The following is a 114265-nucleotide window of genomic DNA, read 5'->3' as shown; positions in this document are numbered from 1 at the left end:
CGCCCCCGTCGACTGCACCGGAGTGCGCAGCCTGCATCTCGAGGGACCGCAGGTGCTGTGGCTGGTCGTGGGCGGTTCCCTGGACCTCTTCGCGGTGGACGCCGCCGCCCAGGGCCACTGGCACTTCCTCGGCCGCCTCGAGGCGGGCACCCTGCTGCTCGGCCCCGTCGAAGGCCCCCAGCACACCCTGGTCGGCAGGCCCGCGCAGGGCTGCCTGCTGCACCGCATCCCGCTGCGGGAGCTCTACGTCCCCGAGTACGCCGGACACCCCGGGTACCCGGCCCCCGGCGGCTACGGGGCCCATGACCCGTACGACACCTACGCGGGCCACCCGCCCGCCCCCACCCCGCTCGAGCACGCCTTCGCGCTCGGAGTCGGACGCAGTCTGGGCGTGCTCTTCGAGGCGCCGCTGGACGGACGGCCCGCCGGTGAGGAGGCGATGGCCGACGACGACATCCTGTGGATGCCGGTCGAGCCGGGCAGCGTGCAGTACGGGGCGTCCTACAGTGCGGAGGCGGCGGGCGATCTGCTGATCGACGCCGGGTTGTGGCAGCGGATGGTCAACCAGCAGCACCGGCTGCTGTCCGCGGTCGACGGCTGGATCGAACGCCTTGAGCGGGCGCACGAGCACCGGGCTGCGGCGGGCATCAAGGCGGGTGCGGCCGTCCGTGCCAACGCCGACGAGGCACTGCTCGCCTCCATCGGCAGGCCCGAGCGCGGAGCCCGCGGCGCCGCCCGCGCGGACGGCGCCGACGACGACGCGACGTTCGCGGTGTGCAGGCGGGTCGCCCAGGCGGCCGGGATCACCCTCGGTGAGCCCCCGAAGGGCGGTGCCGCGGACGACCGCGGCACCTCGGACGCGCGCATCTCGCCCGTCGAGCGCATCGCGGTCGCCTCCCGGATACGTACCCGTGCGGTGAAACTCGACGGACGCTGGTGGCGCTCGGACACCGGCCCGCTGGTGGGCCGGCGGGCCGCCTCCGGCGCGCCGGTCGCACTGCTGTGGCGGCGTGGACGCTACGAGGCCGTGAACCCGCTCACCGGTTCGCGGACCCGTATCGGCAAGGACAACGCCGACGAGTTCGAGCCGCGTGCCGTCATGTTCTACCGCCCGCTGCCCGAACGGCCCGCGAACATCTGGCGGTTGGTCCGGTTCAGCCTGCGCGGCACCCGCCCGGACCTGCGCAACCTGCTGCTGAGCGGGCTGGTGACCGTCGGCCTCGGAGCACTCGTACCCATCGCCACCGGACAGGTGCTGGGCGTCTATGTGCCGGGTGCCCGCAACAGCCTCATCGTGCAGGTCGCCCTGGCTGTCATGATCACCAGCATGGTGTCGGCGGCGTTCATGCTGATGCAGAACCTCACCATCCTGCGTATGGAGGGCCGCATCGAGAGCAGCCTCCAGCCCGCCGTGTGGGACCGCCTGCTGCGACTGCCGACGAAGTTCTTCACCGAACGCTCCACCGGCGAACTGGCCAGTGCTGCGATGGGCATCAGCGCGATGCGCCGGGTGCTGTCCGGGATCGGTCCGGTCGCCGTCCAGGCGAGCACCGTCGGCGTGATGAACATCGTGCTCCTGCTCTGGTTCAGCGTCCCGCTGGCGCTCGCGGCGATCGCCATGCTGCTGGTGATCGGCGCGGTGTTCCTGTCGCTCGGTCTGTGGCAGGTGCGGTGGCAGCGGCGGCTGGTCGAGCTCGGCAACAAGCTCAACAACCAGGCGTTCCAGACCCTGCGGGGGCTGCCCAAACTCAGGGTCGCGGCCGCGGAGAGCTTCGCCTACGCGGCCTGGGCACGCCAGTTCGCCCGCTCCCGTGAACTCCAGCAGCGGGCCGGCCGGATCAGGAATCTGACGACGGTGCTGGACGCCGTGTGCCTGCCGCTCTGCTCTCTGATCATGTTCATGCTGCTGGCGGGCCCGGCCCGCGGCAGCATGTCCGCCGGTGCGTTCCTCACCTTCAACACGGCCGTGACCATGCTGCTGACCTCCGTCACCCAACTCACCGGTGTGCTGGTGTCGGCGGCCGCCGCACTGCCCATGTTCGAGCAGGTCAGGCCGATTCTGGACGAGTCCCCGGAGGTACGCGGCAGCAGTGCGCAGCCCGGCGCGCTGTCCGGCGGCATCGAGGCGCGCAAGCTCTCCTTCCGCTACACCGACGACGGCCCGCTGGTCCTCGACGATGTGTCCCTCCAGGTGCACCCGGGGGAGTTCGTCGCGATCGTCGGGCCCAGCGGCTGCGGAAAGTCGACCCTGCTGCGGCTGCTCATCGGCTTCGACCGGCCGGTATCGGGCAGCGTCCTGTACGACGGACAGGACCTTGCCGCACTCGACCAGGCGGCCGTGCGCCGTCAGTGCGGCGTCGTGCTGCAGAACGCCCAGCCGCTGACGGGGTCGATCCTGGACTGCATCTGCGGCGCCGAGACCTTCTCCCAGGAGGAGGTGTGGGAGGCCGCCGAGATGGCGGGACTGGCCGAGGACATCAAGCGGATGCCGATGGGGCTGCACACCATGATCGCCGGTGGCGGAGCGATCTCCGGCGGGCAGCGGCAGCGGCTGATGATCGCTCAGGCACTGGTGCGCCGCCCGCGCATCCTCTTCTTCGACGAGGCCACCAGCGCGCTCGACAACGAGACCCAGCGGATCGTCATCGAGTCCACCCGGCGACTTCAGGCGAGCCGCCTGGTGATCGCACACCGGCTCTCCACCGTGATGGACGCCGACCGCGTGATCGTGATGGCCGAAGGGCGGATCGTGGAACAGGGCCGGCCGGCCGATCTGCTCGCCGACACCGCGGGCCACCTGCACGCGCTGGTGCGGCGTCAGATGGCATGACCCGGACGGACCTCGGCTCCGCCGGGCCCTGTCCGGGCGGGTTCTTGCCGGGCCGGGCCTCGAGGACCGCCAGGGGCGCCCCAGGGCCCTTCTCCCGGATCGGACCGGATCAGAAGGGCAGGCCGGATCAGAAGGACAGGGCCTACCGCCTGCGGTGCGCGGCGCCGCCTGTCGCCAGGAGCGCTTCGGTGACGAGCCGGACGCCGCGGGCGAGGCGGCCCAGCTGCTCCAGCTCGATCGCGTACATCCGGATCGTGTTCTCGATGACCGCCTCGGCCACACCCAGCGTGGGCAGTTCGGCCCGGGACGTCTGCAGTGCCACCCGCACCGCGCGCATCTCGTGCTGAAGCTGAAGCTGCGCATGGCGGGCGAGAAGTATGTGATGGCGGTTGAGCGGCGAGTATGCGGCGTAGCGGGCCGGCAGCAGGTCCCGCAGCCATCGGGCGGCCGTGCGCTCCCAGTCATGGGACCCGGGGGCCTTGACCTGGCAGGGCCAGTCCGGGCTGAGCGTGGTGAGGGTCGTCTGGGACATGGGCGTCGCTTCCGGATGGTGCCGAAACTCTGGTCAAGAGAGTGTTGGCGGCCTCGGCCCAGGGGTTGACCGAGGCCGCCAATGGGCGCTCCGCAGGGTGCGAAGGCCCGGATTGAACACCAGGCGCGGCGCGAGGAGGGAGCGTCGTGCCTGGGTGTTCGGTTCTGTGAGGGCGTGGGTCTCGCTCTCCGTGGCATCGGGGGACCCGGCCGCCATGTGCAGTAAATATATATACCGTCGAGTAAGCAAGAGTATGAAAAATTTCATGCATGCCTGGGCATGAAAATCTCACTGCACGGAGTGGGTGAAATCAGTCTTCCAGGAAGAATTTGTGCTGATCGGCGACCTGCTCGTACCCCTCGAGCCGCGCCTGCGTCCGCTCCGGGTCCGCATCCGCCATGGCCTGCAGCACGGCCGCGGACAGCACCCCCGGAGCCGCGTACGAGTCGAACACCAGCCGCGACCCGGTGCCGGCGGTCAGCGCCACATCCGCCTCGTCCACCAGCGGGCCGAGCGTCAGATCGGTGATCAGCGCCACGCGCAGACCGGTGCTGCGGGCGGCCCGTACCGCCGCCAGCGTCTCGTTGGCATGGCGGGGCATCGCGAACGCCAGCACCCATGTCCCGCCCGCGGCCCGGGACTGCAACAGCCCGTCGTAGGCCACGCTGCCGCCACGTGTCACCAGGCGCACATCGGGATGGATACGACGTGCCGCGTACGCGAAGTACTCGGCCAGCGACACCGAGATGCGAAGGCCCAGGATCGTCAGCGGTACCGAACGGGCCAGCTCGCGGCCGATGTCCAGCACCTGATTGGTGTCGGCGAGCAGCCGGCGCAGACTCTCCAGGTTCTCGATCTCTGCATCGACGGCCGCCTGCAGTTCGTTGCGGCGGATCTGCTCCCGGGTCTCCGGCGAACCGGCCACCGCACTCAGCGCGATGGGCTGCAGCACGTCCCGCAGCGCCGGGTAGCCGCTGAACCCCAGCGAGGTCGCGAACCGGGTGACCGACGGCTGGCTCACACCGACCCGCTCCGCGAGGTCCGTGATGGACAGGAAGGCGGCCTCGGTCAGGTGGTCGATCAGGTACTGGGCGATGCGCCGCTGCCCGGGGGACAGCCGATGGCCGCCGAACAGTGCGCGCACCCGGTCAGCCGGGGCGGGCTCGTGGCCCGCAGCCTTCCCTCCCGGCGTGATCGCAGCCGCCTGCGCACGTGCCTGCTGCCCTGATGGCACCGGTGTGCCTCCTTCTCGTGACGCTCGTGTTCAACATAGCTCACTCACCGTGGCCGCCCTCATGAACGTCGGCTCGCGCGAAACCGCCCGGCACGGTCGCCCGCTCAGCCGCCGGGCGAAAGGATGCGCGGCGCGGCAGCCGGGGAGCATGCTGGCAGTGTGACCTGGTTCGGCGCGGCCCGGCGCACGCCACACGATGCTGCCGGTGCTGTGGCGGCGGCGGCAGACGGTGGAGCACCCGTGCCCGATGAAGTGGCCCTTGCGATCGCGCAGGCCGAGGTGGCCGCGATCGAAGCCGTCGGAGGCTTCGCCGGCGGCGTGTACATGCGCTCCAGCACACCGGGGCTGCTGCGGCTGGCGGTGGTCGCCGGGCTCCCCACCCAGCTGTTCCGTCCCTGGACGCGCATGCATGTGAACCGCCCGTTCCCGTTGTCCGACGTCTACCGCTCGGGCCAGCCCGTGTTCCTCGGCGATGCCGAGGAGTCGATGCGCCGCTACCCGCAGCTGATGGCGGGTCTGCCGTTCCCCTTCGGGTCGCTGTACGTGCCGATCATCAGCGAGCACGAGAAGTTCGGTGTGATGGCCGTGCTGCGGCCTGCCACCCCCGGCGTCCCGATCGACCAGGACGACCGCGCCCAGATGATCGGCACAGGGAAGGGGCTCGGCGCGATGTTGACTGCCATCGGCGAGAAGGGTTCCCGGGTCGAGTGGGACGGGGAGGCGGTGGCCGTCACACTGCCCGTGCGCACGGCGCCACCGGTACAGGTCGGCCGCTTCGACTGGAACATCGACACCGGCGCCGTGCTCGCCGACGAGGGGCTGTGCGCGATTCTCGGCATGGACCCCGCCGAATTCCCCGGCACCGTCTGGGCCTTGGCGGAGCGCCTGGCACCCGAGGACGCGTACGGCCTGTGGGCGATCGCCCGGCAGGCCGCCGAGTCGGACCGGCCGGTGTCCCGCAGAATGCGTCTGAACGGGCCGGACGGGCGACCGCATGTGCTCGAGGTGTCCGGCCGCCGCGTCGACCCGCCCGCCGGGGCAGAGGGCATCCGGCTGACCGGGCTCCTGGTCGACCTCGGCACGACGCCCGTGGTCTCCCAGGCGGCGGACCGGCTTCCGCAGGGCGTCTTCACTCTCGACCGTCTCGGACGGATCACCTACGTCAACCGCAATGCCGAGAAACTGCTCGGGCATGCCCGCGACGAACTGGTCGGACGGCTGCTGTGGGACGCGCTGCCGTGGCTCGGCCAGGCCGGCCACGACGACCACTACCGGGCGGCGTTGATGACGAGGGACCCCGTGCGCTTCCAGACCAGGACGCCGAGCGGGACGTGGCTGTCGGCCTCCCTCCACTCGGGGCGTGAGGGACTCACCGTCGAGCTCGAAGGTCAGGAACCGCCCGCGTACACCCCGGAGTCGGTCATCGTGCCCGGCCTCGGTCTCGGGTCCACGGCCGACCGGGCGGTGGCGCTGTACCGCCCGGTCGCCCTCGCCATCGCGCTCACCGAGGCGGTGACAGCGCGTCAGGTCTCCGCCGTGGTCACGGAGGAGCTGCTGCCGGCGTTCGGCGGCCGCCAGCTCGCGATCTACCTCCTGAACGAGCGGCATCTCTATCTGGCGTGGGAGACCGGCTTCCCCCGCGGCTTCCTCGACCGCTTCGACGGCGTCTCCATGGAGGCCCAGCTGCCGGGCGTCGAAACGCTCACCAGCGGTCGGCCGATCTTCTTCGAGTCCATGCAGCGGCTCGCCGATGCGTATCCGGGCATCCCCCTGGACGCCAGCGTCGGTGCCCGGGCGTTCCTGCCGCTGATCGCCTCCGGCAGGCCGGTCGGTTCCTGCATCCTCGGCTTCGACCATCCTCGGGGCTTCAGCCCCGAGGAGCGCACGGTCCTCACCGCGCTCGCCGGACTCATCGCCCAGGCCCTGGAGCGGGCCCAGCGCTACGACAGCGAAGCCGCCCTCGCCCGCGGCCTGCAGAACGCGCTGCTGCCCCACCGACTGCCCGTGGTCGAGCACTTCGACACCGTCGGGCGATATCTGCCCGGCACCCAGGGCATGGAGGTAGGCGGGGACTGGTACGACGTCATCGAGACCGGCCGCGGACTCGCCCTGGTCATCGGCGACGTACAGGGACACGGTGTCGCCGCCGCTGCCACCATGGGCCAACTGCGCAGCGCGGTCCGGGCGTTCGCGCTCAGCGGCTTCGAGCCGCGGGAAGTGATGAGCGGCACCAACCGGCTGCTCATCGACCTCGACCCGGGCCAGTTCGCGAGCTGCTGCTATGTCACCCTCGACCCCGGTACCGGCCTCGCCCAAGCGGTGCGGGCCGGTCATCTGCAGCCGCTGCTGCGCCATCCCGACGGCAGAACCGAGGTGCTGAACCTGGCCGGCGGCGTGGTCCTCGGCGTCGACGGAACGGCCAGCTACCCCATCGCCGAGCTGCAACTCGAGCCAGGTGCGCTGCTCGCGCTGTACACCGACGGACTGGTCGAGCAACCGGGCGCCGACATCGATCTCGGCATCGAGCGGCTGCGCGGCGCCCTCGCGGACATGAGCACGTACACCCTCGCGGAGACGGCCGACCGCCTGATCAACGAGGCACGCCAGGAGGTCGACCGCCCCGACGACATCGCGCTGCTGCTCGGCGCCCGCTGGCCCCGCAGGGACCCCGGCCACGAGTGAGCGAAGCCCGCACGCCGTCGTGCAGGTTCGGCTTCACGGTTGTTCACAGATGCTGAAGGAGCCGGTCGGGAGTGAGGGGCAGTTCCCGCAGCCGCACACCCACCGCGTGATGGACGGCGTTGGCGACGGCGGCCGCCGTGCCGACGATACCGATCTCGCCGATGCCCTTGCTGCCCATCGGGTTGAGGTGCGGGTCGTCCTCGGCGATCCAGTGTGCCTCGATCGCGGGCACGTCCGCGCTCACCGGCACGTGGTACAAGGCGAGATCGCACTCCGCGAAGTCCCCGAAGGCCGCGTCCATCGTGCTGCTCTCCATCAGAGCCATACCGAGGCCCATCGTCATCCCGCCGACGAACTGGGACCACGCCGTACGGGAGTTGAGGATGCGACCGGCCGCGTACACACCGAGCAGCCGGCGTACGCGCACCTCGCCGGTCACCGTGTCCACCTGCACCTCGGCGAAGTGGGCGCCGAACGCGTGCCGGGCGAACGGGGATTCCCCGCTCGTCTCCTCCTTGGTGTCCACCGAGACGGTCAGTCCCTCGGCCGGCAGAGCACCGGACCGTTCGGCGAGCAGGGCGGCAAGCTGCGAGCACGCCTTGTGCACGGCCCACCCCCAGGAGGCGGTGCCGGCCGAGCCGCCCGCCAGCACCGCGGCCGGCAGATCGCTGCTGCCGATGTCGACGTGCACTGCATCCAGCGGCACGCCGAGCACATCGGCCGCGACCTGGGCGAGCACGGTACGCGCGCCGGTGCCGATGTCCGTGGCGTTGATACGCACCAGGTACGTGCCGTCCCGGCCGGCGTGCGCACTCGCCCTGGACGGGGCGAGGAACACGGGGTACGTGGCCGACGCGACGCCCGACCCCAGCAGCAGATCCCCCTCCCGGCGCACGCCCGGCCGCGGATCGCGCTGATCCCAGCCGAACCGCCGGGCCCCCTCTCTCAGGCAGGCGGCGAGATTGCGGCTGCTGAAGGGACGGCCGCTGTCGGGCTCGGTGTCCGTGTCGTTGCGCAGCCGCAGCTGCACGGGATCGACCCCGGTGGCCACGGCGAGTTCGTCCATCGCCGACTCCAGCGCGAACATCCCCGGTGTCTCACCCGGCGCACGCATCCAGGAGGGGCTCGGCACGTCCAGAGCGGCCAGCCGGTGGACCGTGCGGCTGTTCGGCGAGGTGTACATGACCCTGGCCGGCACGGCTGCCTGCTCCACGAACTCCTTGATACGCGAGGTCTGTGTGACGACCTCGTGGGCCAGCGCGTCGATCACACCGTCCCGGCCGGCCCCGAGCCGTACCCGGTGCAGCGTCGGCGCGCGGTGTCCCACGACCGCGGCGAGCTCGCGCCGGGGGAGGGCGAGGGTCACGGGCCGCCCGGTGTGGCGTGCGGCCATGGCGGCGAGCACCAGCTGCGGACGAGGTGTCCCCTTGGAGCCGAAGCCGCCGCCGACATGCTCGGAGACGACGGTGACCTGCTGCTTGTCCAGCCCGAACAGTCGCGCGAGCACATCCCGTACCACGGTGGATCCCTGAGCCGTGTCGTGCACGGTCAGCCGGCTGTCGTCCCAGCGGGCGGTCGAGGCATGCGGCTCCATGGGGTGGTTGTGCAGAGCCGTCAGGGTGTACGTGGCGTCGATACGGACGGCGGCCGCGGCGAAGGCCGCGTCGACATCGCCGCGTTCGCGCACCGCGGGGAAGCCGCCGTTGACCGTGTCCGGCGTGTAGATGCCCGGATGGTCCGGCCTGAGGTGCACATCGTGCTCCTCGGTGTCGTACGCCACGCGCACCGCATCGGCCCCCGCGCGGGCGGCCTCCAGGGTGTCGGCGACCACCAGGGCGACGTACCAGCCCCGGTGCGGCACCTCGGCGTCCTGGAGGACCGCGAGCGTGGGATCGTCCGGCGGCCGGAGCCGCGGCGCGTTCTCATGGGTGAGCACCGCGAGCACACCGGGCAGTGCCGAGGCCGTCTCGGTGTCGAAGGCCATGACCCGGCCGCGGGCCACCGTGGCCGGGACCGGCCAGGCGTATGCACGTCCCGGATGTGACTGCTCGGCCGCGTACCGGGCCGCGCCGGTGACCTTCTCGCGGGCCTCACGCCGTACGGCGCCGGTGCCGATGGCGGCGGAAGTCCCGGTCATGACGGGCCCTCACCGTCCTGTGCGTCCGTGGCCAGGCCGGTCAGCACAGCGACGGCCAGATTGCGGGCGAGCGGCACCTTGAACCCGTTGTCGCGCAGCGGCAGCGCCCCGTCGAGCGCGTTGTCCGCGGCGCGTACGAAGGACTCCCGCGTGGCAGGCGCCCCGGCGAGTGCCGCCTCGGCCGCGGCGACCCGCCACGGCCGGTGGGCCAGCCCGCCGAACGCCAGCGCGGCGCCGCGGACCGTGCCGTCGTGGACGTCGAGCACCGCGGCCACCGAGGCGAGCGCGAAGGCGTACGAGGCGCGGTCGCGGGCCTTGCGGTACGCGGTGCGCTCACCTGCCGGGCGGGGAGGCAGCTCCACCGCGGTGATCAGCTCGCCGGGACTCAGCACGGTGTCGGACTCAGGATGCTCGCCGGGCAGCCGGTGCAGATCACGGACCGGGACGCGGCGCTCTCCGGTCACCCCCTGCACATGGACCGCGGCGTCCAGGGCGGCCAGAGCCACCGCCATGTCCGAGGGGTGCGTCGCGACGCAGTGCTCGGAGTGGCCGAGCACCGCGAGGTCGCGATGGACGCCGTCGCGCGCGGGGCAACCGGTTCCCGGAGCGCGCTTGTTGCAGGGCTTGGCGATGTCCTGAAAGTACGTGCACCGGGTGCGCTGAAGCAGGTTGCCGCCGGTCGTGGCGGTGTTGCGGAGCTGTCCCGAAGCTCCGGCCAGCAGCGCCTGGGACAGTGCGGTGTAGCGGCTGCGGACGACCGGATGCGCGGCGAGGTCACTGTTGCGGACATTCGCGCCGACCAGGAGCCCGCCGTCCGGTGTGGCTTCGATGTGGTGCATCGGCAGCCCGCCGACGTCGATCAGCAGCTCCGGTGTGGCGACGCCGAGCTTCATCAGGTCGACGAGGTTGGTGCCGCCTGCCAGGTACTGGGCACCGGGCCGCCCGGCAAAGGCGGCGACCGCCTCCGCGGGGCTGTCGGGACGGAGATAGGCGAACGGCTTCACGGTGCCACGTCCTCGATCGCCGCCACGATGCCAGGATAGGCGCCGCAGCGGCACAGATTGCCGCTCATCCGCTCCTGGATCTCGGACCGGGTCAGAACGACCGGCTCGGAGGAGGGACGGTGGGGATCGGTCACCAGAGACGGCCGGCCGTCCGCCGCCTCGGCCAGCATGCCGACGGCGGAACAGAGCTGGCCGGGTGTGCAGTAGCCGCACTGCAGGGCGTCCCGTGCGACGAACGCCTCCTGCAGGGGGTGCAGCCGCCCGTCACCGGCGAGACCTTCGACGGTGGTGATGCGCGCGCCGTCGTGCGCGACGGCCAGGAGCAGACAGCTGTTTGCGCGCCGTCCGTCGACCAGCACGGTGCAGGAACCGCACTGGCCGTGGTCACAGCCCTTCTTGGTGCCGGTCAGATCCATGTGCTCGCGCAGCGCGTCCAGGACGGTGGTGCGGTGGTCGAGGGTCAGCGTGTGCGCGATCCCGTTGACATGCAGGGCGACCGGGGAGCGATGAGCGCCCGCGGCGTCCGGTGGCTCGGTGGTCGGATCCACGGCGCGTTCCCCTCGGTCCTGTTTCGATCGTTCTGTCCTGTCCTACCAGCCCGGCGGCGATCGTGCGCCTTGTCGCTCACACCCTGCGGCGAGGCTCTGAACGGCCGTTCCCCGGCGGGGTCCGCAGCACGTGGCGTGACGTACCGGCCGTGAGGGAGCGCGCGGGAGCACGGTGCCGGGCCGCCAGGGGCCTGGCGGCGCACGTACACGGGGCCCGCAGGCCCAGGCGGTATCGCGGCCGAAGCGGCGGCGTCCTTGCCGGCTCAGCCGCCCTGTCTGCCGCTGCCGGCGGTGCCGCCGCTGTCGTCGGTGTCCCGCGGGGGCTTCGGCGGCTCCGGCTCCGGCGCGGGTCTGCTGGGAAGGTTCCCGTAACCGGGCATCTCGTGCGGCCACAGCTGTTCGTCCGGATCGAAGGCGTCGGGCTCGCGGCGGCTCTCGATGTGGGTCCCGTGGTCGGGCGGCTTCGGGATCTCCTCCCGTCGCGGCGCGGTGTCGCGCCGCCGGCGGCCCATTTCCATGACGACCCAGACGAGCAGCACCAGCAGCCCGATGACGATGAGGGAGAACACGATGACTGCAGGCGCCCCCTCGCCGGCGGCGAGGAAGCTGGGTGCGTCAGCGGCCGAAGAGCTGAAAGTGACCATATGGGGCGGGTACCCGCTCTGAGCCGTATATCCGCCAGGAGGGGGAAGGGATCGCCCATCCGGACCGCACCCCGGGGCTCTCGGACCGCCTCGCCCGCAGCGCCGGGCCTGCCGGGGCGGCACGGCAGGCCCGGCTCGGGCCCGCACAGGTCGTGGGTTCCCGGGAGCTCCGTCCCGGCGGACCGGGACCGTTCAGCCGTCCTGAAGCGTGGCGAGGTGGCGGGCCAGCGTGTCCGTGGACTGGAAGGTCGCCCCGAACAGCCCCACGTGCTTCCAGTGCAGTGTGCCCTCCGCGGTGATCAGAAAGACCGCGCGGCGCAGACCGATCCCGGGCGCCGCGACCCCGAAGGCGCGCGCCACCGACCGGTCCGTGTCGGCGAGCAGCGGCATTCTCAGTCCGTACTTGCGCGCGAAGCTCTCATGGCTGTCGACGCTCTGCGGGCTGATCCCCCACACCTCCGCTCCGCAGTCGGTGAAGGTCTCCAGGCCGCTCGAGTACGAGCACAGCTGCTTGGTGCACACGGCCGTGTCGTCGCCCGGGTAGAAGGCGAGCACCAGGGGCCTGCCCTGCTGCTCGTGCAGCGAGAAGTCGCGCCGCTCGAACGCGCCGTCGCGCGCTCCGTCCACCAGGACCCCGCCGGGGAGGGTGAAGTCCGCGACCGGCGCGCCGATTTCGGGTGCTGCTGCCATGGGAACTCCTGCTGCTCTCGTGGGTACGGGAAGGCATCATGTGTTCCCAGCATTCTTACTCCCCGGTAGGGAAGTGCTGCGGGCGGGTCCCGCCCGCAGCACTGTCACCAGGCCTCTGACGGCGTCCGAGCGGACAGTCGGTCAGCGGATCGGCGTCCGTCCCGCCGGGCCGGGCGCGGGCCACCGTGTGGCTGGGTGCCGGCTTCGTGCCGTGGTGCAGCCAGCCCTCCAGAGCCGTGAACGCCGAGCGGTGGCACGGCGTCAGCGGCCGCAGCCTGTCCGGGAAGGCGTCGTACAGCGAATCCACATGGGTGCCGCCTTCGATCCGGTAGTAGCGGAACAGCCCGCCGCGGCCCGCGTCGCGCACCATCCGCGCGTACACGTCGGAGTCACGCCCGATCGGCAGCAGCACATCCAGCGTGCCGTGCAGGGTGATCAGCGGCTTTCCGATCCGGCCCGTGAGCGCGATCCGATCCACCGCGGTGCGCACCTCGCGCGGGCGTGCGGCGTAGTCGTAGTCGGCGTCGCAGGCCGGAGTGCCGGGCGCGCAGAACGGCGTCCCCGCCTCCGTCGCCCCGTCGAATCCGGGATCGAGCTCCTCCCGGTAGATCCGCTGGGTCAGATCCCAGTAGTACTGGTGGTGGAACGGCCACAGGAACTCCGAGCCCTCGGGATATCCGGCCGCGACCATCTCCGCGTGCGCCTGAGGCGCGCCCGCGCCGCCCGCCGCGTACACGGGATAGCTGCGCAGTGCGGGCGGCAGGAAGGTCAGCAGATTCGGCCCCCGTCCGCGCCACAGCGTGCCCTCCCAGTCGACGCCGCCGTCGTACAGCTCGGGATGGTTCTCCAGCTGCCAGCGCACCAGGTAGCCGCCGTTCGACATGCCGGTGGCCAGCGTGCGGGACGGCGGCCGGCGGTAGCGCTGGGCGGTGACGGCGCGGGCCGCCCGGGTGAGCTGGGTGACGCGGGCGTTCCACTCGGCGATCGCCTCGCCCGGCTCGTCACCGTCACGGTGGAAGGCTGCCGAGGTGTTGCCCTTGTCGGTGGCGGCGAAGGCGTACCCGCGGGACAGCACCCAGTCCGAGATCGCCCGGTCGTTCGCGTACTGCTCACGCACTCCTGGTGAGCCCGCGACGACGAGGCCCCCGTTCCAGCGGTCGGGCAGCCGGATCACGAACTGCGCGTCGTGGTTCCAGCCGTGGTTGGTGTTGGTGGTGGAGCGGTCGGGGAAGTAGCCGTCGATCTGGATGCCGGGCACGCCGGTGGGCGTGGCCAGTCCCGCCGGCGTCAGCCCGGCCCAGTCGGCCTTGTCGGTGTGACCCGAGGCCGGCGTTCCCGCCGTGGTCAACTCGCCCAGGCACGACACCACTTGGCGTTCGGCACCCGGCACCGTCAGCTGGGCCGTCCGGGCGCAGTGCCCCTGCGGCGACCCCGCCGCACCGTCCGCGGGCTGCCCTGCGGCCGGCACGGTCGTCAGGGTGAGCAACAGCGCGGCGCCGCCCGCGGCGCGTACGGTCCGGCGGAGGGGACCGCCCGGTCTGCGCAGGGGGTCGGGGACTTGGCGCAACGGCGAGGGGAAGGGCACGAAGAACTCCTGTTGATATGGCGATTCAGGGACACAGCGAATCAGGGACGAGGGAACTGCAGGAGCAGGCGGCGTCGGCGATGAGGTGGTGGCCGGCCGGTGGACGTGCATCGTCGGAGCGCCCGGGCCGGAGCGGGGAGCCCGCCGGGACCGCGAGAACGGCGCACCGCCGGACGTGGCCTGCCCGGCACGGGCCGGTCTGTACGCAAGGGCAACCGAACCTCCCGCAGGCGACTGGGATGCCGGTCACAGTAGGAACCGCGGGCCTGCCGGGCCATGGTGACGCCCCCCATAGACATGAGCGCCGACGACGGTGCACACCCCGTTGCGGGACGGGGCGCCGGGGTGCTACGGGCCTGTCCGACGCTGCGGCAGGGTGCTGCGCGCGCCGGACGCACTGCTCAGGAGGTGGGCTCCTCCGGGGAGGCCGGTGCCGATCCGTCCGAGGACTGCGGGGCCTGGTCGGTCGACTGTGGAGCCTCTCGAGGCGACTGGGGGACCGAGTCGGGCTCGGGCTCCGGCTCCGAGGGCGGCGAGTCGGGCTCGGGCGAGGTGCCTTCAGCCGGCGGGGACGCCGGCTCCTCGGGGCTCGGCGTCTCGGAGGACGGCGATTCGGGGGAGCCGGACTCGGAGGACGGCGGACAGCTCTTGTCCGACCCGTCCGCAGGGCACCGGGAGTGGGGCGGCGACTCGTCCGGGGACGGCAGCGCCTCGTGCTTCGGAGGCTGCGTCTCCTTGTCCTTGCCGCCCGTGTCGCCCGCGGGACGTTGCAACCACTTCTTGTCCTCGGCGTCGTAGATGACGAACTTCTCCACCTCCGTGACCGCGGGCGCCACCACCACGACGTTCGATGGGCGGTAGCCCGGCCAGGAGTCGCCCGTCGGCTCCAGGGTGCCCTGCTGGGCGACCGGCGGCAGCAGCGGATTGCCGCAGGCGCAGCGCACCCTGGGTACGCCCCGTTCGTCGATCAGCACGGCGGTACCGGCCTGCAGCACCGCCTGATAGCTGGTGGCCGATCCGTCCTTGTAACCGTGGTTGGTGACCCGGGTGTCCCAGCGCAGCTGCACGGGCGTGAGCGAGCGCAGATAGGCGGGTACGCTGCCGGGCTCGATGTCCAGCACCTCGGCGAACGCCCGGTTCTTCGACTCGTCCACGCCGAGAGCGGTGATCTGCTTCTCCACGTCGCAACTGGCCACGTCGCGGGTTCCGCCGTACAGGCCGGGCGCGGATCCCCGCACGCTGCGGATGACGTTGGCGCCGGACTCGGTGGTGCTCGGCGCGGACGGCGACGCCGTCGGTGTCGTCGGCGCCGTGCCGTTCACCGTCGACTCGGTGAACGGAGCGGGGCCGGCCGACGAGGCTGCCTCGAGGAAGAGCTCCTTCTCGCCCTGACCACCGGATCCGCCGCCCGGCCTGGTCAGCACGACCGCCAGCACCAACGCGGCCACCAGCGCCGTGGCGATCGCGGCGATCCGCGGCACCGACCGCCACCAGGGCCGGCCGGGCTCCGGCTCCGGAGCTCCGCGTTGCGGCCCGCTGGCGGGGCCGGGTGGCGGCCCGGCCGGTCCGCCACCCGACGAACCGCCCGAGCCACCGCTGGGTGGTGGTGGCGGTGGGACCTCCGGCCGGGAAGGACCCGACAGCGGGCCCGACGGGGGGCCGGCGGGACCGTCCGGCGGCTCGGAGGCCGACGGCCGGGAATTCGGAGGTGGGGAGTTCGGCGGTTGGGAATTCACAGCACTTCTTCCCGGTGTGGTAGGCGGAAAAGATTGATGTCTCCCGCTTTGTCACTCACCGTGCCTATTGTGTGCTCCGGATCTGCGCGGCTCGCAAGCTGACGCGGTCGGCCCACCCGAGGGGCGGGCCCCGGAGTCGCTGCTTAGCGTGGCAGCGTGAGCGAGCAGCCATGGAGCGGCAGCGGACCGGGGCCCGGTGCGCCCACCAGCCGTGCGCCACATGCGGCGCACGGCTGGCTGCAGGCCCTCCTGGCCGTGCTCGCGGCCGTGGTGGCCATGGCCGTCCCGGCTGCTCTCGGACTGTGGGCGGCGGGCGCGGCGGATCTGCCCGAAGGCGCGTTTCTCGATGTCGCGGCGGCCGTCGTGGTGCTGGCGGCCGGCGGTTCGGTGGACATCGCCGGAGACGCCGGAGCGATCGCCGAGACCAGCGCAGACCTCTCGGTCCTGCCTCTGTCGGTGTCGCTGGCCGGCGCCCTCGCCATCGCGGCCGGGTTCCTGCGGCCCCTGCGCCACCGTGCGGTGGCGGGCAGTCGCGAACTGGCGGGCTGGGCCCTGCGGATCGCGGTGCTGTGGGCGCTGGCGCTGATCGGACTCTCGGCGCTCGCCCGCCACACCTTCACGATCCCGATCGAGGACCCGACCGGTGCGATCATCGGCGACCTGCTGGACGCGACTCCCCGGCTGGGATTCCGCGCCGACATTCCGCTCACGGTCGTGTTCGGACTGCTGTGGCTGGCCGCTCTGCTTGTGCTCGCGCTCCTGGTCTCACGCCGCGCCCCGCTGCCCGCCAGGCTGGTCCGCTTCGAGGAGTCGGTGCGGCCGGCGGCCTTCGCCATGGTCGTGCTGCTGCTCGCCTGGGTCGCGGTGGGCGTCGTGATCGGCCTGGTGGTCGCCGCGACCCGCGGCCACGCCGCCGACACCTTCGCCGTGATCCTGCTCGGGCTGCCGAACCTCGTCTGGCTCGCCTTCACCCTCGGGCTGGGCGCCACCTGGGAAGGCAAGGTCGAAGGCCCGTTCGGTCTCCCGATGCCGCAGGTCCTCGACGCCGTACTGCGCACCCCGGACGTCTCCACACTGAACCTCCGGTCGCTGGCCGACCAGGACACGAACGTGTGGTGGCTCGTCCCCGCGGCCGCGGTCCTGCTGCTCGGCGCCGCCTTCTTGATGGCGGTACGGTCACCGGCCCGGATGCGCGCCTGGCAGCACGCCCTGCACCTGGCCGTCGCCCTTGTCCTCACCGTCCTGATGATCTGCCTGACCGTCCGGCTCTCCGCGCACTTCGGACTCTCCCTGCTGGGGCTTGGCGATCTCGGCGGCAATCTCTCCGGCGAGGTCCTGCTGCGCCCGCACCTGTGGACGGCGCTCGGGCTCGCCGCACTGTGGGGGCTGGTCGCCGGCTTCCTCGGCAGCCTCCTCGCCTCGCCGGTCCGGCGGCGCGGCGAAGTCGACCGGGGCGGAACCGGCCGGACGGGCGGCGACTAGGCCCGGCCTGGGGAGACCCCACGCCTCGGCCCAGGCGGACCTGGGAAGACCCCACGCATCTGATGCCGCAGGCTGGTCCTCGAAGATCGCCCGGACAGGGCCTGGGTGTCACGAAGATCGACCTGAAGCGTTGTTCACACGGCTGATCGGTGGCCGGCCTGCGAGTGCGCTGCGGCAGGTGCCAAGCTGCCCGCCCAGAGGCACGTCCCTGGACCTTCAGGCCCGGGACGTGCCCCTGCACCGACCCCGTCACCGATCCGGCCTCATCGGGAGGAAGAGGCCTGGCGGGCGAGGCCGGGGAAGACCGGCAGAGCCCAGTGGGGCGGGCGCGGCGGGGCGGGTGGCGCGGCCGGGGCACCCGGCGGTACCAGCCCGTCCACCACCGTCGGCTCACGTACCCGGGGGCCGTCGGCGCCTCCGGACGCCGCGGCGCGCATCGCGGCCACGAACTGGGAGCACGAGTCGAAGCGGTCGTCGGGGCTCTTGGCGAGTCCCTTGGCCATCACCGCGTCGACGGCGGCCGGCAGATCGGGCCGCTTGGCGGTCAGTGACGGCGCCGAATCGTACTGATGCGCCCACAACAGGGCCATGTCGTCGTCGCGCTGGAACGGCGGCGCCCCCGTCAGCATCTCGTGGACGACACAGGCGAAGCTGTACACATCGCACCGGCCGTCCACCGGCTTCCCGGAGATCTGCTCCGGTGCCACATAGTCCAGCGTTCCGACGAACTCGCCCGCCGTCGTGATCCCGGACAGGGACAGCGATTTCTTCGTCAGCCCGAAGTCGGTCAGATACACATGCTCCGGGTGGTCGCTGTCGGTGCCCTCGGCAACCAGGATGTTGCCGGGCTTGACGTCCCGGTGCACCAGATCGTGCGCGTGGGCGGCGTCGAGCGCCGACGCCACCTGGGCCGCGATACGGCCCGCCATCCGCGCCGACAGCGGTCCCTGGCGGTCCAGCAGGGCCCGCAGGTCCTGTCCCGGCACGTACCGCATGGCGATGTAGAGCAGCCCGTCGGTCTCGCCCGCCTCGAAGACCGGCACGATGTGCGGATGGTCGATCGCGGCCGCCGCCCGTGACTCGTGGGCGAAGCGTTTGCGGAAGGTGTCGTTGCGGGCCAGCTCGGGCGCCAGCAGCTTGAGGGCGACCGTGCGGTCCAGCCGCAGATCCTTCGCCCGGTAGACGACCGCCATGCCGCCGCGGCCGATCTCGCGTTCGACCAGGTAGCTCGCGATCTGCTTGCCGATGAGCTCGGACGGGCGCCCGGCCGGCAGGTACTGCTCGTGCGGGTCGGATGCCATCAGGTGCCACCGGGACGCGTGGGCGGATGCGGAGGCGCGGAATCCGCGGCACGCTCCACGACGCGCGTCGGCTCATTCGCCTCCGACACCGCTTCCGCGTCCGACTTCGCGGCCTCCGGCCCGGCGTCGGGGCCGTGCCCTTGGCCCCCGTCGTCGTACCGGGCCACCTGTGCCGGGTCGATGCGCTGGGTCTCGTCGGGCTCCTCCGCCTCACCGATCAGAGGCGCGGGGGGAGCCGGGGCCGCTTCGGGTGCGACGGACGCCGAAGGGGCCGACTCGGCCGCGAGGGTGCTCAGCCGGATCCCGTCGCAGTACACCCAGCGCTCGTGCTCCGCGTCATACAGCCACACCGACTCGCCGTCGACGACCATGCCCACCCGCAACCCTTGCGTACGGCGCCGGAAGCCCTCCCCGTCGGATCGCCCGGCCGCCCGGTCCTCTGCCGCCGTCCGGTAGCGGGCCAACGACTCCCCGACCCGGGCCAGCAGCGGTCTCGGGTCCGCGGTCCGGGCGAGCGGCTGCCCCGCCGCCGGGGGTTCCTGCGGCACGGCGACCAGCAGGCGGCCGTCCACCCAGGCCGACCAGCCGTTGGCGCACAGGATCTGCCCCCACTCCCCGCGGCGCTCCACCAGCTGCACCGGCAGCAACGGGTCGAGTGGTGCGGTCGGCCGTGACACGTCCGGGGCCTCCCAGGCCTGGAGCCCGGCCTGCGGCACCACATGAGTGGGGTGGAACTCGGCAGTGGTCATGACCTCCGCGCCTACCTTCGCATGACCGCGGGCTCATGGCGGCGCAGCAGCCGCGCCACCGCGAACCCGAAGACGACCGACAGCACCACCAGCATCCCCATGTTGAGCAGCCATACCCCGGTCGCATGCTCGAAGAGCGGATCGCCGGTCAGTTTGCCCGGCGCGATCGAGGCCACTCCGATCGTCGACGCCATGGCGGCCAGGGCCCACCGGGAGGGGACCAGCCACGAGAACTGCTCCACCCCGGGCACCCCGTGCAGCTCCAGCAGCGCTCCGCAGAACACGACCTGAATGATGGCGAGGAGGACCAGCAGCGGCATGGTGACCTCCTCCTTGCGCACCAGCGCGGACACCAGCAGCCCGAGCATCATCGCGGTGCACGACAGCAGAGCGACCGCCAGCGTGATCTCGGCCAGTGGGGGCATCAGTACGCCCTCGCCGTCCGGCGCGTTCAGATCGACTCCGGCCAGTGCGACAAGGGTCAGCACGACGGCCTGCAGCACGGTGATCGTCCCCAGCACCACGACCTTGGACATCAGATACGCGGATCTGGACAGCCCGACCGCCCGCTCCCGCTGGTAGATCACCCGCTCCTTCACCAGCTCCCGCACCGCGTTGGCCGCGCCCGTGAGCATGCCGCCGACACACAGGATGAGCAGGGTGCTCATGGCCGTCTCCCGGTCGAGCCGGCTGCCGGCCAGTGCCCGGGCCATCGCACCCATCACGAACGGCAGCACGATCATGACCACCAGGAAGGTCCGGTCGGCGCACAGCGCGGCCGTGTAGCGCCGTACCAGGGTGCGCAGCTGGGCACCCCAGCTGTGTGCCTTCGGCGGTGGGGCGACCGAGGTGGCCGCGGCGGGGAGCCGCGGCAGTTGCGGCTGCGCGCTGGCGCCCGCGATGTACTGGCGGTGGAACGGGGATGCGCGGTACGTCCCCGCCCAGTCGCGCTCACGGTCGTTCTCGAACGCCTCGAACGCCTCCGGCCACTGCTCGAATCCGAAGAACGGGAGAGTGTCGTCGGGGGGTCCGTAGTAGGCGATCCGGCCGCCCGGCGCCAGGACCAGCAGCCGGTCGCAGAGTTGCAGGCTCAGCACGCTGTGCGTGACCACGATGACCGTGCGGCCGTCGTCGGCGAGGCCGCGGAGCATGTGCATGACGGAGCGGTCCATGCCGGGGTCGAGTCCGGAGGTGGGTTCGTCGAGGAACAGCAGCGACGGTTTCGTCAGCAGCTCCAGCGCCACGCTCACGCGCTTGCGCTGACCGCCGGACAGGGAGTGGATCGGCTGTCCGGCCCGCTGCTCGAGACCGAGTTCGCGCAGCACCTCGGCCACCCTGTCCAGCCGTTCGGCCTTCGCGGTGTCCTGCGGGAAGCGCAGCTCGGCAGCGTATGACAGGGCCCGGCCCACGGTCAGCTGCGAGTGCAGGATGTCGTCCTGAGGCACCAGGCCGATGCGCTGGCGCAGCTCCGCGTAGTCCCGGTAGAGGTCGCGTCCGTCGTAGAGCACGGTGCCCTGGTCGGCGGGGCGCAGCCCGGTCAGGGCGTTGAGGAGCGTGGACTTGCCGGCGCCGCTCGGCCCCACCACGGCGAGCAGACACTTCTCGCCGACCGGGAACGACACATGATCGAGGAGCGTCTTGCGGCCGCCGTCGACCGAGACGGTCAGATCCTGGACGTCGAGCGAGACCTCGCCGGTGTCGACGAACTCCTGAAGCTGGTCGCCGACCAGACAGAACGCCGAGTGCCCGATACCGATGATGTCGCCGGGCATCACGCGAGCCCGGTCGACGGGCTGGCCGTTGAGATACGTGCCGTTGTGACTGCCGAGGTCGACGATCTCGTACCTGCCGTCCGGGTGCGACTCCAGCTCGGCATGCCGGCGCGAGACCACCAGGTCGTCGATGACCAGCTCGTTCTCGGTGCCGCGCCCGATGCGCACGGTACGGGCCGGCAGCGGCCGCACACTTGTCGGCTGGCGGAAGGTGCCGGTCACGGACGGCATGGAGACGGAGGAGGGGTGGGCGGCCGCTGCCGGCCCGGCGCGGGATGCCCCCGCGAGGGCGGGCGGGAGCTCACGTCCCATCAGCACCACTCGTGGGCCGTCGGCCGGATTGCCGAACCGGATCTCACTGCCGGGCCCCACGCCCGACTCATGGATGCGGCGGCCGTCCGCGTAGGTGCCGTTGGTGCTGTCCGCGTCCTCGAGTGTCCAGTGGTCGGCGACCGCACGGAGCACGGCATGGTGCCAGGAGACGCGCGCATCGTCGATGACGATGTCGCTCAGGGGATCACGCCCGACGTGGTAGTCCCGGTCCGGAATCATCACGGTGGAGCCCGTGTCCGTCTCCAGTACGAGTTCGGGGGCAGTCGGCATACTGGGCCGCTCTGACATGTCCGAATTCTATCGAGTGGGCGTTTTGCCTGCCCGGCCGAGCAGCCTCGTCGTGTCCGGGGCGGGTGACCGGCGGCCGAGGTCGTCCCGGCCGCCCCGGGACAGCTCGCGGCAGTGCGTGCCGGGCGGCAAGCGCCGCGTGTTGCCGCCGGGCGGGATGCGGTGCAATCTGACTGTGACCCAGAAGCGACACAGGCTCACTCTTCGTACTCGGGGTTCCGCAAGCGAATGACGGGCCGTCGCGGGAGGAGCCACGGTCATGAACATCCCGGTTGCCTGTCACTACCACATCGAAGTGCCCGCCACGAAGGAGCGCATTCCGCAGATCCGGCGCATACTCGCGGCGCATCTTCGGCACTGGACCCTCGAGACCCACATCACGCCGGTCTGTCGCGCCGTCGACGAACTGATCGACAACGTCGTCGAGCACGTCGAGGGTGACAAGACCTGTGTCGTGGAGCTGCGTTGGACGGGCCGCCACCTGATCGCGTCGGTCGCCGACCGGGACGGCCGGCTGCCACGCCTGCACTCGTCCTCGCCGTCCAAGGGCGGTCTCGCCAAGGTCGCGGCCCTGAGCGACAGCTGGGGGACGTGCGGCACGGACGAGGGCAAGGTGATCTGGTTCAGCCGGCGTGTGACGGCCGCGCAGCGGGTCCTGCGCGGCCGCCCGCAGCCGCGGCCCCTGGTGCCCGAGTTCAAGACCCTGCCGGCGGATTCAGTGCCCGCCCTTCGGTTCGACGCACCCGCCCGCCCTGTGGAAACCGTGCGCTGAGACCCGCGCGTCCCTGCCCCCGGCAATCTCCCCCGTGACACACGGCCCGGCCTGCGGATCGGAGACGGTGAACAGCCGTCCGCCTGTCCACTCGCGATCCGGACACGTTCCCTCGGGTGGCCGAACTGGGTGAGCCCGCCGGGGCCTCGCCGGTACTCGGGACGGCGGACTCACCCGATCGGGTGAAGAGCTTGGTGATGTGATGTGCCGGCGCCTCGCCGCGCCACTTGGCCTCGGGACTCGGCGGCAGCTGCCGCTCGAAGGCGTTGCTGACGGCGCGGTTCGGATCTCGGGCTGTCCGCGCCCCCGCCCTCGGGCGAGGGGGACGCAGCAGCCCGGAGCCGCCGCCGCCCTTGCAGCGGGCCACCACATACTCGAACACCCGGTCGTGCGCGGCCAGGGCCTGCTACCGGCGTTCTCCGGATCCGCCTCGGCGAGCGCGGAGGAACCCGATCCGGCGCAGCCCGTTGCGGGGAAGCCGCTCTTCAGCGTGCCGCACCCGCCCGGCAGAGGGCGAGCACGACGGCCGCCGGGGCCATGGGCACTGCGGCCCCGGGCGGGCGTCTCACGACCGGGTTCTCCGTTCGGCCGGGGCGGATTCGCGGGATGTCAGGTCCCCGGTGCCGGCTCTCAGGCAGCGTGCCGGTCGGCGCGCTCGGCCGGGTGCAGGGAGGTCACCAGCCGGAAGAAGCGGGCCTCATTACCCGCGAGGCCGCTCGCCCGTAGTGCCGCGTCCGCCTCCGCGATCGGCGCGGCCAGCAGCTCGACCGCGCGCGGGGCGCGCCGAGGATCGGCGAGCACGGCTCTGGTGGTCTGCATCAGTCGCACGTACGCCTGGGCGGCGGCCAGTTCGGGATCGTTCATCTCGGACTTCCCCTCGTCAAGGTGTCGGACCGTCAAGCATCTCGCGTGGCACTGACAACGGGGACTTCGGCCGTGTGTGGGGGAGTGCCGAGGGGACGAATCCGAGGTCGACGGCTGCGGGCGGCTCCATGGGGTCGTTCTCACGCAGCCGGGCCATCAGGGCGGGGAGCTGGGGCGGCCACAGCGCCTCGGTGGTGTCGGCGAGCTCACCGGGTGTCCACCACCGCCAGTTGAGAATCCCTTCGTCCGGGTGGTCGGCCTCGGCCTGGTCGCTCGGAGGGCGGTGCGGGCCGTGCGCCAGATAGATGTGCTCGTGCTGGCGCACCGGCGTTCCGGTGTGCGTGAAGTCGTGCTCCCAGGTGCAGAGCAGGGGCCCCGGGGCCAGGTCCTGCCAGCCCGTCTCCTCGCGCAGCTCCCGCAGTGCTGCCTCGGGCGGCGTCTCACCGGGCTCCAGCCCGCCGCCCGGCATGGACCAGTGCACGCCCACTTCCACGTTGTCGAAACGGAAGAGAAAGATCCGTCCGTCGGGATCGATTACGGCAACTCGGGCCGCTTTACGAGGAGTTCGCATGGTGCAACGGTAACCGTGCGACGGGCCGGACACGCGGGAGCCGACGGCCCGCCCCAGGGGCGGACCGCCGGCCTCGCGGTGGGGGTGCCTCAGAAGATGCTCACGCCGTACGCGCTCAGCGCCTCGGTGACCGGCTGGAAGAACGTGGTGCCGCCCGAGGAGCAGTTGCCGCTGCCGCCGGATGTCAGTCCGAGCGCGGTGGAGCCGGAGAACAGCGAGCCGCCGCTGTCGCCGGGCTCGGCGCAGACGTTGGTCTGGATCAGGCCGTAGACGATGTCGCCGCCGCCGTAGTTGACGGTCGCGTTCAGACCGGTGACCGTGCCGCCGCGCAGACCGGTGGTGCTGCCGCTGCGCTGGACGGACTGCCCGACGTAGGCGTTGCCGGCCGCCGTGATGTCGCGGTAGCTGCCGTTGTACAGGTACACCCGGCCGTCGGCCGCCGAGGCGTTGGAGTGGCGGATGATGCCGTAGTCGTTGGTCGGGAAGCTGGACCCCGTCCGGGTTCCGAGCAGCGTGGTACCGGCGGAGTTGGTGTACCAGGTGCTGCCGATGTTGGTGCAGTGACCGGCCGTCAGGGCGTAGTACGTGCTGCCGCTGCGGACGTTGAAGCCGAGCGAGCAGCGTCCGCCGCCCGCGTAGATCGCCTGGCCGCCCGCGATGAGCTTGCTGAACGTACCTGGGGTGCGCTTGATCTGCAGGGCGCCGGCCTTGGCACCCGCGGCCTCCTTGATCCGGGTGATCTCGGCGGCCGAGACCGTGGAGTCCGCCGTCACGACGAGCTTGCCGGACTCCTTGTCGGTGTACCAGGCGGTGCCGGGCACATCGGCGTCCAGCACGGCTTCGCCGACCTGGGCGAGCTGGGCGGTGCTCGCCTTGGCGGTGCCCGGTTCGGCCACGGCGGTGGGGGCCGCGAGCGCGGAGACGGTCAGCAGCGCGGACGCCACGGCGATCAGCCGAGCGCCTCTGGCGAGGTCGCCGAGGGGGGTGAAGCGCTTGATGTTCACTACGTCCTCCGGTGGGGGTTCCGGGGGCCCGCGGGTGGACGGGCCCGGCAGAGCGGGGCATGGCAGGCACGGCCGATGGGCTCGATCGGCCATGTGCCTGTCAATCTCCGCACCGTGAATCCTGGGCTCCGGTTGAATCCGCGACAAGATCGCCTTTCGGCCGCTCTACGCGCGTCCATCGGCTCTGCCGCCGAGCTGTATACGGTGGTGGCCGGAAATGCGCCCCGTTCCGCTCCTGATCGCGGGCGGCGTCGGGGCGGGGTCCGGGTGCGGGGCGCCTGCTCCCGGCTGTTTGCGCACCGACATGCGGCTGAACGGCTGCCGGGGACGGGTGGCGGTACGGGTGGGGCCTGCTGCCGCCGCGCCGACCGGCCGGAAACGGAATGCCGCATGCCGTCAGGGCTGTTCAGGCTTCAATCGATCTGGCGGGCGCCGGATGCCGGGGCGGGTCGCCCCGCCCGGCCGGCACCCCGCGTCGGCGGGATCGCCGACGCACTCGTTGCAGTGGCTCCCGCACATTCCCTGCCGCCAGGGGTACGCCCGCCGACGCCCGGCCGCCCGGCGCAGCTGGGGGGGCCTCCGCGTCGCCCACGACCGGCAGGCGGCCGGAGGGCGCTGTCCCGACAGGCCCGTACGGCACTCCTTTATGCCTCAATCACTCCTGTTCGCCCAGCGGAAGCCCCTGTCCGAAACCCGCCTCTTGCGCTCGCCCGCGCGGCAGCACCGGAGGGCGGAAGCGGCGGGATGAGCCGTGACGTGACGTCATGTGCAGGAGCGTGACGGCCGATCTGGTGACGGGCCGGGCATCACAGCGATCGGAGCGGCCTGCGTGGCGGGCACCCTGCGACTCCGCAGAACGCGGGATCTGCCGCTGCTCCTGCGCGCCCACCAGATCGTCGAGGCCGTCGTCCGGTACTCCGGCGGCGGACCGGGCACTGCCGCCACCACATGGGCCGTGATCGCCCTTCCGGTGCCGGCGGTGTGGGTGCCGTACGGGGTACTGCTCGCCGCGCCCCCGCCGCGAGGAGCCGACTGCTCCTGCCGGCCGCCGCAGGGACCGTCACCGCCGCCGTCCTCGCCCACACCCTCGCCACCCGCACCGCGACCGCCGAGATCCGTGGCCACACCGTCGGCTACGCGCTCCACTGTCCGCAGATCCCGCTGCTCCTCGCGGGCTGTCTCCTTGCGACGGTCGGCTCGCTGATGCCGGCGGGGACCGGCTGCTGCGGCATCTCGGTGTCCTGGTCGGGGCCCGCGCGGTGTGTGTGCTGCTGTGGCGATCGCAGTACGTCTCGAGCTGGTGTGCCCCGGCGGCGGCGGCGGTGGGCTCGGCGTGCTGCTCGCGTGGGTACGCCGTCCCGCGAGGCGGGCGGCGCGGGATCCGGCGCCGCTGCCGCCGGACCGGACGCCACGGTGAGCGCGGCAGCCGTCCCTGCCCAGCCCGCTCTGTGAATCCTCGTCCGGTGCATTGCCCGCGCACGGCGGGGTACCCGTCGGCCCGGTAGGCCGGCCGTGCGGCGGGCACCGTCCGGCCGCAGCCCGCTCGCACCCGCCCCGCCAGGGAGCGACGCTGGAAGGGACACGCCGACGGGGTTCGCGGCAGAGCCCCGGGCGGGCCGGCGGCCCGGCGCGCAGTCCCTCTCCGAGAGGCAGGAATCACCGTGAACACTCCACAGGACGTCACACACCCGGTCGTGGTGACGATCAGCGGCTGCTCGAAGGAGGATGCCGACACGGTCTTCCATGCCCTGGGCCGGTCCTTCGCCTCGGACCGCGCCGACGACGACTCGCCCGAGTACGTGTCCGAGGACCACATGACCGTGTGGACCGCGACCTTCGACGTGGCCCGCCCGCAGGAACCGGCGCAGCCGGTACGGCTCGAGTCGGCGGTCACGGTCGGTGTCCAGGGCGGCTACTGGGCCGTGGACCGCGTGCAGGAGACGCTGATCGCCGCGTTCGATGTCGAAGAGGAGGGCATGGCCGCAGGCGACCAGGAAAAGGACGTCCAGCTTCGGCTGCAGAGCGGCGTCCACCAGTGAATCCGTCGGACCGGGGGCCGTCCGGGTCCGGCAGCGAGCTCGAGGAGACCTTTCCATGCCCATCGCCACGGTGAATCCCGCAACCGGGGAAACACTCAGAACGTTCGACGCGCTGGGTCCTGACGAGATCGAGCAGCGCCTCGCCCTGGCGATGGCCGCGTTCGCGCAGCACCGGACCGCGGGGTTCGACCGCCGGGCCGAACTGCTCGGCAGAGCCGCGGACCTGCTGGACCAGGACCAGCAGGAGATCGCCCGCACCATGACCACCGAGATGGGCAAGCCCATCGCGGCGGCCCGCGCCGAGGCCGCGAAATGCGCCAAGGCCATGCGCTGGTACGCCGCGCGCGCCGAGGAACTGCTCGCCGACGAGCACCCGGCGCCCGCCGACGTCGACGACGCGGGCGCGACGCGCGTGACCGTCCGTTACCGCCCGCTCGGCGCCGTCCTCGCCGTGATGCCGTGGAACTTCCCGCTCTGGCAGGTCGTCCGCTTCGCCGCGCCCGCGCTGATGGCGGGCAACGTCTGCCTGCTCAAGCACGCCTCCAACGTGCCGCAGACCGCCCTGTACCTGGAGGACCTCTTCCGCCGCGCCGGCTACCCCGAGGGATGCTTCCAGACGCTGCTCGTCGGCTCGGGCGCGGTCGAGGGCATTCTGCGCGACCCCAGGGTGGCGGCCGCGACCCTGACCGGCAGTGAACCCGCAGGCCGCTCGGTCGCCTCAGTAGCGGGCGACGAGGTCAAGAAGACCGTGCTGGAGCTCGGCGGCAGCGACGCCTACGTCGTCATGCCGTCGGCGGACGTCGAGCGCGCCGCCCGTACCGCGGTGACGGCCCGCGTGCAGAACAACGGGCAGTCCTGCATCGCCGCCAAGCGCTTCATCGTCCACGACGACGTCTACGACGACTTCTGCGCCCGTTTCACGGCAGGCATGCAGGCACTGACCGTCGGAGACCCGATCGAGGAGTCCACCGACATCGGCCCGCTCGCGAGCGAACAGGGCCGAGCAGACCTCGAGGAACTCGTCGACGACGCCCTCGCCCGCGGTGCCACCGCTCAGTGCGGAGGCCGGCGGCCCGAGGAGCAGCCCCGCGGCTGGTTCTACGAGCCCACGGTGCTCACCGATGTCTCGGCCGGCATGCGCATCCACCACGAGGAGGCCTTCGGTCCGGTGGCCACGGTGTACCGCGTCCATGGCATCGACGAGGCCGTGGGCCTGGCCAACGACACACCTTTCGGGCTCAGTTCCAATGCGTGGACCCGCGACGAGGCGGAGGTGGAGCGGTTCGCCCGTGACCTCGAGGCGGGCGGAGTGTTCTTCAACGGCATGACCGCCTCTCATCCCGCCCTGCCCTTCGGCGGCGTCAAGCGGTCCGGTTACGGACGGGAGCTGTCGGGCCACGGCATGCGGGAGTTCTGCAACATCACCACCCTGTGGCACGGACCCGAGCACCAGGACGCCTGAGCGATGGCGGACATCGGCTACACGATGATGACCGAGCAGGCCGGGCCGAGGGACCTCGTGGACCATGTCGTCGGCGCCGAGCGTGCCGGCTTCGACTTCTCCGTCATCTCCGACCACTACTTCCCCTGGCTGGGCTCCCAGGGTCATTCCCCGTACGCCTGGAGCGTGCTCGGTGCTGCCGCCCAGGCCACCACCCGTATTCCGCTGATGACGTTCGTGACCTGCCCGACGACCCGGTACCACCCCGCGGTGGTCGCGCAGAAGGCGGCGACGGTGCAACTGCTCGCCCAGGGGCGCTTCCGGCTCGGTCTGGGCTCCGGTGAGAGGCTCAACGAGCATGTGGTGGGCGGCGGCTGGCCCAGCGCCCACGAGCGCCTGGAGATGCTCGAGGAGGCGGCCCGGATCATCCGCGATCTCCTCGCCGGAGGTCAGGTGAACCACCACGGCAGCCACTTCGACGTGGTCGACGCCAGGGTGTGGGACCTGCCATCCCAGCCGGTACCCCTCGGCATCGCCGTCTCCGGCGAGGAGTCCTGTGCACTTGCCGGACGGATCGCCGACCTTGTGATCGCGACGGAACCGAAGCAGGAGCTGCTGGAGGCGTTCGACCGGCACGGCGGCGGGGGCAAGCCCCGGATCGGGCAGCTCCCCGTGTGCTACGACACCGATCGCGACGCCGCGGTGGCCCGCGCCCACGACCAGTTCCGCTGGTCACTCGGTGGCTGGCGGGTCAACGCCGAGCTGCCCGGACCGCCTTCGTTCGCCCAGGCCACCGAACATGTGCGACCGCAGGACGTCGCGGACGCGATCCCGTGCGGCGACGACCTCGACACGTTCGTCGAAGCCGTGCGCCCCTTCGCGGAGGCCGGGTTCACCGAGATCGCCCTCGTCCAGATCGGCGGCGCGCACCAGCAGCCGTTCATCGACTGGGCCGAGAAGACCCTGCTGCCCGCTCTGCGTGAGCTGTGAGGCGGGAGTACCGGGCAGACAGGGCCCGACGGCAGGCCGCGGGCGGGTACCGGTGCGCGGCGACCGGGCTGCCCCGCGCGCACCGCACCGCGAGGCAGCCCGGGCGCCGTACCGCACCGCGTCCGTTCAGACGTTGGGCACCTTCAGCTTGTCCCAGCTCGTCCTGCCCGGAATACCGTCCGCCGCGCTGCCCGAGTAGCCGAGCTTGCGCTGCCAGGCCGCGTACGACGCGCGGTCGGCCTCCGACCACTCCGGACCAGGGCCCACCTCGTAGCGCCCGCAGCCCTCGGCCACCAGCCGCTTGCCCATCGCGGTGATGATCGGGCTGCGCCGCCCGCGTGCGAAGAACGCCGCGCCGGGGAACGGCTCGTACCTCGCCGGCGGCTTCGGCCCGGGTGGCCTGCCGCGCAGGCGCTCGGCGATCCGGCCCCGCATCGAGTCCATCGTGAACCCGCGCGGATCCACCTTCCCCGGCTGCCACTCCTTGTGGCCGATCACGGAACGCTGCGTCCAGCCGTGCGCGCGGCAGATCGCGGCGGCCGCCTTCTCGATCGCCTCGAGCTGGGCAGCCGGCCAAGGGTCTTCGCCGTCCCCGAGGTTGATGCACTCGAAGCCGTAGAAGTGCCGGTTGCCGTCCGTGTTGGCCTCGTTGTCGGCGGGCAGCGGGGCCGACTCGTTGATCACGGCGCGCAGTACGTCGTCGTCGCCGAGGCCCGCATGGTTGGCGCGGCCGTTGCCGACGAGATGGACCGTGCCGTCCTTGGCGATCACTCCGTGGCACAGCGGACCGGGCAGAGAGGCATAGCCGTCGTAGCAGAGGTCCACCGAGTTCTGGGTGCCCGAGGTCACTGTGTGATGGATCATCACGCCGTGCATGGGGCCCCAAGGACCCATGTGGTTGCGGTTGTGGGTACGCCAGCTCCGGTGCTCGACGACATGCAGACCTTCGTCGCGGAGGGCTTTGAGTAATCTGTCGGCGGACAGAGGTGTTGCCATCGCGGTGTTCCTTCCCGGGGGGTTCGTCAGTTCCGGGGTGTATGTCGTCTTCCTGCCCGGTCGTGACCGGAGCCGAACCGTCCACCGTGGCGCGCTCGGCCGCAATCGCCTGCGCTCCGCCTGCTGTTTCGCCTGCTGTTCCACTGCCGGCGCCCGGGCGTGCGCCTGTGGAACGCTGACCGCCGACGGGCAGCACGCCAGGCGTGGACCGGCCACCGGCCTCGCCCAACTCCCAGGCCAGCGGGGCATGGTGGCAGTGGACGCCGTGCGTGGACCGCGTCAGCGGACGGCGTGCCGCGTCCGTCGGCCACTCGACGTGGTCCGTGGCCTTTCGCGCGGGTATCAGGTGGAAGTCACCTGAGTGGTAAGGCCGATTCGGCTGGAAACAGACGAAGACGCCTTCCTCCAGCGGTAGTCGGCCGCCCTTCTTGATCCGCCTGCGACCAGGCCCGGGAAGCGCGACGGCCCCGGCGGCGCACGCGAGCTTCAGGCCCATGCCCCAGTGCAGCAACGACATCGGGGACACCCGTTTCGGGCCGCGGGCCGCGGTGCACCGCCTCGTAACGTGTCGACCCGCGGGCGCGGGCGGCCGCGCCCGCGGGCGGCCGGTGCGATGGTCCCGGCAGGCAGTGAAGGGTGCAGCCCGGGACGGCGGTTCACCGACGGACCCCGCTCGTCCGGCAGCGGCACCCGCTGCCTCGGCAGATCCAGCTCCGCCCGCAGCAGTGACAGCACTCCGACGACGCTGCTGCGGGGCGGTGTCCGCGGACTCCACCGCCTCCACCCGGTCGCCGGCCCTGCAGACCGGACGTGTCGTCACTGCCGAGCGGGACCGACTCCACCCGGGCGCCGTCGAGTCCGTCGATGGCGAAAGCCACCGAGCCGTTCTCGCGCGACCGTGTGACCGTCGCGTCCTTCGCCGCACCTCCGTCATGGATCTCGACCCGGCACGGATGGATCTCCGGCCGGCCCCCGTCGCGGGCGTCCCGGTTTCCCCGGGCACCGGTCCTCGTCCGCGCGCTCGGGCCGTTCGCTGCACGCCGTCCGGGCCTGTGCCGCCGCACATGCGGCGAACGCCGTCCGTACCTGGTCCTCGGTCGCCCCGCCCGGCAGGTCCGGCTGCGGGGTCGCCTCGTCCCCCAGGGTCCAGCTGCGAGGCGAACACGGGAAGCGCCTGCCGCATCACGTTCGGCCGGGCTGCGGTGTCCGGCATCGCGGAGCCCGTCGCGACCTCGCGCAACAGCGGTCCTCGGCCGTGGTGGCCGAGCGTTTTGCTCGCGGATCCTGCCCGATCCGGAAGACGGGCCCTGCCTACGCTTTGTCCGGCCCCTGGGCGCGCACCTCGTCGACATGTCTCAGGGAGTCGCGCAGGTCGCTCAGCCAGTCGTCCGCATTCCGCCCGACCAGCCGGACACACCACGCCAGTGCGTCACTGCGGCTGCGCGCCACGCCTCCGGCGATCAGGGTGTCCAGCACCTGACGTTCCGGCTGGCGAAGCCGCGTCATGGCCGGTGCGGCCAGCGTGGTGTACATGGCTCTTCGGCCGCCGCACTCCACGCCCCATGAGACCTTGCGCCCGAACCGCCGCTCGGCCTCCCGTGCCACCCCGATGCGCTCGTCCCGGGTGCGTTCCCGGAACTCTGCGACACGGCCCTCCACCGCCGCTTCCCGTTCCGCCTGGGACGCGTCCTCGCCGAGCTCCGGCTCCGGGATCCGCCCCACGACCGTGATCTCCTCACGGTCCACCGTCACATCCAGGAGCTCGGCGAAGAGTCCGTCCGGCAGACGTCCGGCGAACCAGCCCCGCAGCACCTGTTCCTGCTCGCTGCCAGTCATGTAATCAAAATTACGCCTCCCTCGAACCAGTCGGAAGGGGCGCGGCCGAGGGACCTCTCAGCCCACAGCGGACACCACTCGGCCATCCGTGTCGGGGCCCTTGCGCCCCAAGGCTCGCGCGGGTCATGGCCGCCGCCTAAAGTTGCGTATATCGGTGCAGAAAGGCAGATTTCCCACTGCCCGTGCCCTGGGAGGTCAGATGACGCGCATCTCGCTGACGGTCGACGGCACGCTCTACGAGGACGATGTGGAACCCCGCCTGCTCCTCGTCCACTACCTGCGCGACCATCTCGGTCTCACCGGCACACCCATCGGGTGCGACACCACCAACTGCGGGGCCTGCACCGTCGACCTGGACGGTGACAGCGTCAAGAGCTGCACGGTCCTCGCGGTCCAGGCCGACGGCAGCGAGGTGACCACCATCCAGGGGCTCGCCTCGGACGCCGAATGGCATCCGCTCCAGACCGCGTTCCACCAGCAGCACGCCCTGCAGTGCGGCTACTGCACGCCTGGCATGATCATGGCCGCGCGGGATCTGCTGAAGGAGAACCCCGACCCCTCGCCGGAGGAGATCCGCATCGGCCTCGAGGGCAACCTCTGCCGGTGCACCGGCTACCAGAACATCGTGCGGGCCGTCCTCGCGGCGGCTGCCGAGCAGCGCCGCCGCGCCGCTCCCACGCCCGGCGCGGAGGCGGAAACCACCGGGGCCGCACCCGCCGAGCGCGCTCCCGCCGCACCCACGACCCCGGCCAGGGCCGGGCGGGAGGCGCCGGTATGACACAGCAACGGACCGAGCGGGAGATCGGCCGCTCACGGGTCCGCAAGGAGGACGCCCGGCTCGTCACCGGCCGCACCACCTGGACCGACAACATCACCGTCACGGGTCTGCTCCACATGGCGATCCTGCGCAGCCCCATGGCACACGCCACCGTCGACCGGGTCGACGTCTCCCGCGCGCTCCGGCAGCCCGGCGTGACCGCCGCGTTCAGCGGCCGCGACCTCGCCGACGAGCTCGGCTCCATGCCCTGCGTATGGCCGGTGACCGAGGACATCGTCATGCCCCACCACCCGGCGGTGGCCGTCGACGAGGTCCGCTACGTGGGAGACCCCGTCGCCGTCGTCATCGCCCGAGACCGCTACACGGCGGCCGACGCCCTCGAGGCCGTGGACGTCGACTACACACCACTGCCGCCCGTGCTCGACCTGGAGGCAGCGCTCGCCGACGGCGCGCCGCTGGTGCACTCCGACAAGGGCACCAACCGCTGCTACACCTGGCCACTGGCGACCGGCGACTACGACGCCGAGAAGGCCCGGGCCGACGTCGTACTGCGCCGCCGCTACACCCAGCAGCGCCTCATCCCGAACGCCATGGAACCACGGGCCGTGGTCGCCACCCCGCCCACGGCCTCGAACGAGTACACGCTGTACTCCTCGACCCAGATCCCCCACATCGTCCGCGTGACACTCTCCATCGCCACAGGCATCCCCGAGAACCAGTTGCGTGTGGTCGCCCCCGACGTCGGCGGCGGCTTCGGCTCCAAGCTCCAGGTGTACGGCGAGGAGGCGCTCGCCCTCGCCGTGGCCCGGCGGCTCGGCCGGCCGGTCAAATGGACCGAGTCCCGCTCCGAGGGGTACCAGGCCACCCATCACGGCCGCGGCCAGCTCCAGGACGTGGAGATCGCCGCCACCAAGGACGGCAAACTGCTCGGCCTGCGTGTGGATCTGCTCGCCGACATGGGCGCCTACCTGATGCTCATCTCACCGGCCACCCCTCTGCTGGGCGCGTTCATGTACCCCGGCATCTACAAAATGAACGCGTACACGTTCAACTGCACCGGAGTCTTCACCACCAGGACGCCCACCGACGCCTACCGCGGCGCGGGCCGCCCCGAGGCCACGTTCGCCATCGAGCGCACCATGGACGAACTGGCTGCGGAACTCGGCCTCGACCCGATGGAGCTGCGGCGCCGCAACTGGATCGGACACGAGGAATTCCCGTACACCACCGTCTCCGGGCTCACCTACGACAGCGGCAACTACGAAGCGGCCACCGACCGGGCGCTCGCCCTCTTCGGCTATGACGACCTGCGTGCCGAACAGCGCGAGCGGAGCGAACGGGGCGACACCGTACGGCTCGGCATCGGTATCTCCACCTACACCGAGATGTGCGGCCTCGCACCCAGCCGGATTCTGGGCGACCTGCGCTATGTGGCCGGCGGCTGGGAGAGTGCGAGCATCCGGATGCTGCCCACCGGCACGGTCGAGGTGACCACCGGCACCACCCCGCACGGCCAGGGCCACGCCACCTGCTGGAGTCAGATCGCGGCCGATGTGCTCGGGGTGCCGTTCGAGGACATCGAGGTCGTGCACGGCGACACCAGGGCCGTGCCGCAGGGCATGGACACCTACGGCTCCCGCTCGCTCGTGATCGGCGGGCTCGCCGTACACCACGCCGCGAAGAAGGTGGTGGAGAAGGCCCGCAAGGTCGCAGCGCACCTGCTCGAGGCCAGTGAGTCCGACCTCGACTTCTCCGCCGGGAAGTTCACGGTCAGGGGGTCGCCCGAGGCGGCGAAGTCCATCCAGGAAGTGGCGTTCGAGACCTTCCATTCCCACGACCTGCCCGAGGGAATGGAACCCACCATCAACGCCGAACACGTCGTCGACCCCGACAACTTCTCCTTCCCGCACGGCACCCACCTGTGCGCCATCGAGGTCGACACCGAGACCGGCCGGGCCCGGATCCGCAGCTACGTCTGCGTCGACGACGTCGGCAAGGCGATCAACCCGATGATCGTCCAGGGCCAGATCCACGGCGGCCTCGCCCAGGGCATCGCCCAGGCGCTCTACGAGGAGGCGGTGTACGACACCGAGGGCAACCTCCTCACCGGCACCATGGCCGACTACCTCGTGCCCTCCGCCGTGGACCTGCCCGACTTCGTCACCGACCGCACCGAGACCCCGGCGACCTCCAACGCGCTCGGCGTCAAGGGTGTCGGCGAGGCGGGAACCATCGCGTCCACCCCGGCCGTCGTCAACGCGGTCGTCGACGCGCTGCGCCCGCTGGGCGTCACGGACGTGCAGATGCCGTGCACACCCCACCGCATCTGGGAGGCCGTCCGGCAGGCGGCCAGGGCCGAGGAGGTGCCCGCATGATCCCCGCGGCATTCGACTACGCACGGCCGCAGTCGGTCGAGGAGGCGGTGCGCGCGCTGGCGGACGGCGGCGACGAGGCGAAGGTGCTGGCCGGCGGCCAGAGCCTGATCCCCATCCTGCGGCTGCGGCTCGCGTTCCCGGAGATCCTCGTCGACGTCGGCAGGATCCCCGAACTGCGCGGCGTCCGCGAGGACTTCGACACGGGCGCGCTCGTCATCGGAGCCATGACGACGCACCATGACGTCATCCACGACCCGCTGGTGCGCCGTCACGCAGGACTGCTCGCCGCCGCAACGGAGACCGTCGCCGATCCGGCCGTACGGCACCGGGGCACGATCGGCGGTTCCCTCTCCCACGCCGCCCCGGCCGGTGACCTGCCATCGGTGCTGCTCGCCCTCGACGGCGGGATGGTCGCGGCGGGGCCACAGGGCAGGCGCACCATCCCCGCCCGCGAATTCTTCACCGACTATCTCGAGACCGTGCTGCGGCCCGACGAACTGCTCGTGGAGGTCCGGGTACCGAAGGCCGACAACTGGGGCTTCCACTACGAGAAGTTCAGCCGCGCCGCGCAGGACTGGGCCATCGTCGGCGTGGCCGCGATGGTACGGCGCGGCGACGGCCACCTCACCGAATCGCGTGTCGCGCTCACCAACATGGGCCCGACCCCGCTACGGGCGGCCGCCGCCGAAGAGGCGCTCGCCGGTTCGGCGGCGACACCGGAGGCGGTGGCACGCGCCGCCGATGCCGCGGCGGAGGGCACACGTGCGACATCCGATCTCTCGGCCTCGCGCGCGTACCGCGAACACCTCGCGCGGGTGCTCACCCGACGGGCCGTGACAGCCGCCGCCGGAATGGACTGACGGCCAGGACCGCGGAGACGGGGTGAGGGTGTGAGGGAAGGGCCCGGTGAGCTTCGCGCGGGACTGGAGAAGACGGGCTATCTCGTCGACGACGGTCTCGCCACCGCGTGCTACCTGGCCCTGAAGCTGCACCGGCCGCTCTTCTGCGAGGGCGACGCCGGCGTCGGCAAGACGGCGCTCGCCGCAGCCCTCGCCCAGGTCATGGACGCGCCCCTGATCCGGCTGCAGTGCTACGAGGGCATCGACGCCTCCCAAGCCCTGTACGACTGGGACTTCCCCCGCCAGCTGCTGCACCTCAAGACCGCCGAGGCCGCCGGGACCACGGACGCCGACCGGCTCCAGGGCGAGCTGTACAGCAGACGCTTCCTCATCGCCCGTCCCCTGCTGCGGGCCCTGGAGACCCACCCCTCGGTCCTGCTCATCGACGAGATCGACCGGGCCGACGACGAGTTCGAGGCCTTTCTGCTCGAGCTGCTCTCCGACTACACCGTGACCGTCCCCGAGCTCGGCACCCTTCGGGCATCCCGGCCGCCCGTCGTCGTCCTCACCTCCAACCGCACCCGTGAGGTGCACGACGCACTCAAACGGCGCTGCCTGTACCACTGGTTCGACCACCCCGACTTCACCCGCGAACTGGCCATCGTCCGCAAGCGGCAGCCCCAGGTGACCGAGCGGCTCGCCGCCCAGGTCACCGCCGTCGTGCAGATGCTGCGTACCCAGGACCTGCTCAAGCCGCCGGGCGTGGCCGAGACCATCGACTGGGCCGAGGCCCTCGACGCACTCGGTGCCACCGAACTCGACGTCGAACTGGCCCTCGACACGCTGGGCTCGGTGCTGAAGTACCACGAGGACGCGCAGCGGGCCCGCTCGCTCGACCTGTCCGCGGTCCTCGCGGTGAGGGGAGCGTGACCGCCATGTCCCACGTGAACGGCCCGACGGCCGTCGCCGTCGGCTTCGCCCGGGCGCTGCGCGCGGCCGGGGTCGCCGCCGGCCCGGAACGCGTACAGGCCTTCGTGTGCGCGCTCGACGCGCTCGGCCCGGGCCGGCGATCCGACGTCTACTGGGCGGGCCGGCTCACACTGTGCGGCAGCCGGGACGACCTCGAACGCTACGACCGTGTGTTCGCCGCCTACTTCGCACCGCCGCAACAGCGCCGCGATCGGGTGCGTACCCCTCCTCGGCCGGTACTGCGGCCGGTGTCGGCCAGGAGCGGTACGCCCGCGCCGGACGCGGAGCGTCCGCACGGCGCACCGCGCGCGTCTCCCGCCGCGGCCGGCTCCACGGAGGTCCTGCGCCACCGTGACATGGCGGAACTGACCGCGTCGGAGCGGGACCAACTGCGCCGCCTGCTGGCCGCGTTCGCGCTCAGCGGGGAGCCGCGGCGCACCGCGCGGCTGCGCCCGGCCCGGCGCGGCGGCGTCGATCCGCGGCGCACCGTACGCGAACTGCTGCGCCACGGCGGGGAACCGGCCCGGCTGCGCCGTCGGGCCCGTGCCACGAAACCCCGCCGGGTGGTGCTGCTGCTGGACGTCAGCGGCTCGATGGACCCGTACGCCGGTGCCCTGCTGCGCTTCGCCCACGCCGCAGCCCACGGCGCCCGAGCCCGTAGCCCCACCGAGGTCTTCACCCTCGGCACCCGGCTCACCCGCGTGACCCGCCAGATGGCGCACCGCGATCCGGACGAGGCGCTGGCCGCCGTCGCGTCCGCCGTGCCGGACCTTGGCGGAGGCACCCGGCTGGGTGAGACACTGCGCGGCTTCCTGGACTGCTGGGGCCGGCCGGGAGTCGTCCGCGGAGCGGTGGTGGTCGTGCTCTCCGACGGCTGGGAGCGGGCGGACCCGGCGCTGCTCGCGGCCCAGATGCGGCGGTTGCAGAGGCTGGCGCACCGTGTCGTGTGGGCCAACCCGCGCAAGGCCCGCCCCGGTTACGAGCCGCTCGCGGCCGGCATGGCGGCGGCGCTGCCCAGCGTGGACGCGTTCGTCGAGGGACACAGCCTGGCGGCACTGGAACGCCTGGCGTCAGTGGTGAGAGGTGCGGCCCATGCGTGACATTCTTCCTGCGCTCGGTCACTGGTACGCGTCGGGCAGCCCGTTCGGACTCGCCACGGTCGTCGGGGTCAGCCGCAGCGCTCCCCTGGGTCCCGGAGCCGCGATGGCGGTGGGCCCGGGGGACGAGGTCGTCGGCAGCGTCTCGGGCGGCTGCGTCGAAGGCGAGGTGTTCGAGCTGGCCAAGGAGGTCGTGGCCAGTGGCAGCCCGCAGCTGCAGACCTTCGGCTACACCGACGAGGACGCGTTCGCCGTCGGCCTCACCTGCGGTGGGGAGATCACGCTCCTCGTACGCCCCGTGTCGGCCGAGACGGACACGACGTTCGGACAGGTCGCCGCATCGGTCGCCGAGCACCGCCCGGTCGTGGTGGCCACCGTGATCGACGGCCCCGCGAGGCAGGGCGCGACCCTCGCCGTATGGCCGGACGCCGTGTCCGGCACCCTCGGAGCCGAGGGGCTCGACGCCGCCGTCACCGCCGACTCACGCGGGGAACTGGCACAGGGCGCCACCGGCCGGCGGCACTACGGCCCGGAGGGCGAGCGGCGCGAGGACGATGTGACGGTGTTTCTGCAGTCGTTCACACCACCGCCGCGGATGCTGGTGTTCGGCGCGATCGACTTCGCGGCCGCGGCGGCCGGGATCGGCGCGTTCCTCGGTTACCGGGTGACCGTGTGCGACGCGCGCCCGGTCTTCGCCGACCCCCGGCGCTTCCCCGACGGTGTGGAGGTGATCGTCGAGTGGCCGCACCGGTATCTGCGCGCCACCGAGGTCGACGACCGGACGGTGATGTGCGTGCTGACCCACGATCCGAAGTTCGACGTTCCGCTGCTGGACCTGGCCCTGCGCATGCCGGCCGCCTACATCGGGGCGATGGGCAGCCGCCGTACGCACGAGGACCGGCTGGCCCGGCTGCGGGAGAAGGGGCTGGACGAGACGCAACTGGCGCGGCTGCGCTCGCCGATCGGTCTCGACATCGGTGCCCGTACGCCCCAGGAGGTCGCCGTCTCGATCGCGGCGGAGATTGTCGCACTGCGCTGGGGCGGCAGCGGCGCACCGCTGGCGGACACGGACGGCGCGATCCACCGGTCACGGCTGAAGTCGGTATGAGACGTGAGGAGGAGGCATGGAGCTGCAACACTCGTTCACTGTTCCTGTCCCGGTCGACGAGGCGTGGAAGGCACTGCTCGACATCGAGCGGGTCGCGCCGTGCATGCCGGGCGCCACTGTGGAGAGTTACGACGGCGAGACCATCGACGGTGCGGTGAAGGTGAAGCTGGGGCCCATCGCGGTGACGTACCGGGGCACGGCGACCTTCGAGGAGAAGGACGAGAGTGCGCACCGCTTCGTGCTGGCCGCCCGCGGCAAGGAAGTACGCGGCCAGGGCACGGCGAGTGCGGCCGTGACCGGCACACTGACCGCTGAGGACGGCGCCACGGCCGTCGCGGTCGTCACCGATCTGACGGTCACGGGACGGCCGGCTCAGTTCGGCCGGGGTGTCATGGCCGAGGTCGGCGACAAGCTGATCGGCCAGTTCGCCGACTGCCTGGCCCAGCGGCTCGCGGGCGGCGGGGAAGTGGTCGAGGACTCCGGGCACGCCGCTGCCCGCCCGGGCCCGGCCCACAAGGTCGGTGCCGACGTCGACACGGGCACGGAGGAGCCGGAAGCCATCGATCTGCTGCGTACGGCCGGCCTGCCGGCGGTCAAGCGTGCCGCCCCCGGGCTGATCGTGGCCGCCCTTGCCGCACTGGTGGCCGTTCTCTTCCGCTGCCGCCGCAGGCGGTGAGGGCCGCCTGAGCACCACGGCACCGTCGGGACGCGAAGCCTACGCGGTGAGCGTCTCGGCATGGGCGGACGCCCGGTCGTGGACGGGCAGCCTCGTGCGGGCATCGGGATCGATCCATGGCACCGGCGGCGGATCGAGCAGTCTCTGTGCGTGCGAGGCGTACCCCCGTGGCTGCACGGAGGACGGCAGCGGGTCCCGCACCAACGACTCGTGCGGCAGGCCGAATTCGCCGAGCAGCTCCGCGATCTCGTGCACGAACATGACAGGGCCGGACAGGTAGACGCTCTCGGTCTGCCAGTCCTGACGGGCCCGCAGATGCCGGTGCAGCCGCTCGGCCGCCCGCACGCGTCCCTCGCCCCGTTGCCGGTACCACCAGTGGACCTCGAGCGCGGGGTGCGCCTGGAGCAGGCCCACCAGGTGCGCGCAGTCGTAGAAGTCCTGGTCCGTGCGGGCCGCGATCTCGATCCTGATACGGGGCGCGGGCCGGCGCGCGAGCAGCTCGTCGAGGACGGCCTTGACCGGGGCCCAGCCGCTGCCCGCCGCGATCAGGGTGACGGCGGGAGTGCCGGGCGGGGGAGCGAGTGCGGAACCGGAGGCCGGTCCGAACTGCAGTAAGGTGCCGGGCGCGGTGGCGTCGCACAGCGCGGTGCTCAGCAGCCCACCGGGCACCCGCCCGACGTGGAACTCCAGCACACCCTCGCGCCCCCGGCGGCCGGCGACAGAGTAGGGCCGCCACACGCCCGGCAGGCGCGGATGCGTGACCGTGGCGTACTGGCCCGGCAGCCAGGGGTAGGGGGTGTCCGGCACGGCCTGCACGACCGCCGTGCGGCCGCCGAGCAGACGGTGCGAGACAACTCTCGCCTGCCACAGCGCCGGTTCCAGCGCGGCCTCGGAGCGGTACGCGCCGTTCTGCATGGCTGTGGCAGCCACCCCGTACACCCGCTGCCACGCCCCCTCGGTGTCCTCGTCCCACAAGGACCCGCTGTGGAAGCGGATCGCCGCGATCAGGCTGTCGCCCACCGCCGCGTAATCCGCGTCCGTCGTCCCGAACTTGCGGTGGTCGCGGCCCAGCCGCTCCAGGTGCCCGGTCAGCCCCGGATGATCGAAATGGTCCACCACCTGCACCAGCGCGGCGAAGAGCCGCTCGTACTGGTCGTCCATGTCGGCCGGGAACAGTGCCCGCAGCCGCGGACGGCCGTGGAAGAGATGCGCGTAGAAGTAACGCACCACATGAGCCGCGCGCCGCTCCACCCGCGCCAGACTTGCCCGTACAACGTCGATGTCGCCCATGGAATCCCCCCGCACCCCGTTGAACGCTCAACGTACCAACTCCCGTACGAATATGAGCCGTTCGGTGCAGAACCCTTTCCCGGCCGGAACATTCCGATTCCGGCCGGGACGCGGGGCGGTGCCGGCGCGAACCGGCCGGTCGGCTCAGAGGCCCTGCCAGTCCGGCTTGGCCGCGTACGTGGCACGGAAGTAGTCGGCGAGTTTGAGGCGGGAGGCCGCGGCCTCGTCGACCACGACCGTGGCGTGCGGGTGGAGCTGCAGGGCGGAGGCCGGTACCAGCGCCGAGAGCGGGCCCTCTACGGCGAGGGCGACAGCGTCGGCCTTCGCCTCGCCGGTCGCCAGCAGGACCAGGTGGCGGGCCTCCAGGATGGTGCCGATGCCCTGGGTGATCACATGGTGGGGGACCTCGTCCAGTCCGTTGAAGAAGCGGGCGTTGTCCCGGCGGGTCTGCTGGGTGAGGGTCTTGATGCGCGTACGGGAGGCGAGAGAGGAGCACGGCTCGTTGAAGCCGATGTGCCCGTCGGTGCCGATGCCCAGCAACTGGAGGTCGACGCCCCCGGCATCGGCGAGCGCCTGGTCGTAGGCGGCGCAGGCGGCGGCCACGTCCTGGGCGGTGCCGTCGGGCCCCATGAAGGAGTTCTCGGTCAGCCCGAGCGGCTCGACGACCTGGCGCAGGACGACCGAGCGGTAGGACTCGGGGTGGCCCGCGGGCAGGCCCACGTACTCGTCGAGCTGGCAGATCCGGGCGCGGGAGGCATCGACCTCTCCGGCCCGCACCGTGGCCCCGAGTGCTTCGTAGACGGGCAGCGGGGTCGATCCTGTGGCGACGCCCAGGAGGGCGTCGGGCTTGCGTCGCAGCAGGTCGGCCATGGCGTCGGCGATCAGTGCGCCGCCGGTGGCGGAGTCCTTGACGATGACAACTTCCACGAAGATCCCTGTCTCTGAAAGCGCAAGTGGTGTAGACCAATCTACCTGGTGGGAGGGCGTGCTGTCCCGTGCCGGACGCAGGAGGGAGCGAATACCGGCCGAGCCGCCCGGACAGAACGGGGCATTGCGACGGACATGACCCAAGGGCGTGTCCCGGGCCATGGCACCCCCGGCCCGTGCGGCCGCCCGGGAACCGGTGGACGGCGAGCGGGGAGAATGAGGCGGTGACCTACCGCTACCAGGTGCTCGGCACCACCCGCGCCATCGGCCCCGACGGCCGGGCAGCGCCCCTGGCCGGGCCGAGGCTGCGCGCGCTGCTGGCGGCCCTGGCCGCCGCGGGCGGCCGTGCGGTACCGGCGGGAGACCTGGCCGACCGGGTGTGGGGCGAGGACGGGCGGCAGCCCGCGGATGCACCGGCCGCCCTCCAGGCGCTGGTCGGACGTCTGCGGCGGGTGCTCGGCCGGACCGCGGTGGGCTCCGTGTCCGGCGGCTACCGGCTTGTCGCGGACCGGGACGACATCGACCTGTTCCGGTTCGAACGCCTGGCGGCCGAGGGGGCGGCCGCTCTGGAGGCGGACGAGCCGGCCGAGGCGGCGGCCCTGCTCGACGAGGGTCTCGCCCTGTGGCGCGGACTGGCGCTCGCCGATCTGCCCGGCGCGGATCTCGATCCCCTGGCCGTACGGGCGGGCCGGCGCCGCAGCGAGGCGCGGTACAACCGCCTGGCTGCCGACGTCGCACTCGGGCGGGCCTCCGCAGTGCTCGGCGAACTGACGCAGCTGGCGGCCGAAGCCCCGCTGGACGAGCCTCTCCAGGCCCTGCGCATCCGAGCCCTGCGCGCCACCGGGAGGCAGGCCGAAGCGCTTCAGGCGTACGAGGAGGTACGGGCGGCTCTCGCGGACCGGCTCGGTGCCGGCCCGGGCTCCGAACTGTGCCATCTGCACGCCGAGTTGCTGGAGAGCTCCGGCCGCGGGGCGCCACAGCGACCGGCCGCCCCTGCCCCGCCCCGCGGCAACCTCCGTGCCCGCCTCACCTCCTTCGTGGGCCGCGAGGCCGAGATGGCCGATGTGGCCGCACAGCTGGAGCACAGCCGACTGGTGACGCTGCTCGGGCCCGGGGGAGCGGGCAAGACCCGGCTCGCCCTGGAGGCCGCGGCCGCCGCCGAAGCCGCGGGAGCCTGGCCGGACGGTGTCTGGGTGGCCGAACTCGCCCCCGTGGGCGACGCGAACACCGTCCCCGAAACCGTACTGACCGCGCTCGGTGCCCGCGGGACACAGCTGCGCGGCGACGCCGGGCCCGAGCCCGCTCACAGGGACCTGCTCACCCAGCTCGTGGAGGTGTGCGGACGCCGCCGCATGCTCCTCGTCCTGGACAACTGCGAGCATGTCGTCGACGCATCCGCCCGCCTCGCCGAAGCGGTCCTGACCGGATGCCCCGGCGTACGGGTCCTCGCCACCAGCCGCGAACCACTCGGCGTCCCCGGCGAATCCGTACGCGGCGTCGGCCCGCTGCCGCAGGACATGGCACTGCACCTCCTCGCCGACCGTGGCGCCTCCGCCCGGCCCGGCTTCCGTGCCGACGACGACCCCGATGCGTGCGCCGAGATCTGCCTCAGGCTCGACGGACTGCCGCTCGCCCTGGAACTGGCCGCCGCCCGGCTGCGCGCCCTGACACCGCGCCAGATCGCCGACCGGCTCGACGACCGGTTCCGGCTGCTCACGGGCGGCAGCCGTACCCTGTTGCCCCGCCGGCAGACACTCCGGGCGGTCGTCGACTGGTCCTGGGACCTGCTCACCGACGACGAACGGGCCGTCCTGCGCAGGCTCGCCGTCTTCTCCGGCGGCTGCGCCCTCGAACAGGCCGAGGCCGTGTGCGGCGTCGCCGCGCTGGACCAGATCGCCTCCCTCGTCGACAAGTCACTCGTCGTCGCCACTCCCGGCGGACCCGACGGCATGCGGTACGGACTCCTGGAGACCGTTGCCGAGTACGCCGCCGAACGGCTGGACGAGTCAGGGGAACGCGCCGGCGCCGAGTTGCGCCATCTGACCGCCTACCGGGAACTCGTCCGCACCGGCGACCCCGAGCTGCGCGGGCCGCGACAGGGGCTCTGGCTCGCACGCTTCGAGACGGAACACGACAACGTACGCTCGGCACTGCGCACCGCCGTCCGCCTCGGCGAGGAGCAGGAAGCGCTCTGCCTCGTCCGGTCCATGAGCTGGTTCTGGCAGCAACGCAGTCATCAGGCCGACGCCCGCACCTGGGCGCCCTCCGTCGCGGCGCTCGGCCCCGACCCCTTCGCCCCGCCTGTGCGCACGGCTGTCCCGGTTCCCGAACAGGCGATCGCCGCCCCGCCTCCATGGTCCGACGACGTGCTGTGGGAGGCACGCCGCGGTGTCCGGCTGATCGTCCTCGCCACCGGCGACGACGGGGCGGAGCCGGCCCGGCCCGAGGCGCAGCGCCATCTGCGCGCCGTGGTGTCCGCCTACCGGTCCGGCCTGCCGCAGCTGCGTACCCAGCCTGCTTCCATGTGGTTCATCGCCCGCCTGTTGACCGGTGAGTTCCCCGGACTCGGCGAGACGGTGGACGCCGTCGTCGCCGAGTTCGGCGACGACCAGGACGGCTGGGAGTTCGCTTTCACCCTGCTGATGAGGGCCAGGCTGCTCGGCGACCGGCACGGCGGCCTCGACAGCTCCCTGCAGGATGCCGGCCGGGCGCTGGCGCTGTTCGAGGCGGCGGGCGACCAGTGGGGGATCGCCGAGTCCCTCTCCGCCCGCGGCGAGGCGCTCGACGCCGCCGGCAGACACCACGAGGCAGCCGCGGACTTCGAGCGCGCGATGGACTGCTCTGCCCGCGTCGGTGCGGACGCCCAGGTGCCGGTGTTCGCCGCGCGCCTGGCCGCCGCACGGCTGAGGACCGCCGTGACTCCGCCCGAGCGGGAGCGAGCGGAGCGGGCACTCGTCGACGCGGCCAAGGACTCCCACCGGTACGCCCCCGAGACGATGGCAACACCGCGCTTACTGCTGGTGCACCACTACGGCCGCACCGGCCGCAGCGCGCTCGCACGGGAGCAGTTGCGGGAGATGGAGCACGATCTGGCAGACCGCAGCACGGGCCTGTTCGCCGGCCTGCTCGCGGGGGTGCACGGCTGGCTCGACTGTGTCGAGGGCGACTATGAGGGGGCCAGGGCCCGCACGGGCGAGGCGGTACGACGGCTGGACCATCTGGCGTATCTGGTCGCCCCGCACCTGATCGTGGATCAGTTCCTGTGCGCCGCCTGGGCGATGGCCCATGGGGGAGCGGCTTCGGACGGGGCGCGGCTGCTCGCTGTGTACGACCGGGCGGACCACGTGCCCGGCTGGCTCGGGCTGCGCGTGTTCGGCGACGAAACCGTGGTCCGGCGGCGCGCCGAGCGGGATCTGCGGGAAGCGCTGGGAGCGGCATCCTTCGCGCAGGCGTACGCGCAGGGCCGCGACCTCGCTGTACGAGAAGCCGCCGCCCTGATCTGACGCCGGAGGCCACTGCCCTTGCGGGCGCGCCCCGCGGGTCAGCGGATGGCGATGAGACGCGCGAACGCGACGACGTTCCCCTCGTACCCGGTCCGCTTCGAGAAGTCGCCGCCGCAGGTGATCAAGCGCAGTTCGGCCTCCGGAGCGTCCGCGTAGATCTTCTCGGCGGGAAAGTCCTTCCGGGTGTACAACTCGACGGCATAGACGGCGAAGACCGCTGTCCGCCCGTCTCCCCGCCGGACCTCCACATGGGCGCCGCGCTCCAGGGAGCCGAGGTCCTGGAACACCGCCGGCCCGGCCTTGGTGTCGACATGACCGGTGATCACGGAGGTGCCGCGTTCCCCGGGGCTGACCGAGGCCGCGTACCAGCCGGCGAGATTGCGGTCCCGCGCCGAGGGGGAGGCGATCCAGCCCTCGGCATCGAGGCCGACAGGGGTGAGCGGGGCCTTCACCCCGGCAGAGGGAATCGTGAGGCGCAGCGGGGCCGCGCGCGGCAGCGGATCGGGCGCGGCCGGCAGCAGTGCGGCGGCCGGCGTGTGCCGGTGGACCGCCGCGGCAGGACGCGGCTGCGGTGGCCCACCTCCCGGATCGGCGGATCCGTAGCGGATGAGGAACAGGCCGAACAGCAGCACGCAGACGAGCGTGAACCAGGGGCCGCGCCTGGACAAGGTGGGCATGGATGGCATTCCTTCGGACGGGTGCTCTGCCACCTCGGCGCGACGGCGCGGGGCGGCACAGCCGTGGGTGCACCGTCAGACGCCGCCTTCGGTGCGGTCCCGTCGGCGGCGCATCAGGTAGACGCCGCCGGCCGCGGCGCCCGCGACCAGTGCGTAACCCAGCGCTGCCGGCCCGGTGCCGACACCGGCGAAGCTGCCGCCCTCACCGCCCCGGACGCCACCGCCGGGCTTGGTCACCACGGGGTGCTGCGGGCGCTTGCCGGAGTCGTGGCCGGTGCCGGGGTGCTGCGGGCGGCGCTTGTCGGCACCGGCGTCGGGGTGGGAGCCGAAGTCGGAGTCGGCAGCGGTGTCGGGGCGCTTGTCGGAGTTGGCGTCGGTGTCGGGGCGCTTGTCGGAGTCGGCAGCGGTGTCAGGGCGTTTGTCGGAGTCGGAGTCGGGTTCGGGGTGCGAGCCGAGATCGGAGTCCGATGCGAGGTGGGAGCCGGCGTCGGCATCGGAGCCGGAGTCGGAGCCGGAGTCGGAGTCGGAGTCGGCAGTGGGATCGGAAGCGAATCCGGTCTCGGATCGGGAGGTGGCGTCGGAGTCCGATGCGAGGCGGGGGTCCGAGCCGGACCCGGCATCGAGACCGGCGTCGGTGCCCGGCTCCGTGTCGGTGCCCGGCTCCGAGTCGGATCCAGAGTCCGAGTCCAAGGCCGAGTTGGGGCGGGGTACGGAGCTGGGGCTGTCGTCGGGGGCGGAGAGGGAGCCGCCGGGGTCGTCGGAATCCCCGGTGACGATGAGGGAGGTGGCCCCCTTCTCGCCCTTGCAGTGGAAGCTGACCTCGTACTCGCCACCGGCCTTCGCGTCCGCGTTGACCTGGGCCGTGCCGGGCTTGCCATCGGTGAGGGTGACGGTGTCGAACAGCGCTGACGAAACGGTGGCCGTCGGCGCTGCGCAACGGGTGACGGTGAGCGTGAGCGTGCCGCCGGGCGCGACCCTCTGCGGCGAGACATCGAAGCCGAAGGGCATGACGGCGCTCGCCTCGGCTTCGTCGTCGGCAGCGGCTACGGGCGCCGTCAGAGCGACAGCGAACAAGCAGCCGAGTGACAACGAGGCGATCCTTGTCGCGCGCATGGCTCGATCTCCGAGTTCCCGAGGAGCAGTCGCGGAGGAGGTTCCACGGAGGGCAGGAAATGCACCTCGACGGGACCGACGCTAGGAGCGGCCCAGGAGGCGTGCCACTTCAAGGGGGCCGGGCGCGTCAGACACGCCGCGGACGGGTGGTGGCCCGTAGCTCCGCCCGGTGCATGGCCGACTCCCGCCGGGCGGTCGCGTCGACACCGGCCGCATTCCCGACCGCTCACTCTTTGCGGTAGCTGTACGCCTCCGAGGCCGCCGACTCGACCGCGTCCAGATCCGCCCCGGCGGATGCGGTCACCACCGCCGCCACCGCGCCCTCCACAAAGGGAGCGTCCACGAGGCGGGTGCCGTCCGGCAGCTCGTCGCCCTCCGCCAGCAGCGCCTTCACCGTGAGCACGGCGCTGCCCAGGTCCACCAGCACGGCGACCCCCGCGCCACGGTCGACCTGGTGCGCCGCCGTGCTGATCAGCTCGGCGCTGGTGCCCAGAGAGCCGTCCGGGGCTCCGCCGGCCGGAGCCACCGGCGCGGACGTACCACCGGCCGCGAGGCCCCGGGCCAGTTCGGCGACGGACTCGGCGACCTCCTTGCTGTGCGAGACGAGCACGATTCCGACAAGCCGTTCCTCGCTCACCGGGCAGCCTCCACCGTCTCGGCGAGTGCGGCGATGAGCAGAGCCGAGGATGTCGCGCCCGGGTCCTGGTGGCCGATGCTTCGCTCACCGAGATAGCTGGCCCTGCCCTTCCGCGCCTGCATGGGGACCGTCGCCAGAGCGCCCTGCTCCGCCGCCGCGCGGGCCACCGCGAAGGAATCCGTGGTCTCGCCGAGCGCGGCAACCGCCGGTTCGAGGGCATCCAGCATCGTCTTGTCCCCGGCCGCCGCGCCGCCCAGCTGCGCCACCGCGGCCACCCCGGCGCGCAGGGCATCGCCGAGCTGTGCCGCGGTCACATCGCCGTCGTCCCCCAACGCCTTGCCGGTGCGCCGGAGCAGCGTTCCGTACAGGGGCCCGGACGCACCGCCCACGGTCGAGATCAACTGCCGTCCGGCGAGCATGAGTACGGCCCCCGGGGTCGCGGGGGGCTCCTTGCCGACCGCCGCGGTGACGGCCGCGAACCCGCGCTGGAGGTTTCTGCCGTGGTCCGCGTCGCCGATCGCCGAATCCAGCTCGGTCAGGCGGTCCGCCTCCCGGTCCACGGCCGCGGCCGCAGCCACGAGCCATCGACGGAAGAAGTCGGCGTCGAGCACATGAACTCCCGGTGTTCCCATCGGCGTTGTCGTCGCTGCCCGTCCGGCACGACCGTCAGCGGCCCCAGCGCAGCGCCGATGTCTGCACCGGTGCGTCCCACAGCCGAAGCAGCTCCTCGTCCGCCTGGCACAGGGTGACCGAGCAGCCGGCCATGTCGAGCGAGGTGACATAGTTCCCCACGAGCGTACGCGCGACGGCCACTTGACGCTGCGCGAGCACACGCTGCACCTCCGCATTGAAGCCGTACAGCTCCAGCAGAGGGGTCGCGCCCATTCCGTTGACCAGTACGAGTACGGGCGCCGAGGGCTTCATATCGTCCAGGATCGCGCTCACGGCGAAGTCGGCGATCTCTCCCGACGTCATCATCGCGCGCCGCTCGCGCCCCGGCTCGCCGTGGATCCCGATGCCCAACTCCAGCTCACCGGCAGGTAGTTCAAAGGTAGGGCTGCCCTTGGCAGGGGTGCTGCAGGCGCTCAGAGCGACACCGAAGCTGCGGGATCCGTCGTTCACCTGCCGGGCGATCGCCTCGACCCGTTCCAGCGGAGCCCCCTCCTCGGCGGCGGCCCCCGCGATCTTCTCGACGAACAGGGTGGCCCCGGTACCGCGGCGCCCGGCGGTGTACAAGCTGTCCGTCACCGCGACGTCGTCGTTGACCAGCACCTTGGCCAGCCGTACTCCCTCGTCCTCCGCGAGCTCGATCGCCATGTCGAAGTTGAGCACGTCGCCGGTGTAGTTCTTCACGATGAACAGCACCCCTTCGCCGCTGTCGACGGCGGCGGCGGCACGTGCCATCTGATCCGGCACGGGGGAGGTGAACACCTCACCGGGGCAGGCGGCGTCCAGCATCCCGGGCCCGACGAAGCCGCCGTGCAGTGGTTCGTGCCCCGACCCGCCGCCGGAGACGAGCGCCACCTTCCCGGCCACGGGCGCGTCGCGCCGTACGATCACCCGTCCCTCCACGTCCACGGAGAGGTCGGGGTGCGCGGCAGCCATGCCGCGCAGCGCGTCCGCGACGACCGTCTCCGGCACATTGATGAGCATCCTCAACGGTTCCTCCTGGGGAGCGTAGCGGCCAGGTCTTGAGCTGTCTTACCTGGGCAGCAGGCATGTACGGGATGTGGCACTGGGCGTTTGGCGGCGGTCTGGGCCGGAGTCCGGCGGGGCTGATGCTGACTCAGTACTGATCTTGCTGACTGGCCATCAGGGGCATCCGGCTCTGTCGCCGGCTGATGACGTCGACGTCCAGTATCGAAGAGATGGGCGTGATCGGGGAACGACGCGTCGGAAGGACGTGTCGATCCATTGGTTTCGGGGCCGGCCACGCCATCCGGCGCTCTGGGCCGCGTCGGGCTCCACGGCCTTGGCCGATGCCTTGCGTGGCATGCGCCGCCCGACGAGGAGGAGACAGCGTGCGACTCGTGCGGGAGCCGGCGCCTGCAACGAGAAGGCACCGCGGCGGGCCATTGAAACCTCGTCAGGATTCCGCGGAGCCGGACCCATCGGCCACGCGGACGTGTCCGCGGGAAGCACCCCGACCGGCAGGTGCGTGCCCCATTCACCTGGATGGCCAGACGGGAGTCGCGGAGCCACTCCATCCACATGATGCTGACCTGGGAATCGGTACATCACGTGACACATGGTCAGTGAGCCGCCCCCTAGTCCCACAGGAGACAAACCGTGCGTCACTTCAAGCGTGTCTGTTGGAGCGCGGCCACCGGATTGGCGGCCCTTCTCGCCTGCGCTCACCCGGCTTCGGCCGCCGCCGGTACCGGCGCCGACCCCACGACGGGCAATGAGGGAGTCGTCGAGCTGGTCGCGAGGCAGGTGCAGGCCAGTTTCGTCGATGTGGACGGGTCGTCCGGGCCCAGCCAAGGCGACGAATTCGTCATCAGCGGGGATGTCTTCCGCGGCACCGAGAAGGTCGGTACCTACGGCCAGGTCTGCACCCTGACCCGGCTCGCCCCCGTTGACGAGTTCGACCTTCTGTGCCAGGGGTCGCTCACCTTCCCTCTCGGGCAGCTCACGCTGACCGGCCGGTTCACCGTCACCGCCGCCGGCCCGGGCGACATCAATTTCGCGATCACCGGAGGCACCGACCGCTTCCACAAGGCCCGCGGCTTCGTCCACGCCGTCAACATCAGCGACACGGAGACGCAGCTCACCGTCCATCTCAGCCGCTGACAGGGCAGGAGGGGGCATCCCCTGTCGCCTCCTCCTGGGACCAAGAGCAGGCGGCGTGCCTCGGGCACGCCGCCTGCTCTTCGTCCCGAGCGCCGCGTTTCTGACACATGGCGCCGTCCGCCCGCAGGGCGGGGCGCGCGTCGTCCGGTGCGTGCGGCCTAGGGACGCAAGCCGTCGAACTCGATGTTCAGATGGCGGGGGCCACGCAGGACGGCGTTCTGGCGGTAGGGCGGAGGATCTTCCACCAGGCGGGGGTTGTCGAGCCTGCGGGCGAGCTCGGTCAGGGCGATCTGGGTCTCCAGGCGGGCGAGCGGCGCGCCGAAGCAGCTGTGGATGCCGCTGCCGAGTCCCAGGTGCTGGATGTCCTTCCGGTCAGGGTCGAACCGGTCGGGATCCTCGAAGCGTTGCGGGTCACGGTTGCCCGACGCGAGAATCAGCCACATCGACGAACCCTTGGGGATGGAGACGCCCCGGACCTCGATGTCCGCGATCGGGGTGCGCTGGGGCAGCAGCTGCACCGGCGGTTCGTAACGCAGCAGCTCCTCCACGATCGGCACGGCCAGGCGCGGCTCGTTCCGCAGCCGCTGAAGCACCTCGGGGTGGCGCAGCAGGGTGAGCATCCCGTTGGTGATCAAGTTGACCGTCGTCTCATGGCCGGCGATCAGCAGCAGGGCCGCGGTGCTGAGCACCTCCATCGTCGTCATGGCGCCATCCTGTCCGCCACCGTTGACCAGTTGGGAGAGCATGTCGTCACGCGGCGACTTGCGCCGCTCCTCGATCAGCCCGGCCAGGTACATGCCCAGTTGCGTCCTGGCCTCCGCCGTGACGCGGTCCCGCTCTGTGAGGTCCTCGTCAGGCGCGGGATCCAGGCTGGCGGCGATGGTCTCGGCCCAGGTGTGGAAGCGTGTCTCGTCCTCCCGCGGAACACCGAGCAGTCGGCAGATCACCGTGACGGGGAACGGATAGGAGAACTGGTCGACCAGGTCGATCCGGTTCCCGTTCGCGAGACCGTCGATGAGACCGGAGACGATCTCGCCGAGCTCCTGGCGCATGCCGTCGACACGGCGGGGGCTGTGCGGCGGTCCGAAGGGGCGGTTGGTCATACGGCGCAGGCGGTCGTGCTCGGGAGGGTCGAGACGCAGGAAGCCGGGCGGCAGGGTCGTCTCCTCCTCCGGCTGCTGCAGCTCGTCGGCCACCTGTGCGGAGAGATTGCGGGCCTCGGAACTGAGCCGCGGATCGTGGAGCAGGCTCTGGATGTCGTGGTAGGTGCTGATGACGAAAGGGCCGTCCTCGTCGTGGGCCACCGGCGTCTTGCGGAGCTCCTTGTAGAGGGGGTAGGGGTCGGCGCGATTGGCATAGTCGGTGATCTGCGCCAGGAGTGACGTCATGACAGGTCCTTGTGGGCGGGCGCCGGCCGTGGCGGCGTTGTCGGAGACAGCTCGGGCGGTGGAGTGGTCCGGCCCCGGACGGACTCGGACGGGAGGGACTGCCGTCAAAGGCTTGCGGTCGTCACCGTCCGGGGGTGAAGACCAACTGCCGGTCGGCGGGCGAGTAGCCGCTGAGAGTGATGGTCGGACCGTGCGTGGGCACGGAGGGGTCGGGGAAGTCGGCCGGGATCGGGCGCTTTCCGTCGGAGCGCCGGTCCACGGTCGCGAACGGCGGCGGGAACGGTGCGGTCGTCTCGATCAGGTGCTGGTAGAACGGCAGCCAGCGCGACTGGTCGAAGGTGACGGCGCCGATCACGCGCCCCTGGTATCCGTACACCCCGGTGAACCTGCGCTCCGCGAGTGAACCCTGGGCGACGAGAATCTCCTCTCCCAGGGAGGGAACACCGACCGACTTGATGTTCACCCCGAACTGGGAGGACCAGAAGGCCGGCACCCACATGTGCGGGCGGCGTTCCGAACCGGCGCTGACCATGTTGTGCGCCGCGATCTCGGCCTGCGAGACGGCGTTGCCCCAGTGTTCCAGGGACAGGAACTGGTAGCCGAACAGCGGGTGCGGAGACCTCGCCACATCACCGGCGACGAAGATGTCGTCGGTCACGATGCCTCGGATGTCGAAGGCGCGGCATCCGGCGTCGCACGCGATGCCGCGGGGGCCGGCACCCAGTCCCGATCCGGCCAGCCATTCGGTGTTGCGGGTCGCGCCGAGCGAGACGACCACGATGTCCGCCTCGACCTCGGCCCCGTCGGACAGGTGGGCGGAGCGCACGCGCCCCGTGGAGTCACCCTCCAGCGAGGTGACCATGACACCGCAACGCAGGTCCACGCCTTGGCCACGCTGCATCTGGGCGGCCACGTCGCCGACCACACCGCCGAGGGCACCGACCAGGGGCGCGGCGCCGCGCTCCGCGACGGTGACCTCGATTCCCTGCTCCCGGCAGGCGGACGCGATCTCCGAGCCGGTGAAACCGGCGCCGATGACGAGCACCCGGCGTGGTCCCTGCTTGAGCCGGCTGTGCAGCCGTGCCGCGTCGTCGCAGGTGCGCAGGACGCAGACGCCGTCGAGCTCCGCTTCCCGCTCGTTCGGCCACGGCCGGGCCCGCACGCCGGTCGCGATCAGCAGCCGGTCGTACTCCACCTCGTCGCCGTCGGCGAGTTTCACCCGCCCTGCCGCCATGTCGAGACCGGTGGCGGCAACCCCGAGGCGCCACTTGGCGTCCGGGTCCCGGCGCCGGGGAAGCGTGGTGCGGTCCGAGGTCGCCTTGCCCAGCAGGACCTGCTTGGACAGCGGCGGCCTGTCGTACGGCTCGTACGGCTCGTCGCCGATCACCGTGAGGGAGCCGGCGAAGCCCTCGTCCCGCAGCGTCTCCGCGGCCCTCAGGCCGGCCAGTGAGGCGCCGACGATCACGATCCGCCCCTCGCGCCTCAGCCATTCCAGCTGGCGGTCACCGTTCACGGGACATCCCCTCACCCGACGCGGCGGAAGCGCCCACCGCCTCGTCCAGGCCCTCCACGAGAATGGCCTGGACGGGGCAGGCGGCGACTGCGCGCCTCACGTGTTCCCGCTGTGTGTCGTCGGCATGCGGGTTGTACAGCAGCGCCTCGTCGCCGTGCATGGCGAAGACGTCGGGTGCGAGGAAGGCGCACTGTGCGTACCCCTGGCACCGGTTGAGATCGACGACAAGCCTCATCACGGGGCCGCCTTTCCAGTAGTCCCCTGCAGTCCCCTGCCCCAGAATGCGAGTGCTCCGGCGCATCCGCGAGCACAGACGGGCCAGAAGAGTCATCCACCCATGACGCCGCTGGAACGGCCGGTCATGAAGGGACGGCGGGTGCGGGTCGCCGGCGGAAACTGGCCACGAGGATGAAGACACTGACAATCAGCGCCCACAGGGGGAAGACCAGCTCGGACCAGGCGACGTTGTCCGTCACGAAGAGCAGTGTCAGGGCGACCAGATAGCCCAGGAGGGAAAGCCAGCGGGGAAAGACTCCGAGCCGGCGCCCGATGGCGGAGGTCGAGAAGGTGAACACCGCGGCCATGCGCATCGAGTAGGTCGTCAGAAGGCTGTAGGCGAAGTGCTGGCCGAAGGACCGCAGTTCCGCCTTGGAACCGGCCCCGGACACATCGGCGGCCGTCACCAGCAGGCTTCCGGCCGCTGCCGCGGCCCCGAAAAGGGTCGCCACGAACAGCAGGCCGCTGCCCAGGAAGACAGTGGCGAGGAACTGGTCCTCCGCCTCCCCGATGCGGGCGCGCACCGCGCCCATGAACCACAGGAAGAAAATGCCCGCGAACGGGACGAGGTCGAGCGCCGTCTGGACCGCGCGCCGACGCGAGGGGTCGGTGAGCCAGCCGTGCTCCACGTCGCTCTCCCCGTCGGGCAGGGCCAGGCGCATCAGAACGATGGCGGCACCGAGCAACAGGGCAAAGAGGATCCCTACCAGTCCTGCGGCGCGTGGGGTACGCAGCGTCTGATGTGTCCGCTCCATGGCCGTCGTTCGCTCCTCTCCCGCTCCGTGCGTCGACCGGGGTTCCGGCGCAAGCCTGTTCCCCCCGAGGGCGACCGTCTCAGGCACGCGTCTTCGGGCACCGCTTCCGCCGGCGGGCACAGGCCGGACCCTCCGCTGCTGCCTCGCACCGACCATCGGTGGACGACTAGGACCAGGAAGCACCCGGGCACGCGGCCGCGCCACCCGGGTCACGCGGGAGGGGGACGTGGGCCGGCCGGCGTCCGGGTGACGGTGCGGGAGTCTCCAAGGGCGTGCAAGCGGCCGACGGACCCGTTGTGGCGGCTATCCGAGTGTCATCGCGAGGACGGCCTGGTCGTCCTCCTCGGACTCGGCCGCCCAGTCCTCCGTATCGGTCCGTACGAACGACACGACGTCCTCGGGCGCCCGCGCGCCGGTGCTCCCGAAACGCTCGGCGAGGCGTTCGAGGACCGGATAGAACACGCCGTCCGCGTTGCGTGCCTCGCTCACCCCGTCCGTGTGCATCACGAGCACCTCGCCGGGTTCCAGCGCGTGCACGGTGGTCCGTGCGGCGCCGCCGGACAGTTCACCGAGGCCCAGTGGCAGAGCGGGCGCGGTGGCCAGCCGGCGGGCGCCCTTCGGGCCGACGACGATGGGCGGCGGATGGCCGCGGTCCACAACCCTCACCTCGCCGCCCGACGGCGGGAACTCCAGCAGCAGAGCGGTCACGAACAGCTCGGGGTCGCCGTCGTCCCCGGCCGGGCTGTTCCGCGTGACGCTCATCTCCAGCCGCTCCGCCAGATGGGTCAGACTCTGCCACTCGTGCGCGGACACCCGGAAGCTGCCCAGGACCGCAGCGACCGTCTGCACCGCGCCCAGCCCCTTGCCGCGGACGTCACCGATGATCGCCCGCACCCCGAAGGGCGTCGCGCACACCTCGTACAGATCGCCGCCGACCAGCGTGCCGCCCTCCCCGGCCGAGTAGAAGCCGGCCGCCCGCACCGGCCCCAGCCGGCGCGGTACCAGGCGCAGCAGGGTCTTCTGCATCGCCTCGGCAACCGAGTTCGCACGGATCAGATGGGCTCGCGTACGCTCCCGCTGCCGGGCCAGGACCGTGCTGACGATCCCGATCGCCACCATGGCCGCATACATCGCCACGTGGTGCTGCTCGTGGAAATGGCCGGGGCGACGGGCCGCGAACAGCAGCTGCAGGCCCAGACAGACCACTGCGAAGAGGGCCGTGCCGCGCGGACCGTGCGCCGCGGCGGCGATCGGCGGCACACCGATGAGCAGGAAGCTCACCGGCTCGCGTCCGTGAACGGCCACTTCCGCTGCGACATCGAGCAGCACCGCGGCGAAGGGCAGCCACCAGATCCATCCCTGGCGCAGAAGCGGGGGACGGCGGTCCTGGGCGGGACTCGTGTGAGGCACAAGGCGCACTCTAAGAATCATCTGGCACCAGCCGCTCAACGAACCCCGCCTTCGTGGGCATCGCCGCAGCCCTCATCTGCCACCGCCGGCTCGCCGAACGAAACGGCGTCTAATTCGTCTGGTCGAGGGGGGTGCCCTCGGCGGCGTTGGCTTCCCCGGCGGTGGCCGAGCCGCGCAGTAGCCGCGTGACGGCGACGGCGAGGGCGGCGCCGATCACGGGGCCGATCAGGTAGATCCACCAGGTGGACAGGTCTCCCATGGCCACATCGGGCCCCAGGCTGCGGGCCGGGTTCATGGAGGCGCCGTCGAAGGGGCCGCCCATCGTGCCCCAGGCAATGATGTAGCCGCCGACGGCCAGGGGCACGAACGGCCCGTCGAGCTTGGGCCCGTCAGCCAGACACAGGACCATCAGCACCAGACCGAAGGTGATGATCGCCTCGAAGCCGACGGCCTGCCAGGCCAGACCGGGTTGGGGCGTCGTAGCGGCGAGGTTGCCGGCAGGACCGAAGAAGCTGCGGGCCAGCAGAGACCCGCAGATCCCGGCGGCGAATTGGGTCATCCAGTAGGCAGCGGCCATGCTGAGGTCCATGTCGCGCCGCAGCACGAACGCCAGGGTCATGGCCGGGTTGAAGTGGGCGGAGATGTCGCCGAGGAAGTACACCGCGACCAGGAGCCACAGCCCGGAAACCAGGGACAGGACCAGGACCACCTGCCAGGGTTGCAGGCCGTGGCCGCCGTAGCGGGCCAGGATCGCCGCTCCCCCGGACAGGACGAACGTCAGTCCGGCCATGCCGATGAACTCCGCGAGCAGTCGCCGTAGCCGGTGACTCGGATTGGTCCAGTCGGCGTAGCCGCGCGAGCCGACCGATGCGATCAGGGCCGCCTTGCCGACCGGTACGGTCGCCGTGGCCTGCGCGGAGTTCATCTGAATTCCTCCGTGGATGCCCCAGCTTTGAGATTGGGGAGGGAACGGATTCCTGCGGAGCAGGGGCAAGGGAACACGATGCGGCGTCAGGGCGGATCGTCGTCCACCAGTAACTGCCCGCGGATGCGGTGGAGTTGCCGGGCCTGGCTGGTGATGATCAAGCCGGCCGGGGCTACCGCCGGGCCGCTTCAACGTCCCCCGCCCCTCGATCTGCGGCAGTTGCTGTCGGAGGAGCAGAAAGTTCAACCCGCGAGCCGAGAATCCCCGTGCTCAAGGGAGGGATGGCACGTCACGATTCTCCGGCCGGGAGGTCGGCGCTGCCGCCGCGGGTCATGGCCAGCGGGTCGACAATCCGGTCGAAGAGTTCTTCGGACACGCCGTTGGCCAGGGCAGCCTGCTTGAGGGTGGTGTCGTGGTCGATGGCGTAGTGGGAGATGACCGAGGCCTGGTCGTAGCCGATGACCGGTGAAAGCGCGGTGACCATCATCACCGACCGGTCGATGTTCTCCTTCAGTTCGGCCTCGTTGAGCTGGGCGCCCTCGATCATGAACTCTCGGAAGTGGTCGCACACGTCGGCCAGGATCAGCGCGGAGTGCAGGTAGTTGTTGATCAGGATCGGGCGGAAGGCGTTGAGCTCGAAGTTTCCCTCCGCGCCGCCCATGGTCACGGCCACGTCGGAGGCGATGACCTGGATGGAGACCATCAACACAGCCTCGGCCTGGGTCGGGTTGACCTTGCCGGGCATGATCGAGGATCCGGGTTCGTTGGCCGGCAGGATCAGCTCGTGGAGGCCGGTCCGCGGCCCCGATCCCAGCCAGCGCAGATCGTTGGCGATCTTGAACAGGGTGACGGCCGCCGCCTTGAGCCCGGCATGCCCGCGGACCATGCGGTCCAGCGTGCCCTGGGCGGTGAACTTGTTCGGCGCGGTCCTGAACGGGAACCCTGTCATCGCGGCGACCTGCTCGGCCACCTGGTCACCGAAACCGGGCGGCGCGTTCAGCCCGGTGCCGACCGCGGTCCCGCCCATGGCCAGCATCAGCAGCTCGCTGGTGGTGCGCTCGACCTCGGCGATCGCGTCGTCCAGCGCCCCGGCGTAGCCGGACCACTCCTGACCCACGGTCAGAGGACAGGCGTCCTCCAGATGCGTCCGACCGATCTTGACGATGTCGGCCCACTGCCTCGACTTCGCCTCGACAGCGCCCCGAAGCCGCTTCAGCGCGGGGACGGTCTTCTCGGTGGTCATCTTGTAGGCGGCGATGTTCATCGCGGTCGGGAACGTGTCGTTGCTCGACTGGCCCATGTTCACGTGATCGTTGGGGTGCACGGGCTCCTGGGAGCCCAGCTTGCCACCGACCAGTTGGATGCATCGGTTCGAGACCACCTCGTTCACGTTCATGTTCGACTGGGTCCCCGACCCGGTCTGGAACACGTACAGCGGGAATTCGTCGTCCAGCGCTCCGCCGATCACCTCGTCACACACCTGCTGGATCAGCCGGCCTTTCCAGGCGGGCAGGCGGCCGGCCTGGGTGTTCACGACAGCCGCGGCTTTCTTCACGTACCCGTAGGCGTGGTACACCTCTTTGGGCATGCGGTCATGGCCGATGTTGAAGTGCTTGAGGCTGCGCTGGGTCTGCGCGCCCCAGTACCGGTCTGCCGGCACCATCACCACGCCCAGGCTGTCGAATTCCTTCCGCTCCGCTGACATTCAGCCCGATCGGCATGTCCAGGATCGTCGGCGCCGCGTCGTCTTTCACGTCTGTCATGGGGGAATTTCTTCCGCAGTGGTCGGATATGCGTAACGGTTGCTTATCCGTAGTCGGTTGAATGAATGATCCAGGTCCGGCCAATGGGCGTAAACGGCGACATGGCGCCGCTGATTCAATGGACAACAACTGGCCGGCCTCCGGTCGGGGCTGTTCGCTGGGACGGGAAGTGACTGGTCAGCCGGGGTGGGGCAGCAGGGTGAGTAGGCGGAGGACGGTGGTGATCTCGCCGGTCCAGGGCCAGTGGCGGGCGAAGCGGAGGATTCTTCGTCGGCCGGTGGCGCGAGTGCGGTCCAGGAGGACCTTGCCCGGATCGTGGACGGCTCGCGGTTTCCGCCACGGGGCGAGCGCAGCAGATTTGGCTTGGTCGAGGCCGGTCTTGCGGATTGTCTCGACCAGCACGGCCCAAACGGCCTTGGTCCGCTGAGGAGCAGGGAACGTGTCGGGTGCGGTAGGGCGTCCTCGCAGTGCCCACCGCACCCCGCCAGGAGAAGAAGAAACGATATGTCCGAGTACGGTTTTGCCCGCGCATCCGATGAAGTTCTTGCCGTCCGGAACGAGCTGGCCGACCAGGTGGTTCAGGCGCTCCAGCGGGCCGGTCTGCCCGCCTTCCGCGACGGGGAAACCGGCACGGAGGACCGGTCGGGCGCGGTGGTCCACGTCGATCCCGACGCTGAGACGGCTTCGGCGTCTGTATCCGTGGGATGGAGGTGTGATCCCGGCATGATCCAGGCCGCTGTCGACAGCCTGACCTCCGGCAATCCTGACGCGCCGGCCGTCCAGCATCCCGGGACGATCGGTCTCCACATGCAGAGCGCGCTGATCAAGATCTTGTTGTCGGCAGGGATCATCGCAACGCTGGAAAACGACAGCATGAATCCGGAACACGTCCTGGTGTTCGGGACGGTGTCCGACCTGCCGTCCGCGCTGAGGCCCACGTTCGTTCCACCGGGAAGTTGGCCTCGATCCTTCGTGAGGAGGCGTCAGAAAGCCCGCAGTGCTTGTCCAGGGTCCTGTCGGCTGCGAGGGAAGAAGTACACCTCAGGCGGCGAAACGCATCGGGTTCCACCCGTGTGTCCGCGTCGAGGGCGGTGGTCGCGGGGTGGTCTCGCAGGCCGTGCCCGGGTTGAGACGGTCATCCTGCCGCCCGAACCGTCGCGGTTCGGGCCGGCCGACCACATCCGGATCGGGGTTCGCGCGCCGCGAGCAGGGCGTGCTCGCGGCCGTTCCGTCGCCGAAGCGCCCGGGGAGGTGGATCCTGAAATCAGGACCGCGCCGCGTCGGCGCACCGCCTTCGCGCGCGGGCAAGGAGGTGTGCCATGACAAGGTCGGAGGAGTGGAAGATCGACGTGTTCCTCTCGGAGGAGGAGGGCACGACAAAGGCGCGGGCCGTACTGGACACCGGCGCCACGAAGCTCACCGGGAGCGGCACCGCCCACTGCAACCCGCAGGACGTCGACGTCCCCAAGATCGGTGACGAGCTCGCCGCGAGCCGCGCGATGACCAATCTCGGGCGGCGGCTGATGAGCATGGCCGACCGGGATCTCGAGGACATGGGCGGGGGAGCGGAGAGTGAGAAGCAGACCTCGGTACAGACGGGACCCTGATGGGACGCGCCCCGAGGCCACGGGTACGAGGAGGCCGGTATGGCCGTACGTAGCGACACGGCAGCGATGTGTGGCAGCTCCGCCGCGCTGATAATGCCGTGAGCGGAGCAGCCCCACCCCTGTCGCGGGACATGGCGGCCGTCGTCCTCGACACCGACGGCGTGATCACGGACTCTGCGCGGGCGCACGCCGCCTGGAAGACGGCCTTTGACGCGGCGCTGCGCGCGCACCCGTCCGATGACGCCGATGGCAGGCGCCCGTTCGACATCCAGGACGACCACCTGCGCTTCGTCGCCGCCGGATCGCGGCTGGACGGTGCCGCCTCGTTCCTCGACTCGCGCGATCTCGCGCTGCACGCGCTGGGCGGGTGCGGCGCCCACCTCGTCGTCCGCGACCTCGTCGAACTCCTCACCGAAGGGCCCGGGGACTGACCATGCCCAAATGGATATGGACCCACGAGGGGTACGACCCCGGCCATGAGCGGCTGCGGGAGGCGCTGTGCACCCTCGGCAATGGCTACTTCGCCACCCGCGGAGCGGCGCCCGAGTGCACCGCCGACACCATCCACTACCCCGGGACGTATGCCGCCGGCTGCTACAACCGCCTCATCTCCACCGTCGCCGGCCGACAGGTCGAGAACGAGGACATGGTCAACCTGCCCAACTGGCTGCCCTTGCGCTTCCGCATGGACGGCGGCGAGGAAGAACCCTGGTTCACACCGGACAGCACGGCTCTGCGCGACCACAGCCTGAGGCTGGACCTGCAGGCCGGCACGCTGCAGCGCACCCTGCGCTACGTGGCCGAGGACGGCCGCGAGCTCTCCGTCCGGCAACTGCGTCTGGTCCACATGGCGGACCCGCATCTGGCCGTGCTGCGCACCGAGTTCACCGCCGAGGGCTGGGACGGCGAGATCGAGGTGGAGGCCGCCATCGACGGAGCGGTCACCAACAGCGGTGTGGCGCGCTATCAGCAGCTCAACGGGCGCCACCTGATCCACGTCAGCGCCGGGGACGCGGCCTCCGACACGGTCTGGCTGCGCTGCCGTACCACCACGTCCGACATCCGGATCGGCATGGCGGCCCGCACCACGGTCGACGACCCCGAGGCGCAGCCCCAGCCGGCCCACGAGCCCCTGCGGGCCGTCCAGATCCTGCGGCTGCCGCTCGCCTCCGGACAGCCCCGCACGGTCGACAAGACCGTGGCCCTGCACACCTCACGCGACGCCGCCATCAGTGACCCCATGCACGCGGCGGTCGACCGCGTCCTGCGTGCACAGGGCTTCGAGGATCTCCTCCAGTCCCACCGCGCGGCCTGGCGCCAGCTGTGGCGCAGGGCGGAGCTGGAGGTGCCGGGGGAGGCCGGGCGCATCCTGCGGCTGCATCTCTTCCATGTCCTGCAGACGCTCTCGCCCCACATCGCGGACCTCGACGCGGGCGTGCCGGCCCGGGGACTGCACGGCGAGGCCTACCGGGGCCATATCTTCTGGGACGAGCTGTTCGTACTGCCCTACCTCAATCTGCACTTCCCCGAGGTCTCCCGGGCTCTGCTCCACTACCGGTACCGACGGCTCGAAATGGCCTGCAGACTGGCCCGGGACGCCGGACGCCAGGGTGCCTGCTATCCCTGGCAGAGCGGCAGCGACGGCCGCGAGGAGACCCAGCAGCTGCACCTCAACCCCCGCTCCGGACGCTGGCTCCCCGACCACTCCCGGCTTCAGCACCACGTCGGGTCGGCCGTCGCCTACAACGTCTGGCAGTACTGCGAGTCCAGCGGCGACGAGGACTTCCTGCACACGGCCGGAGCCGAGATGCTCACCCAGATCGCCCGGTTCTGGGCCGACATCGCCACCTACGACGAGGATCTGGGGCGCTACCGGATCCGGGGCGTCGTCGGACCCGACGAGTACCACGAGGCGTACCCCGACGCCTGGGAACCAGGACTCGACGACAACGCCTACACGAACGTCACCGCGGCCTGGGTGCTCGCCCGCGCTCTCGACGTGGTGCGCGACCTCCCCGAACCGCGACGCGGCGAACTGTTCGAGCGCACCGGGCTCGACACCGGTGAGCTGACGCGCTGGGAGGAGGTCTCCCACAGGCTGGTGGTGCCCTTCCACGCGGGCGTCATCAGCCAGTTCCACGGCTTCGGGGACCTCGCCGAACTGGACTGGGACACCTATCGGGCCCGTTACGGCGACATCCGCCGCCTCGACCGCATCCTGGAGGCGGAGGGCGACACGGTCAACCGCTATCAGGCCTCGAAGCAGGCCGACGTGCTGATGCTCGGCTACCTCTTCTCACCCGCCGAACTGGCCGGGTTGTTCGCCAGGCTCGGCTATGAACTGGACGACGAGACCTGGAGAAGAACGGTCGACTACTACCTGCAGCGCACCAGCCACGGATCGACACTCAGCGGTCTGGTCCACGGCTGGGTGCTCGCCCGGGTGCGACGCGAGGACGCCTGGACATACGTCCGCGAAGCGCTGGAGGGCGACATCGCCGACCTTCAGGGCGGCACGACGGGGGAGGGAGTGCACCTGGGCGCCATGGCGGGCACCCTCGACCTCGTCCAGCGGGGACTGACCGGGCTGGAGACCCGCAGCGGGGCGCTGTGGCTGGACCCGGTCCCGTCGCCGCAGCTGTCGGAGTACGGGTTCTCCATCCGCTACCACGGGCACTGGGGCGTACAGGTGCGCATGCGGCCGGGGGAGCTGGAGATCGGGGTGCCGGACTCGGGCCGGTCGTCGATCGAGGTACGGCTCCACGGCAAGTCGGTGTCCGTCGAGCCGGGCGAGTCGACCCTGCTGACGCTGCCCGGCGAGTGATCTGCGGACCGGCGACGCGGCAGGTCGAAGGCTCACGCCCGGCATGTCGCGCCTCCGCACCCGCGCCAGGAACTGACTGCCGTGTGCCCGACGATCACGCAGTGTCACCGTCGCATTGGCGGGTTGATGTCCCGGGGTGTTCCATGGGGGTCGAGTGGTGAGCTCTCGCGGCCGGCGGGCGGCGTCACCGCTCCCGTCCCCCTGAACCCAGCCGGGATGCCCCCGACAGCCGGACGCTGATGGTGATGGACAACAGAACGACTTCGGTCGGGTCCGCGGAGCGGGCGTCGAGCGCAGAGGTGTTCGGTTCCCCCTGCTGGGTGAGTCTGATGGCCCGCGACCTCGCCGCCGCCCAGGACTTCTACGGTGCCGTGCTCGGCTGGAAGTTCCGCAAGGGCAGGCTGGGCGAGCAGTTCCGCGTCGCAACCGTGGACGGCATGCCTGTGGCCGGCATCGGCGCGCTGGCCCCCAGCCTCTCGGTCGCGATGGCCTGGACCCCGTACTTCGCCGTCACCGACGCCGACGAGACCGCCGCCCGGATCCGGGAACGCAGCGGCACGGTCGCGGTCGGCCCGCTGAACCTCTCCATGGGCCGGGGCGCCCTCGCCGCCGACCGGGACGGCGCGGTCTTCGGGATCTGGGAGGGCGAACTGATGCGGGACTGGCCCGGCTGGCGCGACCGGGCACCCGCGTGGATCCATCTGCTCGCCCGCGACGCGTTCGAGTCCGCGATCTTCTACGGCCAGGTGCTCGAATGGGCCTGCGACCGGCCCGGGTGCTGCGAGGTCACCTACGAGGAGGGCACGGTCGTGCTGCACCGGCTGGGCCAGGTGCTTGCCCGGCTCACTTCCGGAGCCGACCCCACCGCGGAGAGTCCGCTGCTGCATCCGCGCTGGCACGTCCACTTCGCCGTCCCCGATCTGGACGCCACGGTCCGGGCCGCGCGGCAGCTCGGCGGCACGATCCTGGCGGAGCGGTCCACGATTCAGGGCGCCGAGGTGACGCTGCGTGACCCCGACGGCGCCATGTTCACCGTCAGCAGCCACGAGTCGGGCGCCCTGGCCCGCATGCCGGACCACCGGGGGTTGTGACCGGCATCGGCGGAGATCGATACCGCCGCCAGGAGGCCTTCCCGTCGGTGGGGCCGCCGCGGGGCCATGACGGTGCTGCCGACTGCCGACTTGCTGCCCTGCCGTCCTACCTGTGCGGCCGGAGGGGGCGTCGCTGCTCACCCGACACGGCGGCCGACGAGTGGCGCGGTGGCCTCGCCGCTGCCTTTGCGTACCCCGCTCAGGAACTCCTCCATCGCCTCGGTGGCCGTCCGCAGGGGCCGCCAGTCCAGCTCGTCCCGTGCGCGAGCGCTGTCCATCAGCGGCAGCCGCAGCACCGCGTCGAACAGCTGTGGGGACGCCGGGACCAGACGGAGGCCCCAGGCGGCAGAGAGCGCCGTGTGCACGGCTCGCCGGGGCACCCGGACCACCCTGGCCCCCAGGAGCTTGCCGAGCGTGTGCGCGTCGAGCACGGGATCGGCGGCCAGGTTGAACGCGCCGCGGGCGTCGAGCACAACCGCCTGGAGGTAGGCGCGAGCCGCATCGTCCGTGTGCAGCGCCTGGAACCGCAGACCCTCGAGGTCGGGAACGAACGGCACCAGCGCCGGCCTGATGAGCGGGCCGGGCAGGAAGCGCCCGGCGAAGATCCTGCGCTGCTCGCTCGCCGCCGTCTCCTTGAACAGGAACGCGGGACGCATGCGTACCACCCGGATCTGCGGGTGGTCCCGTTCGTACGTGTCGAGGACCCTCTCCAGATACGCCTTCTCGCGGCAGTAGGCGGCCCCCGGCCAGCCGTGCGTGGGCCAGGACTCGCTGACGCCCCGGCCGGTCTTCGGACCGGGAGCGTAGGCACCGACGGACGAGGCGTGCACGAGGACCGGTACGCGAGCCGCGGCGACCGCCTCGAAGAGCCTCAGCGAGCCGATCACATTGGTCTGCCAGGTGACCGCCGGGTCATGAGTCGGCTGGAACTGCCAGGCGAGATGGATCACGGCGTCGGCGCCGTCCACCAGCCGGCCCAGTTCGAACGTGTCGTCGCCGCGTGACAGATCGACCACTGCCCACGTCACCTTGGCGACATCCAGATCCGGAACCCTGCGCGAGAGCCCCAGTACGGATCCGACCCGGGGGTCGTCCGCAAGCGCTCGCACCACGCTGGTGCCGGCATTCCCGGTGGCTCCGGTGACCACCACCCGCAGACCCGCTTTTTCGCTCATCGCTGACTCCGTGCGGTTGCCGTTGATGTGAAGGCCGGGTCCCCGGCCCCACCGGGAACGAAACAGGGCTCGCGGAAAACGCCGGGGAAGATCGCCCCCTCCACCCGAGTGGTTGCGGACAGTGACCACTCGTGTGGCGGGCCGGGGCTTCCCGGAACACAATGAGGGACCGGACGGGATCATGGTCCGCCGTGCCAGGGGGGTCGCAGACACCGGGAGTACACATGATGCTGATGCCCGACGCCAGCGTGGTCACCAGGCTGATCGCCCGTTACCGGGCACAGGAGCACCGCGTGCTGACCGCTCCGCACGACGAACCCGCGCGCAGGCGTTTCGAGGACACCGCCTACACGCTGTGCATTCTCATGTGCGAGCGCACCGCCCGGGAGGCGGTTCTCGCGGCCGAGCGGTATGTGGGCCGTCGTGTGCGGCCCACGGCACGGGCGACGGTACGGTCCGCCGTCCTGCCGGTGCGCGACAGCGCACCGACCGGCGGTTGCTGACCGGCGGCCGTACACCGCCGGCCCCCAGCCGTACGAGGAGGGGCGTGCCGCCCCTGCGCGGGAAGGAGCGAGGTGCGCACCGCGTTGCGAGAACCGGTGGCCGACTTCGTCAGCCGGGCCAAGGAACCGGCCGTCGTCCAGACCGTGCGCTCGACGGCGGCGGCCACGATCTCCTATGTCGTCGCCCTGCAGCTCAGCAGCGAACCGGCCCCGCTCACCGCGCCGTTGACGGCCCTCCTCGTCGTCCAGGTCACCCTGTACTCCACGCTCACGACCGGCATCCGCCGGGTCAACTCCGTGGTCGTCGGAGTGATCATCGCCATCGCCTTCAGCGCGCTCGTGGGGCTCAGCTGGTGGAGCCTCGGGCTGGTCATTCTCGCCTCCCTGGTCGTGGGGAGGCTGGTGAGGGTCGACGAGTTCGTCCCGGAGGTGGCGATCAGCGCCATGCTCGTGCTCGGCGTGACCCAGGTGGCGGACACGGCCTGGGACCGGGTGCTCGAGACGCTGATCGGCGCCGTGGTCGGGCTCCTGTTCAACGTGCTGTTCGTACCGCCCGTCTGGGTGGAGGCCGCCGGCGAGTCGATCGAGGACCTCGGCCGCCGCATGCGGCAACTGCTGTTGCACATCGGTGAGGAACTGAGCAGCGAGACGCCGGTCGAGCGGGCCGCAGCCCGGCTTCACGAGGCACGGCGGCTCGACAACGAGATCGCCGACGTCGACGCCGCGCTGCGGCAGGCGGAGGACAGCCTGCGGCTCAACCCCCGGGTGAAGGAAGGCCTTCTGTACCGCATCGTGCTGCGTACCGGCCTCGACACCCTGGAGATCTGCATGGTCGTGGTGCGCGTGCTCGCCCGCACCATCACCGACCTGGCGAAGGCCCGCCGGGACGAGGAACTCTTCCCGCACGAGATCGGACTCGCCCTCGAGGAACTGCTGAAGCATGTCGCCGACACACTGGTGAGCTTCGCCGTCCTGGTGACCACCCAGGCGAGTGAGAGCGCCGACGCCGCGGAGGCGCGGCTGGCCGGCGAGCTCATGGCGGCGCGCGCCGCCCGCGACCGGGCGGCGGAGCTGCTCCTGCAGGACATCCAGCGGCTCCCCCGCGAGTGGCAGTTGCAGGGCGCGCTGCTCACCGAGATCGACCGGATCCTCGACGAGCTCGACATGGACCACCGCACCCGGCGCCTGATGGAGGAACTCGACCGCCGCACCCGGGAGCGCAGAGCCCGGCGGCGTCAGCTGTCGGCGCTTCACGAGCGAGCGTTCGGCAGGCGCCCGTGATGCGCGGCCGCGGGCGGATCGGGGAGCCGTGCAGCGTCCGCTACGCGGCGTCGCGCATCACCTCGGTGCGCAGTTGATCGCAGCAGCGGCTGATCAGACGGGAGACATGCATCTGGGAGATTCCCAGGGTCTCGGCGATGCTGCTCTGCGTCATGTCGCGGAAGAAGCGCATGTACAGGATGTCCTGCTCCCGCTCCGGCAGCTTGCGAAGCCCGGGCTTGACCGCCTCGCGGTCGACGAGCACGTCGATGGCGGGGTCGGCCTCGCCGAGGGTGTCGCCGAGCGAGTAGCCGTCGTCCGCCCCGGGCACCTCGGCGTCCAGGGACAGTGCGGTGAACGTCTCCAGTGCTTCGAGCCCCACCCGCGCGTCCTCTTCGCTGAGCCCCGCCGATTCCGCGATCTCGGGGACGGTGGGGGCACGGCCGGGGATGGTCGTGGCGAGTTCCTGGCGCGCGGTGCGGACACGGTTGCGCAGGTCCTGGGTCCGGCGCGGCACATGAAGGGCCCAGAGGTGGTCGCGGAAGTGGCGCTTGACCTCGCCGACGACCGTGGGTACGGCGAAGCTCTCGAACGCGCCGCGGGAGGGGTCGTAGCGGTCGACGGCCTTGACCAGCCCGAGGGCGGCGACCTGCTGGAGGTCCTCCAGGGACTCGCCGCGGTTGCGGAACCTGGCCGCGAGGCGCCGCGCCATGGGCAGCCACGCCGCGACCACCTCCTGGCGCAGCCGCTGCCGCTCGGGGCCGTCAGGGATCGCGGCCAACCTCCGGAAAGCGGCCGAGGTGTCAGGAGCGTCGTCGTGCGGGTGCTTGGCGGACACAGACGTGTGCAAAGACGTGCGCATGATGTCGCGGCTCCCCGAAATGGTGTGGGTACCGGTGAAGGACGAGCCTCACCGGGGATACGGACGGGCCAGGAAAGCGCTCGCCGGGGAGTTCCCGCTCCCGTGGGCGCGCCTCCTGTCCGAAGCACATGACGCGGCTGCCCGGAGCCCCGGTCGAGAAACATCCGGGGGTGGAGGAATTGGTGCGCCCGCAGCGGGTACCTACCACGCGGCCGGGCGTGTCGGCAGCGGTGGCCGGGACGGCCGGGACGGGCAACAGTCGAGAGCCGGCACGCGTGCCGGTGCGAACGGCGAGGAGGCAGAAGCCGATGGTCCCGGAAGCCATGAGCCGGCCGGGGGGAGAGGCCGCCGATGGAGAGCGGTTCGATGTGGAGACGAGACAGCATGAGGGGACGGTCGTGCTCGAGCTGAGCGGCGAACTCGACCACGACACGGCCGAGCCCCTGCGTGAGGCTCTGGCGCGGCAGGTGCAGGGCGGAGCCCAACGGATCGTGGTCGACTGCAGCAGGCTCGGGTTCTGTGATTCGACCGGTCTGAACGTCCTGCTGCACGCACGGCTGACCGCGAGGGAATCGGGCGGTCGCATCGAACTGGCGGGCCTGCGCCCCCCGGTGGCGCGTATGTTCGACATCACCGGAGCGCGTGCCGTCTTCCGGGTGTACGACGGCGTGTCCGAGGCCTTGGCCGACGGGCCACGGAGTTAGCGGAGGAGGCCGATGAGCGCGATCCTCCGCGGGCACGGTCAGACGCGGCGCCTTGCCCTGTACGGCACGAAGGGGGCGGTCAGCCGTTGCCGCGACTTCACCCACGAAGCCCTGGACGACTGGGGCTGGACGAAGTCCGGTGACGAGGACGTCGTCGTCGAGGACGTGCTGCTGCTCGTGTCCGAGGTGGTCACCAACGCGTGTCTGCACGCGGGAGGCCCGCAGGAGCTGACGCTCAACCAGTCCGGCGGACGCCTGCGCATCGAGGTGGCCGATGCCAGCCCCGCGCCGCCGAGGCACCGCCCCCCGAGGGCCCTCTCGCAGCCTGGCGGGCACGGACTGATCATCATGGACCGGCTGGCCCGCACCTGGGGGTCCGAGCCGCGGGGGACGGGCAAGGTGGTCTGGCTGGAGGTGCCCGTACCTGGGGGCAGGGTCTGAGCCGTACGTGACCGGACTCCGGGCTGTACGTGACCGGGACTCCGGGCCGTACGTGAGGCCGGTCGTCCGAGCCGTACCGGAAGCCCGTACCTGCTGTAGTCAGGCCGAGATGCCTGCCGACCGACGGGTCTACCGGGTCCCGGCGGGCGCACGGGACGGCGCTGCGGGGCCCTCGGGCGGGGTGTCGTCCATCAGCCCATCACGCAGCGTGGTGAGAATTCGCGCCAGCAGCCGTGAGACATGCATCTGCGAGATGCCCAGCCGCTCCCCTATCTGCGACTGCGTCAGCTCCTCGCCGAAGCGCAGCGACAGGATCAGCCGGTCCCGCTCGTCGAGCCCGGCGATCAGAGGCTTCAGCGCCGCCACCGAGTCCACGATGTCGAACGCCGGATCGACGTCACCGAGGCGGCGTACGACCGCGCTCGGGGCCTCGTCGTCGGTCGCCGACGAATCGAGCGACTGCGCCGTGTACCCGTTCGCCGCCTGCTCGCCCTGGACGACCTCGGCCTCGTCGACCTGCAGGTACCGCGCCAGTTCGGCCGACGTCGGCCGGCGGCCCAGTTCCTGCTCCAGCACATCGAGCGCCTTGGCGAGGTCGATCCGCAGCTCCTGGAGCCGCCGCGGGACCCGGACGGACCAGCTGGTGTCCCGGAAGAACCGCTTGATCTCGCCGATGACGGTCGGCAGCGCGAACGAGGCGAACTCGACCTCGCGGTCCACGTCGAACCGGTTGATCGCCTTGATGAGGCCGATCGTGCCGACCTGGACGATGTCCTCCATCGGCTCGGCGCGGCCCGCGAAGCGCACGGCCGCGAACTTGACGAGGCTGAGGTTGAGCTCGACCAGGGTGTTGCGGACGTACTGGTGTTCGGGGGTGCCCTCCTCGAGCGCTGCCAGCCTCCTGAACAGGCACGCCGACAGTGTCCGGGCGTCCGTGGTGGAGACGGTGCGGGGATCGGGGATCTCCGGCAGGTCCACCGGCGGGACTGCATGCGCCCTCTGTGAGGCGCTGCGGACGGACGCGGTGTGAGTGGTGGTGGGCATGGTGCAATCGGCTCCTCCGGCAGACAGTGGCCGGCGCTGTCGGCTGCAGCGGGACCGTCGTGCGAGCGCTCCTGTCTCTGGTGATTCCCTTTTGTCACGCTTTGAAGCCCTCGTCAGGGGTATCCGAGTCCTATGGGACAGGTGCGACAGCGACATCAGCCGTCCCGGACCCGTCGCTTTCCCCTGGCGGAGGGGCCCGGCTCGGTGGCCCGCTGCCGTGATCTGACGCGTCAGGTGCTGGAGGAGTGGTTCTCCCTCACCGGTCCTGCCGGACGGCTGCTGACCTCGGACGTACTGTTGCTCGTGTCCGAGATCGCCACCAATGCGTGCAAGCACGGAGGAGGCCCGTACGAGCTCAGGCTCGACCGGGCCCCGGGCCGGCTGTGGGTCCAGGTCAGCGACACCAGCCACAAGCGGCCTCGGCCGCGCGGCCCGCACCGCGCAGCGAGGGTTTCCGGGCACGGTCTGTACCTGCTGGAGAGGCTCTCCGCCGGATGGGGATGGGCCCCGAGGGGTCGGGGCAAGGCGGTCTGGTTCGTCGTCGTGATCCCGGAGTGAGGGGTACAGGTACAGCGCCGCCCGGAATGGCGACACGTTGACCCGCGTTCCACAGTGGAGAAACCCCGAGTCACGACAGCGCGAGGTCTGCGATGGATGTGTCTGCCCCGCCGCCCGGTCCTCAGCCGGGCGCGCCGCCGCCCGCCGAGCTGGGCGAGGAAGGGCTCCGCAAACTTCTGGCCGGGCTCACCGCCGTACGCGACGGAGACCTGTCCGTCCGCCTGGCCGCCGACGCCGGGGGGCTGCTCGGCGAGATCGCCACGATCTACAACGGGATGGTGGACCAGATCTCCGTGGTCACCTCCGAGGTCACCCGGGTCGCCAGCGAGGTCGGCGGGCAGGGCCTGCTCGGCGGCCAGGCGCGCGAGCCCCGGGCGAGCGGCGTGTGGCACGAGCTCACCTCGGGCGTCAACACCATGGCCGACAATCTGACCTCCCAGGTCCGCGCGATCGCCCAGGTCGCCACCGCCGTCGCCCGCGGTGACCTCACCCGGAAGATCAGGGTCGACGCACGCGGGGAGATCCTGGAGCTCAAGGAGACCATCAATACGATGGTCGACCGGCTGTCCTCGTTCGCCGAGGAGGTCTCCCGGGTGGCGCGTGAGGTCGGCACCGACGGAAAGCTCGGCGGCCAGGCAACCGTCCAGGGCGTGTCCGGCACCTGGAAGGACCTGACGGACAACGTCAATTTCATGGCGAACAACCTGACCAACCAGGTCCGCAACATCGCCCAGGTCACCACGGCCGTGGCCCGAGGCGATCTGACCCGCAAGATCGACGTGGACGCGCGGGGTGAGATCCTCGAGCTGAAGACCACCATCAACACCATGGTGGAGCAACTGTCGTCGTTCGCCGCCGAGGTCACCCGGGTCGCGCGCGAGGTCGGCAGCGAGGGCCGGCTCGGCGGCCAGGCCGAGGTCGAAGGGGTCTCCGGCACCTGGAAACGGCTGACCGAGAACGTCAACGAACTGGCCGGGAACCTGACCCGGCAGGTACGCGCGATCGCCGAAGTGACCAGCGCCGTCGCCGAGGGAGACCTGACCGGGTCGATCACCGTCGAGGCCCCGGGTGAGGTGGGCGACCTCAAGGACAACATCAACGCGATGGTCGAGTCGCTGCGCGCGACCATCCGCGCCAACGAGGAACAGGACTGGCTCAAGACCAATCTGGCCCGGATGTCAGGTCTCGTCCAGGGGACGAGGAGCCTGCCCGCGGTCGCCGAACTGATCATGGACGAGTTGCCGCCGCTGGTCTCCGCACAGTACGGCGGCTTCTTCCTCGCCGAGGAGGGGGAGCAGGGCGTCGAACTCGTCATGATCGCCTCGTACGGCGCACCCGACGCCCCCGGCACCGGCCCGCGCCGCTTCCGGCTCGGCCAGTCCCTCATCGGCCAGGCCGCCCGCAGCCGCCGAGCCATCGAGGTGCGTGATCTGCCGCCCGGGTACGCGACCGTCTCCTCCGGCACGGGCAGCGTGGATCCCCGGCACCTGATCGTGCTCCCGGTCGTCCTGGAGGGCCAGGTGCTGGGCGTCGTCGAGCTCGCGGCCGTGAGCCCGCTGACCGTCGTGCACCGGGACTTCCTCGACCAGTTCATCGAGACCCTCGGAGTCAATGTCAGCACACTGATCGCCAATACCCGCACCGACGAACTGCTCGACCAGTCCCAGCGGCTGACCGCCGAACTCAGCACCCGGTCCAAGGAACTGCAGGCACGGCAGGAGGAGTTGCAGCGCTCGAACGCCGAACTCAAGGAGAAGGCCGCGCTGCTCGCGGACCGCAACCGCGACATCGAACGCAAGAACCTGGAGATCGAGCAGGCCCGCCAGGAACTGGAGGCCCGGGCCCAGCAGTTGTCCCGCACGTCGATGTACAAGTCGGAGTTCCTGGCCAACATGAGCCATGAGCTGCGCACTCCGCTCAACAGTCTGCTGATCCTCGCCCAGCTGCTCGCCCAGAATCTCGAGGGCAATCTGACGGAGAAGCAGGTCGACTACGCCGAAGTGATCCACTCGGCCGGGTCCGACCTGCTCCAGCTCATCAACGACATCCTGGACCTGTCCAAGGTCGAGGCCGGCAAGATGGCCATCCACCCCGAGGCGTTCTCGCTCGCCGACCTCATGGAGTACGTAGAGGCGACCTTCCGGCCCGTGGCGACCGAGCGGGAGCTGTCGTTCGAGGTGATCACGGAAACGGGCACCCCGCAGCGGCTCACCACCGACGAGTCCCGGCTGCGTCAGGTACTGCGCAATCTGGTGTCCAACGCACTGAAGTTCACCGACGAGGGATGGGTGGAACTGAGGGCCGGGGCCGCCGCACAGCACGAGTTGCCGACGGCGTTGCAGGACGTGGGACCGGTGGTCGCCTTCCGGGTCCTCGACACCGGCATCGGCATCCCGCCCGACCGCCTGGAGAGCATGTTCGGCGCCTTCCAGCAGGGCGACAGCACCACATCACGCCAATACGGCGGCACCGGGCTCGGGCTCTCCATCAGCCGCGAGGTGGCGCGGCTCCTCGGCGGCGTGATCGAGGCCGAGAGCACACCGGGGCGCGGCAGCAGCTTCACGCTCTATCTGCCGGTGGAGCGGCGGGGCAGTACGCCCGCTGAGCACATCCTGCGCGAGACGGTGCAACGGCAGCCCGCCGCAGTACCCCAGGTGGAGGAATCGGCGCGCGGACACACCGTCCTCGTGGTCGACGACGACAGGCGCAATGTCTTCGCGCTCACCGAGATCCTCCAGCGCGAGGGAATGACGGTGCTGCAGGCCGACAACGGCAGGGCGGGCATCGCCGTGCTCGAAGGGCACGACGAGGTCGATCTCGTCGTGATGGACGTGATGATGGCGGGCATGGACGGCTACGCCGCCATGCAGGCCATCAGACAGCTCCCCCACGGGGCGAACGTCCCGATCATCGTGGTCACGGCCAAGGCGATGCCCGGCGACCGGGCCGAGGCACTGGCCGAAGGCGCGGACGACTACGTCGCCAAGCCGGTGGACGCGGACCATCTGCTGGCGAAGATCCGCATGTGGCTGGCGCGCGGACGATGAGCCGCACGCCGGCGTACCTGAACACCAACAGGAGGAAAGGAGCACACACATGGGTATGGCGAAGGCCAAGCTGAAGCAGCTGAGGGGCATGAGGCTCGAGGCCGACGGACGAGTCCTGGACAACGAACGGATGAAGCAGGAGGGCCGCCGCCTGCTGCAGGAGGGCCGGGCCGAGGAAGCGGCACTGAAGTCGGCGCCTCGCCACGGCAGGCACGCCCGCTAGGCCCTGTCCGGGCGATCTTCGCGGATCGGCCTGCGGCGTCAGGTGCGTGGGGGCCCGCCAGGGCCGAGGCGTGGGGTCTCCCCAGGCCGCCAGGGCCGAGGGGAAGCATCGCAAGGCGGTAGGGGCACCGCCCGGCCGGAGGCCGGGGGAGATCGCCCTCGTACTCGGGCGACTCCGACGACACAGCGAGGTGCCGTAGCTGTCGTCGCGGGCCCGACGAGATCCCCCGGACAGGACCTACTAGGACCCTTCTTCCGGCTCAGGCCGGATCGGCGAACGGGGTCCGGCGCCGGGAGCCGCCCGCGCCCGGAGGCTATGGGGGGACAGGCTCCCGTGCCGAAGGCTGTGGGGAAGCCGGAGCACGCGAGCCGGGCACGTTCCGGACGTAGGGTCCTGGCCGTTGCCGGGGACCTCGTCCGCGGCCCGCCGGCCGCCGCCTCAGGGGACGCGTACGGCGATCAGGCTCGTGTCGTCGTCCGTGTCGCCGGTCGCCGCGCTCAGCAGCCGGTCGACCTGTTCGTCCACGTCGCAGTGGCCCAGCTGTTCCGCCGTGCGGCGCAGCGCGTCCAGGCCCTCGTCCAGACCGCCGTGGCGGCGCTCGATCAGGCCGTCCGTGTACAGCAGCAGAGTGTCGCCGGGCACCAGCCGGGTGACCGTCTCACGGTACGCATGACCGGGCTGGGCGCCCAGCAGCACATCGGGCGGTGGTTCCAGGAGCCGAGCCCTGCCGCCCCGCAGCAGAAGCGGCGGCAGATGGCCGGCGCTGGCCCACCGCAGCGTCCGGTCCTCCGGCTCGTACAGGGCGCAGACGGCCGTGGCCGTGAGGTACCCCGGCGCGTTCAGCGTCACCTCGTTCAGCCACCCCATCAGCCGGGCCGACGAGTGCCCGGTGAACGCCAGACCGCGCAGCGCATTGCGCAGGGCGACCATGCCGGTGGCCGCGTCGATGCCGTGCCCGGCGATGTCGCCGACCGCCACCAGCACCTTGCCGCCGGGCAGGGGCAGTACGTCGTACCAGTCGCCCCCGACGCGGTACTCGTGCGCCGCCGGCCGGTAGCGTGCCGCCGCCCCGAGCCCCGGCAGCTTCTGCAACGAGGGAATCTCCGGCACGATCGCCTGCTGGAGCTGCAGCACCAGCCGGTGCCGCAGCGTCGCCTGCGCCCGTACCGCGGTGAGCTGGTCGAACGTCGCGGTCAGCGCGACCTCGGTGTGGTACTCCGCGGAGACGTCCTGGTACACCCCCGCGATCCCGGTCAGCACCGAACCGCTCAGCAACGGCTCGGCGGCGATGCGGACATGACGCTGACCACCGTCGTCCCGGCTCATCCGCAGGATCGCCGACGAGCCCTTGCGGCGTTCGGTGAGATCCGCGAGCAGTTCGGCGAGATCGTCCGCGTCCTCCGGATGCACCCGCGGGCCCAGTGCGGTGAGCGGGACCGGTTTCGCGTCCCGGGCCATCCCGAAGATCGCATAGGTCTGCTCGCTCCAGCGCGAGCGCCCCGTGGTCAGATCGTCCTCGAACAGTGCGAGTCCCTGCAGCCGGCCCACTGCGCGGCCGACGGCCGTACGGGGATGGCTCGAGGTGTGCCACAGGACGACGGTCCGGTCGGGCCCCGAGGCCAGGACCCGCACATCCAGCAGCGGATCGAGTCCGTCGGGCCGGTGCTCCGCGGGCAGCCGCGCCGCATGCTGCGCGGACGGTGCATATCGGGCCCGCCGCGACATCGCCGCGAGATCGCGATGGATCAGGGGGAAGGCGGCTTCGAGGGGCCGGCCAACCACCCGGTGCGCACCTTCCAGCGCCTCGGAGGCGGCCGCGTTGACGTGCTCGACGGTCAGCCCCGAGGTGTCCGGGTCACGGCGGAGCACCATCGCCGGGTACGCCAGGGTGTCGAGGAGATCGTCGAGAGCGGGCTGATCGGTGGGCGGGATCCGCTCGGCGCCCAGCACCCTTGCCGCGACGTCGACCAGCCCGGCGACCGCGCCGCGGACCCTGTCGTCGAGTTCGGCACGGTCCGGCCAGACGGCCAGCGCCAGACCCACGGTCGAACCGCGCAGCCGCAGCGGGACGAAACCGCGGGCCGCCCACGGCGACGGGCCGGGAAGCCGGTCGCCGTCGGGGGCTCCGTCCGGCAGCCACACCGGTGACCCGTCCACCAGCGCCGAGCGGAACGGTGGGGGAGCGGACGGCGGAATCCACTGCCACTGTGCTGCCTCCAGGGCGCCGACTCCGGCGTGTCCCGCGAGCCGGAGGCAGCCCGATCCGGTCAGTGCCCAGAGCCACAGACTCTGCACGCCCAGCGGTCGCAGGCCGCCGTCCAGCAGGGTGGCCGCGCCCTGGTTCACGGTGGGGTCCGTCTCCGCCGCCGTGATGACCTGCCGTACCCGCCGGGCACTGATGGCGGATGCCGCGTCTTCCGTGGCGGGGGGTGGCGCCGTGACGGCGGTGGTGCCCGCGACGGCGTTCACGATGTCCGCGGCGATGTCCTCGCGGGTCACGTTGGCCGACTCGGCCAGACGGGCCAGGTGCTCGGCGGCCTCGGCGGGCGTGGCGCCGAGCTGGGCCGCCAGAACGCCGGCGGCCAGATCGGTCAGATGCCGGCGCCTCAGTTCCTCGCGCAGGGCGGTGTTCTCGTCGGCCAGCCGGGCGGCGAAGGCGGATGTCTCGCCGCTCGGTCCCCAAGGCTCCGGGGCAGGCATGACCACGACCACTCCCATCCCGAGCAGTCAAGGCGACCACTGTGCGATCGCGCCCGGTCTGGATTTTACGCGGGCCCGGGGGAGGACGAGTGGTGGCGAGGCTGCCGGGTACCCGCACACACGATTCGCCGCCACGCGGCCCCGGACAGCCGAAGGAGCGGTCATGCCTCGCGGATCGAGCCCGAAGAGGGAACGCCAGTACGAGCACATCAAGGAGAGCGCCGAGGAGCGCGGAGAGAGCACGGAGCGGGCGAAGGAGATCGCCGCGCGGACGGTGAACAAGGAACGCGCCCGCTCCGGGGAGTCCCGTACGGCCAGTAAGAGCTCCATCGAGGACATGTCGTCGTCACGGCGCGGCGGCAAGCGCTCGCACAGCGGCGCTCAGGGACCCACCTACGACCAGCTGTACGCCGAGGCACAGCGCCGCAATCTGCACGGCCGCTCCTCCATGAACAAGGCCGAGCTCAAGGACAAGCTGGGCCACTGATCTCGCCCGCGGCACAGACGGCACCGGATCCCGGGCGTCGCCGGTGCCGGGGGCGCGGCCATCGCCCCGGGGCTGCGCGGCCCGGCGTTGTGGAGCGCGCGGGGGGCTGCGAGCGCGGTGGCGCTGCGGACGCGGCCGGTCGACCGGTCAACCGGCCGGTAGGACAGGACGAGCCGGGGCCATTGATCCCGACAGCCCACCGGCGGGGAGCGCGGTTGTCTGGCCCGCAGGCGCTCCGGACAGGACGAGCGGCCGGTACAGCGGCTGCCGGGTGCCTCGCAACCGCGCTCCCCGCCCGGTCGGCGAGCTGCGTCCGTGTGCCTCCAGCAGCGCACCCGCGTCATCACCAGCGTGGGCCCGGTCTCGGGTGCCAGACGCTCACTGGTGCTCACCGTCGTGATAGGGCCAGCGCAGCAGCGCGCCGAGACCGCCGGCCGGCACGGACCCCACGCCGTCGATGTGCACCACCTGGGCCGGCGCACCGGTCATCGCCGCCGAGCGCAGCAGCGCATCATCCGCACGCGCGGACGACGGATGCATCTCACCGAGGTAATGGGCGTCGGAACGGCGCACAGCCACCTGGTCGGGCTCCGGACCCACCCACACCTCGCGGTGGGTGTCCCCGCCCTCCGGGCAGACGAACAACTCGGCGATCCGGTGCTCCCGGGCCGCATCCACGAGCGGGCGCACCCCCTCCGCCGCGGTCTCGTGCGCGGAACGGAAGCGGTCCAGCCCGGCTGCGGCGCTCCCGCGCACATGCTCCTCAGCCGCACGCTTCACGTCCTCGTCCAGCAGCTTGGCGGAGGCACCTTCGGCGCGGCCCCCGTGCCCGGACTCGACGACGCGGTCCTGCAGCCCGGCGGGCAGCCTGCGGTGCACCGACCGGCGCTCCCGGACATCGCCGGCCAGCACGATCACATCGGCATGGGCCTCTTCCTGACACTTGACAATCGCCTTCGCCACCTCCTCGGCGTTGTGCTCCCAGGTGTTCTCGACGCTCCGCTGGAAATGGCTGTCCGACAGCTCGTCGCGTCCGGCGCGGTGGACCGGCCAGTCCAGGCCCTGCGCCTGCCCCGCGGACGTGCGGCCGAGCGGGGTACGCACCTCGAGGTCCGCGCCGATGCGGTCGATGTACGCAACCAGGCACACCGGCTCCTGCGCGGCGAGATCCAGCAGTGGAGCGACTCTCGGCAGTGCCGACCAGCGGGTGTCCACCGCGATCGGCGGGGCGGTGGCCAGCGGCCGGTCGAGCACGACCTGGCCGCCCGCGGCGAAGACCGCACGTCCGGCCCCGCCCGCCGGGCCTGGCTCCCCGGTCAGGGCTTCGTACACCGCCTGTCCGGTCGCTTCGTCGGCTCCCTGCCTGCGCAGCGCGCCGCACGCCTCGCGGGCTTGCAGCTCTCGCCGTGCCGGGGTGGACTCGGCGGTACGGCCGGTATCGAGGTGGACGCTGGCCCATGGGCCGGGCCGTTCGTAGAGAGTGTTGAGGAACGACAGTCGCATGACGTCCTCCAAGAAGGCCGGGTATCGCGTGCCCAGCGGGTACCCACAAGGTCATCGGCCACACACCACGGCCGGGACACGGACACGGAAAGGGGACGGTCGCCGTGAAGGAGACCGAGGGGCACCGGGGCGTCGACCCGGAACGGCTCGATGAGCCGGATCTGCTGCGTGAACTGCAGAACATCCACCGCAGCCGTCATGACACTCTGCTGTACGGCTCGGACTCCGCGCTCGCCGCGCACAACGTCCGAATGGCCGAACTCGAGGCCGAGTACCTGCGGCGCCATCCTCAGCGCCCCGTCGCCTCCGGCCGCACCCGCTCCGGCGCGCGGACCAGGGAGTGCGAGTCGGGTGAGGCATGAGCGGCGACACCGGTGAGGTGGTGCCGTTCAGCGGCTCGCCATCTCGGCGGCCGCCCTGGCGAACTCGGTGGTGAGCGCCGCGCAGAAGTCCTTGAGGTCGCCCGGCTTCCGGCTGGTGATCAGCGGGCCAGGGGCGGCGGTGCAGATCCGCACCGGCTCGTCCACCCACATGCCGCCGGCGTTGCGGATGTCGGTGCGCAGGCTCGGCCACGACGTCAGCGTGCGGCCGCGCACCACATCGGCCTCCACCAGCGTCCACGGGGCGTGACAGATCGCCGCGACCGGCTTGCCCGCGTCGAAGAACGCGCGCACGAAGGCGACCGCGTCCTGGTCCATGCGCAACGAGTCCGGATTGGCCAGCCCGCCGGGCAGCACCAGCGCGCCGTACTCGTCGGCCGACGCGGAGGCAACCACCTCGTCGACCGGGAAGGTGTCCGCCTTGTCGAGATGGTGGAAGGCCTGGATACGACCTGCCTTCGTCGACAGCAGCCGCGGCTTGTCGCCGGCGTCGGTCACCGCCTCCCACGGCTCGGTGAGCTCGACCTGTTCGACCCCTTGGGGAGCCATCAGAAATGCGATCAGCATGGCCATGCTCCTCGGTTGCTCCGGCACCGGTCGGTGTCGCAGCCGAGTACCCGGCTGACCGCAGCCGACACGGCGTCCCGCCAAGGTTTGGGCGCGCCGTGCGCGGGGACCCGGTGCACCGGCCGAGCGGCCGTGGGACGAACGCAGGACGGGCTCGGGGCCGGACGGCGGTCCGGCCCCGAGCCCGTCCTTCCCGGGCCCGCCTTCAGCGCGGAGTGTCCGGTTGCCGGAACGCCTCGAGGATGCGCTCGGCCGCGAGCGTCGCCGTCAGAACGCCGTCCCGCACCCGCTGTTCCAGCTGCGGGGCGAGATCGCGCACCTCGGGGTGGCGGCGCAGCCGGTCGAGCAGTGCGTCGTGGACCATCGCCCAGGTCCACTCGATCTGCTGGTCACGCCGTTTGGCCGCCAGCCGCCCGGTCGAGTCGAGCACCTTGCGGTGCTGCTCCAGCCGCTCCCACACCACGTCGAGTCCGGTGCTCTCCCGCGCGCTGCAGGACAGCACGGGCGGAGTCCAGGCGGCGTCCGCCGGATGCATCAGCCGCAGCGCACCGGCCAGTTCGCGGGCCGCGGAGCGGGCGTCGCGCTCATGCGGGCCGTCCGCCTTGTTCACCGCGATCACGTCGGCGAGTTCCAGCACGCCCTTCTTGATGCCCTGGAGCTGGTCCCCGGTGCGGGCGAGGCTGAGCAGCAGGAAGGAGTCCACCATGCCGGCGACCGTGGTCTCCGACTGGCCGACGCCGACCGTCTCCACCAGCACCACGTCGTAGCCGCCGGCCTCCATCACGATGATCGTCTCGCGGGTCGCCTTGGCCACGCCGCCGAGTGTGCCCGCGCTGGGGGAGGGCCGTACGAACGCCGCCGGGTCCACCGCGAGGCGTTCCATCCGGGTCTTGTCCCCCAGGATGGACCCGCCCGTGCGGGTGGACGACGGGTCGACGGCCAGCACGGCCACCCGGTGGCCGAGTCCGGTGAGCATCGTCCCGAGCGCGTCGATGAACGTGGACTTGCCGACCCCGGGCACCCCGCTGATGCCCACCCGCCGCGCCGTCCCCGAGTACGGCAGCAGCTGTGTGAGCAGCTGCTGCGCGAGCACGCGATGGTCGGGACGGGTGGACTCCACGAGCGTGACGGCGCGGGCGATGTACGCCCGCGACCCCTCACGTACGCCCTTCACATAGGCGTCGATGTCGATCTTCGGTGGCATGGGCCTACAGCTCGTGGCCGAGCGAGCCTGCCAGGGTCCGCACAAGGTCCCGGGCAGCGTCCGGGATCACCGTGCCCGGCGGGAAGACCGCTGCCGCGCCCATCTCCCGCAGGGTGGGGACGTCCTGCGGCGGGATCACGCCGCCGACGACGATCATGATGTCCTCGCGCCCTTCGGCCGCCAGCTGCTCGCGCAGCGCGGGCACCAGCGTCAGATGCCCCGCGGCCAGCGACGAGACGCCGACGATGTGCACATCGGCCTCCACCGCCTGGCGGGCCACCTCGGCCGGCGTCTGGAACAGCGGGCCGACGTCGACGTCGAAGCCGAGGTCGGCGAAGGCGGTGGCGATCACCTTCTGGCCACGGTCATGACCGTCCTGGCCCATCTTGGCGACCAGGATGCGCGGCCTGCGGCCCTCGGCCTGCTCGAACTCGTCGACCAGCGCGCGGGTGCGGTCCACGGAAGGCGACTCCCCAGCTTCGTTGCGGTACACGCCGGAGATCGTACGGATCTGGCCCGAGTGCCGGCCGTACACCGTCTCCAGTGCGTCCGAGATCTCACCGACGGTCGCCATCGCGCGCGCCGCGTCGACCGCCAGCGCCAGCAGATTGCCCTCCAGGCTGCCGCCCTTGGCGGCACCGGCCTCGGCCGCCGCGGTCAGGGCGCGCAGGGCGTCCTGGCAGACGGCCTCGTCGCGCTCGGCCCGCAGCCGCCGCAGCTTCTCCACCTGCTGGGCCCGCACCTGGGAGTTCTCGACCTTGAGCACCTCGATCTGCTCGTCGCTGTCCACCCGGTACTTGTTGACTCCGATCACCGGCTGGCGGCCGGAGTCGATACGGGCCTGTGTACGGGCCGCGGCCTCCTCCACCCGGAGCTTGGGGATACCGGCGTCGATGGCCTTGGCCATGCCGCCGGCGGCCTCGACCTCCTCGATGTGCTGCCAGGCGCGGCGGGCCAGATCGTGCGTGAGCTTCTCGACGTACGCGCTGCCGCCCCACGGGTCGATGACCCGGCAGGTGCCCGACTCCTGCTGCAGCAGCAGCTGGGTGTTGCGGGCGATACGTGCCGAGAAGTCGGTGGGCAGCGCGAGCGCCTCGTCCAGGGCGTTGGTGTGCAGCGACTGCGTGTGTCCCTGCGTCGCGGCCATCGCCTCGACGCAGGTGCGGGTGACGTTGTTGAAGACGTCCTGCGCCGTCAGCGACCAGCCGGAGGTCTGCGAATGGGTGCGCAGGGACAGCGACTTGGGGCTCTTCGGGTCGAACTTCTTCACCAGCTTCGCCCACAGCAGCCGCGCCGCCCGCAGCTTGGCGACCTCCATGAAGAAGTTCATGCCGATCGCCCAGAAGAACGACAGCCGCGGTGCGAACGAGTCCACGTCCAGGCCGGCCTCGATGCCCGCCCGCAGATACTCCATGCCGTCGGCCAGCGTGTACGCGAGCTCCAGGTCGGCGGTCGCTCCGGCCTCCTGGATGTGGTAGCCGGAGATGGAGATGGAGTTGTAGCGGGGCATCTTCTGCGAGGTGTACGCGAAGATGTCCGAGATGATCCGCATCGAGGGGCCTGGCGGATAGATGTAGGTGTTGCGGACCATGAACTCCTTGAGGATGTCGTTCTGGATGGTCCCGGCCAGCTTCTCGGGCGGTACGCCCTGCTCCTCGGCGGCCACGATGTACAGCGCGAGCACGGGCAGCACCGCGCCGTTCATCGTCATCGACACGCTCATCTTGTCCAGCGGAATCCCGTCGAACAGCTGGCGCATGTCGTAGATCGAGTCGATCGCCACACCCGCCATGCCGACATCGCCGGTCACCCGCGGGTGGTCGCTGTCGTACCCGCGGTGCGTCGGCAGGTCGAACGCGACCGACAGCCCCTTCTGGCCGGCCGCGAGATTACGGCGGTAGAAGGCGTTCGACTCCTCGGCCGTGGAGAAGCCCGCGTACTGACGGATCGTCCAGGGCTGGTTGACGTACATCGTCGGGTACGGGCCGCGCAGATACGGCGCCACTCCGGGGTACGTCCGCAGGAAGTCGAGGCCTTCCAGGTCCCGCTCGGTGTACAGCGGCTTGACCGGGATGCCCTCCGGGGTCTCCCACACCAGGTCGGCGTCGTCCTGGCCCGCGGACTCCTTGACGGCACTGCGCCACTGGTCCTCGCTCACGCCGGCCACGGCGCCCGGGCCCAGTTCGATCCCCGTGAAATCCGGGATGCCCATCACGCCACTCCGATCCGGTCGAGGACCGAGGTCAGCACGGCGACCGCGTCGCCGCCCGCGACGACGAACTCGTCGACCCCGGCTCTTTCGTACGTCTCTCGCTGCTCGCCGGGACGCCCGGCGAGGAACACCCGCTGCGCGCCCGCCGACTTCAGGGCCTCGGCGACCGGCCCGGCCTGCTCCGCGTACAGCGCGTCGCTGGAGCAGATGCACGCCACCGCGGCCCCGCTGTCCTTGAACGCCTGCGCGGCACTCGCCGCATCCACGGAGACCGGTTCGTGCACCGGCTCGATGCCGCCGGCCTGGAACAGATTGGCGGCGAACGTCACCCGCGCGGTGTGCGCGGCCGCCGGCCCCAGCGCGGCAAGGAACACCCGCGGCCGGGTCCCGGTCGCGGCCAGATGCGCGTCCGAGCGGGCCCGCAGTGCCTCGAACGCCTCGTCTCGGCGCACCCTGGGCAGGCCTCCGTCCGGCAGCGCCGGGGCAGGGTCGCGCTCCACCGGCGTCTGGGCCAGCAACGGGAACTCGCTGACGCCCGTGACCGGTTCGCGGCGCTTGGCCAGGTTCTTGCTGCGGCTCTCCCACGTGGCGCCGAGCCGTTGCGCGATCAGACCGCTCTGCAGCGCCGCGGACTGACCGCCCGCTTGCTCGATCTCCTGGAACCACTGCCAGGCCGCGTGCGCGAGTTCGTCGGTCAGCTGCTCCACGTACCAGGAGCCGCCCGCCGGGTCGATGACACGGCCCAGATGCGACTCCTCGAGCAGAATCGTCGAGGTGTTGCGGGCGATCCGGCGCGCGAACGCGTCCGGCAGCCCCAGCGCGTGGTCGAACGGCAGCACGGTCACCGCGTCGGCGCCGCCCACACCTGCGGCCAGCGAGGCCACCGTGGTGCGCAGCATGTTCACCCAGGGGTCGCGGCGGGTCATCATCACCGCCGACGTCACCGCGTGCTGGCGCTGGGCACCGGCGGCGGGCTCGGCGCCGCACACCTCGGCGACCCGGGACCACAGCCGGCGCGCCGCGCGCAGCTTCGCGATCGTCAGGAACTGGTCGGCGCTCGCCGCGTACCGGAACTCCAGCTGTCCGCAGGCCGCCTCCACGCTCAGACCGGCCGCGGTCAGCTCGCGCAGCCAGGCCACACCGCTCGCCAGCGAGCAGCCAAGCTCCTGGGCGGCCGAGGCACCGGCCTCGTGGTACGGCAGCGCGTCGACCGCGATGGCCCGGACGCCCGGGTAGGTGCGGTCGCACAGCACGGCCAGTTCGGTGGCCGAGGCCAGCTCCGCCGCCAGGTTCCCGTACCGGCCGGTGCGCGCGGCGTGGCCCAGGGGGTCCGCGCCGAGACTGCCGAGCGCGGCCTCGGGCGCGATGCCACGCTCCTCGTACAGGCGCAGCAACTCCTTGGCGGCCGCAGCGAATTCGCTGCCCGCGTCGAGCACGACCGGAGCCAGGTCGAGGTACACACCGTCGAGGGCGGTGCCGATCGCGTCGACGGGCACGCCGGCCTCGCCTACGGCCAGCCAGACCGAGGCGGCCCCGTTCTCCAGGTCGCTCAGCACCGCTTCGTTGGTGCGCACCGGATCCGACCGGTCATGGCGCTGGCGCACGTCCCAGCCGGACACCGCGGCGCCCTCGGGTTTGCCGCCCCGGGTGAAGGGGGCGAAACCGGGGAAACCGGAGCCTTGAGCGTTGTCGCGAGTGGTGTACAGGGGACGGGCGACGAGCCCGTCCTCGAGAGCCGTGGAGAGTACATCCTCGGCCGCCGAGCCCTGGGCGTCCTTACCTGTCTTGCGCAGCACGCCTTCGACCAGGCGCTGCCACTGTTCATGGGTCGCATCCGGGAACTCGGCGGCCAAAGAAAACCCGTCATCGGGGAGGACCGTCATGCTCAGATGCTAGGACACGCTCCCAAAGGTGCAGCAGGGGAAAGGCCTGTGACCTTGCCCTCTCCGGTCCGCACTTGATCCTTTGCACCCGGTGCCCTACCGACGCCCCCGTGCCGACCCGCATGTCCGTACCTGGGGCGGGTACCCGAACCGGACCAGCCGACCGAGAGAAACAACCGAGAGAAATGGGTGAGTCACATGGGTCTGGGCGGATGCATCATCCTGATCGCCGCCGGGGCGATCCTCACGTTCGCCACCGACTGGGAGGTGAAGGGCGCCAACCTCGATGTCATCGGCATGATTCTGATGGCCGTCGGTCTCATAGGCGTCGCCACCTTCACCAGCATCGCCAAACGGCGGCGCGTCATCGTGCCCCCGTCGACGCCCGTCGTCGATGAACAGCGGAATCAGCACCCCTACACCTGAGCGGCCCCACCTCACCTGACAGGTCCCGCCCTGCGGCACGGCACCACCGCGGTTTGGCCGCCGGGTCCGGGGGCACCCGGACAGCGCTCCACCGCCCGAAATCCGGGTGTTTCCCCCAAGGAGCGTGAGATGACATCGCAATCACCGAAGGACGAACAACTGGCGGAACTGGGCCAGCAGTTGCGGGTGGACGCGGTCCGCGCCGCCGACGCCGCGGGCTCCGGGCACCCGACCTCGTCCATGTCCGCCGCGGACATCGCCGCCGTACTCCTCGCGCGCCATCTGCGCTACGACTTCGACCGGCCGGATCTGCCCGGCAACGACCGGCTGATCTTCTCCAAAGGCCATGCCTCACCGCTGCTGTACGCCCTGTACCGGGCGGCGGGAGTCATCGACGACGATGAACTGCTCACTTTCCGTCACCAGGGCAGTCGCCTGGAAGGCCATCCCACCCCGCGGCTGCCCTGGGTCGACGTGGCCACCGGGTCGCTGGGCCAGGGCCTGCCGATCGGCGTGGGCATGGCGCTGGCCGGGAAGAAGCTCGACCGGATCCCCTGCCGGGTATGGGTGCTCGCGGGCGACAGCGAGATGGCGGAGGGCTCCGTCTGGGAGGCCGTCGAGCACGCCGCGTACGAGCATCTGGAGAATCTGACGCTGATCGTCGATGTCAACCGGCTCGGCCAGCGCGGTCCCACCCGCCTGGGCCGGGACCTCGACGCCTACGCCCGCCGGCTGCAGGCTTTCGGCTGGCACACCGTTCAGATCGACGGCCACGACATCGGAGAGATCGACGCCGCGCTCACCGAGGCCGTCTCCGAGATCGGCCGGCCCACCGCGATCCTCGCCCGCACCGAGAAGGGACACGGCGTGGCCGACGTGGCGGACCGCGAAGGCCACCACGGCAAACCCCTGCCCGACGCGGAGGCAGCGATACAGGAGCTCGGCGGCATCAGGTCGGCCCGGGTGGCGGTCCAGGAGCCGCCCACCGCACGGGTGCTCGGCGCACAGCCCGACGGCCCGCTGACCCTGCCGGTCTTCCGTGTCGGCGACCAGGTCGCCACCCGTACGGCCTACGGGAAGGCGCTCGCCGCGCTCGGCTCCGCACGCACCGATGTCGTGGCACTGGACGCCGAGGTCGGCGATTCGACCCGTACCGAATACTTCGCCGAGAAACATCCCGGCCGCTACTTCCAGTGCTACATCGCCGAACAGCAGTTGGTGGCCGCGTCGGTGGGGCTGCAGGCCAGGGGCTATGTCCCCTTCGCCGCCTCCTTCGCCGCGTTCCTGACCCGCGCCCATGACTTCATCCGTATGGCGGCCGTCAGCCGGGCGGACATCAACGTGGTGGGATCGCACGCGGGTGTCGCCATCGGCGAGGACGGCCCGTCCCAGATGGGCCTCGAGGACCTGGCCATGTTCCGTGCTGTGCCCGGCAGCACCGTGTTCTACCCCTGCGACGCGACCTCCACGGCCGCTCTCGTCGCCGCCATGGCCGACCTGCCCGGCGTCAGCTATCTGCGCACCACTCGTGGCGACACGCCCGTCCTCTACTCAGCGGGCGACGCCTTCCGGGCCGGCGGCTCGAAGGTGCTCCGCAGCTCCGGGCACGACCAGGTGTGCGTGGTGGCCGCCGGCGTGACGGTGCACGAGGCGCTGCGCGCGGCCGACCTGCTGGCCGGGGAGGGCATCGCCGTAAGGGTGATCGACCTGTACTCGGTCAAACCCGTGGACGCGCGGACACTTCAGGAGGCGGCCGACGACACCGGATGCCTGATGACGGTCGAGGACCACCGCGTCGAGGGCGGAGTGGGTGACGCCGTGGCGGAGGCGTTCGCCGACGGCCGCCCGATGCCGAGGCTGGTACGTCTCGGCGTACGTGTCATCCCGGCGTCGGCGACGCCCGCCGAGCAGCTCCACCTGGCCGGTATCGACGCCGAGTCGATCGCAGCGGCCCTGAGGCTGCTGGTCGGGGAGGCGATGGTCAGCCGATGACCACTGACGGGGTGCGAGGCGGGCGGCGCACCGTGGAGGTGAACGCACGGCGGCGGCCGACGGGCCCGGAGCCCGTCGGCCGCCGCCGTGCAGAACGGCCGACCGGTGGGTCGGCCGCTCGCGGCACCGCTACCACCGGTACCAGCGGGACCGTCCGCCCGCGGCTGTCGTGCTCCGCATCAGGAACCCGAGGAGCCAGATCGCCAGCACGATCAGGGCGATCCACCACAGGGCCTTCAAGGCGAACCCGGCGCCGAACAGGACGACAGCCAGGAGGAGAACAAGCAGGATAGGAACCATGATTTGCACCTCCACACTGCGGCTGCCCCGGATTCGCCGCAGCACGCACCGACGGGAGGAACACGCGATGGATGGAGACAAGCGCCCCGACCGTGGACGCGACGAGACGGAGGAGGAGCGGGCGGACCGCCGCTGGGGCGATCTCCTCCAGGAACTGCGCGTCGCGCAGACCGGTGTGCAGATCCTGTTCGGATTCCTGCTCACCGTGGTCTTCCAGCCGCGCTTCGTGGAACTGTCCGACACCGACCGGACGATCTACACCGTCACGGTGATGCTCGGAGCGGCGACAACCGGTGCGCTCATCGGCCCGGTGTCGTTCCACCGGCTGCTCACGGGGCGCCGGCTCAAGCCCCAGACCGTCGACTGGGCCTCGCGGCTGACCCAGTTGGGACTGATCCTCCTGCTGTGCACCATGGCCTCGGCACTGCTGCTGATCCTGCGCGTGGCCATCGCCGATACGACCGCGACGTGGCTGGTCGTCGGCATGGTGGTGTGGTTCGTCCTGTGCTGGTTCCTGCTGCCGGCCTGGGTTCGCATCACCCATTCCGACCGCGAATGACGCGATTGAGCCAACTGCTGCATTACGAGTCGTGGGGCGGATGTTGACCCGTGGTGCGTCGGCGGTAGGGTGCGCGCACCGCCCGTTGGGTGGTGCGCGAATTCGTGGAGGAAAGCAGTGACTCAAGTCAAAAGATCGTGGCGGCGTTCGGGGGCCCTCATAGCCGCCGCGACCGTCGGTGCGCTCGGCGTCGGCCTGTCGGCCGCTCCGGCCCTGGCGCACACCCCCGTGTGGAACGTGACCTGCGACGAGGTCAACGTGGAGCTGAAGGCGTACGGTCGCAACACCGAGAACACCGTGACCATCACGGTCGACGGCAAGGACCTGCTGCCCACCGAGACGTTCGGGAACGACTTCAGCAAGACGCTGGAACTTCCCGAGCACGACAAGGAACTGTCCGTCCGCCTCATCGTGAAGGCCGAGGACGGCGACCGTTTCTCGCGTGACGAGACCAAGACGGCTCCGGTGTGCGAGGAGGAGACGCCGACTCCGTCCGCCACCCCGACCCCGTCGGACACGCCCACCACCGCCACTCCGACCCCGTCGGACACGCCCACCACGGCGACGCCGAGCACGAGCACCCCCGCCACCGCGACGCCGTCGGCCGAGCCGAGCCCCGACGAGCCGGACCTGGCCGAGACCGGCTCCTCCAGTGCCACGCCGCTGATCGCCGGTGCTGCCGCGGCCGTCATCGTGGCCGGTGGCGGCATCATGTGGGCCGCGCGCAAGCGCCGCAGCGCCCAGGGCTGACAACCAGCGCTGACGCATCGCAGTAACGAGTGGGGCGGGTGGGACACCGAGAGGTGTCCCACCCGCCCCACGCCGTGTCAGGCCGCGGTCGGCGTGTAGTGCGCCGCCTCGTCGCCCTCGAGAACCCGGCTCGTCTCCCCGTCGACACCCACCGGCACATCACCCGCGACGGTCACCCGGTGCAGCAGCCGCGGCAGGTCGCCGTAGTCGTCCGGCGCGTAGTGCTGCGTGATGCGGTTGTCGAACAGCACCAGGTCACCCGGCGCCCACGTCCAGCGCACCACATTCTCCGGACGGGTCACATACGACTGCAGGATGCGCAGGATGTCACGGGACTCCGAAGGCGAGAGCCCCACCAGCGACTGTGCGAAGCCGCCGATGAACAGACCCCTCTCACCCGATTCGGGGTGCACCCGCACCACCGGGTGCTCGGTGCGGTACCTCGTGGACACGAACCGCCGACGGTGCTCGGCCGCCTTCTCGGACTTCGGCTCCGCGTAGTCGTAGGCGTTGGTGTGCACGGCCCGCAACCGGTCTGCCAGCTCACGCACCGCGTCCGGCAGATCCCGGTAGGCGGCCGCGGAGTTGGCGATCAGCGTGTTCCCGCCGTACGGCGGGACGACAAGGCTGCGCAGCGTGGACGCCTTGGGCGGGGTCCTGACGAACGTGACATCCGTGTGCCACTGATTGGCACGGATGCCCTCGTCACCGTCGACGGGCAGGATGTGCGGCTGACCGTCCACCGAAGGAACCGTGGGATGCGCCGTCGTCAGCTCGCCGAAGAGCGAGGCGAAGCGGATCTGCGCGGCGTCGTCGAGCTGCTGGCCGCGGAAGAAGAGCGCCTTGTGCTCGAGCAGAGCCGCGTTGATCTCCGAGACGATGGCTGGGTCGAGGTCGGTGGAGATGTCGACGCCGAGGACCTCCGCGCCGATACGGCCGCCGACGCGGCGGATGTCGAAACCGGTACTGGTCATGGGAATGCTGCCTCTCTTCGGATGGAACCGGTGAACGGGAAGCCGGGCGGAATCAGGCGGCCGAGCGGCCGGCGGGCCGCTCGAGGCCGTAGCGGTCGCGCAGCGTGCGCCCCGCGTACTCGGTGCGGAACAGTCCCCGCCGCTGCAGCAGTGGCACGACATGGTCGACGAAGTCGTCGAGGCCGCCGGGCAGATACGGCGGCATGATGTTGAAGCCGTCCGCCGCACCCTGGGTGAACCACTCCTCGAGCTGGTCGGCGATCTGCTCCGGCGTACCCGCGAACACCCGGTGCCCGCGGCCGCCGCCGAGCCGGGCGATCAGCTCGCGGATGGTCAGGCTCTCGCGCCGGGCCAGCTCAGCCACGAGCGTGAACCGGGACTTGTTGCCGTTGATGTCGCGCTCCTCGGGGAGCTCGGGCAGCGGCCCATCCAGCGGCAGACCGGACAGATCGGTGCCGAGCATCCCGGAAAGCTGCTGCAGACCGTACGCGGGGACCTGCAGATCGGTCAGCTCGTCCTCGAGCGCCCGGGCCTCGGCCTCGGTGCCTCCGATGACAGGGCAGATCCCCGGCAGGATCTTCAACTGGTCCGCCGTGCGGCCGTACTTCGCCAGGCGCGACTTCAGGTCCTTGTAGAAGGTCTGCCCGTCGGCGAGCGTCTGCTGGGCGGTGAACACCGCCTCCGCGTACCGAGCCGCGAACTCCTTCCCGTCCTCCGACGATCCGGCCTGCACCAGCAGTGGATGGCCCTGCGGTGAGCGCGGCACATTGAGCGGACCGTCGACCCGGAAGTGGTCGCCGCGGTGCTCGATCGCACGGACCGCGTCCTCCTCGGCGTAGACACCGCGCTCGCGGTCGATGACGGCCGCGTCGTCCCGCCAGCTGTCCCACAGGGCGCGCGTCACGTCGAGGAACTCGGTGGCCCGTTCGTAGCGCAGCGAGTGCTCCAGGTGCTCCTCGCGGCCGAAGTTGCGCGCCTCGGCCACATTGCCCGAGGTGACGATGTTCCAGCCGGCCCGGCCGCCGCTGAGATGGTCGAGCGAGGCGAACTTCCGGGCCACATGGAAGGGTTCGTTGAACGTGGTGGAGACCGTCGCGATCAGACCGATGTGCTCGGTCGCCACGGCCAGCGCGGACAGCAGGGTCAGCGGCTCGAACCCGCCGACCGCGTTGTAGCGGGCATTGCCCCACAGGGCGACGCCGTCCGCGAGGAACAGCGAGTCGAGTCTGCCGCGCTCCGCGGTGCGCGCGAGCTCCTGGAAGTACGACAGATCGGTGATCCGCTCGGGCTGGGTGCGCGGGTGGCGCCAGGCGGCGTCGTGGTGGCCCGCGTTCATCAGGAACGCGTTGAGATGGAACTGCCGTGGGGTGTCGGCGGACATGGGCTGGTCCTCAGTTTCCGGTAGGGGTGCGCCAGGACGTGAAACGGCGCTCGATCGCCACGAGCAGCTGGTTGAAGGCGACGCCGATGGCGGAGATGGTGATGATCCCGGCGTACATCTCGGGGATCGCGAAATTGAACTGCGAGGCGTTGACCAGATAGCCGAGCCCGGCCTTCGCGCCGACCATTTCGGCGGCGACCAGTACCAGGATCGCCCCGGCGCCGGCCAGCCGGATGCCGGTGAACACGGTCGGCACGGACGCGGGCAGGATCACCTTCTGGAAGATCCCCGGGGCCGGCAGATCCATCGATCGGGCGAGCCGGAGCAGCGTCGGATCGACCGTGCGCACGGCGCTGATGGTGTTCAGCAGGATCGGCCAGGTGCAGGCGTACACCACGATGGAGACCTTCGAGGTCTCGCCGATGCCCAGCAGCAGGACGAACACCGGCAGAAGCGCGAGCGCCGCCGTGTTGCGGAAGACCTCCAGCAGCGGCTCGAGGAAGTCCGCGAGCGGCCGGTACCAGCCGATCAGCAGGCCCAGCGGCACCGCGAAGGCGACGGCCAGTCCGAATCCCGTGAACGAGCGGCCCAGACTGGCCCAGGTGTGCTCGCCGAGCTGCCCGTCCCGCAACAACTGCCACCAGGCGACGGCCACTTCGGAGAAGGGCGGCAGGAAGGTCCGGTCGACCAGACCGAGCCGTGGTGCCGCCTCCCACACGGCGATCAGCGTCAGGACCGCCACGGTGCGGGTGAGGACGCCCACCATGGCCCGGCCGGCGCGGCGCAGGAGGGACGGCGCCCTGGGCACTTGGGCGGGGGCGGCGGGCACGGCCGGCACGGCGTCGGTGCCGGGGTCCGCGCCGATCGCACCGACGGCCGGCCGGGCCGTCATCTCGGTGATGATGCTCATGGCGCTGCGGCCTCCCTCTCCTGTTGCTGCGCGCGTGTGACCTCGTCGCGCAACAGGCTCCAGATCTGACGGCGGTGGTGCGCGAACTCGGGGCTGGAGCGCGGATCGTCGTCGGCCGCACGGGCACCGAGACCGATCGGCACGATCTCCTTGATGCGGCCGGGCCGCGAGGTGAGCACGGCGACCCGCTGACCGAGCCGTACCGCCTCGTCGATGCCGTGCGTGATGAAGACGATCGTCTTGCCGGTGCGCTGCCAGATCCGCAGCAGCTCGTCCTGCAACGACTCCCGGGTCTGGGCGTCCAGCGCCGCGAACGGCTCGTCCATCAGCAGGACATCGGGGTCGTAGGCGAGGCTGCGGGCGATCGCGACCCGCTGGCGCATCCCGCCGGACAGCTCGTGCGGATGACGGTCCTCGAAGCCGGTCAGCCCCACCAGCGCCAGATAGTCCCTGGCACGGCCGGACCGTTCGCGGCGCGGTACACCGGTGGCCTCCAGGCCGAACTCCACATTTCCCAGGGCCGTGCGCCACGGCAGCAGCGCGTACTGCTGGAAGACGATGCCCCGGTCCAGGCCCGGACCGGTCACCGGTTCGCCGTCCAGCAGGATCTCGCCGCTGGTGGGCCGGGACAGACCGCCGAGCAGATCGAGCAGTGTCGATTTGCCGCAGCCGCTCGGGCCGACGATCACGGTGAACTCTCCGGCCGCGATGTCGAGATCGATGCCGTCCAGCGCTATGACGTCCCGGTGCCCTCCCTTGACGGGGAAGGTCTTCGAGATGCCTCGGAAGCTGATTTTCGCGGTCATGTCTCACCGCCCCTTCGTGGCAGCATCGTTGAACTCGTTGGTGTAGAGCTCGTCGATGTCGGCCTGCCCGGGCTTGACGTCTCCGCGGTCGGACAGCCAGTCGTTCCAGACGGTCAGTTCCTTCGCGGCGATACGGCCGCCGGGCGCCGAGACGCCGTAGGAGCGCCAGTACTTGAGCGGATCGGTGCTCTCGTTGCGCCCGCGCTTCTCGACGATCTCGGTCAGCCTGGCCACCACCTCGTCGCGCGGAGTGGTGCGCGACCAGTCCAGGGCCTTGCCGACGCCCGTCACAAAGGTGCGTACGGTCTCGGGGTTCTGCTCGATGAAGCGTTCGGTGAACACATAGGTGCCGGCGCTGAAGGCACCCCGGAGGTCGTAGTCGCTGAACAGTTTGCGGACGCCGCCGGCGTCCAGGGCCTTGTCGCGCAGGATGCCGCCGAGGACGCCCACCTCTATCTGGCCGCGGCGCAGCGACTGTTCGGTGTTGACGGGCGGGATGACGATCCGCTCCACCCGCTCGGACTCGGCCCGGCTCAGCCCGTGCTGCTTCAGATAGATGTCGAGCATCGCCTCGTGATGGGCGCCGAGGGTGTTCATGCCGACCTTCTTGCCGAGCAGATCGCGCGGCGAGCGTATGGGGCTGTCCTCGGTGACGTAGAAGCCGTTGAAGGTGTCCTTGTCGGTTCCGTAGTAGCTGACCACGGCCTTGATGGGGGCCTTGCGGGCGGCGAGCTTGACGACGGCGCCGTTGAACGCGCCGCCGAAGTCGGTCTGACCGGAGGCCGCGGACTGGATGTCCTGCGGGCCGCTGATCGTGTTGCCGACCCACTTGAGTTCCAGGTCCTCCAGATGGCCCAGGGCCGCGGCGAGTTCGGCGGGGCTGACCGCTCCGGCCGAGCCTTGGTAGCGCAGCGTTCTGGTGTTGCGTACGCCGCTGCCGCTCGCCGTGCCGCAGCCGGCGACCGCCAGGGCGGAGAGTCCGGTCAGGGCGAGGAAGGTACGTCGGGATGTGGTGTGCACGGGGGATTCCTTCACAGGGCACGGGAGGCGGACGTCGCCGCACCGGCGGACGGGACGGGCAGGGCGTGGATGAACTCGTCGACGACGTCGAACAGGCGCAGGGCGGCCTCCGGGCGCAGCTGCGCTCCGCCGTCCGTGAGCCGTTCGACATGGCTGTCGAGGAAGAAGGACCCGGCCACGACATGCCGGGCGCCGAGGGCCGACAGCACGGGACGCAGGGCGTAGTCGATGGTGAGGACATGGGCGAGGCTGCCGCCGGTGACCAGCGGCAGCACGGTCTTTCCGGCCAGGCCGGACTGCGGCAGCAGATCGAGGAAGGCCTTCAGCAGCCCGGTGTACGAGGCCTTGTAGACGGGCGTCGCCACGATCAGAGCGTCCGCGGCGGCCACCTGCTCGGCGGCCGAGCGCAGAGCTGGGTGGTCGGTCCGGCCGGACAGCAGCTCTGCGGCGGGCAGTTCACGCACTCGAAAATGGCCGGCGTCGAAGCCGGTGACGGCCAGCCGCCCCAGGGCCTGCTCGACCAGCAGTTCGGTGCGCGAGTTCACGGACGGGCTTCCGGAGAGAGCCAGGATGGAGGTCATCAGTCATTCCGTTTCGGGGTACGCGAAGGTGCCTGGGACGGTGTCAGGAAAAGAAAGCCCGTCCAGGGAAATGGGTCGGCGAAAGAGGAAATGAGAAATGCGGAACAGCTGAAATGAGATGCATGCCCGTGGCATGAGGAATCAGCCGGGGTGATGCTCCGGGAATCCCGCCGTGGGTCCGCGGTCGCGAACCGTGGCCGCGGCCTTGGGGCAGTGGCCCCTGGCGGCAGGTCTCAGACCGGCTGTTGCCCCCGGCGCAGGGGCCGGGAGGCGGGAGAGGACCTGGTTCCGGACAGGGAAAGGGAGTTCAGCTGCGCGTGTTTCAGCGGCCGGCGGCACACAGTGCGCTGGCGAGCCGTCGGAGATCGACGTGCAGGCGCGATACGAGAATGTCAGCTTGACTCACACCGCTGAGAATGTCAGCGATATCCGGCCACGTCAATGTCCACGTGAAATCGTCTCGCATCGTGAATTGTTACAGATTTCTTTCGCCGCCCGCTCCCGTGCCCCGCGGGCGGAGAACCTGTGCTTGGTGCGGTGTCGTGAACGCACCGGCACGCGCCCACCGCGATGCCGCCGGCCCCCGACACCTCGCGCAGGCAGGCGTGGTGACGTCGCGTCGGTACGTCCGGTCACGCGAAGATGTCCGAGCATTCCCCCACTGTGACCCTTTGCCCTCTGGTGCGTATGTCCCGGCCCCGCGATGCTGAGCGCCGACAGCGCTTACTGCATGCTCAACCATCCTTGCTCCTGGAGAAGTTGTGGGCCCTGGCAGCAGAGCAAGAGACCTCGTCGTGCTGGGCGCGACCCTGTCCGCACTGGTGGCGGGCGCCGCCACCCCCGCCGTCGCCGTCCCCGTCCCCCCGCCCCGCCCCACCGCCGAGATGCTGCATCCCGTGGCACCGCCGCCCGCGCACTCGGCAGCAGGCGCAGACACCGCCGTCGCCGACGAGAGCGGCATCGAGACCGCTCGCAGCACCCGGCCGATCGCCCCCGGTGTCGAACTCACCTCCTACGACCGGCTCGAGGCCGACAAGTGGCTGCGCGTCGACGCCCTCTCCGTCGACCTCGGCGAGAGCAGCGGCATCCAGGCCGACTACCTCTCCTCCGGGAAGGTCGCCGACCGGCGCAGCGTCTCCGAACTCGCCGCCCGGCACGAGCCGGGCCCGGGCCGGCGCACCGTCGCCGCCGTCAACGCCGACTTCTTCGACATCAACGAGACCGGCGCACCCCTGGGGACCGGTATCAGGGACGGCCAGGTCACCCACTCGCCCGCGCCGGGCGCCCACCGGGCCGTCGGCATCGGTCCCGGCGGCGTGGGACGCATCCTGGAGCTCTACTTCGAGGGCACGCTGACGCTGCCCTCCGGCGAGCACGGGCTCGCCGCGTACAACGCCGCGAACGTTCCGGCCGGATCGGTCGGCGCATACACCGCCGCCTGGGGCGAGGCCGACCGCGCTCTGACGGTGGACGCCGCGGCCCCGGTCGCGGAGGCGGTCGTACGCGACGGGAAGGTGGCCGAGGTCAGGGACCGCCCGGGCAGCGGACCGATCCCCGCCGGCACCACCGTGCTGGTCGGCCGTGAGGCCGGGGCGTCCCTGCTGACGGCACTGCGGCCCGGCGACCCGGTGCAACTGGCGTACCGGCCCCGTACCGGCAGCGGACCCGTCCCACGGACCGCCGTCGGCGGCCGGGAACTCCTCGTCGTCGACGGAGTGGCACAGAACCACGACGGTGCGGGCAACAACACCCCCGCCCCGCGCACCGCCGTCGGCTTCTCCAAGGACGGCCGCGCGATGCAGCTGATCACGATAGACGGCCGCCAGGCCGACAGCGGCGGCGTCACCCTGACCCAGCTCGGCCGGATGATGAAGGACGCCGGCGCACACAGCGCGCTCAACCTCGACGGCGGCGGATCGTCCACCCTCGTCGCCCGCGGGCCGGGCACCGACACCCTCCAGGTGGAGAACAGCCCCTCCGACGGCAGCGAACGCATCGTCCCCAACGGCCTCGCCCTGACCGCCCCCGACGGCAGCGGACAGCTGCGCGGCTACTGGGTGCAGGCGGCCGTCCCCGCGGCCACCGCACCCACCGCCGACCCGGTCCGCGGCGGCCACCCCGAGCGGGTGTTCCCAGGACTGACCCGCACCCTGACGGCCGCCGGATACGACGAGACCTACGGCCCCGCGGCCGGCACGCCGCGCTGGCGCTCCCTGCGGCCCGACACCGGACGCGTCGACAGCACAGGCGTCTTCCGCGCACGGCGCAGCGGCACGGCCTCCGTACGGGCCGAACACGCCGGCGTGCACGGCGACATCGGCCTGACCGTGCTCGGCAGGCTCGCCCGGATCGAGCCGACCACCCTGCGCGTGGGCCTCGCCGACGCTTCGTCCACCGGTACGTTCGGCGTCCTCGGACTCGACGCACAGGGCAACAGCGCCCCGGTGGAGCCCCGCGACGTACGACTCGACTACGACCGCACCCTCTTCGACGTCCACGACGACGGCCGAGGCTCCTTCGCCGTCAGCTCGCGCACCGGCAGCGGCGCCGGAAGGATCACCGCCACCGTCGTCGGCGTCACCACCGCGCTCGCCGTCAGCACCGGCCTCGCCGAACAGAGCGTCACCGACTTCGACGACGCCGCGGCCTGGACATTCAGCCAGGCCCGCGCGAGCGGCAGCGCCTTGCCCACCCCGCTCGGACACAGCGGCACCGGCCTGGAACTCACCTACGACTTCACACAGTCCACCGCGACCCGGGCCGCCTATCTCAACCCGCCGCAGGCCATCGCCGTACCCGGCCGGCCGCAGTCCTTCACGCTCTGGATCAACGGCGACGGCAAGGGTGCCTGGCCCACCTTGCACCTCAAGGACGCCGCCGGCTCCGACCAGTTGCTGCGCGGACCGTACGTCACCTGGACCGGCTGGCGGCAGATCACCTTCGCCGTACCGCCGGCGGCCGCGACCCCGCTCAGCGTCCACCGGTTCTATCTCGCCGAGACCGGTCCGGCCCGGCAGTACACCGGCCGCATCGTGATCGACCGCCTGAGCGCGCAGGTGCCGCCCCCGGTCGACCTGCCCGACCCGCCGCGCGTCACCGATCCGCTGATCGACCCCGCCGCGGTCACCCAAGGCCGCGACTGGCGGTTCGCGGTGATGTCCGACGCGCAGTTCGTCGCCCGAGATCCGGGCAGCCCCCTCGTCCAGCAGACCCGCCGGACCCTGCGCGAGATCAAAGCGGCGCGGCCCGACTTCCTCGTCATCAACGGCGACCTCGTCGACGAGGGCGCCCCGGCCGACCTCGCCTTCGCCCGCCGCATCCTCACCGAGGAGCTCGGCGACGAACTGCCCTGGTACTACGTGCCGGGCAACCACGAGGTGATGGGCGGGAAGATCGACCACTTCATCGCCGAATTCGGCCCCGCACACCGGGTCTTCGACCACCGCGGCACCCGTTTCATCACCCTCGACACCTCCAGCCTGAGCCTGCGCGGCGGCGGCTTCACCCAGATCAGGGCCCTGCGGACGCAGTTGGACGCGGCGGCGAAGGATCCCGCCGTCGGCTCGGTGCTGGTCGTCGAGCACGTTCCGCCACGCGACCCGACCGTGCAGAAGGGCAGTCAGCTCAGCGACCGGAAGGAGGCCGCGCTCGTGGAGGACTGGCTTGCCCGGTTCCGCCGTACGACGGGCAAGGGCGCAGGGCTCATCGGCAGCCATGTCGGCGTCTTCCACGCCGCGCACGTGGAAGGGGTGCCCTACCTGATCAACGGCAACACCGGGAAGACCCCCGCAGGCCCGGCGGACCAGGGCGGCTTCACCGGCTGGTCACTCGTCGGCGTCGACACGATCTCGCGGGCCGAGCAGGCGGCGGCCCGCCTCGCGCCGTGGACCGCACGGCCCGACTGGCTGTCCGTCCAGACCCGCGCCCACACCGACGCCCTCGACCTGGTCGCCCCCGCGCTGCTGCGGCCGGGCGACGCGGACGATGTGCGGGCGACGGTGCAGCAGGGACCGCGCCGGGTCCCGGCCGCCTTCCCGATGAGCGTCGACTGGACCGGGTCCCCGAATCTCCACATCGGCCGTGCGAAGGACGCCCGCCCCCGGCACGCGGCCACGTTCGACCCGGTGACCGGCCGCCTCACCGCCCTGCGGGAGGGCCGGATCACCCTCGCGGTCACGGTGGCCGGGATCACCCGGCGCACCGAGGTCCCCGTCGTGGCCGTCGCCGCCGGCCGGGTGGCGCAGCCGCGCCGGGGCGCTGCGTACCGGCCCGTCCGGCACGCAGCGCCCCGGACCGCCCTCCCGCAGCCTCGCCGTGCGCGAAACCGTGCCAGCGGGCAGCCTGGAGCGTGAGCATTGCGCAGGAGGTGGTCCCCGTGTCCGATCGGCTCGCCTCCGGCACCGCACCGCCCGAGCACGGAGGCGGGGACGCCCATCCCGTGCTGTCCCTGGCCCTGGCCTCGATGATGGATGACGTCCGGGCCCACGCGGGCGCCGTCTATCTGCTGTCCGAGGACGAGCAGATGCTCGAGATGGCCGTCATGGCCGGGCTGCCGCGTACCTTCGCGGCGCCCTGGGAACGGGTCTCCCTCACCTCGCCGCTCCCGGTCGCCGACGCCGTGCGCGAACGGCGGCTGATCTGGGTCTCAGGCGAGGAGGACATGGCGAGCCGCTACCCCCGGATCGCCGTCGTCCTGCCCTATCCCTTCGCGCTGGCCGCGGCCCCCGTGGCGACGCCGGACAAGGTGTACGGAGCCGTCTTCGTCACCTGGCCCGGCGCGCACACACCGGACATCTCGGCTGCCGAGCGCGCCCGCGTCAAGGCGGCCTGCGACCGGCTCGCACTACGGCTGGAGCGGGCCGCGGAGAAAGGGCGTCCGGTCCTCCCCGAGGTCGACTTCGTCGGCACGGCGCCGGTGACCGGCACGATCGGCGCCGCCGAAGCCGTGCAGATGGTCGCGCGGCTGCCCGACGGCATGTGCGCGCTGGACGTGAACGGGCGGGTGACCTTCGCCAACACCGCCGCGGCCAACCTGCTCGGAGTGTCCGTCGCCGACCTGCTCGGCGCCCAGCTGTGGAACAGCCTGCCGTGGCTGAACGACCCCGTCTACGAGGACCGCTACCGCGCGGCCCTGCTCAGCCAGGAGGCCACGTCCTTCGTGGCCGTGCGCCCGCCCCAGGAATGGCTGATGTTCCGCTTCCACCCCAGCCGCAGCGGCATCAGCGTCCAGATCACGCCCGCTTCCGGCACGATCCAGGAGGTCCCGGCCGACGGCGCAATGAACCGCCCCACCCGGCTCGTGGCCATTTCCCACCTGCTCAACCTGGCCAGCGCGCTGACCGAGGCGGTCGGGGTGTCGGATGTGATCGAGCATGTCGCGGACGAGATCATGCCCGCCGTCGGAAGCCAGGCCCTGGTCCTGCTGGCCCCCGACGGCGGGCGGCTGCGGGTGCTGGGGCACCGCGGGTACGACGACCCCGCGATCGTCAACCGCTTCGACGGCATGTCCCTCGACGCCCCGACGCCCGGAGCGCGGACGCTGGTGACCGGCGTGCCGTCGTTCTTCCAGTCCCGCGAACAGCTGGAGCGCCTGTTTCCCACCCGGTCCGCGACCCCGGACGGCATGGCGGCGTGGGCGTATCTGCCGCTGATCGCATCCGGACGGCCCGTCGGCACCTGCGTGCTCGGCTACGCCGAACCGCACCCGTTCCCTCCCGACGAGCGCGCGGTGCTGACCGGCGTCGGTGGCCTGATCGCCCAGGCGCTGGAACGGGCACGACTGTACGACGCCAAGTACAAGCTGGCCCACGGCCTGCAGTCCGCACTGCTGCCGCACAGCCTGCCGCGGCTGTCCGGGCTGGAGGTCGCCGCCCGCTATCTGCCCGGAACCCAGGGCATGGACATCGGCGGCGACTTCTACGACGTCATACGGACCACGGCGAACAGCGACGTGCTGGGCGGTGTGGTGCACACCGACGCCGCCGCCGTCATCGGAGACGTACAGGGGCACAATGTCGCTGCCGCCGGGCTGATGGGCCAGGTCCGCACAGCGGTGCGCGCCTACACGGCCCTCGGCCAGCCGCCGGGCAAGGTCATGTCGAGCACCAACCGCCTGCTGATCGACCTGGACGGAGATCTGCTGGCCAGCTGCGTCTACCTGCATCTGGACCTGGACGACCACCGCGTGTTGCTGGCCCGGGCCGGACACCCGCAGCCGCTGCTGCGCGACCCAGGGGGCGGTGTCCATGTCCTCGACCTCGCCGGCGGCCCGCTGCTCGGCATCGATCCGTCGGCGGTATACCCCACGACGGCGGTGCCTTTGAGCCCCGGTTCCGTGCTCGTCCTGTACACGGACGGCCTGATCGAGAGGCCGGGCGTCGACATCGAGGACGCGCTCGCGGAACTGGCAGGGCGCCTCGCCCTGGAGGCGGACCGTCCGATCGAGGACCTGGCGGACTACCTGCTCGGCGACAGCGCGCGTTCCTCCGACCGCGGCGACGACACGGCGCTGCTGCTGCTGCGCGCCCGGCGCTGATGGGGTGCGTGCCGGCAGCCGGTGCCCGCGGGCCGGACCGTCTCGCAAACCCCGGGTGGGAGCCGGAGCCGAACGGAGGCGAGGGTCGACACCGGGTTCCGCCCGCCCCGCCGGGGCACCGGGGACACCCTCCGCCCGGGTGCGGCCGGTCCCTGTGTCGTTCCGCCCGCGGCTGCGGCCCGCACTCAGTCCGCGAGGCCCAGTTCCTCGTTCCCCAGCGGTGCGAAGTGCGCCGCCACGTCCGCCGCGGACACCTGTGCGAGGTCCGCGGGCGACCAGCGCGGCTCGCGGTCCTTGTCGATGACCTGGGCGCGGATGCCCTCCACCAGGTCCGGGGCGGACAGGCCCGCACACGACACACGGAACTCCTGGTCCAGGACAGCCTCGAGGGAGTCCAGGGACCGGGCGCGGCGCATCGCGGCGAGGGTGACCTTCAGCGCGGTGGGCGACCGGGTGAGGATCGTCTCCGCGGTCTCCTTCGCCGCCCTCTCGCCACAGGCCATCAGCCGTTCGAGGATCTCCTCCACGGAGTCGGCCGCGTAGCAGTGGTCGATCCACTCGCGATGGGCGGCCAGTTCACCCTCCGGGGCGGGAACCGCCGCATCCCGTACCGCCGCCGTCACGTCCCCGGACGCGAGTGACACGGCCAGTTCCGGCAGCCGGCCCGAGGACACACAGTGGTCCGCGAGCCCCAGCAGCAGCGCGTCACCCGCACCGACCGCGTTGCCGGTGAGCGCCAGATGCGTGCCCAGCTCGCCGGGGGCCCGCGCCAGCAGATGCGTGCCACCGATGTCCGGGACGAACCCGATGGCGGTCTCCGGCATGGCGATCCGGGACCGCTCGGTGACCACACGCACGCTCCCGTGCGCGGAGACGCCCACGCCGCCGCCCATCACGATGCCGTCCATGAAGGCCACATACGGCTTCGGATAGCGCGCGATACGGGCGTTGAGCCGGTACTCGTCCCGCCAGAACGCGACGGACTCGCGCCCTTGGGAGCGGGCGTCGTCATGGATCGCGCGGATGTCCCCGCCCGCGCACAGCCCGCGCTCCCCGGCCCCGGAGATCACCACGACACCGATCGCGTCGTCCCGCTCCCACGCGGCAAGCGCCGTGTGGAGGGCCCGGACCATGTCATGCGTGAGCGCGTTCAGCGCCCGCGGCCGGTTGAGCGTGATGTACCCGGCCCGGCCCTCGGTGCGCAGCAGTACGGAGTCGTCGAGGGCCATAGTGTCTTCCTCCTGGCTGGTGGACCTGCGGCCCCATCCTCGCTCACCCGCCCGAGGCAGCACGCAGAGGCCCCATGACTCCAGGATCCGCGACTTCGTCAGCCATGGAGGCGAATCATGAGCAGCGGATTGGCAAATCCGTGGTCTCGTTGACAATGGCTACGTTCAGTAGCGATCCCTTGAGCGGCCTTTTCGAGCTTCGCTCGGGCTGCGTTGCTCGTCCTTCGTACGGTTGCCGGCATGGCATGGCAGGGCGGAGCGCGGGCAGCGCCCGCCGTGCGGGCAAGGTTCCGACGGCGTCGATCCGGTACGAGAACGCTTCGGTAAGTGAAGTGCCGGTCCGGTAGCTGTGGTTGGCAGACTTCAGGGAGTCGAAACCGTGGCGAGATGTCCGGTCGGTCATCGGCCGGACAGAGGACCTGGAAGCGGAGTGGACCGAAGAGGCCATCCAGTGGATCACCACCGAGAACACCACCCTCACAACAGCGCGTCCGCCGGCTCACCACCGACATCCGCACTCTGGACGAGCGGCTCAACGCCGCCCGCTCCAACCGGCGCTTCCAGGACCGCCGCATGGCCGACCTCGAAGCACGGATCGCCGAACCTGGATCAACAACCTGACCCTGCCAGGCTGGGGACCCGCGGCTGTCAGTGCTGCGGGTCATACTCGTGCTGCGGCGCCGCCCGGGCACCGCAGCACGAGGGGAGCGACATGGCTGAGGTGCTGGTTTTCCACCACGGGCACGGACTGACCGCCGGCGTCCACGAGTTCGCCGAGCAGCTGCGGCAGGCCGGGCACACCGTCCACGCCCCGGATCTGTTCGAGGGGCAGGTATTCGACAGCCTCGAGGAGGGCATCGACTACGTCGAGAAGGTCGGGTTCGGCACGGTCATCGCGCGCGGAACCGCCGTCGCCGAGAGACTGCCTGCGGAGCTCGTCTACCTCGGGTTCTCACTTGGCGTCCTGCCGGCACAGAAGCTGGCCCAGACCCGCCCGGGCACGAAGGGCGCGTTGTTGCTCGAGGCATGCCTCCCGGTCTCGGAGTTCGGCGGTGCCTGGCCCCAGGACGTCCCGGTCCAGGTCCACGGCATGGACGCAGACCCGTTCTTCTCCGGTGAGGGCGATGTGGACGCGGCCCGCGCGCTCGTCGAGACGGCGGCGGATGCTGAGCTGTTCCTCTACTCCGGCGACAGGCACCTGTTCACCGACAGCAGCCTGCCGTCGCACGACGAGCACGCTGCAACGCAGGCCACTCACCGGGTGCTCGGCTTCCTCGACCACATCAAATAGCCGACCGAAGCGGGATCAACAACCTGAGCCTGTCCCCCTGCCCGCCCCTCGAGACCACCAGGACGAGCGACAGCAACGGCCTCAACTCGCCGTCGCCGCATGGGCCGTCGGAGCCTCCTTTGCGGCGGGCGACGAGGCTGATGGCGGTTGTCGACGGGTGGCCGCGGCCGGCCCGCCCTTGCTGTTCTCGGCCTGCATCGCGTTCGGACTTCGGTGCTGGTGACCTCAGTGCTGGTGACCGTCGCCCCCCTCCTGGTGTTCGGTCCCAGCCTCGGCCGGCTGGGGCGCACCGCTGGAGGTGCCGGCCTGGAAGGTGAAGGCCGCGGTGCGGACGGTGCCGTTGTGCTTGAAGTCCAGGAAGAGACGGTACGCGGCAGAGCTGGGTGCGGTCGCCGTGAACGAGATCGTCGGGCCGGGCTTGGTGGTGCCGTCGCCGGGTTCGCCGTTGGGATGGACGTGGAGGTAGGCGAGGTCACCGGCGCGCAGGGCGACGAGGTGTCCGTAGGCGCCGAGGTAGGGCTGCAGATCGGTGACGGGGCGGCCGTCCTTGCTCACGGTCAGCGTGAGTTCTTCCGCTGTGCCGGAGCGAAGGTCGCCGTTCAGGGTCACGGTGTATCCGTCGACGGTGGCGGTGCGGGAGGCCTTGGGCAGTTCTGCGGGCTTGTAGGGGCCGGGGGTGGACACATCGGCCCCGAGGGTGAGGCTGGGGGCGTTCTTGCCCGCGGGGGTGAAGTCGGCGAAGACGCGGTAGTCACCGGCGGCGGGGAGGCTGACGGGGGTGCTCCAGGTGCCGTCGGCTGCCCGGGTGGGGTGCAGGTGCTGGTAGGTGGCCAGGTCGCGTGAGGCGAGGATCAGGTGGAGTGCCTTGTCGTGTTCTCGCTGGTAAGTGGTGACCTGCCGGCCGGCCTGATCGCGGATGGCGAAGCGCAGTTCGCTCTCCCGCTCTGCCTCCAGGCGCGGGGTCTTGAGGTCGAGGGTGTAGCCGGCCTCGGAGATCTGAAGTCCTCCGGCCGGTGTGTCTGCATGCCCGCCGTGGCCGCCCGCCGGGTCCGATGAGGTGCTCGGTGCATGCTCGGCATGAGCGGCGGGATCGGAGCCTCCGGCGATGGAACCGACGGAACCACCAAGGCCATGGGCGGCACCGAAGGTCGCCGCGAGTGCGGCGATGAACGCGGTGATCTTCGCGGCGGAGTTCATGAATGCTCCTGATTCGTCTCTCGGCGGGCTCGGAGTGGGCCCACAATTTTGAGAATATACCCCCTGGGGGTACCTGTACCTGTACCTGTACCTGCACCTGTACCTGTACCTGGATCTTGAGGGCCTTGCGTCAGATACGGGTAGGGGGTATACCTGTGCCCGTAGAGGAAGATACCCTGTGGGGGTATATCGGATGGGGTCTGAGGAGGAAACCCATGGACTGCTGTACTTCTGACGGCAGCTGCTCGACCAGCCCGGCCACGGCCGCCGAGGGCCAGGCCGGCGTCTACAACGTGTCCGGTATGACCTGTGGGCACTGCAAGGCCACGCTCACCAACGAGATAGGCGCCCTCGACGGCGTACTGTCGGTCGACGTCGACCTCGGCACCGGCCAGGTCACCGTGACCACCTCCGGCGAGCCCGACGACGCGCTGCTCGCCAAGGTCGTCGACGACGCCGGATACGAACTCACCGGCCGGGCGGCCTGACGCCGCCTCCGTCCCGCCGCCGGCCCACTGCGGGTCGGCGCGGCCCGGTCCTCTTCCACCAGTTCGAGGAGCAGTGATGACTACGACGGTCCCCGACACCGCTGAGGTCGAACTCGCCATCGGCGGCATGACCTGCGCCTCGTGCGCCGCTCGAATCGAGAAGAAGCTGAACCGGATGGACGGGGTGGAGGCCACCGTCAACTACGCCACCGAGAAGGCGAAGGTCAGCTACCGCGGCGGGGATGTCTCCGTGGCGGATCTCATCGCCACGGTGGAGGCGATCGGCTACACCGCCGCAGAGCCTGCCCCGGCCCGTACCGGGTCGGCCTCCGGCGTCGAGTGCCGTCCCGTACAGCCGGGACACCTTCGGCCGGACGACCACACGGCGCTCGGCCACCAACTGTTCCAAGAACGCATCCTCATCCTGCGGCTTCGCGGCCTCTGGCACCATCGCGAGCAGCTCTCGCCCGATCGCATCCCCCGGCGTGGTCGTGATCTCGGAGACCTCGGCCTCGCCCTCGGCCACGGCGGACGACCACACGTCGCCGCCCGGCACATGTACGGCCGCGCGTGGGTCACGCCGGAGTTGCTTGACCTTGATGCGGTCGGCGGTGGTGGAGAACCGCACGATGCGCGCTTCGGCGTCCCAGGTGAAGAGCATGGTGGTGAGATGAGGATGGCCGCTGCTCTTGTTGGTGGCGAGGGTGCCGAACTGCTGAGTGCTCAGCAGTTCGGAGAGAGCATCGTCGGACAGGGAACGGGGTCCGGGACCTTGAGTCATGGCGTGCACGACTTCCCATGTGCGTGCGTCGGCACTCCACTCCATCCGGAAGTCCGGCCACCAACTCTCGCAACCGGCCCTAGTCCTCCGCCCGTTGGGTGATGGGCGCCTCGGTCCGGTCGCCGAGGAACTCGTACCACCGGCGCTGCAGGCATACGTATCGCACGTCGGCCTCGACGAGGTGGAGGAAGGCGGTGACGGTGTCGGCGAGACGCTGCTGGAGGCCGGTGTCGGTGAGCAGACCGTCGTCCGTGAAACCCTGGTGGGCCCGGGCGAGGCTGAACATGTCCGGATAGACGCGCGTGCCGAGGTGTTCCAGGGGGATCCGCAGCGTCCACAGCCCTCGGTTGCCGCCGACCATGGACGGGGAGGCGGAGAGCAGCAGCGCGTGTTTGTCCTTGAACGGCTGGGGCCGCACGCGTGAGACCCAGTCGATTGCGTTCTTCAGGACTCCGGGCAGCGAGGCGTTGTACTCCGGGGAGGCGATGGCGAAGGCGTCGCACGCCTGGAGCCGGTCGCGGAGAGCGAGCGCACCGGCCGGCAGCCCTTCCGCGGCCTCCGCGTCGCCGTCGTACGAGGGCATGGCGAAGTCATGCATGGCGGCCAGGTCGACGGTGGCTCCCGCATCGGCGATCAGGCGCGCGGCGAGTGCGGCGAGGCGGGCGTTGGTGGATTCGGTGCGTAGTGCTGCGCCGAAGACGAGCACTCGCACAGGGCCGGGCTGGGTGTCGTTCGGCTCGGGCTGTGTCACGCGGATCAGTGTTCCCCGGGCATGGGCTGCGCGCGAGCGGGACTGGGCTTCCCGGTGTATGTCCGGGGCGGGACCTGCGTCCGCGCCGCCCCCGCGGTCGCGGTGGGGCCGACGGTGTGCTGCCGGCCCCACCGGATCACCCTTCCTGGGGGTGCGGTCTCGTGATCCTGAACCGGGCCACGTGCTCCTCGGTGGTCCATCGGCGGAAGCCCGCCTTCTCCAGAACGCGGACAGAGGCCGGATTCGACGGCTCCACGGTGGCGAACACGGTGTGGACATCTGGTGCGGTGAGGGCGAACTCCGCCAGGGCTCGGGTGGCCTCGGAGGCGTAGCCCCGGCTGCGGCGGGAAGCCACGACGCCGTATCCGATTTCGAGGGTGCCCTCGCAGGGCGGCCAGAACAGGCCGATCGAGCCGACCACCAAGGCACTGTCACGCTCGATGATCAGGCGGTGGCCATGTTCGCCGAGCCAGGCGGGGTGCTGGTCGAAGAGGGCCGCGACAACGCGATCGCCTTCGGCGGGAAAGTCGTCCGCCCAGTGAACCGACCTGGTGTTGCCAAGGACGGCAGCGGCCTCGGCCGTGGTCCAGGGCCGGAGATCGAGGCGGTCGGTCGTCAGGTCGGCGTGGGCTGTCGGGTGGGAAGACATGTGTCACTCCTGGTCGTTGGAACGACCCGGACCACGCTCTGCTGTCGCGCGGACCGGTCATGGGCATGCCGATGCAGGCCGACGGCGGCCATATTCATCAACCTCCCTGCACGTGATCACGCGCCTCTCGCGTCGGCGTGACGGTAGCGACCCCTCCGCGGCGTGGGCAAAGCGTTTATGAGTGAGAACGGCTCTGCCTGGCGCAGGTTCGCCGGGGTGATCTCCAGGCGCCGCCTCTCCCGACCGAGGAACACCGATGGCAGGCGGTCGCGCGGCGGGCCGGCCCGGCCGAGGTCCACGGCGGGGGTGGACCCTTCCCATCGGCGGCCCGCAACAGGATCAGTTGCGCGAGCCGCAAGCCGCGGTGTGCGCCGCTGCGGTACGCCGTCTTCCCCGACTGTCCGACCAGTCGGTATGTTCTCGGCAGGTCGAGCCGACGGAGGAACCCATGACCGAGCGCCCCATCCGTATCGAAGGCCACTGCGACGAACGCTTCGACGCCGTCCGCGCCGCGTTCGAGGGGAACTTCCTCGAGCGGGGTGAACTCGGTGCTGCGGTCACGGTCATGCTCGACGGCCGGGCCGTCGTCGACCTGTGGGGCGGCTGGGCGGACCCCGCGCGCAGCCGGCCGTGGCAGAGCGACACCCTTGTGAACGTGTGGTCCACGACCAAGGGCCCGACCGCACTGTGCGCCCATCTGCTCGCCGACCGCGGGCTGCTCGATCTGGACGCGCCGGTCGCCACGTACTGGCCCGAGTTCGCGGCGGCAGGCAAGGAGGGCGTCCTCGTACGCCACCTGCTCTCGCACCGCGCGGGCCTCGCGGGACTGCGCGAGCCGCACTCCCTCGACGAGCTCTACGACTGGGAGCTGACCTGTGCCCGGCTGGCGGCCACCGAGCCGTGGTGGGAGCCCGGTACCGTCTCCGGATACCACGCCATCACCTACGGCTTCCTCGTCGGCGAGGTCGTGCGGCGGATCACCGGTCTGATGCCGGGCGACTTCCTGCAGCAGGAGATCGCCGGGCCGCTCGGCATCGATTTCACCATCGGACTGCCCCAGAAGGAGACCGGGCGCGTCGCCGAGCTCGTGCACCCTCCGGCCGAGGCGAGGAGTGAACAGGCCGCGGTCTTCGCCCAGTTGGAGCCCGTCGCCCTGGCCGCCCTGATCAACCCGATGACCGGCGTGGACGCCGCCAACTCGGCCGCCTGGCGTGCCGCTCAGATTCCCGCCGCCAACGGCCACGGCACCGCCCGCGCGGTCGCCTCGTTGTACGGCATCCTCGCCGGGCGCGGGAAGCTGGGCGAGAGGCGCGTGCTCACTCCCGAAGCCGCCGAACGCGTGCGTGAGGGTCAGGGCAGCTGCCGTGACCTGGTGCTGGGCATGGGGTTCACGCACGACACGGAGGTCGCTCTCGGCCTGTGGCTGAGCGGCGAGAACGGATCGTACGGCCCCAACCCGCGTGCGCTGGGCCACGACGGCTTCGGTGGCTCCTGCGGTCTGGCGGACCCGGAAGCGGGTGTCAGCCTCGGCTACGTCATGAACCGCATGGGCCCGCACATCGCCGACGACCCGCGCAAGATGGCGCTGATCGACGCCGTGTACCGCGCCCTGTAGTCCGGGGCGCCCGGCCGGTCACCGCCCTTCCGGATTCTTGCAACACGTTCTACTGTGTGCGCCGCGCCGCGGACTGACGGACCGTGAGACATCTGGAGGGGCCGTGCACCTTCAATACACCCCGGAGCAGCAGCAGTTGCGTTCCCAGCTGCGTACCTACTTCACCGAACTGGTCCCCGACGACGCCTACGCCCGCTACGCCGAGCCGAGCGCCCAGAAGCGCTTCTACCGCGAGACGATCCGCCGGCTCGGCGCAGACGGCTGGCTCGGCGTGGGCTGGCCGCAGCAGTACGGCGGCCGCGGCCTGAGCCCCATGGAGCAGTTCATCTTCTTCGACGAGGCCGCCCAGGCCGGGGTGCCGCTGCCGCTGATGGCTCTGAACACCGTCGGGCCGACGATCATGCAGTTCGGCACCGAGGAGCAGAAGGCCTACTTCCTGCCCAAGATCCTCGCCGGTGAGATCGACTTCGCGATCGGCTACAGCGAGCCCGACGCCGGTACCGACCTCGCGGCTCTCAGGACCCGCGCGGTCCGCGAGGGGGATGAAACCACCGGCTGGTACACGGTCGACGGCCAGAAGATCTGGACCACCAACGGAGACACCGCCGACTGGGTGTGGCTGGCCGTCCGCACCGACCCGGACGCCCCGCCGCACAAGGGCATCACCATGCTGCTCGTGCCGACCTCCGACCCGGGCTACTCCTGCACCCTGATCAACACCCTCGCCTCGCACGACACCACGGCCAGCTACTACGAGAACATCCGCGTCCCCGCGTCCCGCCGCGTCGGCGAGGAGAACAAGGGCTGGCGGCTGATCACCAACCAGCTCAACCACGAGCGCGTCACCCTGGCCGCCCACGGCACCATGGCCATTCGCGCCCTGCGGGATGTCCAGCGCTGGGCCGCCGACACCAAGCTCGCCGACGGCCGCCGGGTCATCGATCTCGGCTGGGTACGCGGCCGCCTCGCCAGGACCCACACCAGGCTGGACGCGATGAAGCTGCTCAACTGGCAGATGGTGAACGCCGTCCAGCAGGGCACACTCACCCCGCAGGACGCCTCCGCGGTCAAGGTCTACGGCTCCGAGGCCCGTCGCGACGCCTACGCCTGGCTGATGGAGGTCGTCGGAGCGGCCGGCCCCCTCAAGGAGGGCTCGGCAGGGGCCGTACTGCACGGCGAACTCGAACGCGGATACCGCTCCGCCGTGATCTTCACCTTCGGCGGCGGCAACAACGAGATCCAGCGCGAGATCATTTCCTGGATCGGACTGGGGATGCCGCGGGTACGACGGTGACTTGATGTGACCAGGCTTTCTAGTTGACACAAAAGCAGGCTGGTTGGCACCGGACATTGCGCTCGTTCGGGTCTGCTGCAGGTTTGGGTGAGGTTGACCTGCCCCACGGTTTGGGTTCCAGCTGCGGTGGCTAACTGGCGGCGGGGATGGTGTCTTGTTCGGAGAGTAGTTCGTACTCGATCGGGGTGCGGTAGCCCAGTGCTGAGTGGCGCCGCTGTCGGTTGTGGAAGACCTCGATGACCCCGTTGCCCAATTGGGTGAATGCCTTCGATCTCGGTCTCGGCTGATGGTTGAGGGGTGGAGCCTGAGGTGAGGGGCTTGAGCGACAAGCCTGCAGTTCGATCTCGGGGCGGAGGGTCGGGTGTCGATGCGGGCGGACTCGGGTCGGGAGGTTCCTGAGGGGACCCGGATGGTGGCTTGGGCTGCGTTCCCGAAGGGCTGTCTGGCGATGCGGGTGCGGGACGCGCTTGGTCCGCTGTTCGACGACGAGATCTTTAGGTCCGCGTTCGGCGTGCGTGGCCGTCCCGGTGTCGCGCCGGGGCAGCTGGCGTTGGTCAGCGTGCTGCAATTCGCAGAGAACCTGACGGACCGCCAGGCCGCGCACGCGGTACGCGCGAGAATCGACTGGAAGTACTTGCTCGGCCTCGAACTGACCGATGCCGGCTTCGACTTCACCGTGCTGACGGGCTTTCGTGACCGTCTCCTGGCCCACGGGCTGGAGGAGAAGATCCTGGACTTGCTGCTGGAACGGCTCAACGAGCTGGGGCTCGTGTCCGGCCGGGGCCGGCAGCGCACCGACTCCACTCACGTCCTCGCCGCGGTGAGGGATCTCAACCGCCTGGAGTTCGTCGGCGAGACGCTGCGGGCCGCCCTGGAGGCGCTTGCCGTCGCGGCACCCGAGTGGCTCACCTCCTGGATGCCCCGCAACTGGCAAGAGCGGTACGGGGCCCGGGTGGACTCCTACCGACTGCCGAGCGAAGACAACGAGCGGACCCAACTGACGTGGCGCATCGCGGCCGACGGCTACCAGCTCCTCGAAGTGGGCTTCGCGGCCGGTGCCCCGGCCTGGCTGCGGCAGGTCCCGGCCATCGGCATCCTGCGGACGGTGTGGCTCCAGCAGTTCCAACGCGTGATCACGGACGGGGTGCAGGAGGTGGCCTGGCGGGGGAAGGACGATCTCCCGCCCAGCAGAGCGCGGATCACCTCGCCCTACGACCCCGACTCCCGCAACGCCGTCAAGCGCGGCTCGGCCTGGGACGGCTACAAGGTCCACTTCACCGAGACCTGCGACGCCCAGGAGGCGGGCCAACCGCATCTGATCACCCACGTGGTGACCACGGACGCCACGGTCGGCGACCCCGTGGTCGTCGACGAGATCCACGACCGGCTCGACGCGAAGGGCCTGCTGCCGGGTGAACACCTGATGGACGCCGGCTACGTCTCCGCAGAGCTCCTGCTGACGGCGCCCAGCCAGCGAGGTGTCCGCGTTATCGGCCCGGTCCGGCCCATGACCCGCCGCACCGTCCAAGCAACCGGCTACGACAAGGCATCCTTCCGTATCGACTGGGATGCTCATCGGGCAACCTGCCCCGAAGGCGCCCACAGCCGCTACTGGACCGAAGGGCTCGACAACAACCAGCGACCCGCGATCCGCATCCGCTTCGCCACCGAGACCTGCGCGGCTTGCCCATCCCGCGGGCAGTGCACCAACTCGACACGCTACGGTCGCCAGCTCACCGTCCGCCCACAAGATCAAGATGCCGTCCTCGAACGCGTCCGCGCCGAGCAGATCACAGAGGAATGGAAGACCGTCTACGCGATCCGCTCCGGCGTGGAAGGCACGATCCACCAGGCGGTCACGGCCACCGGTGCCCGCAGAACCCGCTACACAGGACTACGGAAAACTGCCCTTGCGCATGTCCTCACAGCCACCGCCGTCAACCTGCTCCGACTCGATGCCTGGTGGACCGGGCAACCACTCGCCCCCACTCGCACATCACACCTCGCCGCCCTCGACCTCGCCGCGTAGGCAATTGGGCAACGGGGTCCCTCGATGTACTCGAAGATCGCGTTCGCCAACTCGACCCGGGTCTTCCACCGTTTGCGGTTCAACAGCTCTATCTGCATCGAGGACCAGAACGACTCCATCATCGCGTTGTCCAGGCCGTCTCCGACCGTGCCGAACGATGGCAGGAGCCCGGCGGAGCGGATCCTTTCCCCGAAGACCCAGGAGGTGAACTGGGTGCCGTGATCGGCGTGCACTGTCCCGCCTGGTTCGGGGCGCCGGTTGCGGAGGGCCATGTCCAACGCGTTGACCACGAGGGTGGAGTCCTGTCTGGAGTCGATGGACCAGCCCACGATCTTGCGGCTGAATGCGTCCAGGACCGCCGCGCAGTACACCCACCCTTCTCTGGTGTGGTGTTGCGTGATGTCGGTGACCCACAGCCCGTTGGGACGCAGCCGATGGAACTTCCGGTTGACCAGGTCATCGGCGGTGACGACACCCCGCAGGGGCTTGATCCGCACCGGTCCGGGCAGTCCGTGGATCCCGGCCTGTGTCATCAGCACCGACACGGTCCTCGAGCACACCTGGATGCCCATGCCCAGGGTGAGCTCGGCGTGGACGCGGCGGTAGCCGTAGGTACCGCGTGAGGCGACATGGACCTCCCGGATCAGCCCGGTCGGCCACTCCCGTCGCAGCTGCCGCGGTGTGGTCGGGGTGCGCTTGTGATCATCGCGCAAAGGTGCGCTTCACCAGGGCCATCCGTACGTCGAGTCCTCGGACGGAATCACAACGTCGTCGAGCCGGTACGAGAGGCGGTCCACCACGCTCACCACGCCGTCCACCTGCTGGGTGAGTCGTAGCACCACGTCGATCTGGCTGCGTCGCTCGAGCTGCCCTTCCAACGTGACCACTCCGTCGACGACGTGCACATCGACGACATCCGGAGTCAGCCGGAGCGTGCTCAGCAGAACGTCGTCGATCACATGGCGGCGGATCTCGTGATCGGGGCGCAGGAACACCTGGAGCAGATCACGACGGGTGACGATGCCCACCAAGCGGTCCTCCGCATCGACCACAGGCAGTCGTTCGACGCTGTGGCGAAGCATCGTCCGCGCCGCCTTGGCGATCTTGTCGTCGGCGTGGACGGTGACGGCGGGGGTGGACATCAGCTGCTCGGCAGTGAGGCCGGTCTGCTTGTCCGTGGCTCGACCCGCCGTCCTGGCGTGCTGGGGTTCCTGGGCTGTCCGGTCGGCGGCTGTGTCCGAGGCCTGCCGTACGAGAAGGTCGCTCTGGGAGATGACCCCGAGTACCCGGTTGTCGTCGTCGACAACCGGAAGCCCGCTGACGTTGTGCTCGGCGAGCAACTTGGCGAGCTCCTTGAACGGAGTGAGCGGCGTGACCGAGACGACCTCGCAGACCATCACGCCTCCTACCGTCATGGTCCTCATATCGGTACCTCCTGCCGGAACCGCAACCCGGTTCTTCCCGTCCCGAGGGCCCGCCACGTCGCCGCTCACCCCGAGCCATGTCTACGACTCCATCTAAGTCCACGATCTGCCTGCGGGTGTGCTCGAAGCGAGGGCC

General features: G+C 71.1%; 94 protein-coding genes and 6 pseudogenes (1 of these 100 cut by a window edge). 43 read left to right on the top strand and 57 right to left on the bottom strand.

The genetic code is table 11. The features are described 5' to 3' along the window. Window positions 1-2830, top strand: the 3' portion of a protein-coding gene (locus ABZ208_RS22805) for an NHLP bacteriocin export ABC transporter permease/ATPase subunit (RefSeq protein WP_356911297.1). Its footprint begins 50 nt before the window's first position; 2830 of the gene's 2880 nt are visible here — the last part of the coding sequence; its start codon lies off the left edge, out of view; its stop codon occupies window positions 2828-2830. 142 nt (window positions 2831-2972) lie between these two features. On the opposite strand, the gene ABZ208_RS22800 is transcribed toward ABZ208_RS22805, so the two are convergent. Both ABZ208_RS22800 and ABZ208_RS22795 read right to left on the bottom strand, forming a co-directional pair. Then, complete coding sequence (locus ABZ208_RS22800; RefSeq protein WP_356911286.1) at window positions 2973-3362, bottom strand: hypothetical protein; 390 nt, start codon at window positions 3360-3362, stop codon at window positions 2973-2975. Between the two features lie 310 nt (window positions 3363-3672). Then, a complete protein-coding gene (locus tag ABZ208_RS22795; protein ID WP_356911285.1) occupies window positions 3673-4596 on the bottom strand; it encodes a MurR/RpiR family transcriptional regulator in 924 nt (307 codons plus the stop codon). 240 nt (window positions 4597-4836) lie between these two features. Here ABZ208_RS22795 and ABZ208_RS22790 point away from each other — a divergent pair, with 240 nt between their 5' ends. Then, entirely contained in the window at window positions 4837-7278 is a 2442-nt protein-coding gene (locus tag ABZ208_RS22790) for a SpoIIE family protein phosphatase (RefSeq protein ID WP_356911284.1), read from the top strand. Between the two features lie 43 nt (window positions 7279-7321). Here ABZ208_RS22790 and ABZ208_RS22785 read toward each other — a convergent pair whose 3' ends face one another. From ABZ208_RS22785 to ABZ208_RS22755, 7 genes are all read right to left on the bottom strand, one after another. Beyond that, a complete protein-coding gene (locus ABZ208_RS22785) occupies window positions 7322-9415 on the bottom strand; it encodes a xanthine dehydrogenase family protein molybdopterin-binding subunit (RefSeq protein WP_356911283.1) in 2094 nt (697 codons plus the stop codon). Further along, window positions 9412-10419, bottom strand: a complete 1008-nt coding sequence (locus tag ABZ208_RS22780; RefSeq protein WP_356911282.1) for a xanthine dehydrogenase family protein subunit M — start codon at window positions 10417-10419, stop codon at window positions 9412-9414. Before ABZ208_RS22780 ends, ABZ208_RS22785 begins: the two co-directional genes overlap by 4 nt. Next, window positions 10416-10910 carry a 2Fe-2S iron-sulfur cluster-binding protein gene (locus ABZ208_RS22775; RefSeq protein WP_356911296.1) on the bottom strand — a complete coding sequence of 165 codons (495 nt, stop codon included), beginning with the start codon at window positions 10908-10910 and terminating at the stop codon, window positions 10416-10418. Before ABZ208_RS22775 ends, ABZ208_RS22780 begins: the two co-directional genes overlap by 4 nt. Before the next feature lie 320 nt (window positions 10911-11230). Beyond that, the gene (locus tag ABZ208_RS22770; RefSeq protein ID WP_356911281.1) at window positions 11231-11611 is read right to left on the bottom strand and encodes a DUF6479 family protein; all 381 of its coding nucleotides are present in this window, start codon (window positions 11609-11611) and stop codon (window positions 11231-11233) included. Window positions 11612-11803: 192 nt separating this feature from the next. Further along, window positions 11804-12301, bottom strand: a complete 498-nt coding sequence (locus ABZ208_RS22765) for a peroxiredoxin (RefSeq protein ID WP_328403768.1) — start codon at window positions 12299-12301, stop codon at window positions 11804-11806. A 55-nt stretch (window positions 12302-12356) separates the two neighbouring features. After that, window positions 12357-13778, bottom strand: coding sequence for a tannase/feruloyl esterase family alpha/beta hydrolase (locus ABZ208_RS22760; RefSeq protein WP_356911295.1), 1422 nt, complete (start codon window positions 13776-13778; stop codon window positions 12357-12359). Between the two features lie 509 nt (window positions 13779-14287). Further along, on the bottom strand, window positions 14288-15529 hold the full coding sequence (locus ABZ208_RS22755; RefSeq protein ID WP_356911294.1) for a DUF6777 domain-containing protein: 1242 nt from the start codon (window positions 15527-15529) through the stop codon (window positions 14288-14290). A gap of 330 nt (window positions 15530-15859) precedes the next feature. On the opposite strand from ABZ208_RS22755, the gene ABZ208_RS22750 reads away from it, so the two are divergent. After that, on the top strand, window positions 15860-17104 hold the full coding sequence (locus tag ABZ208_RS22750) for a streptophobe family protein (protein WP_356911293.1): 1245 nt from the start codon (window positions 15860-15862) through the stop codon (window positions 17102-17104). A 263-nt stretch (window positions 17105-17367) separates the two neighbouring features. On the opposite strand, the gene ABZ208_RS22745 is transcribed toward ABZ208_RS22750, so the two are convergent. Genes ABZ208_RS22745 through ABZ208_RS22735 form a run of 3 tightly spaced genes read right to left on the bottom strand, consistent with a single transcriptional unit; the run spans window position 17368 to window position 21547 of the window. Continuing rightward, window positions 17368-18405, bottom strand: a complete 1038-nt coding sequence (locus ABZ208_RS22745; RefSeq protein ID WP_356911280.1) for a serine/threonine-protein kinase — start codon at window positions 18403-18405, stop codon at window positions 17368-17370. Next, window positions 18405-19154 carry a hypothetical protein gene (locus tag ABZ208_RS22740; protein ID WP_356911279.1) on the bottom strand — a complete coding sequence of 250 codons (750 nt, stop codon included), beginning with the start codon at window positions 19152-19154 and terminating at the stop codon, window positions 18405-18407. Before ABZ208_RS22740 ends, ABZ208_RS22745 begins: the two co-directional genes overlap by 1 nt. Before the next feature lie 11 nt (window positions 19155-19165). Continuing rightward, complete coding sequence (locus ABZ208_RS22735) at window positions 19166-21547, bottom strand: FHA domain-containing protein (protein WP_356911278.1); 2382 nt, start codon at window positions 21545-21547, stop codon at window positions 19166-19168. A gap of 259 nt (window positions 21548-21806) precedes the next feature. On the opposite strand from ABZ208_RS22735, the gene ABZ208_RS22730 reads away from it, so the two are divergent. Then, window positions 21807-22319, top strand: coding sequence for an ATP-binding protein (locus ABZ208_RS22730; protein ID WP_356911277.1), 513 nt, complete (start codon window positions 21807-21809; stop codon window positions 22317-22319). A gap of 630 nt (window positions 22320-22949) precedes the next feature. Here the strand turns inward: ABZ208_RS22730 and ABZ208_RS22725 are convergent. From ABZ208_RS22725 to ABZ208_RS22715, 3 genes are all read right to left on the bottom strand, one after another. Continuing rightward, window positions 22950-23183, bottom strand: a complete 234-nt coding sequence (locus ABZ208_RS22725; protein WP_356911276.1) for a hypothetical protein — start codon at window positions 23181-23183, stop codon at window positions 22950-22952. A 16-nt stretch (window positions 23184-23199) separates the two neighbouring features. Further along, window positions 23200-23754 (bottom strand): NUDIX domain-containing protein, encoded by a 555-nt coding sequence (locus tag ABZ208_RS22720; RefSeq protein WP_356911275.1) that lies wholly within the window; start codon window positions 23752-23754, stop codon window positions 23200-23202. Window positions 23755-23843: 89 nt separating this feature from the next. Then, window positions 23844-24758, bottom strand: coding sequence for a S1 family peptidase (locus tag ABZ208_RS22715; RefSeq protein WP_356911274.1), 915 nt, complete (start codon window positions 24756-24758; stop codon window positions 23844-23846). A gap of 766 nt (window positions 24759-25524) precedes the next feature. Between ABZ208_RS22715 and ABZ208_RS22710 the strand changes: the two are divergent. From ABZ208_RS22710 to ABZ208_RS22695, 4 genes and pseudogenes are all read left to right on the top strand, one after another. Further along, window positions 25525-26263 (top strand): annotated as a pseudogene (locus tag ABZ208_RS22710) (DUF6629 family protein). Between the two features lie 156 nt (window positions 26264-26419). Next, on the top strand, window positions 26420-26797 hold the full coding sequence (locus ABZ208_RS22705) for a hypothetical protein (RefSeq protein WP_328403785.1): 378 nt from the start codon (window positions 26420-26422) through the stop codon (window positions 26795-26797). Window positions 26798-26852: 55 nt separating this feature from the next. Next, on the top strand, window positions 26853-28259 hold the full coding sequence (locus tag ABZ208_RS22700; RefSeq protein ID WP_356911273.1) for an NADP-dependent succinic semialdehyde dehydrogenase: 1407 nt from the start codon (window positions 26853-26855) through the stop codon (window positions 28257-28259). 3 nt (window positions 28260-28262) lie between these two features. Then, complete coding sequence (locus ABZ208_RS22695) at window positions 28263-29228, top strand: LLM class F420-dependent oxidoreductase (protein ID WP_356911272.1); 966 nt, start codon at window positions 28263-28265, stop codon at window positions 29226-29228. A 126-nt stretch (window positions 29229-29354) separates the two neighbouring features. Here the strand turns inward: ABZ208_RS22695 and ABZ208_RS22690 are convergent, their stop codons facing one another. The 3 genes and pseudogenes from ABZ208_RS22690 to ABZ208_RS22680 form a co-directional block, all read right to left on the bottom strand. Next, window positions 29355-30224, bottom strand: coding sequence for a peptidoglycan-binding protein (locus tag ABZ208_RS22690; protein WP_356911271.1), 870 nt, complete (start codon window positions 30222-30224; stop codon window positions 29355-29357). 268 nt (window positions 30225-30492) lie between these two features. Then, window positions 30493-30720: pseudogene (locus tag ABZ208_RS22685) on the bottom strand (DUF6519 domain-containing protein); the annotation flags it as partial. Window positions 30721-31535: 815 nt separating this feature from the next. Continuing rightward, window positions 31536-32060, bottom strand: a complete 525-nt coding sequence (locus tag ABZ208_RS22680) for a hypothetical protein (protein ID WP_356911270.1) — start codon at window positions 32058-32060, stop codon at window positions 31536-31538. Between the two features lie 199 nt (window positions 32061-32259). Between ABZ208_RS22680 and ABZ208_RS22675 the strand changes: the two genes are divergently transcribed. From ABZ208_RS22675 to ABZ208_RS22645, 7 genes are read left to right on the top strand one after another with little or no spacing between them, the layout of a single operon-like run. Continuing rightward, window positions 32260-32838 carry a (2Fe-2S)-binding protein gene (locus ABZ208_RS22675; RefSeq protein WP_356911269.1) on the top strand — a complete coding sequence of 193 codons (579 nt, stop codon included), beginning with the start codon at window positions 32260-32262 and terminating at the stop codon, window positions 32836-32838. Next, the gene (locus ABZ208_RS22670) at window positions 32835-35213 is read left to right on the top strand and encodes a xanthine dehydrogenase family protein molybdopterin-binding subunit (protein ID WP_356911268.1); all 2379 of its coding nucleotides are present in this window, start codon (window positions 32835-32837) and stop codon (window positions 35211-35213) included. Before ABZ208_RS22675 ends, ABZ208_RS22670 begins: the two co-directional genes overlap by 4 nt. Further along, complete coding sequence (locus tag ABZ208_RS22665; RefSeq protein ID WP_356911267.1) at window positions 35210-36073, top strand: xanthine dehydrogenase family protein subunit M; 864 nt, start codon at window positions 35210-35212, stop codon at window positions 36071-36073. The genes ABZ208_RS22670 and ABZ208_RS22665 overlap by 4 nt, the downstream gene beginning before the upstream one ends. A gap of 30 nt (window positions 36074-36103) precedes the next feature. Continuing rightward, window positions 36104-36982 carry a MoxR family ATPase gene (locus ABZ208_RS22660; protein WP_356911266.1) on the top strand — a complete coding sequence of 293 codons (879 nt, stop codon included), beginning with the start codon at window positions 36104-36106 and terminating at the stop codon, window positions 36980-36982. 5 nt (window positions 36983-36987) lie between these two features. Continuing rightward, a complete protein-coding gene (locus ABZ208_RS22655; protein WP_356911265.1) occupies window positions 36988-38121 on the top strand; it encodes a VWA domain-containing protein in 1134 nt (377 codons plus the stop codon). Further along, window positions 38114-39226, top strand: coding sequence for an XdhC/CoxI family protein (locus ABZ208_RS22650; RefSeq protein ID WP_356911264.1), 1113 nt, complete (start codon window positions 38114-38116; stop codon window positions 39224-39226). Before ABZ208_RS22655 ends, ABZ208_RS22650 begins: the two co-directional genes overlap by 8 nt. Before the next feature lie 16 nt (window positions 39227-39242). Beyond that, window positions 39243-39902, top strand: a complete 660-nt coding sequence (locus ABZ208_RS22645; RefSeq protein ID WP_356911263.1) for an SRPBCC family protein — start codon at window positions 39243-39245, stop codon at window positions 39900-39902. A gap of 39 nt (window positions 39903-39941) precedes the next feature. On the opposite strand, the gene ABZ208_RS22640 is transcribed toward ABZ208_RS22645, so the two are convergent. After that, a complete protein-coding gene (locus tag ABZ208_RS22640) occupies window positions 39942-41192 on the bottom strand; it encodes a globin domain-containing protein (RefSeq protein WP_356911262.1) in 1251 nt (416 codons plus the stop codon). Window positions 41193-41336: 144 nt separating this feature from the next. Continuing rightward, window positions 41337-42119: a glucosamine-6-phosphate deaminase gene (nagB, locus tag ABZ208_RS22635; RefSeq protein ID WP_356911261.1), complete on the bottom strand. Its 783-nt coding sequence runs from the start codon at window positions 42117-42119 to the stop codon at window positions 41337-41339. Between the two features lie 224 nt (window positions 42120-42343). Between nagB and ABZ208_RS22630 the strand changes: the two genes are divergently transcribed. Further along, on the top strand, window positions 42344-45622 hold the full coding sequence (locus ABZ208_RS22630; protein WP_356911260.1) for a BTAD domain-containing putative transcriptional regulator: 3279 nt from the start codon (window positions 42344-42346) through the stop codon (window positions 45620-45622). 38 nt (window positions 45623-45660) lie between these two features. On the opposite strand, the gene ABZ208_RS22625 is transcribed toward ABZ208_RS22630, so the two are convergent. The 5 genes from ABZ208_RS22625 to dhaK form a co-directional block, all read right to left on the bottom strand. Beyond that, window positions 45661-46299 (bottom strand): class F sortase, encoded by a 639-nt coding sequence (locus tag ABZ208_RS22625; protein WP_356911259.1) that lies wholly within the window; start codon window positions 46297-46299, stop codon window positions 45661-45663. A gap of 75 nt (window positions 46300-46374) precedes the next feature. After that, complete coding sequence (locus tag ABZ208_RS22620) at window positions 46375-47412, bottom strand: hypothetical protein (protein ID WP_356911258.1); 1038 nt, start codon at window positions 47410-47412, stop codon at window positions 46375-46377. 226 nt (window positions 47413-47638) lie between these two features. Then, the gene (gene dhaM, locus ABZ208_RS22615; protein WP_356911257.1) at window positions 47639-48049 is read right to left on the bottom strand and encodes a dihydroxyacetone kinase phosphoryl donor subunit DhaM; all 411 of its coding nucleotides are present in this window, start codon (window positions 48047-48049) and stop codon (window positions 47639-47641) included. Next, window positions 48046-48681, bottom strand: coding sequence for a dihydroxyacetone kinase subunit DhaL (gene dhaL / locus ABZ208_RS22610; protein WP_356911256.1), 636 nt, complete (start codon window positions 48679-48681; stop codon window positions 48046-48048). Before dhaL ends, dhaM begins: the two co-directional genes overlap by 4 nt. Before the next feature lie 34 nt (window positions 48682-48715). Next, on the bottom strand, window positions 48716-49708 hold the full coding sequence (gene dhaK / locus ABZ208_RS22605) for a dihydroxyacetone kinase subunit DhaK (RefSeq protein ID WP_356911255.1): 993 nt from the start codon (window positions 49706-49708) through the stop codon (window positions 48716-48718). Window positions 49709-50338: 630 nt separating this feature from the next. Here dhaK and ABZ208_RS22600 point away from each other — a divergent pair. Further along, window positions 50339-50842 (top strand): hypothetical protein, encoded by a 504-nt coding sequence (locus ABZ208_RS22600; RefSeq protein WP_356911254.1) that lies wholly within the window; start codon window positions 50339-50341, stop codon window positions 50840-50842. A gap of 158 nt (window positions 50843-51000) precedes the next feature. On the opposite strand, the gene ABZ208_RS22595 is transcribed toward ABZ208_RS22600, so the two are convergent. From ABZ208_RS22595 to ABZ208_RS22560, 8 genes are all read right to left on the bottom strand, one after another. Then, window positions 51001-52230 carry a cytochrome P450 gene (locus ABZ208_RS22595; protein WP_356911253.1) on the bottom strand — a complete coding sequence of 410 codons (1230 nt, stop codon included), beginning with the start codon at window positions 52228-52230 and terminating at the stop codon, window positions 51001-51003. Between the two features lie 121 nt (window positions 52231-52351). Further along, window positions 52352-53743 carry an FAD-dependent oxidoreductase gene (locus tag ABZ208_RS22590; RefSeq protein ID WP_356911252.1) on the bottom strand — a complete coding sequence of 464 codons (1392 nt, stop codon included), beginning with the start codon at window positions 53741-53743 and terminating at the stop codon, window positions 52352-52354. After that, window positions 53733-53978 (bottom strand): ferredoxin, encoded by a 246-nt coding sequence (locus tag ABZ208_RS22585; RefSeq protein ID WP_356911251.1) that lies wholly within the window; start codon window positions 53976-53978, stop codon window positions 53733-53735. Before ABZ208_RS22585 ends, ABZ208_RS22590 begins: the two co-directional genes overlap by 11 nt. 124 nt (window positions 53979-54102) lie before the next feature. Next, complete coding sequence (locus ABZ208_RS22580; RefSeq protein ID WP_356911250.1) at window positions 54103-54774, bottom strand: hypothetical protein; 672 nt, start codon at window positions 54772-54774, stop codon at window positions 54103-54105. A gap of 303 nt (window positions 54775-55077) precedes the next feature. Continuing rightward, complete coding sequence (locus tag ABZ208_RS22575; RefSeq protein WP_356911249.1) at window positions 55078-56184, bottom strand: PP2C family protein-serine/threonine phosphatase; 1107 nt, start codon at window positions 56182-56184, stop codon at window positions 55078-55080. Between the two features lie 109 nt (window positions 56185-56293). Then, window positions 56294-57109, bottom strand: coding sequence for an aquaporin (locus ABZ208_RS22570; RefSeq protein WP_356911248.1), 816 nt, complete (start codon window positions 57107-57109; stop codon window positions 56294-56296). 289 nt (window positions 57110-57398) lie between these two features. Continuing rightward, window positions 57399-58814 (bottom strand): class II fumarate hydratase, encoded by a 1416-nt coding sequence (locus ABZ208_RS22565; protein WP_356911247.1) that lies wholly within the window; start codon window positions 58812-58814, stop codon window positions 57399-57401. A 235-nt stretch (window positions 58815-59049) separates the two neighbouring features. Further along, on the bottom strand, window positions 59050-59274 hold the full coding sequence (locus tag ABZ208_RS22560) for a hypothetical protein (RefSeq protein ID WP_356911298.1): 225 nt from the start codon (window positions 59272-59274) through the stop codon (window positions 59050-59052). 102 nt (window positions 59275-59376) lie between these two features. Between ABZ208_RS22560 and ABZ208_RS22555 the strand changes: the two genes are divergently transcribed. The 5 genes and pseudogenes from ABZ208_RS22555 to ABZ208_RS22535 all read left to right on the top strand — a co-directional run bounded on the left by ABZ208_RS22555 (window position 59377) and on the right by ABZ208_RS22535 (window position 64394). Next, window positions 59377-60195, top strand: a complete 819-nt coding sequence (locus ABZ208_RS22555; RefSeq protein WP_356911246.1) for a hypothetical protein — start codon at window positions 59377-59379, stop codon at window positions 60193-60195. Then, entirely contained in the window at window positions 60192-60479 is a 288-nt protein-coding gene (locus ABZ208_RS22550; protein WP_356911245.1) for a DUF1876 domain-containing protein, read from the top strand. The genes ABZ208_RS22555 and ABZ208_RS22550 overlap by 4 nt, the downstream gene beginning before the upstream one ends. Before the next feature lie 131 nt (window positions 60480-60610). Then, window positions 60611-60826: pseudogene (locus ABZ208_RS22545) on the top strand (hydrolase); the annotation flags it as partial. A gap of 86 nt (window positions 60827-60912) precedes the next feature. Continuing rightward, entirely contained in the window at window positions 60913-63303 is a 2391-nt protein-coding gene (locus ABZ208_RS22540) for a glycosyl hydrolase family 65 protein (RefSeq protein ID WP_356911244.1), read from the top strand. A 245-nt stretch (window positions 63304-63548) separates the two neighbouring features. Then, window positions 63549-64394, top strand: a complete 846-nt coding sequence (locus ABZ208_RS22535) for a VOC family protein (RefSeq protein WP_356911243.1) — start codon at window positions 63549-63551, stop codon at window positions 64392-64394. Window positions 64395-64531: 137 nt separating this feature from the next. Here the strand turns inward: ABZ208_RS22535 and ABZ208_RS22530 are convergent, their stop codons facing one another. Beyond that, window positions 64532-65569 carry an NAD-dependent epimerase/dehydratase family protein gene (locus ABZ208_RS22530; protein ID WP_356911242.1) on the bottom strand — a complete coding sequence of 346 codons (1038 nt, stop codon included), beginning with the start codon at window positions 65567-65569 and terminating at the stop codon, window positions 64532-64534. A 233-nt stretch (window positions 65570-65802) separates the two neighbouring features. Between ABZ208_RS22530 and ABZ208_RS22525 the strand changes: the two genes are divergently transcribed. Next, window positions 65803-66072, top strand: a complete 270-nt coding sequence (locus ABZ208_RS22525) for a DUF5133 domain-containing protein (protein ID WP_328403839.1) — start codon at window positions 65803-65805, stop codon at window positions 66070-66072. Between the two features lie 72 nt (window positions 66073-66144). After that, window positions 66145-67353: an aromatic acid exporter family protein gene (locus tag ABZ208_RS22520; RefSeq protein WP_356911241.1), complete on the top strand. Its 1209-nt coding sequence runs from the start codon at window positions 66145-66147 to the stop codon at window positions 67351-67353. A gap of 40 nt (window positions 67354-67393) precedes the next feature. On the opposite strand, the gene ABZ208_RS22515 is transcribed toward ABZ208_RS22520, so the two are convergent. After that, complete coding sequence (locus ABZ208_RS22515; RefSeq protein ID WP_356911240.1) at window positions 67394-68194, bottom strand: SigB/SigF/SigG family RNA polymerase sigma factor; 801 nt, start codon at window positions 68192-68194, stop codon at window positions 67394-67396. A gap of 323 nt (window positions 68195-68517) precedes the next feature. Here ABZ208_RS22515 and ABZ208_RS22510 point away from each other — a divergent pair, with 323 nt between their 5' ends. Both ABZ208_RS22510 and ABZ208_RS22505 read left to right on the top strand, forming a co-directional pair. Next, a complete protein-coding gene (locus tag ABZ208_RS22510) occupies window positions 68518-68898 on the top strand; it encodes an STAS domain-containing protein (protein WP_356911292.1) in 381 nt (126 codons plus the stop codon). Window positions 68899-68910: 12 nt separating this feature from the next. Beyond that, window positions 68911-69339: an ATP-binding protein gene (locus ABZ208_RS22505; protein ID WP_356911239.1), complete on the top strand. Its 429-nt coding sequence runs from the start codon at window positions 68911-68913 to the stop codon at window positions 69337-69339. Between the two features lie 129 nt (window positions 69340-69468). Here the strand turns inward: ABZ208_RS22505 and ABZ208_RS22500 are convergent, their stop codons facing one another. After that, window positions 69469-70383: a SigB/SigF/SigG family RNA polymerase sigma factor gene (locus ABZ208_RS22500; RefSeq protein ID WP_356911238.1), complete on the bottom strand. Its 915-nt coding sequence runs from the start codon at window positions 70381-70383 to the stop codon at window positions 69469-69471. Between the two features lie 204 nt (window positions 70384-70587). On the opposite strand from ABZ208_RS22500, the gene ABZ208_RS22495 reads away from it, so the two are divergent. The 3 genes from ABZ208_RS22495 (at window position 70588) to ABZ208_RS22485 (ending at window position 74211) form a co-directional block, all read left to right on the top strand. Continuing rightward, window positions 70588-70941: an ATP-binding protein gene (locus ABZ208_RS22495; RefSeq protein WP_356911237.1), complete on the top strand. Its 354-nt coding sequence runs from the start codon at window positions 70588-70590 to the stop codon at window positions 70939-70941. A 92-nt stretch (window positions 70942-71033) separates the two neighbouring features. Further along, window positions 71034-73988: a HAMP domain-containing protein gene (locus tag ABZ208_RS22490; protein WP_356911236.1), complete on the top strand. Its 2955-nt coding sequence runs from the start codon at window positions 71034-71036 to the stop codon at window positions 73986-73988. Between the two features lie 49 nt (window positions 73989-74037). Beyond that, window positions 74038-74211: a hypothetical protein gene (locus ABZ208_RS22485; protein WP_356911235.1), complete on the top strand. Its 174-nt coding sequence runs from the start codon at window positions 74038-74040 to the stop codon at window positions 74209-74211. 438 nt (window positions 74212-74649) lie between these two features. Here ABZ208_RS22485 and ABZ208_RS22480 read toward each other — a convergent pair whose 3' ends face one another. Beyond that, window positions 74650-76911 (bottom strand): SpoIIE family protein phosphatase, encoded by a 2262-nt coding sequence (locus ABZ208_RS22480; protein ID WP_356911234.1) that lies wholly within the window; start codon window positions 76909-76911, stop codon window positions 74650-74652. 163 nt (window positions 76912-77074) lie between these two features. Here ABZ208_RS22480 and ABZ208_RS22475 point away from each other — a divergent pair, with 163 nt between their 5' ends. Continuing rightward, entirely contained in the window at window positions 77075-77398 is a 324-nt protein-coding gene (locus ABZ208_RS22475) for a plasmid stabilization protein (protein ID WP_356911233.1), read from the top strand. Window positions 77399-77776: 378 nt separating this feature from the next. Here the strand turns inward: ABZ208_RS22475 and ABZ208_RS22470 are convergent, their stop codons facing one another. Further along, the gene (locus ABZ208_RS22470; protein ID WP_356911232.1) at window positions 77777-78901 is read right to left on the bottom strand and encodes a Vms1/Ankzf1 family peptidyl-tRNA hydrolase; all 1125 of its coding nucleotides are present in this window, start codon (window positions 78899-78901) and stop codon (window positions 77777-77779) included. A 104-nt stretch (window positions 78902-79005) separates the two neighbouring features. On the opposite strand from ABZ208_RS22470, the gene ABZ208_RS22465 reads away from it, so the two are divergent. Next, window positions 79006-79263: a DUF6158 family protein gene (locus ABZ208_RS22465; protein ID WP_356911231.1), complete on the top strand. Its 258-nt coding sequence runs from the start codon at window positions 79006-79008 to the stop codon at window positions 79261-79263. 27 nt (window positions 79264-79290) lie between these two features. Here ABZ208_RS22465 and ABZ208_RS22460 read toward each other — a convergent pair whose 3' ends face one another. The 4 genes from ABZ208_RS22460 to ABZ208_RS22445 form a co-directional block, all read right to left on the bottom strand. After that, entirely contained in the window at window positions 79291-79848 is a 558-nt protein-coding gene (locus tag ABZ208_RS22460; protein WP_356911230.1) for a type 1 glutamine amidotransferase domain-containing protein, read from the bottom strand. 205 nt (window positions 79849-80053) lie between these two features. Further along, on the bottom strand, window positions 80054-81052 hold the full coding sequence (gene meaB, locus ABZ208_RS22455) for a methylmalonyl Co-A mutase-associated GTPase MeaB (protein ID WP_356911229.1): 999 nt from the start codon (window positions 81050-81052) through the stop codon (window positions 80054-80056). A 4-nt stretch (window positions 81053-81056) separates the two neighbouring features. After that, window positions 81057-83264, bottom strand: a complete 2208-nt coding sequence (scpA, locus tag ABZ208_RS22450) for a methylmalonyl-CoA mutase (RefSeq protein WP_356911228.1) — start codon at window positions 83262-83264, stop codon at window positions 81057-81059. After that, window positions 83264-85147, bottom strand: a complete 1884-nt coding sequence (locus tag ABZ208_RS22445) for a methylmalonyl-CoA mutase family protein (RefSeq protein WP_356911227.1) — start codon at window positions 85145-85147, stop codon at window positions 83264-83266. The genes scpA and ABZ208_RS22445 overlap by 1 nt, the downstream gene beginning before the upstream one ends. A 198-nt stretch (window positions 85148-85345) precedes the next feature. Here ABZ208_RS22445 and ABZ208_RS22440 point away from each other — a divergent pair, with 198 nt between their 5' ends. Together ABZ208_RS22440 and ABZ208_RS22435 are read left to right on the top strand one after the other, a co-directional pair. Further along, complete coding sequence (locus ABZ208_RS22440) at window positions 85346-85573, top strand: DUF6458 family protein (protein WP_356911226.1); 228 nt, start codon at window positions 85346-85348, stop codon at window positions 85571-85573. 129 nt (window positions 85574-85702) lie between these two features. Then, complete coding sequence (locus ABZ208_RS22435; RefSeq protein ID WP_356911225.1) at window positions 85703-87565, top strand: transketolase; 1863 nt, start codon at window positions 85703-85705, stop codon at window positions 87563-87565. Between the two features lie 129 nt (window positions 87566-87694). Here the strand turns inward: ABZ208_RS22435 and ABZ208_RS22430 are convergent, their stop codons facing one another. Continuing rightward, window positions 87695-87865, bottom strand: a complete 171-nt coding sequence (locus ABZ208_RS22430; protein WP_328403874.1) for a hydrophobic protein — start codon at window positions 87863-87865, stop codon at window positions 87695-87697. A 67-nt stretch (window positions 87866-87932) separates the two neighbouring features. Between ABZ208_RS22430 and ABZ208_RS22425 the strand changes: the two genes are divergently transcribed. After that, on the top strand, window positions 87933-88424 hold the full coding sequence (locus tag ABZ208_RS22425) for a DUF6328 family protein (protein ID WP_356911224.1): 492 nt from the start codon (window positions 87933-87935) through the stop codon (window positions 88422-88424). A 117-nt stretch (window positions 88425-88541) separates the two neighbouring features. Next, a complete protein-coding gene (locus ABZ208_RS22420) occupies window positions 88542-89174 on the top strand; it encodes an LAETG motif-containing sortase-dependent surface protein (RefSeq protein ID WP_356911223.1) in 633 nt (210 codons plus the stop codon). Window positions 89175-89251: 77 nt separating this feature from the next. Here ABZ208_RS22420 and ABZ208_RS22415 read toward each other — a convergent pair whose 3' ends face one another. The 7 genes from ABZ208_RS22415 to ABZ208_RS22385 all read right to left on the bottom strand — a co-directional run bounded on the left by ABZ208_RS22415 (window position 89252) and on the right by ABZ208_RS22385 (window position 95312). Next, the gene (locus tag ABZ208_RS22415) at window positions 89252-90148 is read right to left on the bottom strand and encodes a TauD/TfdA family dioxygenase (RefSeq protein WP_356911222.1); all 897 of its coding nucleotides are present in this window, start codon (window positions 90146-90148) and stop codon (window positions 89252-89254) included. Window positions 90149-90200: 52 nt separating this feature from the next. Further along, a complete protein-coding gene (locus tag ABZ208_RS22410; RefSeq protein WP_356911221.1) occupies window positions 90201-91529 on the bottom strand; it encodes an LLM class flavin-dependent oxidoreductase in 1329 nt (442 codons plus the stop codon). Between the two features lie 10 nt (window positions 91530-91539). Next, window positions 91540-92439: an ABC transporter permease gene (locus ABZ208_RS22405; RefSeq protein WP_356911220.1), complete on the bottom strand. Its 900-nt coding sequence runs from the start codon at window positions 92437-92439 to the stop codon at window positions 91540-91542. Continuing rightward, window positions 92436-93245 carry an ABC transporter ATP-binding protein gene (locus ABZ208_RS22400; protein ID WP_356911219.1) on the bottom strand — a complete coding sequence of 270 codons (810 nt, stop codon included), beginning with the start codon at window positions 93243-93245 and terminating at the stop codon, window positions 92436-92438. Before ABZ208_RS22400 ends, ABZ208_RS22405 begins: the two co-directional genes overlap by 4 nt. 3 nt (window positions 93246-93248) lie before the next feature. Further along, window positions 93249-94265 carry an ABC transporter substrate-binding protein gene (locus tag ABZ208_RS22395; RefSeq protein ID WP_356911218.1) on the bottom strand — a complete coding sequence of 339 codons (1017 nt, stop codon included), beginning with the start codon at window positions 94263-94265 and terminating at the stop codon, window positions 93249-93251. An 11-nt stretch (window positions 94266-94276) separates the two neighbouring features. Beyond that, window positions 94277-94846 (bottom strand): NADPH-dependent FMN reductase, encoded by a 570-nt coding sequence (ssuE, locus tag ABZ208_RS22390; RefSeq protein WP_328404072.1) that lies wholly within the window; start codon window positions 94844-94846, stop codon window positions 94277-94279. Window positions 94847-95168: 322 nt separating this feature from the next. Continuing rightward, entirely contained in the window at window positions 95169-95312 is a 144-nt protein-coding gene (locus tag ABZ208_RS22385; RefSeq protein ID WP_356911217.1) for a putative leader peptide, read from the bottom strand. A 295-nt stretch (window positions 95313-95607) separates the two neighbouring features. On the opposite strand from ABZ208_RS22385, the gene ABZ208_RS22380 reads away from it, so the two are divergent. Both ABZ208_RS22380 and ABZ208_RS22375 read left to right on the top strand, forming a co-directional pair. Continuing rightward, a complete protein-coding gene (locus tag ABZ208_RS22380; protein ID WP_356911216.1) occupies window positions 95608-99198 on the top strand; it encodes a phosphodiester glycosidase family protein in 3591 nt (1196 codons plus the stop codon). A gap of 110 nt (window positions 99199-99308) precedes the next feature. Beyond that, entirely contained in the window at window positions 99309-101381 is a 2073-nt protein-coding gene (locus ABZ208_RS22375; RefSeq protein WP_356911291.1) for a SpoIIE family protein phosphatase, read from the top strand. Between the two features lie 185 nt (window positions 101382-101566). Here ABZ208_RS22375 and ABZ208_RS22370 read toward each other — a convergent pair whose 3' ends face one another. Next, window positions 101567-102610, bottom strand: coding sequence for an enoyl-CoA hydratase/isomerase family protein (locus tag ABZ208_RS22370; RefSeq protein ID WP_356911215.1), 1044 nt, complete (start codon window positions 102608-102610; stop codon window positions 101567-101569). Window positions 102611-103322: 712 nt separating this feature from the next. Here ABZ208_RS22370 and ABZ208_RS22365 point away from each other — a divergent pair. Then, window positions 103323-103901 carry a dienelactone hydrolase family protein gene (locus ABZ208_RS22365; RefSeq protein WP_356911214.1) on the top strand — a complete coding sequence of 193 codons (579 nt, stop codon included), beginning with the start codon at window positions 103323-103325 and terminating at the stop codon, window positions 103899-103901. A 225-nt stretch (window positions 103902-104126) separates the two neighbouring features. Here ABZ208_RS22365 and ABZ208_RS22360 read toward each other — a convergent pair whose 3' ends face one another. Beyond that, window positions 104127-105098, bottom strand: coding sequence for a hypothetical protein (locus tag ABZ208_RS22360; RefSeq protein WP_356911213.1), 972 nt, complete (start codon window positions 105096-105098; stop codon window positions 104127-104129). A 215-nt stretch (window positions 105099-105313) separates the two neighbouring features. Between ABZ208_RS22360 and ABZ208_RS22355 the strand changes: the two genes are divergently transcribed. Together ABZ208_RS22355 and ABZ208_RS22350 are read left to right on the top strand one after the other, a co-directional pair. After that, the gene (locus tag ABZ208_RS22355; protein WP_356911212.1) at window positions 105314-105586 is read left to right on the top strand and encodes a heavy-metal-associated domain-containing protein; all 273 of its coding nucleotides are present in this window, start codon (window positions 105314-105316) and stop codon (window positions 105584-105586) included. A 76-nt stretch (window positions 105587-105662) separates the two neighbouring features. Further along, window positions 105663-105905: pseudogene (locus tag ABZ208_RS22350) on the top strand (heavy metal-associated domain-containing protein); the annotation flags it as partial. A 6-nt stretch (window positions 105906-105911) separates the two neighbouring features. On the opposite strand, the pseudogene ABZ208_RS22345 reads toward ABZ208_RS22350, so the two are convergent. The 3 genes and pseudogenes from ABZ208_RS22345 to ABZ208_RS22335 all read right to left on the bottom strand — a co-directional run. Continuing rightward, window positions 105912-106367 (bottom strand): annotated as a pseudogene (locus ABZ208_RS22345) (TIGR03618 family F420-dependent PPOX class oxidoreductase); the annotation flags it as partial. 79 nt (window positions 106368-106446) lie between these two features. Further along, window positions 106447-107118 carry an NAD(P)H-dependent oxidoreductase gene (locus ABZ208_RS22340; RefSeq protein WP_356911211.1) on the bottom strand — a complete coding sequence of 224 codons (672 nt, stop codon included), beginning with the start codon at window positions 107116-107118 and terminating at the stop codon, window positions 106447-106449. A 136-nt stretch (window positions 107119-107254) separates the two neighbouring features. Continuing rightward, window positions 107255-107767, bottom strand: coding sequence for a GNAT family N-acetyltransferase (locus ABZ208_RS22335; RefSeq protein WP_356911210.1), 513 nt, complete (start codon window positions 107765-107767; stop codon window positions 107255-107257). A 448-nt stretch (window positions 107768-108215) separates the two neighbouring features. Here ABZ208_RS22335 and ABZ208_RS22330 point away from each other — a divergent pair, with 448 nt between their 5' ends. From ABZ208_RS22330 to ABZ208_RS22320, 3 genes are all read left to right on the top strand, one after another. Then, window positions 108216-109382, top strand: coding sequence for a serine hydrolase domain-containing protein (locus ABZ208_RS22330; RefSeq protein WP_356911209.1), 1167 nt, complete (start codon window positions 108216-108218; stop codon window positions 109380-109382). A 103-nt stretch (window positions 109383-109485) separates the two neighbouring features. Further along, on the top strand, window positions 109486-110676 hold the full coding sequence (locus ABZ208_RS22325) for an acyl-CoA dehydrogenase family protein (RefSeq protein WP_356911208.1): 1191 nt from the start codon (window positions 109486-109488) through the stop codon (window positions 110674-110676). A 367-nt stretch (window positions 110677-111043) separates the two neighbouring features. Then, window positions 111044-112705, top strand: a complete 1662-nt coding sequence (locus ABZ208_RS22320; RefSeq protein ID WP_356911207.1) for an IS1182 family transposase — start codon at window positions 111044-111046, stop codon at window positions 112703-112705. Window positions 112706-112725: 20 nt separating this feature from the next. Here ABZ208_RS22320 and ABZ208_RS22315 read toward each other — a convergent pair. Together ABZ208_RS22315 and ABZ208_RS22310 are read right to left on the bottom strand one after the other, a co-directional pair. Next, window positions 112726-113406, bottom strand: a pseudogene (locus ABZ208_RS22315) (IS3 family transposase); the annotation flags it as partial. A 21-nt stretch (window positions 113407-113427) separates the two neighbouring features. After that, window positions 113428-114129 carry a CBS domain-containing protein gene (locus ABZ208_RS22310; RefSeq protein WP_356911206.1) on the bottom strand — a complete coding sequence of 234 codons (702 nt, stop codon included), beginning with the start codon at window positions 114127-114129 and terminating at the stop codon, window positions 113428-113430. Window positions 114130-114265: the final 136 nt, after the last annotated feature.

It is taken from the genome of Streptomyces sp. NPDC006208 (assembly GCF_040613775.1).
Taxonomy (GTDB): Bacteria; Actinomycetota; Actinomycetes; order Streptomycetales; family Streptomycetaceae; genus Streptomyces.
Note: the sequence above shows the minus strand (reverse complement) of the source record. Positions and strands in the feature narration are given on the sequence as shown.

Excerpts from the sequence above, each read along its gene's own strand:
- ABZ208_RS22800 (WP_356911286.1), bottom strand. The coding sequence starts at position 3,362 with ATGTCCCAGACGACCCTCACCACGCTCAGCCCGGACTGGCCCTGCCAG.
- ABZ208_RS22785 (WP_356911283.1), bottom strand. The coding sequence starts at position 9,415 with ATGACCGGGACTTCCGCCGCCATCGGCACCGGCGCCGTACGGCGTGAG.
- ABZ208_RS22770 (WP_356911281.1), bottom strand. The coding sequence starts at position 11,611 with ATGGTCACTTTCAGCTCTTCGGCCGCTGACGCACCCAGCTTCCTCGCC.
- ABZ208_RS22765 (WP_328403768.1), bottom strand. The coding sequence starts at position 12,301 with ATGGCAGCAGCACCCGAAATCGGCGCGCCGGTCGCGGACTTCACCCTC.
- ABZ208_RS22745 (WP_356911280.1), bottom strand. The coding sequence starts at position 18,405 with ATGGCATCCGACCCGCACGAGCAGTACCTGCCGGCCGGGCGCCCGTCC.
- ABZ208_RS22740 (WP_356911279.1), bottom strand. The coding sequence starts at position 19,154 with ATGACCACTGCCGAGTTCCACCCCACTCATGTGGTGCCGCAGGCCGGG.
- ABZ208_RS22735 (WP_356911278.1), bottom strand. The coding sequence starts at position 21,547 with ATGTCAGAGCGGCCCAGTATGCCGACTGCCCCCGAACTCGTACTGGAG.
- ABZ208_RS22730 (WP_356911277.1), top strand. The coding sequence starts at position 21,807 with ATGAACATCCCGGTTGCCTGTCACTACCACATCGAAGTGCCCGCCACG.
- ABZ208_RS22725 (WP_356911276.1), bottom strand. The coding sequence starts at position 23,183 with ATGAACGATCCCGAACTGGCCGCCGCCCAGGCGTACGTGCGACTGATG.
- ABZ208_RS22720 (WP_356911275.1), bottom strand. The coding sequence starts at position 23,754 with ATGCGAACTCCTCGTAAAGCGGCCCGAGTTGCCGTAATCGATCCCGAC.
- ABZ208_RS22700 (WP_356911273.1), top strand. The coding sequence starts at position 26,853 with ATGCCCATCGCCACGGTGAATCCCGCAACCGGGGAAACACTCAGAACG.
- ABZ208_RS22695 (WP_356911272.1), top strand. The coding sequence starts at position 28,263 with ATGGCGGACATCGGCTACACGATGATGACCGAGCAGGCCGGGCCGAGG.
- ABZ208_RS22690 (WP_356911271.1), bottom strand. The coding sequence starts at position 30,224 with ATGGCAACACCTCTGTCCGCCGACAGATTACTCAAAGCCCTCCGCGAC.
- ABZ208_RS22680 (WP_356911270.1), bottom strand. The coding sequence starts at position 32,060 with ATGACTGGCAGCGAGCAGGAACAGGTGCTGCGGGGCTGGTTCGCCGGA.
- ABZ208_RS22675 (WP_356911269.1), top strand. The coding sequence starts at position 32,260 with ATGACGCGCATCTCGCTGACGGTCGACGGCACGCTCTACGAGGACGAT.
- ABZ208_RS22670 (WP_356911268.1), top strand. The coding sequence starts at position 32,835 with ATGACACAGCAACGGACCGAGCGGGAGATCGGCCGCTCACGGGTCCGC.
- ABZ208_RS22665 (WP_356911267.1), top strand. The coding sequence starts at position 35,210 with ATGATCCCCGCGGCATTCGACTACGCACGGCCGCAGTCGGTCGAGGAG.
- ABZ208_RS22655 (WP_356911265.1), top strand. The coding sequence starts at position 36,988 with ATGTCCCACGTGAACGGCCCGACGGCCGTCGCCGTCGGCTTCGCCCGG.
- ABZ208_RS22650 (WP_356911264.1), top strand. The coding sequence starts at position 38,114 with ATGCGTGACATTCTTCCTGCGCTCGGTCACTGGTACGCGTCGGGCAGC.
- ABZ208_RS22645 (WP_356911263.1), top strand. The coding sequence starts at position 39,243 with ATGGAGCTGCAACACTCGTTCACTGTTCCTGTCCCGGTCGACGAGGCG.
- ABZ208_RS22640 (WP_356911262.1), bottom strand. The coding sequence starts at position 41,192 with ATGGGCGACATCGACGTTGTACGGGCAAGTCTGGCGCGGGTGGAGCGG.
- ABZ208_RS22625 (WP_356911259.1), bottom strand. The coding sequence starts at position 46,299 with ATGCCCACCTTGTCCAGGCGCGGCCCCTGGTTCACGCTCGTCTGCGTG.
- ABZ208_RS22620 (WP_356911258.1), bottom strand. The coding sequence starts at position 47,412 with ATGCGCGCGACAAGGATCGCCTCGTTGTCACTCGGCTGCTTGTTCGCT.
- dhaL (WP_356911256.1), bottom strand. The coding sequence starts at position 48,681 with ATGGGAACACCGGGAGTTCATGTGCTCGACGCCGACTTCTTCCGTCGA.
- ABZ208_RS22595 (WP_356911253.1), bottom strand. The coding sequence starts at position 52,230 with ATGACGTCACTCCTGGCGCAGATCACCGACTATGCCAATCGCGCCGAC.
- ABZ208_RS22585 (WP_356911251.1), bottom strand. The coding sequence starts at position 53,978 with ATGAGGCTTGTCGTCGATCTCAACCGGTGCCAGGGGTACGCACAGTGC.
- ABZ208_RS22580 (WP_356911250.1), bottom strand. The coding sequence starts at position 54,774 with ATGGAGCGGACACATCAGACGCTGCGTACCCCACGCGCCGCAGGACTG.
- ABZ208_RS22570 (WP_356911248.1), bottom strand. The coding sequence starts at position 57,109 with ATGAACTCCGCGCAGGCCACGGCGACCGTACCGGTCGGCAAGGCGGCC.
- ABZ208_RS22565 (WP_356911247.1), bottom strand. The coding sequence starts at position 58,814 with ATGTCAGCGGAGCGGAAGGAATTCGACAGCCTGGGCGTGGTGATGGTG.
- ABZ208_RS22555 (WP_356911246.1), top strand. The coding sequence starts at position 59,377 with ATGTCCGAGTACGGTTTTGCCCGCGCATCCGATGAAGTTCTTGCCGTC.
- ABZ208_RS22550 (WP_356911245.1), top strand. The coding sequence starts at position 60,192 with ATGACAAGGTCGGAGGAGTGGAAGATCGACGTGTTCCTCTCGGAGGAG.
- ABZ208_RS22540 (WP_356911244.1), top strand. The coding sequence starts at position 60,913 with ATGCCCAAATGGATATGGACCCACGAGGGGTACGACCCCGGCCATGAG.
- ABZ208_RS22535 (WP_356911243.1), top strand. The coding sequence starts at position 63,549 with ATGGACAACAGAACGACTTCGGTCGGGTCCGCGGAGCGGGCGTCGAGC.
- ABZ208_RS22530 (WP_356911242.1), bottom strand. The coding sequence starts at position 65,569 with ATGAGCGAAAAAGCGGGTCTGCGGGTGGTGGTCACCGGAGCCACCGGG.
- ABZ208_RS22525 (WP_328403839.1), top strand. The coding sequence starts at position 65,803 with ATGCCCGACGCCAGCGTGGTCACCAGGCTGATCGCCCGTTACCGGGCA.
- ABZ208_RS22515 (WP_356911240.1), bottom strand. The coding sequence starts at position 68,194 with ATGCGCACGTCTTTGCACACGTCTGTGTCCGCCAAGCACCCGCACGAC.
- ABZ208_RS22510 (WP_356911292.1), top strand. The coding sequence starts at position 68,518 with ATGAGCCGGCCGGGGGGAGAGGCCGCCGATGGAGAGCGGTTCGATGTG.
- ABZ208_RS22505 (WP_356911239.1), top strand. The coding sequence starts at position 68,911 with ATGAGCGCGATCCTCCGCGGGCACGGTCAGACGCGGCGCCTTGCCCTG.
- ABZ208_RS22500 (WP_356911238.1), bottom strand. The coding sequence starts at position 70,383 with ATGCCCACCACCACTCACACCGCGTCCGTCCGCAGCGCCTCACAGAGG.
- ABZ208_RS22490 (WP_356911236.1), top strand. The coding sequence starts at position 71,034 with ATGGATGTGTCTGCCCCGCCGCCCGGTCCTCAGCCGGGCGCGCCGCCG.
- ABZ208_RS22485 (WP_356911235.1), top strand. The coding sequence starts at position 74,038 with ATGGGTATGGCGAAGGCCAAGCTGAAGCAGCTGAGGGGCATGAGGCTC.
- ABZ208_RS22480 (WP_356911234.1), bottom strand. The coding sequence starts at position 76,911 with ATGCCTGCCCCGGAGCCTTGGGGACCGAGCGGCGAGACATCCGCCTTC.
- ABZ208_RS22475 (WP_356911233.1), top strand. The coding sequence starts at position 77,075 with ATGCCTCGCGGATCGAGCCCGAAGAGGGAACGCCAGTACGAGCACATC.
- ABZ208_RS22470 (WP_356911232.1), bottom strand. The coding sequence starts at position 78,901 with ATGCGACTGTCGTTCCTCAACACTCTCTACGAACGGCCCGGCCCATGG.
- ABZ208_RS22460 (WP_356911230.1), bottom strand. The coding sequence starts at position 79,848 with ATGCTGATCGCATTTCTGATGGCTCCCCAAGGGGTCGAACAGGTCGAG.
- meaB (WP_356911229.1), bottom strand. The coding sequence starts at position 81,052 with ATGCCACCGAAGATCGACATCGACGCCTATGTGAAGGGCGTACGTGAG.
- scpA (WP_356911228.1), bottom strand. The coding sequence starts at position 83,264 with ATGGGCATCCCGGATTTCACGGGGATCGAACTGGGCCCGGGCGCCGTG.
- ABZ208_RS22445 (WP_356911227.1), bottom strand. The coding sequence starts at position 85,147 with ATGACGGTCCTCCCCGATGACGGGTTTTCTTTGGCCGCCGAGTTCCCG.
- ABZ208_RS22440 (WP_356911226.1), top strand. The coding sequence starts at position 85,346 with ATGGGTCTGGGCGGATGCATCATCCTGATCGCCGCCGGGGCGATCCTC.
- ABZ208_RS22435 (WP_356911225.1), top strand. The coding sequence starts at position 85,703 with ATGACATCGCAATCACCGAAGGACGAACAACTGGCGGAACTGGGCCAG.
- ABZ208_RS22430 (WP_328403874.1), bottom strand. The coding sequence starts at position 87,865 with ATGGTTCCTATCCTGCTTGTTCTCCTCCTGGCTGTCGTCCTGTTCGGC.
- ABZ208_RS22425 (WP_356911224.1), top strand. The coding sequence starts at position 87,933 with ATGGATGGAGACAAGCGCCCCGACCGTGGACGCGACGAGACGGAGGAG.
- ABZ208_RS22415 (WP_356911222.1), bottom strand. The coding sequence starts at position 90,148 with ATGACCAGTACCGGTTTCGACATCCGCCGCGTCGGCGGCCGTATCGGC.
- ABZ208_RS22410 (WP_356911221.1), bottom strand. The coding sequence starts at position 91,529 with ATGTCCGCCGACACCCCACGGCAGTTCCATCTCAACGCGTTCCTGATG.
- ABZ208_RS22405 (WP_356911220.1), bottom strand. The coding sequence starts at position 92,439 with ATGAGCATCATCACCGAGATGACGGCCCGGCCGGCCGTCGGTGCGATC.
- ABZ208_RS22400 (WP_356911219.1), bottom strand. The coding sequence starts at position 93,245 with ATGACCGCGAAAATCAGCTTCCGAGGCATCTCGAAGACCTTCCCCGTC.
- ssuE (WP_328404072.1), bottom strand. The coding sequence starts at position 94,846 with ATGACCTCCATCCTGGCTCTCTCCGGAAGCCCGTCCGTGAACTCGCGC.
- ABZ208_RS22385 (WP_356911217.1), bottom strand. The coding sequence starts at position 95,312 with ATGCGAGACGATTTCACGTGGACATTGACGTGGCCGGATATCGCTGAC.
- ABZ208_RS22375 (WP_356911291.1), top strand. The coding sequence starts at position 99,309 with ATGATGGATGACGTCCGGGCCCACGCGGGCGCCGTCTATCTGCTGTCC.
- ABZ208_RS22370 (WP_356911215.1), bottom strand. The coding sequence starts at position 102,610 with ATGGCCCTCGACGACTCCGTACTGCTGCGCACCGAGGGCCGGGCCGGG.
- ABZ208_RS22365 (WP_356911214.1), top strand. The coding sequence starts at position 103,323 with ATGGCTGAGGTGCTGGTTTTCCACCACGGGCACGGACTGACCGCCGGC.
- ABZ208_RS22360 (WP_356911213.1), bottom strand. The coding sequence starts at position 105,098 with ATGAACTCCGCCGCGAAGATCACCGCGTTCATCGCCGCACTCGCGGCG.
- ABZ208_RS22355 (WP_356911212.1), top strand. The coding sequence starts at position 105,314 with ATGGACTGCTGTACTTCTGACGGCAGCTGCTCGACCAGCCCGGCCACG.
- ABZ208_RS22335 (WP_356911210.1), bottom strand. The coding sequence starts at position 107,767 with ATGTCTTCCCACCCGACAGCCCACGCCGACCTGACGACCGACCGCCTC.
- ABZ208_RS22330 (WP_356911209.1), top strand. The coding sequence starts at position 108,216 with ATGACCGAGCGCCCCATCCGTATCGAAGGCCACTGCGACGAACGCTTC.
- ABZ208_RS22320 (WP_356911207.1), top strand. The coding sequence starts at position 111,044 with ATGCGGGCGGACTCGGGTCGGGAGGTTCCTGAGGGGACCCGGATGGTG.
- ABZ208_RS22310 (WP_356911206.1), bottom strand. The coding sequence starts at position 114,129 with ATGAGGACCATGACGGTAGGAGGCGTGATGGTCTGCGAGGTCGTCTCG.